The following is a 112375-nucleotide window of genomic DNA, read 5'->3' on the forward strand; positions in this document are numbered from 1 at the left end:
CGACTACGGCGCGGCAATCACCAGCTGCTTGCCGGCGGGGATGTTGCGGTGGTCCGTGATGTTGTTCCACCGCTTGATGTCCTCGACGGTGACGCCGTAGCGCTGGGCCACCGACCAGAGCGTCTCGCCCACGGCCAGGGTGTGCACCGCGCTCCGGGCCGACTGCACCTTCGGCGGCGCCTGCGTGGTGGCCACCACCGTGCCGGCGCGCTCCTGCACCGCGGCGGGCGCGCTGCCCGGGTACACCTGGATGACGGTGCCCACCCGCAGCCCGCGCTTGCGGCGCGGCAGCTCGTTCCACTTGCGCAGGTCATCCACCGTCACGTTGAAGTGCTGGGCAATGGCCCACAGGCTGTCGCCCTCCTGCACGCCGTAGGTGATGCGCGTCTTGCCGCCAATCACCTCCGTCTTGAGGGTGCCGGTGGCCACCGGCGCCCGAGGCGTGCCCGCGGGGATCTCCTCCTCGGGGCGCAGCACCGTCACGCCGCTGCGGCGGGCCTGGGCCACCTTGCGCTCCAGCGCCGCGGAGCCGTTGCGGCCGCCCGGCACGGGGATGGCCAGCTCCGCGTTGATGCGCAGCGAGCGCGCGCTCTTCAGCCGGTTGAACTGGAGGATGGCCTCCGACGCGCTGCCGTACGCCAGGGCGATCTTCGACAGCGTGTCCCCGCGCCTCACCTTGTGGATGCGGAAGCTCAGCCGCTCGCTGGGTGACAGCTGCTTGAAGTTCTGCGCGAACAGCTCCGAGCTGCCCTTGGGCAGCCGCAGCACGTACGGCTGCTTCTCGGTGGCCGGCGGGGTGCACCAGCGCTTGAGCTCCGGGTTGAGCTCCTGCACGTCCTTGACGTTCACCCCGGCGGCGCGGGCAAGCACGTCCAGGTCCGTGGCGTCCACCAGCTTCACCTCGTCGTACTCCAGCGGAGGCTCGTACTCGAACTCCTCCTCGCGGAAGCCAAAGGCGCTGGGGTTCTTGGCGATCAGCGCCGCGGCGATCAGCTTGGGCACGTAGTGCTTGGTCTCCTTGGCGAAGCCCCGCTCCTCGGACAGCGCCCAGAAGTTGGAGGTGTTGTGCCGGTCCATCAGCCGGCGCACGCGCCCGCCGCCGGTGTTGTAGCCGGCCCACGCCAGGTACCAGTGCCCCAGCTCGCCATACAGCTGCTTGAGGTAGTTGGCCGCCGCGTGGGTGGCCTTGATGGGATCGCGGCGCTCGTCCACCCAGAAGTCCTGGCGCAGCCCGTACTGCCGGCCCGTGCTGGAGATGAACTGCCAGGGGCCCGCCGCGTGCGCCCACGAGTAGGCGCTGGTGGAGAACCCGCTCTCGATCATCGCCAGGTACACCGTGTCGCGCGGCAGGCCCTTCTGCTCGAGGATGGGCTGCATCACCGGCAGGTAGCGCGTGGAGCGCGACACCCACTTGCGGTACCACTTGCGGCCCGGCCCCTGGAAGAACTGGATGTACTGGGCCACCAGCGGCTGCATCTCCAGGGGGATGTCGTACCGGTCTTGGATCTGCGCGACGTCGAAGTTCTCCAGGTCCTTGATGAGGGGCAGCTCGGGGAGGGTGTCGTCCTCACGGAGGGTGGGCTCCTCCAGGGCATCCAGCATGCGCAGGCGCAGCGGGTTGGCCAGCCCCAGCCGGCGCAGCGACTGGAGCACCTCCGCGTTGGGCCTGGCGGCGGGGTCCAGCGAGGCGCCCTCCAGGGCGCGCAGCTCCTCGAGCTCCGCGGACTCGGACTCGACGTCCTCGTTGGCCTCCTCGGGCTCCTCGGCCTCCTCGGAAACAGTGCTGCCCAGCAGCAGCTTCTTGTCCTCCGCCTCCAGCACGCGCATGCCGGGCGGCGGAGGCGGCATCGGCAGCTCCTCCTTGGAGGAGGGGACCGAGGCGGTGAGGGCGGCCAGCATCAGGCAGAGAGACGGCATGGAGACCCTGAGGGCATGCGCCCGGAAAGCAGGAGAAGACCCAAGTTTCCGTGATTTTCCTTGACAGTCAAACAAGCAACCCGGCGGGCTGCTTCCCGAGCAGGCATTAGCAGCCCGGGCGTTTCACTGCCAGTCCGGAATTCCGCCTACTTGCCTGCCGCGGGCTGGCCGTGGCCGGGGCCGAGGATGCGGGGCAGGTAGGTGGCGTAGTCGAAGTGGGGCGAGTTCTCGGGGTTGTGGCAGGTGACGCACAGGGCGTTGCCGGGGTTGCGGACGATGTTCTTCGTCGTCGGCTCCTCGGAGTGGAGCGAGCCGGGGCCGTGGCAGCTCTCGCAGCCCACGCCCTCGCGCCCCGCCACCTTGTCCAGCCGGCAGACGCCGCCGGGCTTCTCGTAGCCAGTGACATGACAGCCCACGCAGTTGAGATGGAACTGCTTGCCCTTCTCCTCGAGCGTGGTCCACCCGTGGGCGTGCTTGGAATGCTCCCAGACGGGCATGGCCTCCGCGTGGCAGTCCTGGCAGGGGCCGTTGCCCACGAAGGCGGCCTCGCCCTTCTTCGGCGCCGGGCAGTCCTCGCCGTGCTCCCTGGCCCAGGCCAGGTTCATCTGCCCCACGTCCCGGTCATACGCCTGCACCACCTTCAGCACGTCCGGCTGGCCCAGCAGGGTGGACTCCAGCGGCAGGAAGCGCAGCGAGAAGCTGTTGGTGCCCGCCGGGGCCTCCACCGGCTCGGTGAGCAGCTTCTGCTTGCGCGCCACCAGCTCCTCCAGCTTGGCCTGCTTGGCCTTGTGGAGCTGGGGATCGATGCCCGGCAGGTTGATCTCCTTGTTGAGCAGGCCCAGGCGCTGGTCCAGCAGCGCCACCTCGCGCTCGGTGTCGCCCTGGGACTTCACCTGGGAGAAGCGGCCCTTCCGGGGGCCGTAGCCCAGGTCCACGCGCAACAGCTCTCGGCCCTTGCTCTGCAGCCCCACCACGGGCACGGCGGCGCGCACCAGCTTGTGCTCCTCGCCGCTGAACTCGGTGGCCGTGTGGGTGGCGAGGATGAGGTCCGCCTCCAGCCCGGGCTGGTCCGCCGCGGCCTGCACCTGCTCCACCGTGCCGTGGAAGAGCGCCACCACGAAGTCCGCGCCCTCCTTGCGGGCCTGGGCGCTGCCCCGGGTGAGCTGCTCCACGCTCTGGGCGGCCACCACGCCCACCTGGCGCGCCCCGGCCGGCAGCAGCTTCACGCCCCCGGGCGGCAGCTCCGGCAGGCCCAGCCCCTGGCGGAAGGCCACGCCGCGCACGTCATCCAGCTCGCCCGTGGCCCGGACGGCCAGCCCCATGCGCTTCATGGACTCGGCGAGCGCCTGCGCCTTGCGCTCCTCCTGGGGCACCTGGGCCGGCTTGAGCGTCGGCTCTCCGAAGAGGCTGTCGCCGCCGTCGATATAGAGGAGGGGCAGCCCGCTCTTGCGCGCCTGCTCCACCGCGAAGGCCGCCCGGTCGATGCCGCCGCGCATGTTCTCGCTGCAGCCGCAGGGGCCCAGGTAGCCGCGCGTGTCCGCGGAGAGCAGGAGCAGGGCACCCGAGCCCTGGGCGCTGGCCGCCGGCGCCGCCTCGGCGGTCCCGACGGGCTGGACGGGGGACTCCGGGGCGCGCTTGCACCCGGCGAGCACCCCCGCCAGCAGCACCAGGACGGCGACAGCCCGCATCACCAGAGGATGCTCTGCACCAGCTCGTCGACCCGCTCGCCCATGGCCTCCAGCCCGTTCACCTTGGACAGGGAGCCATCGGCACCCACCTGCTCGGCCAGCTTGGACAGCTCGTCGTCCGGGAGGCTGGAGAACAGGATGATGGGGATGTCCTGTGTGCCGTACTCGTTCTTCAACGTGCGGCAGATGTCCGTGCCCTTGGCCTCGGGCATGTGGATGTCGGTGAGGATGAGATCCGGCCGCCACGTCCGAAGAGTCTTCTCGAACTCCATCAGCGTCGAGGTGGCGACCACCTCATAGCCGCGTGCCTCGAGAACGGCCTTCTCCATGGCGAGGGTGATCTCGCTGTCGTCGATGAGGAGGATTTTTCGCTTCTCTTGCACGGCGACCTTCCCTTGGAGCCTCGTTCTAACTTATCCGCCTCCCGAGGTACCACGGCTTTCCACGCGCCTGGTTGCCTGACGCCCCCCTTGCCCTGTCCACGGGCATACGATCCGCTGCTTCGACCCTTGAATGAAGATTGCGCGCCGGGGGGCCCGGACGGAGTAAGGAGAGCGCCTATGTTCCGAGCCTTTCCGGCCTTCTGCGCCCTGGTCCTCGTCAGCCTCCCGGCGTGGGCCCTCAATGCCGGTCTGGGTCCACCTCCACCTACCGTGGACCGGCAGACCCCCCAGGCCACCGTCCAGGGCTTCCTGGAGGCGGCCCACTCCGGGGACTACAAGCGGGCGGCGCACTACCTGGACCTGGACAAGCTGCCCCGCTCCGAGCAGCCCGAGCGCGGGGCCCAATTGGCCCGCCGGCTCAAGTTCGTCATCGACCGCAAGCTCCCGGTGGACCTGTCCTCCCTGAGCAAGGCCCCCGAGGGGGACCCGGCCGACGCCCGCTTCGACCTGGTGGGCATCATCCGCCTGGACGGGGCGGAGGTGCCCATCCGCCTGCAGCGCGTGGCGGGGGGGGAGGACGGTGCGCTGGTGTGGGTGTTCAACGAGGCCACCGTGGGGCAGGTGGACAAGCTCTTCGACCGGTACGGCCCGCTGCTGGCCGAGACGCTGCCGGCGGTCTTCTTCGAGCGGCCGGTGCTGGGGCTGGAGCCGTGGCAGTGGCTGGGGCTGCTGGTGGTGCTGGTGGCCGGCTGGGTGCTGGCGCTGCTCCTGGAGCGGGCGACGCTGGCGTTCTCCATGCGGCTGGCCCGGTGGACGAAGATCGGCTGGGACGACTCGGTGGTGGACTCGGGGCGGGGCCCGCTGCGCCTGCCGTACTACTCGGCGCTGCTGGCGCTCGGCGCCTCCTTTTTGTTGCTGCCCCAACCGACGCACCGGGTGATTGATCGGCTCTGCTACTCGCTGGTCATCGTGGCGGTGGCCTGGTTCATCCTGCGCGTGCTGAAGGTGACCACCGCTTATGTGCACGAGAAGGTGGGGCAGAAGGCGGAGGATGCGGCGCGGCTGCGCAGCCTGAGCACGCAGCTGGCGGTGCTGCGGCGGGTGCTCGAGGTGGCCACCTACATCGTCGCGGCGGCGCTGCTGCTGATGCAGTTCGAGGTGGTGCGCAACGTGGGTGTGTCGCTGCTGGCCTCGGCGGGCCTGGCGGGCCTCGTCATCGGCCTCGCGGCGCAGAAGTCCATCTCCACGCTGCTGGCCGGCATCCAGATGTCGATGACGCAGCCCATCCGCCTGGGGGACCAGGTGGTGGTGGAGAACGAGTTCGGCACCGTGGAGGAGATCACCCTCACCTATGTGGTGGTGAAGGTGTGGGACGAGCGCCGCCTGGTCATCCCCATCACCCAGTTCCTGGACAAGCCGTTCCAGAACTGGAGCCGGGCCAACAAGATGATGCTGGGCGAGGTGCTGCTGCAGGTGGACTACTCGACGGACATCGACGCCCTGCGCGAGGAGCTCAAGCGCATCCTGGAGAACGAGGGCAAGGCGCTCTGGGACGGGAAGGTGCAGAGCGTCGTGGTGCTGAACGTCCTGGAGAAGACGCTCTCGGTGCGAGCGCTGGTGAGCGCAGTGGACCCGGGCAAGCTGTTCGACCTGCGCTGCCTGGTGCGCGAGCGGCTCATCGTCTTCATGCGCCGGCACCCGGGGTGGCTGCCCACGGTGCGCAGCGAGACGCGCCCGCTGGGGCCGCCGAGCCAGGCGGAGCAGGCGAGCCTGGGGCCGGCGCCAACGCCCCGGGCGTGACACCGGATCCAACGGCCGCTTGCCCGCTCACGAAGGGCTGAATAAGTCCGGCGCCAGGACGTCCGGGTTGCTGCAGTCACTCCTTCGTCGCTGGAGCTCACCTTGATGAAGCGTCATGCCAGGGTGTGGGGCGCTGTCGTGCTGCTGGCCGCCATGCCATTACCGGCCCTCGCGCAGGAGCGAGGCCGCACCGATGGACCCGAGGGTTCCGAGTACGGCAAGGGCGGTTATTCCCGCCCGAGCGGGAGGAGCCAGCTCTCGCTGCAGCTCGACTGGGGCGCGGGCGTCAACCAGGAGCCGCCGCCGGAGGATGCGCCCGAGGGGCCACCGCTCATGGTGGGGCTGACCGCCTCCTTCTGGGGAGATGACTGGTTCCAGCTGGACTTCAGCGGCGCGTACCTGATGGATGGCGGGCGGGTGAACGTGCTGGTGGGGCCGCGCTTCCGCACCTACGGCTACCCGCTGAGCCTGCATGTGGGCCTGAAGGTGGGCGCCATCTTCATCCCCGAGCTGGGCGTGCGCTTCGGGCTGTCACCGCAGGGGGGCGCGGACCTGCTGCTGGGAGACCGGGAGAACATCATCCTGGGCCTCACCTACGCGCTGGACATTCCGCTGCCGGCCGAGGCGGACGGAGGGAGCAATACCCACCGTGTGTTCATGAGTGTCGGATACAGGTTCTAGCGCCATGATCCTCCCTGCCCTGATAGCCGCCGTGGCGCTCGCCACGGGCCAGACGCCGCAAGCCACCACCGCGCGCGGCACGACGGTGCCGGTGCTGCCCTTCCCCACGGGCGAGGTACAGACCGTCAACCTCATCGAGTGGAACTCGAACCAGCTGCCGCGGCTCTACGAGCGCTCGGACCAGCTGCCGCTCACGGACGAGGAGGTGGCGAAGCTGTCCAAGGCGGGCTTCACCGCCCCGCAGCTGGTGAAGATGCTCGAGGAGCGCCGCTGCGCCTGTGACGCGAGCGCGGACGGGCTCATCCGGCTCAAGCAGGCGGGGGTGTCGCCGGAGGTGCTGTCGGCCATCTCCCTGCACGCGCTGCCGCCCAACCGCATGCTGAACCTGCTGGTGACGCTGGACTTCACGGGGGCCAGCCGGGACGCGCGCGAGGGCTTCCTCTACTTCTTCGTGGAGGATGGCGAGCTGACGCGGGTGCTGAGCCTGAACGTGCCGGACCTGCTGCGCAACCAGAACGCGCACGACACGATGGTGGACCGCAGCGACATCCTCCGGGCCAGGACGGTGCGGCGCATCCAGCTGCCGGGCTCGGTGCCGCTCAAGACGTACGGGCCGCACCGGGTGCTGGTGGCCGCCAGCGCGAGCCCCACGCTGACGCACCCCTCGCAGCTGACCCAGGCGGAGCGGGCCAGGGCCCAGCTCTACACCTTCGACTACCCGCGCTCCTCGCTGCAGAGCCTCTGCCGGCTGACGGCGGGGTACAGGCAGGACGCGGTGCTTGGCTACAAGTGGCGCTTCGAGGGCAGCCGCTTCGAATGCGAATGGAACTAGGAGTGCACACCCCATGAACACCCGACTGATCGTCTCCGCCAGCCTCGCCGCCATGCTCGCCGGCTGTGCCGTGCACGGGCCCCGGGCCTACACGCGCGGCACGTACGAGGACCCGAACACCATCGAGATGCTGTCGGATCAGTTCAACGAGAACGATCTGCAGCTCATCGCGAAGAAGATGGCCGAGTCGCTGGCCAGCTCGCCGCGCTTCGCGCAGATGGATCCCCAGAAGCTGCCCATCGTGCTGGTGGGCAAGCTGAAGAACAGCACCTCGGAGCACATCGACATGCGCTCGCTGGGGGACAAGATCCAGACGGCGCTGGCGCAGACGGGCCGGTTCGCGCTGGTCGACCAGCAGGCGCGCTGGGACATCGCGGAGGAGTACGAGTACCAGCAGTCCGGCTACGTGAACCCGAACGAGGCCAAGGGGCCGGGGCAGCAGATCTCCGTGGACTTCATCATGACGGGGGACCTGGCCTCCATCATCCAGGAGGTGGGTCGGGACAAGCTCGTCTATTACAAGATGACGGCGAAGCTGAACAACGTGCGCACCGGCCTGCTGGAGTGGACGGACGAGAAGCAGATCCGCAAGAAGTTCGAGAAGCGCAACGTGAGCTGGTGACGCGGCGCTGAGCGCTTGGGAGCGAGCCATGCCCCACCGTCTCGGTCGCGGCCCGTGCCCTCGGGCGTGGGCCCTGCTGCTGCTCCTGGGGCCTGTGCTGCTGGTCGGGTGCGCCGGTGACTACGTGGCGCGCACGTACGGCGTGCGCCAGGCCTACGAGGGTGAGGACTACCCGCGCGCGCTGAGCGAGCTGGAGGACCTGGAGCGGAACGGCAACCCGAACGACACCCTGCTGGTGCTGCTGGACAAGGGCATGGTGCTGCACGCGGCCGGGCGCTGGCAGGAGAGCATCCAGGTGCTGGCGAAGGCGGACCGGCTCTCGCAGGAGCTGGACGGCATCTCCATCCGCGAGGAGGCGGGCGCGCTGCTGAGCAACGAGCGGCAGCGGGCCTACCGGGGGGAGGACTTCGAGAAGCTGATGATCTCCGTGCTCCAGGCGCTCAACTACGCGCAGCTGGGCCAGGACGAGGACGCGCTGGTGGAGGTGCGGCGCGTCAACGAGCGGCTGCAGCGGATGATCGTCGAGGAGAAGAAGCCGTACGAGCAGCTGGCCATCGCGCGCTACATCGGCGGGGTGCTGTACGAGGACCAGCGCAACTGGGACTCGGCGTACATCGACTACGCGAAGGCGCTCGAGCTGGAGCCCCGGCTGGGGCCGCTGGCGGAGCCGCTGCTGCGTCTGGCGAAGCTGGCGGGGCGGGACGAGGCGTACGCGGAGCTGCTCCAGCGCTTCCCGAACGTGCCGCACGAGCCTCTGGGGCCGGGGGAGGGGCAGGTGGTGGTCGTCATCGAGGCGGGGCTGTCGCCGGAGAAGCAGTCCATCAACCGCCCGTACCAGCCTGGCGCGGTGGAGCTGGTGACGGTGCCGGTGTACCGGGACCGGAGCGCCACGCCCCAGGCCCAGGTGAGCGTGGGGGCGGTGACGGAGGGGGCGGTGACGGTGACGTCGCTGGAGCAGGTGGCGAAGGTGCACCTGGACGACCGGATTGGCCGGATGCTGGCGAAGCAGCTGGCCGGGGTGGTGGTGAAGGCGGGGGTGGCGGCGGGGGCGGGGGCCCTCACCAAGAGTGAGGAGGTGGGCTACCTGACGTTCCTGCTGCTGAACCTGGGCAACGAGGCGGACCTGCGCTCGTGGCTGTCGCTGCCGGCGGAGTTCCAGCTGGCGCGGTTCCGGCTGCCGGCGGGGCGGCACATGGTGCAGGTGGACTACGGGGGGCGGCTCTCGGCGCGGGAGGTGGAGGTGAGGCCGGGGCGGGTGTCGGTGGTGGTGCTGCGGCGCTACTACTGAACGGGCATTGCGGTGGAAGTGTCGCGGCTGGCCCATCTGATGTAGGGTCCGCGCCCCAATGTCGCCGGTTGTGGCCACGGTCGCCGCCTATTCGTTCTTCATTCTGCTGGGTGCCATCGCCGGCTCGCTGGTGGTGGTGTTCACCCATCGGGCGACGCGGCTGGTGTCGTTCCTGGCGTTCGCCGCGGGGGTGATGCTGGGGGCGGCCTTCTTCCACATGCTGCCCGAGGCGTTCCACGGGGGCGGCTATCCGTCCTTCACGCTGGTGCCGGCGGGGTTCGTGTTCCTGGTGGTGCTGGAGCGCAACTTCCTGTCGCACACGTGCGAGGAGCCGCTCAACTGCACCGAGCACGCGCACCACGGGCTGGGGCTCACGGCGTTCGTGGGGCTGTCGGTGCACACGCTCATCGACGGGCTGGCGCTGGGCTCGGCGGTGACCGAGGGCGTGGGGCTGATGGCCTTCATCGCCATCATGGCGCACAAGATTCCCTCCTCGCTGTCGCTGGCCTCCATCCTCAAGTCGGAGGGCAAGGGCACGCGGGTCATCCTGGGGTACGCGAGCTTCTACGGGCTGATGGTGCCGGTGGGGGCGGGGCTGTATTTCCTGTCGAACGCGGCGCTGCACCTGGAGAAGTTCTCGCCGTGGGCGCTGGCGTTCTCCGCGGGCACTTTCCTCTACATCGCGGTGTCGGATCTGCTGCCGCACGTGAGCCGGCATGGCAAGGAGCGGCAGGGGCGCAACCTGGTGGCGCTCGTCGCGGGGTTGCTGCTGATGCTGGCGCTGGCGCGAGTGGTGGAGCACTGAGCGGATGCCCGAAAGGGCAGCGCCAGTGGGCTGGCGTACCGTTATGTTGCTGGGAGTTCGCGGGGAGGCTCGGCACACGACATGGCGCGGCGCGCGGTGTTCTCCAGGCTCGTGAAGTGGGGGCGGAGACACCCGCTGGGGGCCGGAGTGCTCGCGGTGGTGGTGCTGCTGGCGGGCGTGGGAGCGGTCCGCTCGGCGCGTGGCGCCGAGGTGGAGGCCCTGCGCGTCACCTGGGGGCCTGTCGTCCACCGGATTGTCGTGAGCGGACGGGTGTCGCCTCCGTCGCAGGTGTCGGTGGCCTCGGTGCTGGCGGGGACGGTGGAGGCGGTGGCGGTGGAGGAGGGGGCGCAGGTGGAGCCGGGGCAGCTGCTCCTGAAGCTGGAGGCCTCCACGCTGGAGGCGGACGTGGCGCGCGCCCGGGCCGGAGTGGGGCAGGCGCGCGCGAGGCTCAAGCAGTTCCTGGAGGTGAGCGCGCCGCAGCGGGCGCAGGCCGTGCGGCAGGCCGAGGTGGAGCGGGACCAGGCCGAGCGCGCCTTCGAGCGGACCCGGACGCTGGTGGAGGCGGGCTCGGTGACGCAGGAGCAGTTCGAGCAGGCCCGGAGCGGGCTGGAACTGGCGCGCAGCCGGCTGGCGAGCGCGCAGGCCCAGGCGACGGCGAGCGTGCGGGGCGGGGCGGAGGTGTGGCTGGTGGAGGCGGGGGTGGCGCAGGCGGAGGCGGAGCTGAAGGCCGCCCAGGAGCGGCTCGCGCAGGCCACGCTCGCGGCGCCGGTGCGGGCGGTGGTGCTGCGGCGGGACGTGGAGCCGGGGGACTCGGTGCAGCCGGGCCGGGTACTGCTCACGCTGGCGCGAGTGGGAGAGACGCGGCTGGTGGTGGAGCCGGATGAGCGCAGCCTGGCCTTCATCCAGCGGGGACAGCCCGCGCGGGCCTCGGCGGATGCGTTTCCCCAGGAGCGCTTCCCCGCGACGGTGGAGACGGTGGCTCCGGCGGTGGATGCGGAGCGGGGGACGGTGGAGGTGAAGCTCGCGGTGCCGAAGCCGCCGGACTACCTGCGGCCGGGGATGACGGTGTCGGTGGAGCTCGAGGTAGGGCGCCGCGAGCGAGCGCTGGTGCTGCCGGCGGAGGCGGTGCGAGACACGGCCTCGGAGCAGCCGTGGGTGCTCGTCCCGGAGGGCGGCCGGGCGGTGAGGAGGGATGTGGAGCTGGGGCTGCGAGGAGAGGATCGGGTGGAGGTGGCGAAGGGGCTGGCCGAGGGGGAGCTGGTCCTGCTTCCCGCGGGGAGGCCGCTGGTGCCGGGCCAGCGGGTGAGGCCGCGGGTTCGAGAGGGGCGGTGAGGGGCCATGCCGTTCGAGCTCTTCGTCGCGCTGCGGTTTCTTCGGGAGGGCCGGGCCCAGACGGTGCTGATCCTCGCGGGGGCCTCGGTAGGGGTGGCGGTGATCGTCTTCCTCTCGGCGCTGATCGACGGGCTCCAGGTGAGCCTGGTGTCGAGGACGCTGGGCTCTCAGCCGCACATCATCGTCCGAGCACCGGATGAGGCGGCCCGGACGCTGACGCGCTCGTCGAGCGATCTGGTGCAGGTGGTGCGTCCGGCGCAGCGGCTGCGGTCGGTGGACCAATGGCAGCAGGTGCGGACGCTGCTGGAGCGCACGCCGGGGGTGGAGGCGGTGTCGCCGGTGGTGTCGGGGCCGGGCTTCGCGGCGAGGGGCACGGCGAGCCGCTCGGTGGCGATCCGAGGGGTGGAGCCGGAGGCATTCTCGAGGGTCATCGACGTGCCGTCGCGCCTGGTGGCGGGGAGGTGGAGGCTGCTCGGGGCCGAGGCGGTGATCGGGCAGGAGCTGGCGAAGGACCTGGGGCTGTCGGTGGGGGACAGGGTGCGGCTGTCCACGGCGGAGGGGCGCGTGGACACGTTCCTCATCACGGGCATCTTCGATCTGGGGAACAAGGACGTGAACGAGCGCTGGGTGCTGGTGCCGCTGCGCTCGGCGCAGACGCTGCTGGAGCTGCTGGGCGGAGTGTCGGCGCTGGAGCTGAGGGTGACGGACCTGTTCGGCGCGGACGAGCTGGCGGGAGAGCTGCGGCGGCGCACGGGGCTGGTGGCGGAGAGCTGGATGACGTTGAACGCGCAGCTGCTGACGGCGCTGCGCTCGCAGAGCAGCTCGCGGTACATGATCCAGTTCTTCGTGATCGTGGCGGTGGCGCTGGGGATCGCTTCGGTGCTGGTGGTGTCGGTGGTGCAGAAGTCGAGGGAGATCGGCATCCTGAAGGCGATGGGGACACCGACGGGGAAGGTGATGCGGGTGTTCCTGATCCAGGGAGCGGTGGTGGGGGTGGTGGGCTCGGTGGTGGGCAGCGGGATGGGAGCGGGGCTGGCGCTCTTCTTCACGTCGATGATGCGGAACGCGGATGGCTCGCCGCTGTTTCCCATCACACTGGAGCCGAGGCTGTTCCTCACGGCGGCGGGAGTGGCGCTGGTGACGGGGCTGGTGGCGGCGGTGGTGCCGGCGAGACGCGCGGCCTGGCTGGATCCGGCGGTGGTGATCCGCAATGGCTGAGCCGGTGCTCCAGCTCCAGGGAGTGACGAAGGACTACGGGGAGGAGGTCGTCACCCGGGTCCTGCGAGGCATCGACCTGGAGCTGCGAGCCGGTGAGTTCGCGGCGCTGGTGGGGCCATCGGGCTCGGGGAAGAGCACGCTGCTGAACCTGATCGGGCTGCTGGACAGGCCCACGGGGGGCAAGGTGCTGATCCAGGGGCAGGACACGTCGGAGTTGGATGACGACGGGCTGGCGCGGATGCGGGCACGGACACTGGGCTTCATCTTCCAGTTCCACCACCTGCTGGGAGCCTTCAGCGCGGCGGAGAACGTGATGATGCCGCTGCTGGCGGACGAGGGGCGGCCCACGGCGCGGATGCGGGAGCGAGCGCTGGCGCTGCTGAGGGACGTGGGGCTGGGGGAGCGAGCGGACGCGCCGCCGAGCAAGCTCTCGGGTGGGCAGCAGCAGCGGGTGGCGATTGCGCGAGCGCTGGTGACATCGCCGCCGCTAGTGCTGGCGGACGAGCCCACGGGCAACCTGGACACGGGGACCTCGGCGCAGGTGTTCGAACTGCTGCGCCGCTTCAACGTGGAGCGGGGGACGACGTTCCTCATCGTCACGCACGATCTGCGCCTGGCCGAGCAGTGTGACCGCATCATCGAGATCGTCGACGGAAGCATCCGCAGGGACGAGCCGGTGACCAGGGGCTCCCGGCCCGGGTGACCCATCAGGGCTCCCGTGCTATCTCGATGGAAGGGACATGCTCCGTCACGTGAGACCGCGCGCACTGCCATGGCTGGCACTCTTCTCGCTGGTCTCCTGCAAGGGATGCTTCGATGAAGCATCCACGCGCGCCCCGGACGCCGCTCCGAGAGCTGAGCGTCCTCGGCCCGCTGACGGTGGCGGCGATGGGCTCCAGGTCCTCGAGACGAGCGTGTTCCGTGCGGCGGGCGAGCCGGACTTCAAGAACCGTTATGCGTCGACGGTCATGATCACGACGGGACCGCCAGAGGCGTCGAAGACATGCAGCGGCGTGCTCCTCGCTCCAAGCCTCGCCCTCACGGCGGCGCACTGTGTCTGCGAACCGCGAGCCGAATGCGTCGCGACGGCCTATGTGACGACAGTGACTTATGATCCCGTGAAGGCGAGGATCGGCACGGGCGGGCAGACCCGGGTCTACGAGGGAGTCGTGCTGCCTCATCCGGAACTCGAGCTCCTTGTGGACCCCACGGGACAGGTCGTGGCCGGCAAGGCGAATCTGGCGCTCCTTCAGCTGGACGAGCCGGTTGAGGGCCTCCACTCAGGGTTCGCGCTGACAGACACCCCTGCTCAATCCGGCGAGCTCCTGGTCATGGCGGGTTATGGGCGAGGGGGAGACGTGGGGAGCTTCTATGGGCTTCGCTACTTCAGGAAGAACAAGGTCGCGCGGGCTTCGACACCTGGAGGTGAGCGAGTCCTGTACGAGCAGCAGGGCACATCGCTGTACAATGGCTTCGACGGCGGGCCCTGCTTTCGAGAAGAGGGCCCGCAGCGATGGCTCGTGGGCATCGCGACCTGGGGCTCCGACAAGGAACTGTCGTTCACAGACCTGTCTCCGTACCAGGACTGGTTGCGCGCCGAGCTCAGCAAGGATGCGCGCGACTCCGGACGTCCGTGAAGGAGGAAACGGCTCCATGATGGCGCATCGAGGCGGTACCACGCTCTCTTCCGTGCTGGCGGTGCTGCTCGTGGGGGCAGGGTGTGCGACGGCTCCCGTCGCGCCTCGGCTGGATGAAGCGCAAGCTCAGGTCTTCGAGCTCCCGGCGGAGGCGGTGTCTCCCCCGGCCCAGGCGGACCAGCTGTTCGTGTTGGGCGCCACGGGTGTGGATGTATCGAACCGCTACCTGTCGACGGTGGTCGTCACCACGGATGAGGCGTCCGGCATGTGCAGTGGCGTTCTCATCAGCCCACGCCTCGTGCTGACCGCGGGGCATTGCGTGTGTGGACGGCGAAGGGTGACGCATGCCGCGGGTGCCAGCGGAACCGAGATCGACGGCTCACAATGCGCCAGCAAGGCCTTTGCCACGGTCACGGCCTACGAGCCGACCAAGGCGAAGTCGCAATACTCCATGCTGCCCCGCATCTATCAGGGGAGCGTCCGACCCCATGGCGAGCTGAAGATCCACCTCGATGCGCAGGACAACGTCGTGTCGAGTCGAGCCGATCTGGCCCTCATCCTGTTGGAGGAGGCGGTAGCGGGTGTGGGAGTGGCGCAGCTCGCGGGGAGCGAGGTGCGCCAGGAAGAAGCCCTCGTCATGGTGGGCTACGGCGCTGACAAGACGGACCTGGGGGAGGCCATGCCGGGATTTCGTCGCTATGGCACCAATGCGGTCACTCAAGTAAGGCCCCCGGAAGAGGGGCTCTTCGTCATGGAGAAGGAGGGGGCGCACTCGTATGCCGGAGACAGCGGAGGGCCATGCTTCCGCGAAGACAAGAAGGGCCGCTGGCTGGTGGGCATCTCGGCGCGAGGAACGGGCAAGGTGTCGAGATTCACGAGCACCTACCGTTACAAGGCCTGGCTGGAGCAGGAGATCAAACTCGCCGCGAAGCGCAAGACGTGAGCTTGTCAGGAAGGGCCGCTGCCAGGCATGGCGCTAAGGACGAACGGTCCGCGCGCGATTGCCGTCAAGTCTGCTGGGACACACCGTTGAGCTGACGGGAGACGCCCATGCTCACGATCGACGAACTGATGACCCGCGATGTCGTCACGCTGGAGGCGGACGACGCGCTCATTGATGTGGATGACCTCTTGAAGCGGCACCACATCCGCCACGTCCCCGTCGTCCACGACGGGAAGCTCGTGGGGATGGTGAGCCACCGGGACCTCATCCGCGCGCTCGCCCGTCAGCCCCTCGGGCAGGGCGCGAGGCCCCTCGGCGTGAAGGACGTGATGACCCGGGACGTGGAGACGGTGCTCCCCTCCACCTCCACGCGCCAGGCCATCGAGAAGCTCCTGGACCGGCGCTTCGGGTGCCTGCCCGTGGTGGATGAGAAGGGAACCCTCGTGGGCATCGTCACCGAGTCCGACTTCCTGCGCCTGGCCCTGGCGCTCCTCAAGGAGCGCGAGACACGCACGCCCGAGTACGAGCAGGTGCCGGTGAGCCCGCACTGACGCGAGCCTCTTGGCTTTCGGCCCGCCGGGCTGGAGGATGCGCCGCCCCAAACCCGGCCCCCATGGAACGACGCTCCGACTGGTACTCCCACCCCAAGTATTACGAGGCCATCTTCGGCACCGACACCCGCAAGGAGATGGACTTCCTCCTCGAGGTGAATCGACACCACGGCACCGGAGGCTCGCTGCTGCTCGAGCCCGCCTGCGGCGCCGGGAGGCTCGTGGCCGAGGCCGCGCGCCGAGGGCTCGACATCGTCGGCTATGACATCTCCGAGCCGATGCTCGCGCACGCCCGCCGCCGCCTCTCGCCCGCGAGGAGGCGCCACGTCCACCTCTTCCAGTCGCGCATGGAGTCGTTCTCCGCGCCCGAGTGGGAGGGCCGCGTGGACCTGGCCTTCAACCTCGTCTCCACCTTCCGCTACCTGGACAGCGAGACCGCCGCGAGAGAGCACCTGAAGAGCACCCGGAGGCTGCTCAAGCCCGAGGGCATCTATGCGCTGGGCTTCCACCTCACCGACTACGCCCGCACCACCCTGGAGCGCGAGCGCTGGGTGGGGCGCGTGGGCCGGGACACCGTCATCTGCAACACCCGCGAGGGGCTCCCGGATCGCCGCCTGCGGCGCTCGGCCATGCGCAACCGGCTGCGAATCACCGGTCCGGGCCGGGACATGCTCATCGAGACGAACTGGTTCTTCCGCACGTACGACCTGGACGAAGCGCGGCGCCTCTTCCGCTCGGCGGGCCTGCGCATCCTGGCCATGTACGACTTCGACTACCGGTTGGAGAGCCCGCTCGGGCGCGGCAGCAACCGGCTGGACCGCGTCTTCATCCTCCAGCCGCTTCCGACACCTGCTGGACGGAAGCCGCGAAGCGCAGGCAGGGCCTCGCGCACCGAATCAAAATAAGGGTTACTCTATGAGAAGGAGAGTCGTGCGGGACGAGAGCGCCGTGTAGGCGTTTCTGCGTCATGTGCGCAGGAGCCCACCGCCTCGGACCCAGCTGCGTTCGACTTGGACGCAACTGCTTCCAAAATGGACGCAAGTGCGTCCAACCTGGACGCAAGCGCTCTCACCACCCTCTTGTAAGGGGTTGATTCTACTCACCAGCGATGACGTCCCAGACTGGCGTACAACCTGCATCAGGTTTGGGCGTGCGCTTCCTCACCGGGCGCATCGCAGTCTGGGGGGGTAGAAGCGCGGAAGGAGGGGCCGCTCCTTCCGCGCTTTTTCATGTCCACAGTTCGGTGAGTCTTTTCCCGACATCCACAAGCACCCCTCAGCTCCTGGGCTCGGTGGACTCGAGGAACAGCTCGGCCTCGTCCTGGACCTCCTCGGGAGGGCTGGCGGTGAGGCTCTTGTCGTCCCAGAGGAAGTCGTAGACGGCGCGCAGGTGGGACTTCTCGAAGCCGAGCTTGCGGAGGGAGGACTCGGCATCCGGGAGCTTGCGCCCCTTCTTGAGCTGCTTGAGGGCCAGGTAGATGAGGCGGGCGCCGGGGAAGCTGTGCTCCGAGTAGTCGGAGCCGGCGACGAACTCGGTGACCTGGGGGCGCAGGAGCGAGGGGTCGGCGCCGAGCCTGGCCTTGGCCTCGGAGAGGGCGGCCTTGACGGAGGTGAAGTCGGCATCGCTGAACGAGCTCTTCTGCAGGACGCCGGCGGTGACCTTGGGATCGATGCCCCAGCTCTGGAGGGAGAAGGTGGAGCGAGCCAGGCCGAGCGCGGTGGCGGCGGCGACCGCGCCGAAGTTGCACTGCATCTTCGAGTCGACGTGCTCGAGCGAGGCGATGAGGCGGAACCCGGAGAACTCGCCGCGCATGCGGGAGACGCCCTCCTGGAGGGTGGTGGCCTGGAGCGCCTTGCGGAGGAAGAGCTCGTAGACGAGCTTGGAGGCATCACCGGTGGCGTTGCCGGAGGCGATGTCGCCGTAGCCGAGCTTCTGGGCGGTGGAGGAGGCGACGGACTGCGAGCGGAGGACGATCCGATCGTAGTGAGGGCTGGAGGTGCCCGCGGGGATGGCGGCGGCGGGGGGCTGCAGGAGGGGGTGGCGGCGGCTGATCACCTGGGAGAGGTGGGGCTGGGAGTCCTCGTCGGAGAGCCAGGCCTTGGCGGTGCGGCTGGCGAGCTTGAAGGAGTCGGAGGAGGTGCTGCCGGAGGCCTGCCAGAGCTCGTAGACGCGAGCGACCTCGGCCTCGAGGAGGCGGCCGCCGCGGGCGCGAGCCTTGGCGAGGGCATTGTCCTTGGAGGTGTTGGCGACGATGTGGCTGGCGGCGAAGGCGACGGAGAGGGCCTTGCTGACGGCGAGGCGGGCGTAGGAGTCCTCGAACTTGAGGGCGAGGGGGACGGGGCGGAGCTTCGCGTCGGGATCGGACGCAACGAGTGCATTGGAGACGCAGCTGCGGATGTTGGTGTCGATGCCGAGGACGGTCTGCGCATCGAAGACCCCGGGGGTAGGCATCCAGGAGAGGGCGGAGGGTTCGGAGAGGCCGAACATCTCGATGGCATAGGACACCTGGCTGAGCCCGAGCTCGGAGGCCCAGGCGATGGGGAGCCGGTCGGTGAGCTTCACGGTGGTGTCGAACTTGCTGTTCTGGACGTGGACGCGGAAGCCGGAGCCCCAGCGGAGGGTGTAGCCGGTGGAGCCAGTGGCCTGGGCGACGGTGTCATGGCTGTTGATGAAGTCCCAGGAGCGAGTCTCCCACTGGCCCTTGCCGTCGGAGTCGAGCATGCCGAAGAGGCCGACGGAGAAGGAGGAGTCCACGGTCTCGTTGATGGCCCCGGAGACAGCGTCGGTGAGCTCCTTGGCGAGGGGAGTCGAGGGGAGGGGAGCGAGCTCGCCCTTGTCGGCGAAATCGATGAGGGGAAGGACGAACGCCTCCGCCTCGACATCGAGATTGATGGGGATCCACTCAGCCATGGCAGCCTCCAGAAGGCCCGCGACCCAGGGAGTAGGGGTGAAGCGAGCACTTGTTTCCTGTGCAGGAACCGTTCCACGGCCAACCAATCGAAAAAGAGGACCACGGGGTGTCCTCATAGGGCAGGGAGGGAGGTCACATCCTGGATTGGAGTAGGGAGGAATGTGGATGAGTGCACCCACGGAATTGCCTGGCCTGGAGCGGCTGATGGAAGTGTGCCGCCGACTGCAACTGAGGATGCGGACAGCCCCTCCTGGACATCAGCTTCCCCGAGCAGGAGCGCCGATCGAGGGGCTGCCCTTCGATCCGATGCTCGCTGCGGTCTATTCACGCCTGGGGCAGGGGGCGTTCGCCACGGACGTGGCGGGCATCATATTGAGCCGCTTCGATGACGAAGAGCGAAAGCTGGAGCGTGACAACCAATGGTGGAGCCAGGGCTACCGCAAGAGCCTGGCGTTGCCGACCTTCATCTTCGCGGGGGAACCGCTCATGGCCTACCACTACGCCACGGTCCCAAGTCTCGCGGACGACGAGGGCAGACAGCCTGTCGTCTGGATCGATGTCTATGAGGAGCCCTACGCGCTGCCAGTGGCCTCCAACGTAGACCGTTTCTTCGCGACGTATGCCGGTTACCTGGAAGCCCTGATGGCGTTGCCAAAGGCCCGGGAGGAGGGTGACACGCTGCTGACCTTCCCGTGGGGAGTGCCTGCCCTGATGGGGGGGGACACCCAGCTCGTGGAGTTGCTGCGCTCCGGTAGCTTCTCTCCCATCATGAAGACGACGAGCACCACCCCCAAGTGGGTGAGCCAGGTCCTGTCGGCTGCTCGTTCATGAGTCCTCCACCCCCCCAGGACTCATGAAGTAGGGTAGAAGGAAGCCCACCCTCGGTGGCGCAGGAGCCGTTCCATGGCCAACCAGCTGACGTACGCGGTACAGGGCGCGCTTCCGGCGAGCACGCAGATAGGCCACTGGCGTGTGCAGGAGGTACTCGGAAAGGGTGCCTTCGGTACGGTGTACGGGGTCGAGAGAGCGGAGGCAGCAGAGGCAGGCGCCTTCGCGTTGAAGCTGGCCAGCACGCCCGATGATCCGCGCTTCGAGCGAGAGGTGGAGCTGCTCTCGCGCATCCGGCATCCCCAGGTGCCACGGCTGCATGAGCATGGCTGGTGGACGCATCCGAGTGGCGTGGCCTTCCCGTACCTCGTCATGGACCGGATCGAGGGCAGGACGCTCTATCAGTGGGCCTCGGAACGTCCGCGGACCTCCCGGCAGGTGATGCGGCTGCTGGCGGACTTGGCGTGGGCGTTGGATGCGACACACCGGGCCGACTGCGTGCATCGGGACGTCAAGGGCGAGAACGTGCTGGTGAGCCCGGAGGGACGCGCCTTCCTCATGGACTTCGGAGCAGGTGACTTCAAGGGGGCGCGCACGCTCACTCGCGAGCTGCTCCCTCCCGGGACACCCTACTACCGCAGCCCCCAGGCGCTGCGCTTCCACTGGGTCCATCGCCACGAGCGCGGAGCCCACTACGAGCCGGGTCCCGCGGATGACGTGTACGCGTTGGGGGTGACGGCTTACGTCCTGGTGACGGGCGGGTATCCTCCGTGCCGGGTGGAACCGCAGTGGGATAAGGAGCCCGCGAAGCTTCCACCGTCGCTGCCGCTGCCGCCACTGAGCGAATTCGCCACGGTGTGCCCGGAGCTGGACGCCCTCATTCTGCGCATGCTGTCGGATGAGCCCGAGGCTCGAGGAAGCGCAGGGGAGGTTGCTCACGCCCTCGAGCACGCTGGGAATCCTGCGAGCCCGAAGGCAGACGTTCCCATCGTCCCTCGCGAGAGCGGGTCTGCATCCGATGGGAAGCACGCGAGTTCATCTAGCAGAGGTCGCTCGCTGAAGACGCTGGGGATCGCCTCTTCGGCTGCGGGCATCCTCTTGGCGGCTGCTGCATGGTGGGGGACGCAGCTGGACTGGGAAGGACTCAGTGGGGCTCAGGAGGAGCGTCACTCCGTCTCGGAGGATCGGGGCATCGTAGCCGTGGGGGATGGGGCCCGGCTTGTTTCCACCAATTCCTCTCCGCACCAGACGCCATCCATGGGGCTTGGGCTCGACATGCCCAAGAAGCCTTTACCAGGTCAGCGGGTTCCTCCATGCAGGGAAGGCTTCGAGGTGGAGATTGAGCTGACGGAGGGCCAGAAGGACACGCGGAGTTGCTGGATCAAGGGCGACGTGCAGGGCTCCGCATGCAAGGCGCACGGCTACGAGTACCGAGGCGGTTGCTACGCGCCCAGTTATCCGCCTCCGAAACTGCCCCAGTCCATGAGGCCATAAATAAGGATACAGCTTACTTGAACGTGGCCTGATCAGTTGTGTGGAGCGCCCGAGCAGTGCTCCACTGTGAGAAAAGGAACCTGAATGGAGAATATTGCTGAGTTTCTCTTTTCAAGGCGTGCGCGAGCGCTACCTGACCAGGGCTTCGCGGAGATCCTTGAGGAACTTATGTGGGCCCTCGATGAAGAAATGGTGGACCAAATCATCTCGGCGAGGCGGCGGTGGCTGGAAGAGAACAGCATGGAAAAGGCTCGCATCGCGCTCTTGATGCGTGAGTCTTTCCCCTATGATAGCCGTAGTCGACTGGTCGAGGTGCTTGAGCAAATCAGAGGGAAGTGGCCTGAACTCGAAAAAGAGTGCACGACTACCCTTGCCGCGTGGGACCGTTGTTTTGGATCGAACCACTCCTGATAGTGGGGCGATCATTGGGCCTGATGACGCAGTTTTGGTGAAGTAATTGGTAGGTCTCTCTCAAACGAATGAGAAGAGGGGTATGAGCGACTGGCGCCCAAAGCTGACGGTGATTGGTGATCCGGTCGCGGATGACTACTGGTCCTATAGAACAGCGGAGGGAGTCAAAAGAACCTCCCGTGTGACGGTAGGTAGACCCGTCCCCCTTTCAGACGGAAAAGATTGGTATTGTCCGATACACTTTGAACACGTTACCCAGGGGATTGATTATGCCTTTGGGGTGGGGCCGGTCGATGCGCTCATGAACGCGATGTATTTCATTCGCAGGCAGTTCTATCGGTTTGATCGCGTGAGCCCGCGGGCAAGGCCCGCAGGAGTTCCCAAGCGTCTCGGCACCCGAAAAAGAGCGGTTTCCAAGAAGAAGGTCAGGAAGCGTTAATTGGCAGCATCCTCCGCCCTTGTCGCTTTTCAGGCTTGGAGCAGCAGCGTGAAATCCGGAAACTCGCCCACCTTGACGGCCGGAATGCTTACCAGTTGTTCGGGGGAGAAACTCTTCTCTGGCGAATCCTCGATCCAGTGCGCGAAATTCGAGGCCTTCCAGCTGGGCGAATCAGTGGTTTGCCCTGCGGTGGAGAAGAGCGTTTGCATGAAGCGCTCGGCAATTGCTTCGCCCCAGGAAAGAGCCGCTTCTGCTGAGTCAGCCTTCACGAAGATCGCGGAGGATGATTCATCGTCCCAGTCATGGGTTTCGTTCGCATGCCATTGGGCCGGAGTGCAATAGCCAAATCGAAACAGGTAGTGCCCCATGCGCTTACTCTTTTGGGTGCTCGAGATGCCAGTTCTCGCTGGACGATGAGCCGAGCAGGGTCTCAGGAGGACTCTTCATCCTTGAAGTCCACTTGCCGCTGCGAGAGCCGCGAGTTCGCGCTTCTTGATTCTTATGTATTTCATGAGATGGATCTCTTTGGGTAGTTGTGGTGCAATGCCGTCTAGGATTCTCTCCACCGCCGAATTCGGCGCCTGATGGATGTGGTTCAATAAGCCTGGGCGAAAACGCCTTGCTGGCCGGATCGTCTTTCCTGCGAGCCAGATTTCCACGAAGTCGCTTGTTGCGAGATGGTGCTTCCCGGCGGACACTGCTGCACGGAATCGAGCAATCAGCAGAGGAATGCGGTGACGGGGTGGGCCCTCTTCCTCAATCAAGGTGTTGAAGATTGCTACGGCTTGCTGGGGCCGGCCTATGCGTAAATACGCATGAGCCAGTGCTTTTCTTGCGTCCCGGGAGTTCGGGTGTTTCTCGCAAAGCGCATGTCTATACTCCACGCATTCCCAGTCCTCCGCAGTGCTCAGAAGGCTCAGTTCAGTCGTGGTGGGAGGCTCTCTCAAGAGCGCCTCCCGGTAGGCGTCTCGAGCTCCGGCGTAATCACCTGCATCAAGCTTTTCTTCGGCTTCCAGGAGTGGGTTTGCTGGGGAGGGCATGGGCTTACCTGCTCTTGGGCAAATTCAAGGGGCAGCTGCCGCGCCACCGTCCGAAACAGTTAGGAGAGTGGCAGGAGGCTGAGGCCGCGAGGACCCGACTCCTCCATCCTGGACATCCCGTGTCGTGGGAGATGCAGGGCTGTTCCAGAGAGCGTCAAAGGTCGGTGACGTGCCCGGCTCCGCGATGAATCCCGCGTCACCTGGCTCGCGTACCCTGTCGAAAGGTCCTCCCTCCTGACCATCCAGGAGGCGACGAAGGATACGACCATCCGAGCTGATCGCGTATTTCGCTCCAGAATCCAGCGCCGGATAGGCGCGACCACAATGCACGTGGTTTTCATGGATGTAGATGAAGATGATGTTCTGTTGGCGGATGACTCGATAAAGCTGAGCCTCACGGCGACGCCAACATGGAGTCTCGTGGCTCTCCGAAGGCAAGAAGTCGTTGATGGCAATCGTCAGTGCTCGGAGCATCTCGCCATCGAGCTCATACGACTTCCCCTCTGTGCCGACCGTCAGTGCCTCTTTGTCAAAAAACTGCGGGAACGTGATCGATGGGTCCTCCTGCACCGGAGTGGAAGGCGGGCTGGGCGCCCTCACGCACGCCACGAGGGTTGAGGCAAGAATGAGAGGGACACTCGCTCTCATGAGATTCCCTCCGTGTCGTTCGCATCGAGGACCATTCTATTCTCGCTGGATGATGAATCGGGCAGGGCCTCTCCAATGGACAGTGCCATACCTCTTCCCCTCCCAAAGGCCCTGGGAGTGAGTCCATCTCAATAATTCGCGGGTTGCGGGAATGTACTGGTAGAAACCATCACACGTCGGGTTCTCGGGATCTCTCGAGTTCGAGAAGAAGGCGATGACGGCCAGCGGGACCTTCTTCTCCTTGGTGGTCACGACGAGTTCATGAGCGTTCGCCATGGCCGCCGCGAAGAAGATGTCTTTCTCGGAGAGTTCGCCGGAAAAGGGGTGGTTGTGAACGCAGAAGATGTACTTGATGCTCTCGGGCGGGTAGCGCGGATCATTCACGTTCACGGGCAGAGCGCAGCTCGTTTCCCCACGAAGGGTGCTGCCGGCTGCCGGCATGTCGGTCAACATGCTCAGCTCATACTTATCCTCGGGTGTGAGGTACAGCCAGGCACAGTATTCGGTTGAGACTCGCGAGGCGAGTTGGCGATCCTGCTCGACAAGATGAACGACGGTTGCGTTCGGCTTCGAGAGGATCAGCGGGCAAGCCGCCTTCAATGCATCGGCGAAGGAGTCGAACGGACCAAAGTTCTTGAGTGGTCCCGGGATCGCGTCGCCTGATGCCTCGCCAGGAAGGGGGCGCCAGATATCCGGATCGACAGGTCTGGGGGGAGAACAGGCCAGGCCGACAACGAGCACGAACAGGAGTCGCTGATTCATCGGGCCACTCTCGTTTTACTCACCGGGTGCATCCATGGGGTCCCCAGAGAGAGTCACGGGGGAGTCTCCGAGGAACGCCTTGAGCGCCGGAAGGACCACCTCCGGCCGCTCCAGATGTGGACTGTGCCCGGCCACCACACGCAGCAACCGTCCCTCCGGCAACCGCTTCGCCGCCTCCACCGCCAGTGACACAGGCAGCGTGTCCTCCTTCTCACCCCACACCAGCAGCACCGGCTGCTTCACCGAAGCGAGCTGCTCTCGCCGGTGGAACACCCCGCCCACCAGCGGCACCAACAGGTCGAACGCCCGCGCCGCGCGGGGCCTCCCCTCCGGAACCGCCAGCAGCTCATACCCGAGCGCCCCCAGCCTCCGGCCCAGCGGCGTCTCCGGAGGCGGCAACAGCCGATCGAACAGCCCTCGCCCCAACGTTCGCGCCACCCGCTCCGGCCCAGCCCGGAAGAATCCACGGGCCAGCGGCGTCATCTCCGGCCCCAGCCCCATCGAATCAATCAGCACCAGTCGCTCCACCTCCACCTTCCCCCGCAGCGCCAGCTCCACCGCCACCAGCCCGCCCAGCGAGTGCCCCACCACCGCCACCGGTCCCGGCTTCAAGGTCAGCAGCAGCTCCTCCACCGGCTCGGTGAAGAACCGCACCCCGTCCTCCGCCGTCCGCAGCGGGCTCTCGGGCGGCGACGACAGGCCGAACCCGGGCAAATCGAGCGCCAGCACCCGCCGCCCCCGCGCCAGCGCCGTCAGGTAGGAGAACCACATCGACGCCGCGTGCCCGCGCCCGTGCAGTAGCACCACCGCAGGGCCCTCTCCTCCCTCCAGCGCCCGCAGAGAGCCGCCGCTCGGCAGCCAGTGGGCGTATGCCTCCACCAGCGGGGCCAGCTGCCCCAGGATGTGGGCCTCCACCGGCCCCGGAACGTTCCGGTTCACGCCCGACCCACCCCCCTGGCGCTCTTCCAGGATGTGGGATAGGGCGGGGCGCACTGCCGGTGACGCTCGGGCATGGGGACTCCCTGAGGGGATGTGCGCACCTTACCGGAATGTCCGTCATTCTGCGGTGTTGAGCCGGTCGCCCTGAAAACCTAGTCTGGCCGGCCGTTTCCGCCCATCGAGGGGACATGAACACGGACATCCGCGCGCTCACCGAGAGGGTGCAGCAGGAAAGCAGCTTCGTCGAACTCCTCAACCAGGAGACCGGCAAGGTCATCGTCGGCCAGCGCTACATGCTGGAGCGCATCCTCATCGGCCTGCTCTGCAACGGCCACGTGCTCCTGGAGGGCGTGCCCGGCCTGGCCAAGACGCTCACCGTGCGCACCGTCTCCGACGCCCTCAGCGCCACCTTCATGCGCATCCAGTTCACGCCGGATCTGCTCCCGGCCGACCTGGTGGGCACGATGATCTACAACCAGCAGTCGGCCAACTTCACCGTCCGCAAGGGCCCCATCTTCGCCAACATCGTCCTCGCCGACGAAATCAATCGCGCCCCCGCCAAGGTGCAGTCCGCGCTCCTCGAGGCCATGGCCGAGCGCCAGGTGACGATCGGCGACCAGTCCTTCCCGCTGCCCGCGCCCTTCCTGGTGCTCGCCACGCAGAACCCCATCGAGCAGGAGGGCACCTACCCGCTGCCCGAGGCGCAGGTGGACCGCTTCATGCTCAAGGTGAAGGTGGGCTACCCCACCCGCGAGGAGGAGAAGGTCATCATGGACCGCATGTCCGGTGGCTCCAGCCCGCGCGCCACCAAGGTCATCGGCCTGGACCACATCGCCAAGGCTCGCGAGCTCGTTCACGCCATCTACATGGACGAGAAGGTGAAGGAGTACATCCTCAACGTGGTGTTCGCCACGCGCGAGCCCAACAAGTACGGCCTCAAGGACCTGGCCGACTACATCCAGTTCGGCGCCAGCCCGCGCGCCACCATCGCGCTGGCCCAGGCGGCTCGGGCGCACGCCTTCCTGCGCCACCGCGGCTTCGTCACTCCGGAGGACGTGAAGGCCGTGGCCTACGACGTGCTGCGCCACCGCGTCAGCGTCACCTATGAGGCCGAGGCCGAGGAGCTGACCTCGGAGAAGATCATCCAGCGCGTCTTCGATCGCGTCGAAGTCCCGTAACCTCCCGCCGAAAGCCCCCGAGCGCCCCGTGCTCCCGAAGGACCTCATCCGCCGCATCCGCAAGCTGGAGATCCGGACCCGCAAGGTGGTCTCGGACATGCTCGCGGGTCAGTATCACTCGGTCTTCAAGGGCCGCGGCATGGCCTTCTCCGAGGTGCGGCAGTACCAGCCCGGCGACGAGATCCGCATCATCGACTGGAACGTCACCGCGCGCATGAACGAGGCCTACGTCAAGGTCTTCACCGAGGAGCGCGAGCTCACGGTGATGCTCGTGGTGGACGTGTCCGCCTCCAAGGAGTTCGGCTCGCACGAGCGCAGCAAGGCCGAGATCGCCGCGGAAGTCGCCGCGCAGATCGCCTTCAGCGCCATCGCGAACAACGATCGGGTGGGGCTCATCCTCTTCTCGGACCAGGTGGAGAAGGTGGTGCCGCCGCGCAAGGGCCGCTCGCACGTGCTGCGGCTCATCAGCGACATCCTCACCTTCCAGCCGAAGGGCAAGGGCACGGACCTGGGCGCGGGCCTCACGTACCTGCGCCAGGTGGCCAAGCGGAAGGCGGTGACGTTCCTCATCTCGGACTTCATCGCCCGGGACTACGAGAAGCCGCTCCGGCTGGTGGGCCGCAAGCACGACCTGGTGCCCGTCGTCATCGCCGACCCCATGGAGGTGCAGTTCCCCAAGCTGGGCCTGGTGGAGATGGAGGACCCCGAGACGGGCGATCGCTTCATCGTGGACACGAGCGACCCGCGCATCCGCGGCCGCTTCGCGCGCGCCATGCAGGCCCAGCGGCAGGAGCGCATGCGCCTGTTCAAGAAGCTGGAGCTGGACCACGTGGAGCTGCGCGCCGGAGATGACCACGGCAAGGCGCTCGCGCAGTTCTTCCGCGCGCGGGCCAGGAGGATGGCGGCATGAGGCGCCTGCTCGTCCTCGCGCTGCTGCTCGGGCTGTCGGCCTGCGGTCCCCGCTCGGCGGCGGATGGCACGCCCTCGCAGCCGCTCCAGGCGCAGGTGCTGGACGGCGGAGTCCCCGCGGCCGGCGGCGAGCCCGTGAAGGTGGAGCCGTGGAACGTCAAGGGCCGCGTCTTTCCGCCGCAGGCGCGCATCGGCGAGCCCTTCACCTACGAGCTCACCCTCACGCACTCGAAGGACCAGCGCTTCGAGCTGGTGCCGCCCAAGGAGCTGGAGCAGTTCGAGGTGCTGGAGCAGTCCCGCCAGCGCCTGGACAGCGCGGACCGCTCGGTGACGACCTTCAGCCTGAAGATGTCGGCCTTCGAGATCGGCCAGCTCACGCTCCCGGACCTCGTCTTCGAGCTCACCGCGCCCGGGGTGAACCAGACCGTCTCCGTGCCCGGCATGCAGGTGGAGGTGGTGGCCACGCTGCCGAAGGACGCGGACGAGCAGGGCGCCAGCCTCTTCGACTTCCAGCCTCCCACCGAGGTGCCCATCCGCTCCTGGCGGCTGGTGTATGTGCTGCTGGGGCTCATCGCGCTGGGGCTCATCGGCTGGGCGGTGGTGAAGTGGCTGCGCCGCCCGCGCCCGCAGGTGGTGGCCGTCAAGCCGCTGGCCCCGCTCAACGTCCGCACGCTCGAGGCGCTCGACAAGCTCAAGTCCGAGGACCTGCCCGCCAAGGGCCGTGAGAAGGACTTCTACTTCCGGCTCTCGGAGATCATCCGTGGCTACCTCGGAGAGCGCTACGGCTTCGAGGCCCTGGAGTGCACCAGCTCGGAGCTGCTCGCCTCGCTGCGCAAGCTGCGCACGCCGGGGCTGCCCGAGGAGCAGCTCATGCGCTTCGTCTCCGAGTCGGACATGGTGAAGTACGCCAAGGCCGAGGCCTCCGCGGAGTCCTGCGCGAAGTCGATCGCCTTCGGCTACGAGCTCGTCGAGAAGACCTACGTCCCGCCCGCTCCCGCTTCCCCCACACCCCCGCCCAATGCCCCTGGACCTCGCGTTTCATAGCCCCCAGGCGCTCTGGGGGCTCCTGCTGGTGCCCGTGCTGCTGTTCCAGGCCTGGCGCGAGCGCCGGCGCCGGGCGGTGCTGCGCTTCTCCGCGGCGCACGTCTTCCTCCAGCAGGGCCGAGGCCTGCGCACCTACCTGCTGCCGCTGCTGCCCCTGCTGCGCGTCGTCGCCGTGGCGGCGGCCATCATCGCCATCGCCCGGCCCCAGGTGCGCGACTCCCGAGTGAAGGACTTGAACGTGGAGGGCATCGACATCGTGGTGGCGTTGGACCTGTCCACCTCGATGGAGGCCGGAGACTTCCGGCCGCAGAACCGCCTCCACGTGGCCAAGGAGGTGCTCTCCGAGTTCATCTCCAACCGCGTCAACGATCGCATCGGCCTGGTGGTGTTCGCCGGCGCCGCGTACACCCAGGCGCCGCTCACGCTGGACTACGGCGTGCTGCGCGAGGTGCTCAAGCAGCTGCGCACCCGCGTGCTGGAGGACGGCACGGCGATTGGCGACGCGCTGGCCACCTCGCTCAACCGCCTGAGGGACTCGGAGGCCAAGAGCCGCGTGGTGGTGCTCATTACGGACGGCGACAACAACGCGGGGAAGATCGCCCCCATGGACGCCGCCAACATGGGCAAGGCGCTGAACATCCCCGTCTACACCATCCTGGTGGGCAAGGGCGGCAAGGTGCCGTTCCCGCAGGGGCAGGACCTCTTTGGCAACACCGTGTGGCGCGACACGGAGATCCCCATCAACCCCGAGCTGCTGCAGGACATCGCGTCGACCACCGGCGGCGAGTACTACCGCGCCACGGACCCCGAGGGCCTCAAGGAGGGCCTCCAGAAGGTGCTGGACTCGCTGGAGCGCTCCAAGCTGATGGAGGGTGGAGCGTCGGCCACCTACCGGGAGGACTTCCACCCGTACCTGCTGCTGGCCTTCGGGCTCGCCGCGCTGGAGCTGCTCCTGCGCGCCACCTTCCTGAGGGTCTTCCCGTGATTCCGAACGTGGACGCCTGGCGGTTCATGTTCCTCGGCTACCACCTGGGCCTGGCGAAGCCCGTGTACCTCGCGCTCTGCGCGGTGGGGCTGCTGCTGGGCGTGGTGGCGCTGGTGCTGTCGCTGCGGCGGCGTTCCCGGGTGCGCGCGCTGCTGAGTGAGCGGCTGGCGCCGAAGCTCGCGCCCGGCGTGTCCGAGTGGCGTCCGGCGGTGCAGGGCGGCCTGTACGGGCTGGGGCTGCTGCTCTTCGGCTTCGCGCTCGCCCAGCCGCAGTGTGGCAGCAAGAGCGAGCTGACGAAGCGCAAGGGCATCGACGTGGTGGTGGTGCTGGACGCCTCCAAGTCCATGCTCGCCCGGGACGTGCAGCCCAGCCGCCTGGAGCGCGCCAAGCTGGAGCTGGCCACGCTGCTGGACGAGCTGAAGGGAGACCGGGTGGGGCTCGTCGTCTTCGCGGGCGATGCCTTCATCCAGTCTCCGCTCACCTCGGACTACTCCGCGGTGAAGCTGTTCCTCCGCGCGGTGGATCCGGAGCAGATGCCGCAGGGTGGCAGCAACATCGGCTCGGCGCTGACGCTGGCCCGGCAGGTGCTGGACAACGCGGACCGAGGCGCCAAGGAGCGCGTCATCGTCCTGCTGTCGGACGGCGAGGACTTGTTCGGCGAGGTGCGCGAGGCGACGGACCAGCTCAAGGACGGCAACGTGCAGGTGCTGGCCATCGGCGTGGGCTCGGAGAGCGGCGAGCCCATCCCCATCTACAACCGCCGCGGCGAGTTCGTGGACTACAAGAAGGACACCAACGGGGAGACGGTCATCACCCGGATGGATCGCGCGGGGCTGTCGGCCATCGCCGCGGCCACGGGCGGAGAGTTCTTCTACCAGCCTCGCGGCGTGGCGATGGGGCAGGTGGTGGAGCGCATCGACAAGATGCAGAAGAGCGAGCTCGAGAGCCGCGTGACGATGCGCTACGACGAGCGCTTCCAGGACTACGCGGTGGCGGGCCTGGTGCTGCTGACGGCGGGCATGCTGCTGGTGCCCTCCTCGCGCCGGAGGCCATCGTGAGCCCGGGCCACGTGATGCGTGTGCTCGCGTGGGTGCTCGTCCTGGGGCTGGGCTCCACGGCGTGGGCGGCGGGGCCGCTGGAGGTGGACCACCCGCTGGTGGCCAAGGGCCGCGCCGCGTACGAGGCGGGCAAGTACGAGGACGCGCTCTCGGCCTTCGAGGAGGCCAAGCGGGAGCTGCCGAATGATCCGGCCGTGGAGTACAACCGCGCGGTGGCGCTGGCCCAGCTCGGTCGGGCGGAGGAGGCGAAGTCGGCCTTCCAGCGCGTCACCGAGTCCAACCGGCCGGAGCTGCAGGGGAAGGCCTGGTACAACCTGGGCAACATCCACGCGACGACGGGGGCGCGCAAGGAGGCGCTGCAGGCGTACCGGCGCGCGCTCAAGCTGGACCCGAACGACGAGCTGGCCCGGCACAACTACGAGGTGGTGCTGCGCAACCTGCCTCCGCCGCAGCAGGGCGGCTCGGATGGAGGCACCGACGGCGGCAGTGACGGAGGCACCGACGGTGGGCGTCCGGACGCGGGGCAGGATGGAGGCAAGCCTCAGGACGGCGGCACTCCGGTGGATGGCGGAACGGACGGAGGCGACGGAGGTTCCGATGCGGGGCAGGCCGATGGTGGCTCGGATGGAGGCGCGGACGGCGGCGGTGACGGTGGAGCCGATGCGGGCGGAGATGGTGGGCAGCAGGGGGAGGGGCAGGGGGATGGCGGCTCGGATGGTGGCTCCGACGCCGGTTCGGGCGAAGGTGAGGGCGAGGGGATGGATGGTGGCGCGGATGGGGGCACCGACTCCGAGGAGCAGACGGAGTACGAGGTGGACGCCGGGGTCAGCCCCGAGGACATCGACCGGCAGGAGGCGGAGCGCCTGTTGGATGCGATGAAGCAGAACGAGAAGAATCTTCAGCTGTGGCGTTTCCAGCAGAAGAAGAAGCAGAGGAAGCCCAATGAGAAGGACTGGTAGCTGCGGGACGGCGCTGCTCGCGGGCCTGGCCCTGCTGGTCGCGGCGCCAGCGTGGGCGGAGGTCGAGTTCTATCAATCGGTGGACCGCAACGAGGTCGGCACCGAGGACACGCTCCGCCTCACCGTGGTGGTGGTGGACGCGCCTCCGTCCGCCCAGGTGCAGCTGCCGAACCCGAGGGACTTCGACGTCCTGTCCACCTCGCGCAGCAGCCAGCGCTCCATCCAGCTGTCGGGCGGTGGGCCCGCCGTCATCCAGGACGTCACCAAGCACCTGCTCATCCTCCGGGCCAAGAAGGCGGGAAGGCTCACCATCCCGCCGGCCACGCTCATCACCGCCGGGAAGACGCAGCGCACCGAGCCCGTCGAGGTGACGGTGAAGCCTGGCCGCCTGGGGCCTCCGCCCGGTCAGGCCGCGAGGCCGTCCCTGCCGGATCCGTTCCGCAACTTCCCCTCCGCGGACCCCTTCGAGGAGATGGACGAGGCGGGGGATGAGCCCGTCATCCCTCGCGGGGACTCGGACCTGTTCCTGCGCGCGAGCCTGGACAGGGACGAGGTGTTCCTGGGCGAGCAGGCGACGCTTTCGCTCTACATCTACTCGCGGGTGGACCTGTCCAGCGTGGACGCCGTCACCATGCCGAAGCTGGAGGGCTTCTGGAGCGAGGACGTGGAGAGCCCCACGCAGCTGTCGGGCGAGCAGAAGGTGGTCAACGGGGTGCCCTACCGGGCGTACCTGCTGCGCCGCCGGGCGCTGTTCCCGGTGAAGGCGGGCACGCTGACCATCACCCCGGCGGAGGCGGACATCACCACGGGCTTCCTCTTCGCGGGCCACCGGGTGCACCGCGTGTCCAACGGGCTGAAGGTGAAGGTGAAGCCGCTGCCGCCGGGCGGGCCCGCGGGCATGGCCAGCGCCAACGTGGGCAGCTGGCAGCTCACGATGGACGTGAGCCCCACGCGGGTGGAGCTGGGCCAGCCCATCACCGTGAAGGTGATCCTCGAGGGTACCGGCAACGTGAAGAACGTCTCGCCGCCGAAGCTGACGGCGCCGTCGGCGCTCAAGGTCTACGATCCGACGACGACGGACAAGCTGACGCCCAACAAGAACAAGATCCAGGGCCGAAGGATGCAGGAGTACCTGGTGATGCCGCAGCGCACGGGCACCTTCACGCTGCCGGCGCTGGAGTTCCCCTACTTCGATCCGCGCCGCCGCGAGTACGACGTGTCGCGCACGGACCCCATCACCGTGACGGTGGAGGCGGGGGCGGGCGGAGTGTCCTCGCTCGGGCCGACGGCCGCGCCGCTGCAGGACGCCGCCAGCGAGCAGAAGAACGTGCTGACGGCGGGAGGCCTGCGCCCGCTGCGCTACCAGGCGCGCTTCGTGGCGCCGTCCACGCCGCTGTGGCGGCAGGCCTTCTTCCTGCCGGTGGTGCTGGCGCCGGTGGGGCTGCTGTTCGGGGCGATGCTGCTGGGGCAGGTGCGCGGGCGGCTCTTCGCGCAGACGGAGGCGGGCCGCACCAGGCAGCAGGCGAAGGCGGCGCGCAAGCGGCTGGCCGCGGCGGAGAAGCTGGTGGGCGAGGGCAGCACCAGCGCCTTCTACGCGGAGGTGGAGAAGGCGCTGATGGGCTTCCTGGAGGCGCGGCTGCGCATCCCCGTGGTGGGCCTCACCCGCGAGGCGCTGGGCGAGAAGATGACGGCGGCGGGAGTTGCGCCCGCCAGGCGCTCGCGAGTGCTCTTCGTGCTCGAGGCGTGTGACATGGGCCGCTTCGGCGGAGGCGCGGAATTGTCCGAGCGCAACCGGGTCCTCGACGAGGCCGAGGCCGTGATGGAGGGCTGGGAGAAGTGAACGCCATCACCGCGATACTCGTCACCACGCTGCTCGGGCAGGGCTACTACACGCCCGAGGAGGCGCAGGCCCTCTTCACCCAGGCCAACGAGGCGTACGCCCGCGAGGACTACAAGGCCGCGCAGGAGGGCTACGAGAAGCTGCTCTCCCACGGCCAGGGTGGCCCGGACGTGCTCTACAACCTGGGCACCACCTACATGGCCCAGGGAGACCTGGGCCGCGCGGTGCTCTCGCTGGAGCGGGCGTGGAAGCAGGGCGGCCGAGCGCCGGACCTGGAGGCGAACCTCGCGCTCGCCCGCGCGCAGCAGAAGGACAAGGTGGAGGGCGTGGCGGTGGAGGAGGACTTCCTCACGCGCCTGGTGAAGGCCACCCCGGGCGAGCCCATCGGCTGGGCATTCCTGGGCTCGTGGGTGCTGGGCTTCGGGCTGCTGCTGCTGTTCCGGTTCCTCACACCCGGCAAGCGCACGTGGACGGCGGTGCTCGCGGTGCTGTCGTTGCTGGTGGCGCTGCCGACGGGCGGGCTGCTCGCGGCGCACGCCTGGGTGGAGCACACGGTGCATGACGCGGTGGTGCTCTCCCCGACGATGGTGGCGCGCGAGTTCCCCAAGAGCGATGCGAAGTCGCTCTTCGAGGTCCACGCCGGGCTGAAGGTGCGAGTGCTGGAGGAGACGGGCCGCTACGTGCGCATCCGCCTGCCCAACGGGCTGGAGGGCTGGACGGAGCGCGAAGGCGTGGCGGAGATATGATCGAGGTGCACGCGGCGACCAAGGTGTACCGCCGCGGCCGCACCGAGGTCCGGGCGCTGGCGGGAGTGTCGCTGACGGTGCCTCGGGGGCAGTTCCTCTCGGTGATGGGGCCCTCGGGCTCGGGGAAGAGCACGCTGCTCAACCTGCTGGGAGCGCTGGATGTGCCCTCGGGCGGGAGCATCCGCATCGACGGGCAGGAACTGGCGCGGATGGATGACACCGCGCTCTCCACCTTCCGGCGGGAGCGGCTGGGCTTCGTCTTCCAGTTCTTCAACCTGATGCCCACGCTGACGGCGGTGGAGAACGTGATGCTGCCGGGGCTGCTGGCGGGCCGGCCTCGGGTGGCGCTGCTGGCGAAGGCCGAGGCGCTGCTGGAGACGGTGGGGCTGCGTGGACGCTCCGAGCACCGCCCGGACGAGCTCTCGGGCGGGGAGATGCAGCGGGTGGCGGTGGCGCGGGCGCTGCTGACCGAGCCGGCCCTACTGCTGGCGGACGAGCCCACGGGCAACCTGGACTCGAAGACGGGCGCGGAGGTGCTCCGGCTGCTGCGCGAGGCCACTCGAGAGCGGCAGCTCACGGTGGTGATGGTGACCCATGACCCGCGAGCCGCGGAGGTGGGAGACCGGATCGTCCGGCTGGCGGACGGCGCCATCGTGGGAGACGAGCAGGTAGGTCCGCCGCCCGCCCCCTGAGTCGGACCGGTAGCCAACTGGTATGACAAGCAGACCAGTTCGGACAGGTTTCAGGCGGCGAGGCCTCTCCGGGAGCCGTGTTTGGACCTGCCTGGCCTGGGTTGGACCGGGTTTCCGCGCCTGGCGGGGAGCATGGGAAGGGGTTGGTCGTACGGGCTGTCCGGAACGATGCGCTGGGACTGCACGGACGGGCTGGGTGGACCTCTGGCGCCTGCTTTGACCGCGTTCCCAAGCGGGTAGACTGCGGCCAGGGAAATCGGGGGGCCTACCATCCTCGCACCTTGGGAGGTCGCCGCACGTGGTCGTCGACGTTCACGCCGATGTGGGAAAGAACCGGCTCTTCATCCGGATTGAGGGCCGGGTGGATGAGGCACAGGTGCGTGGCATCGCCGACGCCATCATCAAGGAGATGGATCGACTGCGGCCGGGGTTCGACGTCGTATCGGACCTGACGCAGGCGGAGCCGCTGGGGCCCGAGGGCTCGCTTCAGTTCAAGCGCGTCATCGAGGCGCAGCGCGAGCGGAAGTACGGCCGGGCGGTGCGGATCGTGGGCCGGTCGGCGCAGGTGGCGCTCCAGTTCGCGCGCGACAGCAAGGAGTACCAGCACGAGCCATACCTGGCCTTCTCCCGCGAGGAGGCGGAGCGGCTGCTCGACGGGTTCCTACCCTGAGGCGGCTCAGGAGCTTCGGCCGGTGATGCGCTCGAGGATGCCGCGCGGCTTCTTTCCGTGGAGCCCGGGCGTGTTCGCCGCCAGGCCCACCACCTTGAGCAGGTTCTGCTGGAAGACGGGGTTGTGCGGCTCCAGCTCCACGGCGCGCTCGAGCAGCTCCGACGCCTGCAGGTAGTCCTTGCGCTGGTTGACGAGGATGAGCGCCAGCTTGTTGTAGAGCGGGGCGGGGGCGGCGGAGCGAGCCAGGCCCCGCTTGAGCAGCTCGATGGCGCGATCCACCTGCCCCTCGCGCTCGAGCCGCACCGCGCGCTGAAGGAAGTCCTCGTTGCGCTCCTGTGAGCGCGAGGGTGCGGGGGGCTCCTGGAGCGGGGTCACCGTGGGAGTCGAGCGGGAGGGAGGCCTCACCGGCGGAGGCGTAGGGACCGAAGTCCGAGCGGCGGTAGGTGGCGCGGCCGTCCTGGCGATGGGCGGAGGGGTTGCGGGCGAGGAGGGGCGCGGAGGGATGGGAGGGTTCGTCGCGGGGCGGGCCGGCGCGGGAGCCAGGGAGAACGGGTTGCGCGGGAGGGGAGGCTCGATGCGGGGCGGAGGCGGAGGCTCAACGGCCTCCGGAGGTGGAGGCGGGGGCATGGCGGCCTCCGGAGCGGGAGCGCTGGAGGCGCCCTCCTCGAGGAAGTCCGCGCCATTGAGGAGCGGCAGGGCGTCCTCGGGAGGGGCGGGCGCGGGCTGACGGTGCAGCTCCACGAGGTTCTGCTCGAAGAGGGACTTGAGCACCACCTTGATCTCGATCTCGGGCAGCCGGGCGGCGCGAGCCAGGGCAGCCACCGTCTGGGTCCCATCGATGAAGGAGGCGACGTAGGCCACGAAGGGATGGAGCGGCTGGAGGGCGGTGTCGAGCCTCGCGACGAGGTAGGGCACCGTGTCCTCATCCAGGGGCACGGAGAAGCGCGCGGTGACGGAGTCGTCCACACGGGTGCGTGGAGGGCTGGCGGGCATCTCCCGCGAGGAGGTGCGCTGGGGCGGAGACAGCAGCGCCCGGACGATGGACGGATCCGTGATGACGTACTCGCCCGAGGCGACCTGCGGGTTGAGCAGCAGCTCGCACTGCTCACACTGGAAGTCGTCCGGCGCGATCGGCTCGTGACACTCGGGACATTCGAGGTTTTCGGCCATTACGCGTTCATTCTAGACCACCGCTCGGACAGGGGCGAGAGGGCCCGGCTAAGGTGGGAGGGGTGTTGCTCTCCCTGCTGAGGCTCGTCTCCCTGCGGCATCTGGTGCAGGCGCCGCTGCGCACTGCGTTGACGCTGGTAGGCGTGGCCGTGGGAGTCGCAACGATGGTGGGGGTGACGTCCATCAACCGCTCGGTGATGGAGGCGTTCCGTTCCACAGTGGACACCATCGCGGGCAAGGCGGAGCTCACGGTGACGGGCACGCAGGTGGGCTTCTCCGAGGAGGTGCTCGCCCGGGTGCGCGAAGTGCCGGGGGTGACGCACGCGTCGGGGAACCTGGTGGTGATCGCTCCGGTGCGGGGCTCGCCGGGACAGTCCCTCTACGTGATGGGGGTGGATCTGCTGGATGACGGGTACTTCCGCACGTACGAGGGTGTGGATCGAGACCTGGGCTCGCTGGCGGAGGACCTGGAGTTCCTGAACTCGACGGATCGGATGCTTGTGTCGGAGCGCTTCGCCCGGGAGCACGGGCTGAAGGTGGGAGACACCTTCGGGCTGACGACGGCCAGCGGGGCGCAGGACTTCATCGTCCACGCGCTGGTGCGCGAGTCCGGGCCCATCAAGGCGTTCGGGGGCTCGGTGGCGGTGATGGACGTGGCGTCGGCGCAGGCGGCCTTCGGGAGAGACCGGGTGCTGGACCGCATCGACGTGGCGGTGGACCCGAAGGTGGGGCTGGAGGCGACGCGGGAGAGCCTGCGCCAGGCGCTGGGGCCGGCGTTCGAGGTGGAGCGTCCGTCCCAGCGGGGCGGCACGGTGGAGACGATGGTCCGCAGCTTCCAGATGGGACTCAACCTGGGCTCGGGCGTGGCGCTGCTGGTGGGGGTGTTCCTCGTCTACAACACCATCTCGATCAGCGTGGTGCAGCGGCGGAGGGAGATCGGCACGCTGCGGGCGCTGGGGGCCTCGCGCCTGGGCATCCGGACGCTGTTCACCCTGGAGGCCATGGTGCTGGGCGGGGCGGGGACGGCGCTCGGCCTGCCGCTGGGGGTGTTCGTGGGCCGCGGCGCGATTGGCCTCGTCTCCGAGTCCATCTCGAGCATCTACGTGAAGGTGAACGCGCGGGACGTGACGGTGACGGCGCTGGAGCTGGGGCTGGGGCTCGCGCTCGGAGTGCTGGGCAGTGCGTTCGCGGCGCTGCGGCCGGCGCTGCACGCCTCGAGCGTCCAGCCGGTGGAGGCGCTGCGCCGGGACGCGGCGGCGGGCATGCAGGTGGGAGGCGTGCGGGCGTGGACGGTGTGGGCGGGGCTCGGGTGCCTCGCGGTGGTGTACCCGCTGGTCCGGCTGCCTCCGCCGGTGGAGAACCTGCCGCTGGGGGGCTACCTGGCCGTCTTCCTGTGCCTGATGGGGACGACGCTGCTGGCGCCCACGGTGCTGGAGGTGCTGGGGCGCGTGTACCGGGGGCCGGGCGAGCGGCTGCTGGGGATCAGCGGGCGGCTCGCGGCGGACAACTTCTCCCGGGCACCCGGGAGGACGGCGGTGCCGGTGTCGGCGCTCGCCATCGGCGTGTCCATGGCGGTGTGCATCGCGGGCTTCGTGGGCTCCTTCCAGCGGTCCTCGGAGGAGTGGATCCACCAGTCGGTGCCCGCGGATCTCTTCATCACCTCCTCGGCGCGGACGGCGGGAGTGAGGAACCAGCCGATGCGCCCGGAGCTGGGCAAGGCCATCGACGCGCTGCCGGGAGTGGGACAGGTGGACCGGGTGCGCATCCTGCCGCACGACGTGCTGGGGCTGAGGGTCTACGTCATCTCGCTCATCCCGGAGATCTACGAGCAGCGCGCCAGGCCCATCCTCCTGGAGGGGCGCTTGCCGAGCCGAGAGGAGTGGCGCGCCGGGAAGGTGCTCATCTCCGAGAACTTCTCGCGTCGCCGCGATCTGCACGTGGGGGACACCCTCGAGATGAGCACTCCCACGGGCGTGCGCGCGTACACGGTGGCGGCCGTGGCGGTGGACTACACCTCGGACCAGGGCACGGTGGTGATGTCGCGCGACGTCTATATCGAGCACTTCCAGGACGATCAGGTGGACGTCTTCGAGGCGTACCTGGCGGACCGGAGCAGGTTGGAGGAGATCCGCCGGGCCATCACCGAGGCCCACGGGCGCCAGTACAACCTGTTCGTGCTGTCCAACAGCGAGCTGCGCGAGGAGGTCACCTCGCTGGTGGACGACGCGTTCCGGGTCACCTACGCCATGGAGGCGGTGGCGGTGCTGCTGGCGCTGCTCGGTGTCATCAACACGCTGCTCGCGGCGGTGTTGGATCGCACGCGGGAGATCGGCCTGCTGCGAGCGGTGGGCGCGGCGCGCAGCCACGTGCTGCGCCTCTTCGTGGGTGAGGCAGCCTTCATCGGCCTGTCAGGAGGGCTCATCGGAGTGCTGACGGGCACGGTGCTGGGCATCGTGGTGACGATGACGGTGGGGGAGCAGGCCACGGGCTGGCGCTTCCCGTATCTCTTCCCCACGATGGTGGCCGTACAGATGTCGCTCACGGCCACATTGTGTGCCGCGGTCGCAGGTGTGTATCCGGCACGGAGGGCGGCGGGACTGGACGTCGTCGAGGCGCTCGCCTACGAGTAGGGGCGCGATCTGTCATAGTGTCGAGTCAACCGAGACCCATGGCCGCTGAACCCGCCTCCACCTTCCACATCCTGCTCGTCGAGGACGAGCCGGTGATCCGCGAGCTGGTCAGCTCGATGCTGAGCGACGGCTCGGTGGACGTGGTGTGCGCGGCGGATGGCGTCGAGGGGCTGAAGCTGGCCAAGAGCCGCGCCTTCCACCTCATCTTGATGGACGTGGTGCTGCCGCAACTGGATGGCGTGACGGTGTGCCGCATCCTGAAGAGCGATCCGGCGACGCAGCGGGTGCCGCTCTACATGCTGACGGCGAAGGCGAAGAAGGCGGATGTGGACAGCGCCACGGCGGCCGGAGCGGACGGCTACATCCAGAAGCCGTTCAAGGGCACGGAGCTGATGGCGCTGGTGGACCGGCTGCGCGCGGCGGCCTCGGCGCGCTGAGCCCGCGCCCGCTCAGGGCAGGAGCGGGTGGACGAAGCGAGCCAGCGCGAGGAAGTCGTCCCAGTCGAGCGTGCCGAACTCGAGCGCCACGCCATTCACTTCCCGGCGGACGATGGTGCAGGTGGCGACGATCTCCCGGTCATCCGGCAGGGGGATGGAGAGGGTGAGCTCGTTCAGGGAGCTTGCCGGGTGGGCGTGGAGGAAGAGCCCGGCCATGGACACGTCGCGGGCCTTGGCGAGGACGGCCGGGCGCCCCGCGAGGAGGACCTTGACCGTGAGTCGGGCATCGACGCGGGGGTGGTAGCGATCGGCCGTGCGGGCATTGGGCGTGGGCAGCATGTCCAGGTCTCTCCTCCGTGCAACAGGTCGGGAGCAGTCTGGAGCAGGGATCCGAGGACGCAATTTTTCGGACGGTGCGAGCTCGGAGCTGGACACCGTCTCGCGGCGTGGACGCTCGCGCCTGCGGCTGGACGGTCCTCGAGGAGCCCGCGCGGATAACCCCGCGAGCTTGCAGGAACTTCGCGCTGGCACGGCAACTGAAATGGGGTCTCCGCGCAGTCCAACCAGGGAGACCTTCGTGGAGAACAACAACCGCATCGCATCGCTGTCCATCACCCCCACCTTCGCGCGCCAGACGCCGCGCAACGAGTTCGGCGCGGTCCTCGCGCGCACCGCTCAAGAGGTCGTCAAGACGGGAGCCAGCATCGTCGGAGGCATGGTGCCCGGCGCCCCTGTGCTGAGCGCGGCGGTCTCGAGCGTCAGCTCGACCGTCTCATCGGTGGGCTCGACGAACGCCACCATCACGCCCATTCCGGGGACCACCGGTGGCACGAGCGCCACGGGAGGCGCGACGGGGAAGGGGGACGCCTGGGACATGCTCGAGGCGCAGCGGCTGATGGCGGAGGACGGGCAGAAGTTCAACATGGCGTACCTGTCGCTCCAGAACGAGATGCAGCGCGAGAGCCGGGAGCACAACGCCGTCTCGAACATCATGAAGGTCCGCCACGACTCGGCGAAGGCCGCCATCAACAACATCCGGTAGGGGCGGCGCCATGGCCATCGACAAGGTGGGTTCGGTCGGAGGCGCGGGAGCCACTCCCGCGCTGGAGACCGGCAAGCAGCAGTTCGGCAAGGTGCTCGAGGGAGTGAAGGGCGGTGGGCGCGTAGCAGGCATCCCCGTCTCGACGGAGGGCCCGGCTCGTCCGGCGCCCTCGGAGGCGGTGCCAGGCAAGCAGCAGGCGCAGGGAGTGGAGCGGGCCTCGGCGGGCCGGATGGAGGTGAAGCCGGGGACGCGGGTGGACTCGGTGCAGTCGGCGCGGGAGCAGCAGGCCGCGCAGATGCTGGATCGGGTGGGCCAGGCGCAGAAGCGGCTGGACCACATCCTGGCGCTGGCCGAGTCGGGCCGGACGTTCACTCCGGCGGAGCTGCTCGCGTTCCAGGCCCACGTGTACGCCGCGAGCCAGGAGCTCGATCTGGCCGGGAAGGTCGTCGAGAAGGCGACGGGCGGCATCAAGCAGGTGCTTCAGACCCAGGTTTGAGGAAGGTCATCATGTCTCTCTGTCTTCGCCGCTGTGTTCCTCTCCTGCTGCTCCTGTGCGCCACCGCGTGCCGGGAGCGCATCCAGCATGGGCTCGACGAGCGCCAGGCCAACGAGCTGCAGACGGTCCTCGTGGAGCGAGGGCTGGACGCTCGCAAGGTGCCGGAGGCGGGCAAGAAGCCCACCTGGTCCATCGAGGTGGACGAGGCGCAGGCCTCGGACGCGGTGCGAATTCTAGCCGAGCTGGGGCTGCCGAGGCCGCTGGCCGAGGCGGGCTGTGACGTCTTCGGTGGGGGTGGGCTCATCCGCTCTCCGATAGAGGAGCAGCTCTGCCGGGTGCAGGTGCTCGAGCGAGGCCTGGAGAAGACGCTCCAGGGAGTGGAGGGCGTGCTCATCGCGCGGGTGCACCTGATGGTGCCACCGCCTCCCAGGCCGGGGCAGACGGCGATGCCGGCGAAGGCCTCGGCGATGCTGCGCACGGTGCCCGGGAAGGCGGCGCGGGTTCGCCAGTCGCAGGAGCAGCTCAAGGCGCTCATCGCGGGAGGAGTGGAGGGCCTGTCCCCTGACGCGGTGTCGCTGCTGGTGGACGAGGCCGTCACGCGGGTGGAGGTGACGGCGCCTGGGAGTTCTCCGCTCCTGAGGCTGCGGGTGCTGCTGGCGGTGATGGGGGTGGTGCTCACGGGGCTGGCGGTGGCGCTGGTGTTCGTGGCGATGCGCCTGCGGCACTACCAGGCCGAGGCCGCGGTGACGCCGGTGGCTCCTCCTGTGCCCGCTCGGCCCGTGGTGGCTGCGAGCGCCGCCCGCAAGGTGGCCTGAGTCTCTGGGAGGACGCGGGAATGGACGCCACACGGATCATCCGAAGGCCGGTTGCGAAGGGGCGTCCCGAGGAGGCCACGCGCATCATCCGCAAGCCCGTACCTGGGGCGAAGGGCTCGCCAAGGCCTGGGCAGAGAGCAGCGGTCGCGAAGGCGGCACAGAAGACACCGCCCGCGCTGCTGCCGCTGGCTCGATTCGCGCTGGTGGCGCTGGTGTTCGGCCGGGAGCGGGCCTCGGAGCTGCTCGAGGGACTGGGAGAGCGTGAGGCGGAGCGGGCGAAGGAGCATCTGGCGGGCTTCGCGGCGCTCACCTCGGCTCAGCGGCAGGCCCGGGTGGCGTTGGAGTTCGGGATGCGGAGCGACCCTTCGGAGCAGCTCCGCACAGTGATGGAGGAGGCGCCGGAGGCACTGCGGCGGGAGATCTTCCGAAGGCTTCCTCCCTACCTGCGCACCTTGTTTCCAGAGCGGAGCCTGGAGCCCGCGGATGACTCGACACCCCCTGCGCTGGCCGCGCTGGCCGAGCGGTTGATCCGCGAAGCCACACGCTGACCCCGTCTCACATCTCGGACGGCTGTCTCTCCTCGGTGGACGACCCCGTGCGCCAAGCCCGCGATTTCACGAGCCCGGAGCCTTGGCAGCGGGCGTGCAGAGGGGAGGTGCGTCCGCGGCACAGGAGTTCCCCATGAACACCGCACCTCGTAGCTCCCAGTCCTCACTCCCGAAGTTCGCCAGGCTGAGCCGGCTCGGCACGCGCCGGCTCGCCCGAGCACATGTGACGTTGGCAGAGCGTCCCCAGGTAGCGCAGTGGGGAAGGCAGGCGCTCCAGGTGGTCTGCGAGGCGCTGGGACGCGAGCTGGGCAGCCCGGTGAGCGGTACGGGCCAGCTGGTCGATGCGGTGATGGTTCCCGGGAGCGGCCTGGCGCACACGGCGGCCTTCGTCCTGCTGGACCTGTCGATGACGGGCGGCTGCGCGGTGCTGGAGCTGGAGCTACCGGTGCTCTTCGCCGCGCTGGAGCTCCTGGCTGGAAGCAGCCAGAAGCCAGGCCCGGTGACGCGCCTCACCCGCTTGGAGGAGGCGACCACCGCCTTCTTGATTCTGTCGGCGCTGTCGGCGCTCCGGGCCCGTTCGGAGCTCTACCCCCGACTGGGCTTCAAGCTGGCGGGGGTGACGATGAACCGGGCGGAGGCGCTGGCTCGGATAGAGGGCCGCAAGCCTCACCTCTCGGTGGAGCTCTCGCTCTCGGTGGGGGAGGTGTCCGCGGGTGGCCGGCTGGTGCTCCCGGCTGTGGTGTTCGAGGCCGCCTGCAAGGACCTGCCCGTGGAGAAGGGCACGGCCATCGCGCCGGAGCTGCTCGCGGCGTCCATCGGGGCGAGGTGCTTTCTCGGGTGCACCCGACTGGCTCCCTCCTCGCTGGAGACGCTCTCGCTGGGAGACGTGATCGTCTTCGAGCGAGTCCTCCACGGAGGCGAGCACCTCTTCGGCCGAGGGCGCCTGGTGACCCGTGGCTTCGAGCTGATGGGGGAGTTCACCCCCGAAGGATTTTCCCTGACCCGCGCGCTCCGGCGCGCACTTCCCCTGGAGTCGAACATGGCAACCATCATCGAGCAGGGCGGGGGAATGCCCCCGCTGCCCGTGGATGTGGAGATCGAACTGACGCGGCTGATGCTGCCGCTCTCGGAGCTCGCCGCGCTGAAGCCTGGCTACCTGCTCCCGCTGCGCATCAACGCCAGCGAGCCGGTGCTGCTGCGTGTCGGTGACCGCGCGGTGGCCCGGGCCGAGCTGGTCGAGATCGATGGCGAGGTCGGCGCCCGCATCCTGAGCCTGCTGCCGTGAGCTCCCGGGGAAACGTCATGCTTGCCTCTCTCTCTCCTCGGAAGCGCCTGCTGATCGCGAGCGGACTCATCCTCGGACTCGCGGCGCTGGCTCCCCTCGGTGCTCTGACGGCCTCGGGTGCGGCCCGGTGGCTGCTGGGTGCTGTGGCAGTCGCGGGACTCGGCTGGTGGCTGTGGCGTCGCGGCTCCGCGGGACCGCGGTTCGTGCTGCCCGAGCGCCTGAGAGTCGTCTCTCGCGCCGGCCTCTCCCAGCGCTGTGGCATTGCCCTGGTGGAGGTGGATGGCCGCAGCTTCCTCGTGGCCTTCGGCGACTCGTTCGCCGAGATCCAGCGGGCACCGGTCTCCAAGCGGATGCCTGTTCAGGCCCGTAGGCCTGCGCCGCGCCGCCGTGCCTCGTCGCAGCCGAAAGGAGTCGTGCGATGAAGCGGGGACTCTTCGTGGGCCTTCTGCTCGCTCCGGCGTGGGCGCTTGCTGGCGAGCAGACCCTGTCGCAAGCCTCATATGCCGGCAATCCGCTGGCGATGATGGCGATGCTGGCGGTGATGTCGCTGCTGCCGTTCGCGGTGCTGATGCTGACGAGCTTCTCGAAGATCGCCGTGGTGCTGTCGCTCGCGCGCACGGCGATGGGGACGCAGCAGGCGCCACCGACCATCGTGCTGACCGGACTGGCGGCGGTGCTCTCGGCTCACATCATGTCGCCCGTGATGGCTCGCATGTACGACGCGGGGCAGCTTGCGTACCAGGAGGTGGAGTCCGGTGCGCAGATCCTCTCCGCGACGACCCGGGTGACGGAGCCTCTCCGCGCCTTCCTGGTCAAGCACGGCAGTGCCGAGGAGCGGGCGCTCTTCGTCGACCTCGCCCGCGAGCTGCGGCCTCCCGAGGAGATGGAGCAGGTCCAGGAGACGGATCTCTTCGTGGTCATCCCGGCCTTCGTCATCACCGAGCTGAAGGAGGCCTTCCAGATTGGCTTCCTCATCTTCCTGCCGTTCCTGGTGCTGGACATGGTCATCGCCAATGTCCTGCTCGCCCTGGGCATGCAGACGCTGTCTCCGAGCCAGGTGAGTCTCCCCTTCAAGATCCTCCTCTTCGTCGCCGTGGATGGGTGGTCGCTGCTCGCTCGCGGCCTCATCCTCGGCTACCGGTGATGCCATGACCCAGGATGTCCTGCTTGCCCTCGGCCGAGAGGCCCTGCTCCTGATGGTCCTCGCCTCGCTTCCACCGGTGGGCGCCAGCCTGGTGGTGGGCTTCCTCATCAGCCTCTTCCAGGCCACCACCCAGCTCCAGGAGAGCACGCTCTCGGTGGTGCCGAAGCTGTGCGCGGCGGTGCTGGCGCTCGTGCTCGCCGGGCCATGGATCGGCGGACAGCTCACGCGCTTCACGCACCAGCTGCTCATGGCCATTGCCGAGGTGTCGATATGAACCTCGAGTTCCTCCGGGCGCAGCTCGAGCTGATGGGGCCGTCCATCGTCGCGGTGGCGCTCTGTGCCTCGCGCCTCCTGCCCGTGGCGTTCCTCTGCCCGCTGCTGGGGGGACAGGCCGCGCCGACGACCGTGAAGCTCTCCCTGGTGCTGAGCCTCGCGCTCTTTCTTCACCTGGTCGCGGGGGTGGCACTGCCGACGCCGGTGGAGACACCCGTGACGCTGGTGGCGCTCGTGCTCAAGGAGCTGGTCTATGGCTCTTCGGTGGGACTCATCGCGGCGCTGCCATTCGATGCGGCGCGGATGGGCGGGCGGTTCGTGGACCTCTTCCGAGGTACCTCCGCCGAGGCGAGTCTCCCGCTGGCGGGAACCCAGGAGGCCGCCACGGGCGATGGCCTGTACCAGCTGCTCGTGGCGCTGGTGGTGACGGGAGGGCTGTTCCCCGTCGTCCTGTCCGGACTTCTGCGAGGCTTCGGGGTGGTGGGGCTGGGCGCGTTCGTTCCCTCGGAGGCGGCGGCGCTCTACGTCGTGACGCTCGCGGGCGGAGCCATGGCGACGGGGCTGGCGGTAGGGGCTCCCATCGCGGCGGCGGTGCTGACGGTGGACTGCTTCATGGGCATGGCATCCCGGGCAGCGCCTCAGGTGAATCTGCGTGAGCTGGGGGCGCCTCTGCGAATCATGGGGGGCGGCGCGCTCCTGTGGCTTGGGGTGGGCGTGCTCTGCGAGCGACTGCTCGGCGGAGTCGTGGGGCTGGAAGGTGCGCTCTCGCTGCTCGGAGGGCTGGCGCGATGAGCGAGAAGACGGAGAAGCCTTCCGCGAAGCGCCTGAGGGATGCGCGCCGGAAGGGACAGATTCCGCGCAGCCGACTGCTGTCCTCCAGTGCGGTGACCCTGGGAGGGCTGCTCGGCTTCACGGCCTTCGCGCCCGAAGGCTTCGAGCGGCTGAGGGAGTGGACCACCCGGCTGCTGCTGGAGCCGGCGAGCTCCGGCGCATGGGAGGAAGGACTGTGGATGCTGGCGCGCCTGTCCGCGCCCGCACTCGGTGGAGCGTTGGTGGCGTCCCTGGGCGTCTCGGTGGCCATGGTGGGCTTCGAGCTGAACCCGGAGCACCTGTCTCCGAAGCTGGAGCGCATCGACCCCTTCGAGGGACTGAAGCGGCTCTTCAGCCTCCAGTCGCTGGTGGAGATGGCCAAGGCCCTGGTGGTGATGGGTGTCGTTGCCGTCCTCGTGTGGAACGAGGTGGAGGAGGTCGGCCCGGACGCGCTGCGCGCGGTGTGGCTCGACGGAGCTGATGGGCTCAGCCAGCTCGTGGGACGGCTCGTGCCGCTGACGACCCGCCTGGCGTGGGTGCTGCTGGCTCTGGGCGTGGGGGACTACGCCCTGGCGAGGAGGCGGCACCTCAAGGAACTCATGATGACCCGCGAGGAGCTCAAGCAGGAGTACAAGGAGAGCGAGGGCGATCCGCACCACAAGGCGCAGCGCAAGGCGCTCCACCGGCAGTTCGCGCAGGGCGGGCCGGCACGCGGGCTGCAAAAGGCCACGGCCGTGGTCGTCAACCCAACGCACATCGCGGTCGCGCTCCGCTACGACAGCCAGGAATGCGAGGCGCCCTATCTCGTCGCCAAGGGGCGCGAGGAGGATGCGCTCGCGCTCCGGCGTGAGGCGCAACGCCGCGGAATCCCAGTGGTTCGGGACATTCCGCTGGCGCGCAGCCTCATCCACTACGACGTCGGAGAGCAGATCCCCGAGGAGCTCTACCAGACAGCGGCCGTCGTGCTGCGGGTGGCGATGGAGTCTCGCGACACGGACGGCAGTCCACGGAGTCAGACGTCATGAACCTGCTTGTGAAGATCCTCTCGAGGGCTCGGAAGTCATCGGATGTGGTGCTCGCGGTGGCGATGGCCGCGGTGCTGGGCGCCATGATCATCCCCCTGCCACCCTGGCTGCTGGACCTGGGGCTGGCCATCAACCTGGCGGCGGCGGTGGCGCTGCTGGTCGCGGCGCTCTACGCCCAGGATGCGCTCAAGGTGACGGCCTTCCCGACGTTGCTGCTGTTCACCACGCTGTTCCGGCTCGCGCTCAACGTGTCGTCGACGCGGCTCGCGCTGGCCGAGGGGCATGCGGGCGAGGTCATCCAGGCCTTCGGCGAGTTCGTCGTCCGAGGTGACTACGTCGTCGGCGCCGTGCTCTTCGCCATCCTCACGCTGGTCCAGTTCCTCGTGGTGGCCAAGGGCGCCGAGCGAGTGGCGGAGGTCTCCGCGCGCTTCACGCTGGATGCGATGCCCGGCAAGCAGATGTCCATCGACGCGGACCTGCGCGCCGGAGCCATCGATCAGGCACAGGCCCGCCAGCGTCGGCGGAACCTCGAGCGCGAGTCCCAGATGTTCGGCGCCATGGACGGCGCGATGAAGTTCGTGAAGGGCGACGTCATCGCGGGCCTCGTCATCGTGGCGGTGAACCTGCTGGGCGGCATCACCATCGGCGTCCTGCAGCAGGGGATGACCCTGGCCGAGTCGGCCTCGACGTTCGCCCTCATCGCCATTGGTGACGGGCTCGTGTCGCAGATTCCTTCGCTGTGCATCGCGGTGGCGGCGGGGCTCGTCGTCACGCGCGTGGCATCGGAGAAGGAGGAGGACTCGCTCGGCTCGGAGATCGGGACTCAATTCTTCGGGCAGTCCCGAGCGCTCTGGATCGTCGCGGGGCTGTGTGGCGCCCTGGGCCTGATGCCGGGGATGCCGCTGCTGACCTTCCTCGGGCTGGGAGCGCTGCTCGGCGGCGTCGCGTATTCGCTCGGGCAGGCGAAGAAGGCCACGGAGGAGAAGGAGGCATCCGCTGATAGGTCCCAGGCTGCCGTGGAAGGGGCGGGCGCGAGCGGGGCGGGCACAGGAGCGGCGCCCGCGAGTGCCGCCGCCCCGGTCGGAGTGTCCCCGCTCACCGTGGACCTCGCGCCAGACCTGACCCCGATCGCCGAGGAGCAGGGGGGCGCCTTCGTCCACCAGCTGCTCAACCAGCTTCGGGACGAGATCTTCTACGAGCTCGGGGTTCGCGTCCCGGGCATCCGGGTGCGCACCCACGCGGCCTACCTTCCCGCCGGTGGCTACGCCATCCTCGTGGACGAGGTCCCCGCCGGAACGGGCCAGGTGGTGCCAGGAGCCCTCTATGTCCTGTCGCCGCCCGACGAGCTGTCGTTCCTCGAGCTCCGACTGGAGCCGGCGGTGGATCCGGTCACGGGCAGGCCGATCAGCCGGGTGACGGAGGCCGGGCGCGCGCGGCTTGAGATGGCGCAGCTCCCCGTGCGGAAGCCGGGGGAGCTCATCGTCGACCACTTCCGCGGCATCCTCCGGGCCCGAGCCTCGAACCTGCTGGGAGTCCAGGAGGTGCAGGCGCTGCTGGAGGGGCTCGAGGCCCAGGCGCCCATGCTGGTGAAGGAGGCGCTCCAGAAGGTGCCGCTGCCGCTGCTCACCGATGTGCTGCGCAAGCTCGTCCAGGAGCAGGTGAGCATCCGGAACATCCGCGTGCTCCTGGAGGCGCTCGTCTCACCGGCCACGGAGGGCGACGCCACCGCGCTCGCCGAGCGCTGCCGGCAGGCGCTGCACCGCTACCTGAGCCACAAGTTCGCTCCCTCGGGCCCCCTCTACGCCTACCTCGTGGACCCGGAGGTGGAGGAGGCCCTGCGCGGTGGGGGGCCTCGCGGGCCCGCTCCGTCTCCCGAGCGCGTCTCCGAGATTCTGGAAGGCGTCCGCCGCATTGCCTCGGGCGGAAAGGTGGTGCTCCTCACGGCGCCAGATGTGCGCAGGGCGCTCCGGCGCCTCATCGAGGGCGCGTTCCCCGACGTGGCCGTGCTGACCTACAGTGAGCTGGACGTGGACCTGCAGATCCGGCCGCTCGGGCGTCTGGCACCCGTGGCCTTCGCCGCATGAGGAAAATCCAAGGCTTCAGGTGCCGGTGCTGCCCTTGGTCGGGTCGGCCAGGTCCGGCGAGGCCGTCTGGGGTGCCGGCCGGTTGACCCGGTCGCGCAGCTCCTTGCCCGTCCGGAACAGCAGGCCCCGCTTGGGCTTCACCGGGATGACCTGACCCGTCTTCGGGTTACGGCCTTGATATCCCTGGTAGTTCTTGACGTGGAAGGCTCCGAGTCCGCGGATCTCGATGTTCTCGCCGCGGCAGAGGGCCTCTTTCATCGATTCGAAGATCGTCTCGATGGTGGCCTCGGCCTGCTTCTGGGTCACGCCCCGCTTGGCGACGAGGATGTTGATCAAATCGGACTTGAGCATCGGACGCTCCCGCAAACCGCGTGACCCCTCGGAAGGAGGGCGCTTTGGCCCGTGATCGAATCCAGAAAACATAACAGAACGAGTAGCCGTTGCAAGCAGCCACGGGCTCGAACCTCTTGGAAACCTTACGGATTTCAGCCACCGGCCGCGGCAGCCGGGGGGGCAGGGGCCGCGGGAGCCGCTGCCGTCGCCAGTCCAGGGCGCAGGTGGGCGATCAGATCGGTCCACTTGGTGCGGCGCAGCACATCGGCCGTGGCGCAGTCGGCCTTGTGGAAGAGGACCTCCACCTGCTCGAAGCCCGGTGCCCCCCGGGGGCCTGTCCACGTCTCCGGCCCTCCCAGGATGGTGACGCCATGGATGGCGCTGGAGATCTCCGCCAGGGAGAGGTCCGAGGGATCCCTGGCCGGCTGGGCGCCTCCCTTCCGAGAGAGCTCCAGCAGCTGCGCCTTCACCATGCGCTCGATGGCGTCATGCACGAAGGACTCGGGGACCCGCAGGTGCAGGGCCATTGCTCGGGGCATGGGCGGCGGCTGCCCGTCCACCCAGGCGAGCGTGGCCTCCATGGCGACCCGGGTCGCCACCAGCTCCAGGGCTCGCGGGTGGTTGCCGAAGGCCCACAGGGAGTCTCGGAACGCGGCGTGCTCCACCGCGTAGGACAAGCGCGCACCACTGAGGACCAGCAGCCAGCTGACGTGGATCCACGCCAGGAACAGCGGCACCACGCTCAGGGAGCCCCACAGCTTGTCGTACCGGAAGATCTGCTCGGCGAACTGCTGGTAGAGCTCCTTGGCGATCACCCACCCCAGCCCGGCGACGATGCCTCCCGCCAGCGCCGAGCGCACCTGCACCTTGGCGTAGGGCGTCCAGTAGTAGAGGAACGTCATGCTCGTCACCGCCAGCACGGTCGTGGTGACCAGGACGATCTGCGGCGCGACGGAGTAGCCCGCATTCACGATGAGGGCGCGCACCGCGCCCGTGCCCGAGAAGGAAGCGGCGAGGAACACGGGGCCCAGCAGCAGCAGCCCCAGGTAGATGAGCGCGCGGATGAGCATGGGCCGCTGGCGCCGGATGCCCCACACCTCGTTCACGGCCCCGTCGATGTTGCGCAGCAGCGAGGCCGCCGAGAACAGCAGCGCCACGAAGCCCACGCTGCCGATGGCGATCGAGTTGGCCGGGGTGAGGAAGCGGTCGAGGAACTCGGAGGACTCCTCACGGATGCCCGGGGCGAGCGCCACGTAGATGGCGCTGCGCATCCGCCGCTGGAACTCGTCGTAGTGGAGGCTCCGGAGCAGGGCGAGCACCACGGTGATCAGCGGAATGAGCGAGAAGACGCTGATGTAGGTGAGCGCCGCGGCCCGGAGGCTGATGTTCTCCCCCTGGAAGTCTCGGACGAGGGCGCGAGCGGCCAGGTAGACGTCGGCCGCGAAGCGGCCCAGGGACGTGTCCGCCACAGGCGCCCACGTCTTCTGGGCCCAGCCGACCAGCTTCGTGCGCAGGTTCCACAGGGGTTCGAGTCCGGTCATGCGAGGCGGGGAGCAAGGCTAGTCAATCCCACGCCCTCGGGGCCAGTCTCCCCAGGGGGAACTCGCCTGGAAGGCCGCCTGCCGGACAGCTGGCCCGGCAGACGGAGCTCCTTCCCGGCGGACAGGGTCAGGACTCGCTGCCCCCGCCCGACGTGCCGCCCCCGCCGTTGCCTCCACCCGAGGAGGAGGGAGGCGTGCTTCCGCCCGAGGGGGACTCGGTGCTGGCGGGCGCCTGCTGCGGCTGCTGCCGCTGGGACTGCTCGCCACCCTGGCGCTCCTCGCCTCGGCGCTCGCTCCCGCCTCCGCGACGGTCCTCGCCTCGGCGGTCGTCTCCGCCGCGGCGATGCTCTCCGCCACGCTCGCCACCCCGGTTGCGGTCACCCCGGTTCTGGTCTCGATCCGAGCGCCGCCCTTCACGCCGGTCGCCGCCGCGGTCGCGATCCCGGTCCCCGCGCTCGCCATGGCCGCGGTCACGGTCTCCCCGTTCCCCGCGCTCGCCATGGCCACGGTCACGGTCACGCTCCCCGCGCTCGCCGCGGTCACCGCGGTCGCGATCCCGGCCGCCGCCCCTGCGCCCCTGGTCCTGGCGGTAGCGATCGCCTTGGCCCGGACTCTCGGGCCGACGCTGCAGGGAGAGCTCTCCATCGCCCGAGCCCGGCGACGAGGCCACCTTGTGCTCGGGGCCCTGCGCGGAGCGGCCGTAGATGTCGTACTGCTCGCGGTGGTAGTTCTGCTGCGCCTTGACCTGGATGGACTTGTTGTAGCGGTCCATCAGGTGGCGCAGCTCCTGGCGCTCCTCGCCCTGGAGCAGCCGGGCCACCTCCGCGCTGCAGTTGATGACGAGCGTGGAGTCCTTGTAGCCGGGGGCCTCGCGGCGAATCTCGCGGAAGATCTCGTAGCAGACGGTGGTGGCCGTCTTCACGAAGCCCTTGCCGTCGCAGTACGGGCAGTCCTCGTGGAGCACGCGGCCGATGGACTCGCGCACGCGCTTGCGCGTCATCTCCACCAGGCCCAGCTCGGAGATCTTCAGCACGTTGGTCTTCGCCTTGTCGCGGCCCAGCGCCTCCTGGAGCGCCTTGAAGACCTTGTCGCGGTTCTGCGCCTTCTCCATGTCGATGAAGTCGCAGATGATGATGCCGCCGATGTTGCGCAGCCGCAGCTGGTAGACGATCTCCTTGGCCGCCTCGACGTTGATCTTGGTGATCGTCTCCTCGAGGCTCTTCTTGCCGACGTAGCGGCCCGAGTTGACGTCGATCGCGGTGAGCGCCTCGGCCTGGTCGATGATCAGGTAGCCGCCGCTCTTGAGCCACACCTTGCGCTGGGTGGCGCGGTGCATCTCCTGTTCAATCCCGTAGGCGTCGAACACGGGCTCGTCGCCATCGTGGAGCACCACGCGGTCCTTGAGCAGCGGGTCCTGCGCGGTGACGAAGGCGAGGATGCGCTCGTACTCCTCGCGGTCGTCCACGACGAGCTTCTCCACGTCGTGCGCGAACAGGTCACGCGTGGCGCGAAGGATGAGGTCCAGGTCGGGGTGGAGCAGACCCGGGCCGCCGCGCTTCTCGTTGCGGCGCACCACCTGGTTCCACACCTCGATGAGGAAGCGGATGTCGCTCTCGAGCTTCTCCACCGGGACGTTCTCCGCCACGGTGCGGACGATGAAGCCCGTCCCGGGCGGGCGCAGCCGGTCGACGATCTCGCGCAGCCGCTTGCGCTCCTTCTCGTTGGAGATGCGGCGGCTGATGCCCACGTGGTCCACCGTGGGCATGAACACCAGGTGACGGCCGGGGATGGAGATGTGCGAGGTGAGGCGCGCGCCCTTGGTGCCGATGGGATCCTTGGAGATCTGGACCACCACCTCCTGGCCCACCTTCAGCAGGTCCTCGATGCGCGAGCTCTTGCGCGACTTGGACTTCTCCTCCTTGTCGCGGCGCTGCTCGTCGCGCTGACGGCGGCCCTTGTCCTTGTCCCGCGAGTCGCGATCCTTCTCCCGGTCCCCACGCTGCCGGGCATCCCGGCCCTCACGACCCTCGCGAGGCGCGCGGCGCTCCCCCGTCGCCACCTCGGCGCGAGGCGCCGCGGCAAGGGCCTCGGCCGGCGGAGGCGGAGGGATGATCTCTCCCAGCGCGGTGGCCGCGTGCGGCGGAGGCGCGGGCTGCGATTCGGCGGCCTGCACACCCTCGGCAGCCGCAGTCGCGGCGGCCTGCTCGGGAGCGGACGCCGAAGCGGTGGCCTCGGCAGCGGCCGCCACGGAGGAGGCAGGAGTCTCGGTGGTGGCAGGCGCGGAGGCCGGAGCCTCGGGGGCCGCGGCTACGGGAGCGCTCTCGACCGGCGCCGCCACGGGGGCAGGAGCCGCGGGAGGCTCGGCTGGAGCAGCGGCCGGAGCCGCCTCCAGGCTCTCCGCGGGAGGCGGAGGAGGCATGGTCATCACCGCGGCCGCGGCGATGACACCCGACTCCATGGGAGGAAGACCACTCGCGCTCGAAGCGCTCTCGGGGGCAGGGGCCGCGGCGGCCGGAGCGGACGGCTCGGCGGGGGCGGCGGTGACGGGCTCACCCTGGGGAGGAGCCAGCTCGCCGGGCGCCAGCTCCTGCACCTCCAGCTCCACCTCCGCGGTGGTGGGCTCATCGTGGCCCGCGGCGGCCTCGGCGGCCTCGGCCTCCACCTCGGAGGGCACATCCGGGAAGTCCTCGTGCTCGCCCTCGGTCAGCTCGAACTGGGAGCGGGCGAAGTCCGGGTCGTAGACGACGTCACTGACGTAGAGGAAGGCGGCCTTCTCGAGCCCGATGTCCACGAAGGCCGCCTGCATGCCCGGGAGCACCCGGACGACGCGGCCCTTGTAGATGTTTCCGACGACGCCCTTGTCCTTCTTACGCTCGAGATAGAACTCCGCGATGTGGCCGCCCTCGACGAGGGCGACCCGGGTCTCCCGACCCGAGGCGTTGATAACGAGGATGCTGCCCATGGGCGAATCCTGGACGCGCGCGCGGACGGGCGTGCCCCACCGGACGGGAGGCGACGAGGCCTCGCGCTTCCACGCGCGCTGCGAGAGGGCAGGGGGCTGCCCTGCACCCGTCCGCCTCGGCTGAGCCTGCTGCTGCTCTCGTCTCGGGGGTGGGGGTGGAGGGGAACACCGTCTGCTCCTCTGAGTTCATTGCGCCTCGCGACCACCGGCACCGTACCGGGCGAGGCCTTCTTCATGAGCGTTCCGGGCCTCCTGCTCGCGCGGGCTGTCCGCTCCTGCCCTCCACACCCGGTCGGAGCCCATCCGCGGGCGCCTTGGGGGGGCGACAGGAGTTTTCGGTGCAGCCGGCGCGCCCAGTGAAGTCCGGGAACGCAACCCGTCTCAAAAAGTCACCTGGACCGAAACGTCCCGCCGACGCGGGGCGTCACACAACCATCCAGAAACACATGGAGTTTTTCACGCCTTTGACGGCCGTGTAAAGCCGAGAAGTGGAGAATGTCCACCCGATGTCACAGGTCGTTCCGGGCTTCCTGGGTTTCAGGCCTGGGCAGTAGGCGCTTGCTTGCGCCCTTCCGGCTTGTCGATGCGGCCGCGCGGCCGGCGCACCAGCCGCAGGCCGGTCCACGTCTCGTCGATGAGGCAGATCTTGTTGTCCACCAGGCCGATGTCGAGCGCGGCATGGCGGACGAACTCCTCGGACAGCGAGCTCTTGATGCCCTCGCCGCTGGGCCAGCAGATCCAGATGCCGCCGGTGAGCGCCATGGCCCTCGAGAGGGCAGGCAGGCGCTGGACGAGCTCGTGCGCATCCGAGGTGAAGAAGAGGATGACGTCCAGGCCGGACTGGGCGGTGATGAGGAACTCGACGCCGTCGGGCAGGGGGTTGAGGCGCTGGACGAAGCCGCGCGGGGGGTTGATGACGGAGACCTTGGAGCCGGCGCGGATGCCGAGCATCACAGGCAGCGAGCCCATTCCATACGACGTCATGACGAGCGCTCCACGATGAAGGTACGGAACTCACCGGTGGGCTCCTCGTCCGAGCGCTCGACGTCCGTCACGCGCGCGGCCTGAGGGCCCCGGTGGCACCAGCGGATGAATTCTTCGAGCGCGGCGGGCTCGCCCTCGGCGACGGCCTCCACGGAGCCGTCGTCTCGGTTGCGCACCCAGCCGGTGAGGCCCAGGCGGGTGGCCTCGACGCGGGAGCTCTCCCGGAAGAAGACGCCCTGCACCTTGCCGCGGATGCGCAGCGTGGCTCGCCGCATGCCCATGGTACCGGCCTCCTCAGCCCCGGGCTTCGCCCTGGAGGAGCTTCAAGAACTGCTGCTCATCCAGGATGCGCACGCCGAGCTCCTGGGCCTTCTTCAGCTTGCTGCCAGCGTCCTCGCCCGCCACCACGAAGTCCGTCTTCTTGGACACGCTGCCAGCCACCTTGCCGCCACGCCGTTCGATCTCTTCCTTGGCCTGCTCGCGAGACATGCCGGACATGCCGCCGGTGAGCACCACCGTCTTGCCGGCGAAGGGGCCGCCGGTGGCGACCTGGGGCGGGGCGGGGGTGACGCCCGCGGCGAGCAGCGCGTCGATGGCGGCGCGGTTCTGCGGCTCCTGGAAGAAGGCGTAGATGACCTCGGCCATGGTGGGGCCCACGTCCTTGACGCGGGTGATGGCCTCCTTGTCCGCGGAGTAGAGCTGGCGCACGTCCGGGAAGGACTCGGCCAGGGCCTTGGCGGTGGCCTCGCCCACGTGGCGGATGCCCAGCGCGTAGAGGAAGCGGCGCTGCGTGGTCTGCTTGGAGCGCTCGATGGCGGCCAGCAGGTTCTCCGCGCTCTTCTCGCCCATGCGCTCGAGGCTCAGCAGCTTCTTCCTGTCCAGGGCGTACAGGTCCGCGAACGTCTTCACCAGGTCGCTGGACACCAGCTGCGAGGCAAGCTTGTCGCCCATGCCGTCGATGTCCATGGCGGTGCGCGAGGCGAAGTGGCGGATCTTCTCCACCAGCTGAGCGGGGCACGAGGCGCCGGTGCAGCGGATGATGGCGCCCTCCTCGTCCTTGGCCGTCTTGGCGCCGCAGACGGGGCAGCTCTTGGGGAACTCGTAGGGCAGGGCCTTGGCCGGGCGCTTGGAGAGCACCACGGAGACGATCTCCGGGATGACGTCTCCGGCGCGGCGGACGAAGACGGTGTCGCCGGCGCGCACGTCCTTGCGGCGCAGTTCGTCCTCGTTGTGCAGGGTGGCACGCGAGACGGTGACGCCGCCGACCTTGACGGGGTTGAGGTGGGCCACGGGGGTGAGGGCGCCGGTGCGGCCCACCTGCACCTCGATGGTCTCCACCACCGTGGACTCCTCCTCGGGAGGGAACTTGTAGGCCACGGCCCAGCGCGGGCTCTTGGACACCTGGCCGAGCCGCAGGCGCAGGTCCTCGTCGTCCACCTTCACCACCATGCCGTCCACCTCGAACGGCAGCTCGTGGCGGCCCTTGCGCGAGGCCTCGTACTCGGCGCGCACGCCGTCCAGGCCCTTGGCGCGCACGTGGCGGTTGACCGGCAGCCCGAGCTGCTTCAGGTGCTCCAGCTTGTCGGTGTGCGTCTTGAAGGAGGGCATGCCCTCGGTGGGCACGTACTCGTAGAGGTAGATGGAGAGCGGCCGCGAGGCCGTCATCTTCGGATCCAGCTGGCGCAGGCTGCCGGCCGCGGCGTTGCGCGGGTTGGCGAAGAGCGGCTCGCCCTCTTCCTCGCGCGACTCGTTGAGCTTCTTGAAGTCCTGCTTGCGGATGAAGACCTCGCCGCGTACCTCGAGCACGGGCGGCACCTTCGCGCCGTCCTGGGGCAGCAGCTGCAGGGGCAGGCTGCGGATGGTGCGCAGGTTGCCCGTCACGTCCTCGCCGGTGGTGCCGTCGCCGCGCGTGGCGCCCTGGACGAAGACGCCCTTCTCGTAGCGCAGGGTGATGGCCAGTCCGTCCAGCTTGGGCTCGCAGACGTAGGTGACGTCGGAGACGCCGGCGAGCTTGCGGATGCGCTCGTGGAAGTCGGAGAACTCCTCGTCATTGAAGACGTTGGCCAGCGAGAGCATGGGCGCCCGGTGGACGACCTTCTCGAACTTCTCGGCGGCCTCGCCGCCCACGCGCTGGGTGGGGGAGTCCGGGGTGGCGAGCTGGGGGTGCTTGCCCTCGAGCTCCTGGAGCTCGCGCATGAGCCTGTCGTACTGGGCGTCGCTGACCTCGGGGGAGTCGAGGACGTAGTAGCGATAGTTGTGGTGGGCCAGCTCTTCACGGAGCTCGCGCGCGCGTTTCTCGGCGGTCTTCAAATCCACGAATGGAGCCTCACCGGGGCGAGGGAGGAATGCGTCATCCCCGGTCCAATTGGGCGCGAGGATGGCGATCTTCCCAGGCTCCGCGCAAGCCTCGACGCGCCCGCTCCAGAGGGGCTCGGGGAGGGCCGCGGAGGGCTCTGACGCAGGACGTGGCAGGTTGGAAAGTGAGGCTGCCGCCATGAGGTAGGGCGAATCCTCCGGGATGCCGGAACGGCTTGCAAGGCCCCACCCGATACGTAGGATGGAAACCGTCCGCCAGTCGGGTGTACTCGCACCTACACCCGGCCGAGGGGTGCACTGCTCAACGGCCTGTATCGGCGGTGATGGTCAGTGCGTGCTCCGCGGATGCAGCGTCAGTGGGAGTCAGGCGGGCCTCTCGTTCACCGATGGGGTTCAGCGAGAGGGGGCTCGCTGGCTCGGCCGGGAGCGTGGCGGGCCAGTGACCCTGCTCGGTTCGGGCGATGTCCACCTGGACGAGCGCAATGAGCGCCAGAGCTTGGAGGCGCTGCGGTTCGAGGTGCGCCAGTTCCTGGTGGTACTGCACGGCGCTCTCCGTGCCCGGGTAGCCAGCAAGGAGCGCATGGTCCGCATCGATGCGGGTGAAAGCCCGTTGGCGATCGGCAGGTGGCAGGTCCGCCACGGCCACCATGCGATCGAACAGGATTGAGTTTCGTCGCCAGACGTACCGACGCAGCAGCGGATGGCCGATGCGATGGGTGAAGAAGGACCATCCGCCGTGGACATCCACGAGCTTCCGGGCGGCGGGGGACAGTCTGGAGATCGCTTCGGGCGGGAAGAAGTCCGGACCGAAGATGGTCAGTTGGCGGAAGACGGACTCCTCTCGCAGCACGGCGGAAGGAGGCGCGATGCCCTCCCGGAGTCGAGCCAGCTGTGTCAGCGCCTGGCGCTTGCGTTCCACGGGAGCCGCGTCGAGTGCCTCCGCGCAGGGCCGATAGACGAGCTGCTGGCTGCTCGCGGAGAGCTGACTGCCATGCAGCCCACCGCCGAGGCTCAGGTCTCGGCTCAGCGCCAGCGCATCCATGCAGGTATCCACGGCTTCGAGGACGTGGCCCTCACTTACCTGGATGCGGGTCTCCAGGGCCGCCAACTCCACGGCGAAGGTGCCCGGAGAGGGTGGGGAGACATGAGGAGGGCGCGGGCGAACAGCGCCTTCCATCGCTCGGGCCTCATTCACCAGCCGATCGATCAGCGGCGCGGTGCGGAGCAGCAACCAGGCAAGGAGTCCGGCACACGCGGGGACGAGGAGGAGCACGCCACACCCCATGGCTCGAAGAGTCAGGCGTGGCGTGGAGGCAGGGCGGGTTTGGGGCGAACCGCTCGAATCAGGCACCAGGTGTGGCCTCGGCGATGGATGCGCCACCATATCTGCACGGTTTGCCAATCGGCTGGCGAGCCTCTGCTTGTTCTCGACTCCCGATAGATGACTGGAGCGCGTGTACTCCAAACGGAATCTCGAATTCGGGAAGGAATGGGCGGGTTGCCCTGTTCCAACCCTGGGAACCACCTGCTTGCTGGAGGACTTCAGGAAGCAGGCGAGGTAACGACGCCTTGACAGCCCCAGGGGGCGTCAATAACCTGCCCAGCGGTTTCAAGGCGTCAGGGTTCCCCTGGTGCCCTTTCTCCCAACACCCTTCGACTTCCCACGGTCCTCTGAAGGACTCAGGCAGTCGCTCAGTGTCGCCAGGACGGTGCCTTCTCGCACCCCGCGAAATCTCCCGCAAACAGCCAGGCGCTCGAATCCTCGGACGCCCCCCAGCACCGCTTCCCCCATCATGCGCAAAGCACGTTCCACCAAAGAGAAGGTTGACTCCGATCTGCCCGCCGAAGAGGAGCGCCCCAAGCGCGCCCGCAAGACGGCCAAGTCCACCGATCGAGAGGAGCCCGAGCGCCCCGCGCGTCGCCGCACCTCCTCCCGCCGCACCGAGGAGGAAGAGGCTCCCGAGGCCGAGGCCACCGAGGAGGCCGCCGAGGCTCCCCGTCCCGTGCTGACTCCCATGCCGCGCCCCGTGCGCGATGAGGAGTTCCAGGAGGCTCGCGCCGTCGCCGCCGCCGAGCCCGCCGCCGCTCCCGCCGCTCCCGAGGCCTCGGAGATGCCCGCCGTCACCGAGGTGACTCGCGATGGCGCCCCGATGCAGGTCATCAAGCTCAATGACCTGAAGCGGATGAAGATCACCGAGCTGGCGAAGATGGCCCACGACTTCAACATCGAGGGCTACCAGGGCCTGAAGAAGCAGGACCTCATCTTCGCGCTGCTCTCCGGCATCGCCGACAAGCGCTTCGAGGTCCACGCCGAGGGCGTGCTCGAGCTGCTCAGCGACGGCTTCGGCTTCCTGCGCAGCGCCGACAGCGACTACCAGCCCAGCCCGGACGACATCTACGTCTCTCCGTCGCAGGTGCGCCGCTTCAACCTGCGGCCCGGCGACACCGTCACCGGCCCCATCCGCCAGCCCCGCGAGGGCGAGCGCTTCTTCGCGCTGCAGAAGGTGGACCGCGTCAACTTCGTGGACCCGCTGTCCGAGGCGGCCCGCGAGCGCATCCTCTTCGACAACCTCACGCCGCTCTACCCCACGCGCAAGCTGAAGCTGGAGCACGAGGGGTCGGAGATGACGACGCGCATCATCGACCTGTTCTGCCCCATCGGCCTGGGCCAGCGCTGCCTCATCGTCGCGCCGCCGAAGGCCGGTAAGACGGTGCTCCTGCAGAACATCGCGCACGCCATCGCCAAGAACCACCCGGACGTCTACCTCATGGTGCTGCTGGTGGACGAGCGCCCGGAGGAAGTCACCGACATGGAGCGCAGCGTGCGCGGCGAGGTGGTCTCCTCCACCTTCGACGAGCCCGCCACGCGCCACGTGCAGGTGGCCGAGATGGTCATCGACAAGGCCAAGCGCCTGGTCGAGCAGAAGTACGACGTGTGCATCCTGCTGGACTCCATCACCCGCCTGGCGCGCGCCTACAACACGGTGGTGCCCGCCTCCGGGAAGATCCTCTCCGGTGGTGTGGACGCCAACGCGCTTCACAAGCCCAAGCGCTTCTTCGGCGCCGCGCGCAACATCGAGGAGGGTGGCAGCCTCACCATCATCGGCACCGCGCTCATCGACACCGGCAGCCGCATGGACGAGGTCATCTTCGAGGAGTTCAAGGGCACCGGTAACTCGGAAATCGTCCTGGACCGCAAGCTCTTCGAGAAGCGCATCTTCCCGTGCCTCGACATCAACAAGTCCGGCACGCGCAAGGAGGAGCTGCTGCTCACCCAGGCCGACCTCATCCGCATAACGGCCCTGCGGCAGGTGCTCCACCCGTTCACGCCGATCGACGCGATGGAGTTCGTGCTCAAGCACATGCGCCCCACGCCGTCGAACACCGACTTCCTCGGCTCGATGAACCGCTGATCAGGAGGCTCCGCATGCCCCGCCCTCGCTTTGGACGACTGGCTGCTCTCGTGTTGGGAGTCTCGGTTGGCTTCGCGGGGGCAGGGTGCGAGCCCATCGATCCCATCGAGGAGATCCCCCTCGGGCTCTCCGACAAGGTCTGCTACCGCGACAGCGACTGCGCGCCCAACGGCTGCTGTGGCGAGGGCACCAACCCCACGCACGTCTCCGAGGCGCCCAACTGCGCCAACGTCCGGTGCGATGGGACGTGCACGCCCACCAGCATCGACTGCGGGCGCTGCATCGCCGTGTGTCGGGACTCGCGCTGCTCCGCGGCCTGCCAGTAGCGCGGTGAGGCGCCTCAGGGCGCCGGCGGCGGGGCGGGCAGCACGGCGGGCGCGGGGCTCTCCGCCGGCACGGCGCTCTCTGCCAGCGACGGCTGGGCCTTGAGGCGCGCGAAGTCGAAGCACGCCACGAAGAGGGCCGCGATGGGCACCGCGAACAGGGCGCCCACCAGCCCGTAGAGGCGCTCCCCGGCGATCAGGCTGAAGGCCACGATGACCGGGTGGATGCGCGCCGCCTGCCCCATGATCTTCGGGTTGAGGAAGTACGCCTCCAGCGCGTGGATGCCGATGATCCACGCCAGGATGAGCACGCCCTTCTGGAAGCCGTCCGCCAGCGCGATGAGCACGATGGGCACCGAGCTGATGATGGTGCCGAAGATGGGGATGAGGCTGAAGAAGGTGGCGATGGTGGCCAGCAGGAAGGCGAACTTCACCCCGAACAGCAGCAGGCCGATGGCCGTGAGCGTCCCGTTCACCAGGCAGATCGTCACCTGGCCGCGCACCACGCCGGACAGCGAGCGATCGATGCGCTCCAGCAGCACGCGCGCGTCGGTGGAGTACTCGGGCGGGATGAGGGTGCCGAAGTAGTGCCGGATGGCCTGCGCGTCGATGGAGAAGAACGCGGCCACCATGAGGATGAAGAACAGGCTGAAGATGCCGGCCAGCACCCCACCGATGATGGCGCGCGACACGCCGACGATGTTGCCCAGGTTCTCCTGCACCAGCACCGCCAGCCGCGCCGCGCTGTCCTTGAGCAGCTGCGCCATGTCCACCCCGAAGCTGAGCGAGGCCCCGGCCCCCTCGCCCGCTCCCTCTACCCCCCGGTTCGAGAGCTCGATGGGGATGCCGTAGCTGCTCAGCCACTCCTCGGCCCGGTGCGCCAGCGACTGCAGGTACTCCGGGGTGAGCGAGTTGACGAAGGCCAGCCCGTCCCGGCTGATGCGCGCCAGCTCGCGGTAGAGCTGCGGCACCAGCGCGATGAAGAAGAGGTACACGCCCACGAAGAACAGGGCGTAGATGAGCAGGATGGCCACCCAGCGAGGGATCTGCCGCCCCGCCACCCGCACGCGGGTGATGCGCCCCACGAACGGCTGGACGAGATAGGCGATGAGCGCCGCGCCGGCAAAGGGCATCACCACCGAGCGGAAGGCGATGAGCACCAGCGCGATGGCTCCCCACAGGCAGGCGAGGATGATGAGCCGCTTCCGGCGCTCGGTGGGGGCGGTGGCATCAAGAGGCGGCAGCATGAGGGCGGCTTATGGCAGAGGTCTCCCCCCGCCTACAAGGCTCGAACACCCGGCCTCGCGCCCTCGGCCGCCCTGTCCTCGTATCGTTGGCGCTCCTACAGCTGCACCCGGCGCAGCCGTGCCTCCAGCTTGTCGAGGATCTGCCGCATCATCGGGCGCTTCACGCGGCCCTCGGTGGCCTCGCCCAGCCCTAGCATCTGCTCCACCAGCCAGCGGTTGAGGAAGAGCAGGGTGAGGCGATCGGTGGGCGCCAGGCCCCGCTCGAGGTAGCGCTTGTTGCGCATGTAGTCGTCGTAGGCGTCGAACTCGCGCGCCAGCTCCCAGCGCGACAGCCGCAGCGCCTCGTCATAGACGGCTGGCGAGGGCTGGGGCGTGGGCTCCAGGAAGAGGGGCGCGAACGTGCCGCCGACGTCCAGATCGAGCTCCTGCACGGGAGGCGGCCACTTGGACAGATCCTTGGCCAGCAGCTTCGCCACCTCCTCCAGCAGGTGGTCCATCACGGGGATGGGCTTCGCCTCGAATAGATAGTCCCAGCGTGAGGGCATCTTCCCACCCTAGCTCAGGGCCCGGCGTCCGGGGAGCCGCCGTCCGGCACGCCGCCGTCGCCCGGGTTGCCCGTGCGGCAGCAGTCGGAGTTCGTGAAGTAGAGGCCCGCCTGCGAGCACGAGGCGCGGATGACGCGCTTGTAGCCGCTGCAGCCGATGATGAGCCCCTGCCCCTCGCACACCGGAGCGCCCGCGGTGTCCGGATCGCAGGAGGCGGAGCCCTCCTCCACGCACAGCGCCCGGGAGCGGAAGAAGCGCGGCGAGCTGGTCTCTCCGACGACGAGCTCGCAGGTGGCCGCCGCGCCGCACTCCACGGTGTTCAAGCCGGTGGAGCAGGGGCCTACCGAGCAGGAGCGCTCGCAGTTGAGGGCCTTGTCCTCCTCGCAGAGCGGCGTCTTGGCGCAGTCGTCATCATCGGAGCAGGAGAGCAGCAGGAGGAGGGGAACGAGGAGCAGGGCTTTGGACACGGGGAACCTCGTCGTCAGGTGAAGTACTCGAGGAAGTTGACCAGGATCTGCCGACCGTAGGGCGTCGGAGTGATGCCCGCGAGCAGCCGGGGCACCCGCTCTCCGGGAGGCACGCCGCGCGCGGTGGCCTCCGCCTCCAGCCGCTCGGCCCGGGCCTGGATGAGCGCTCGCATCGCGTCCGGCTGGACTTCCGGATGGAACTGCACACCGCGAGAGCACGGCCGGAAGGCCAGCGCCTGGACGGCCGTGTTGGCGTTGCCCGCGAGCACCACCGTGCCCTCGGGCGGTTCGGGGACGATGTCCTCGTGGGTGGCCTGCACGGCGACGCTGGAGGGCATCCCCTGGAAGAGCGGATCCGCCTGGCCCGAGGGCGTCAGCTCCACCTGGACGGTGCCGATCTCCCGGCCCAGGGGGTTGCGCACCACGCACCCTCCGTAGGCGTGCGCCAGCAGCTGGTGGCCGAAGCACACCCCGAGCACCGGGATGTTCCGCTCCGCCGCATCCACCATGAGTGCCGCCGCGCGCTCCATCCATGGCTCCAGTCGCGTCACCGACAGCGGTGAGCCCGTCATCATCACCGCGTCATAGCCCGTCGCGTCCCCTGGCAGCTTCGCGCCTTGATGCGCATGGAGGATGTCGAATCGATAACCGGACAGTCCCAGGGTCTGTAGAAACCACCGGTCATAGTCGCCCACCGAGAGGCGCACCGAGGCCGCGGCCTCCCCTGCTTTCAGCAACAGAACGTTCTTCATCTCACCTGTCTCCGCCCTGGGTTGCCGCCCCTGTGGGCCGTCCCTACCGTTCTTCGCCGATCCTGAGTCGGTGCCCGCTGCTTCGGCGCTCTGTCGCCCGGGCCTTTCAAGGAGTCTCCATGACCGACGCTCGCTCGCTCGCTCCTCAACTTCCCGCCCTGAAGCTGCTCATCGATGGGCAGCCTGTGGACCCCGTGGAAGGGGGAGCCCTTCCGGTGATGAACCCTGCCACCGGGCAGAAGATCTGCGACGTGCCGTCCGCCACTGGCGCGGATGTGGACAAGGCGGTGAAGGCCGCGCGCCGGGCTTTCGAGTCCGGGCCCTGGAGCAAGATGAACCCCAGCGAGCGCGGCAAGCTCATCCGCAAGCTCTCGGAGCTCTTGTGGCAGCGCCGAGAGGAGTTCGCGCTCGTCGAGTCGATGAACAACGGCAAGACGTTCCGTGAGGCCATCCGCGGGGATGTGTCTCCGGGCGCCGCCACGCTGGCCTACTTCTCCGACTGGACGAACAAGATCACCGGCGAGGTGCTTCCGGTGGACGGGCCCTTCCTCACCTACTGCCTCAAGGAGCCAGTGGGCGTGGTGGGCGCCATCGTCCCGTGGAACTACCCCACGTGCCTGCTGTGCTGGAAGCTGGGGCCGGCGCTGGCGGCGGGGTGCACCGTGGTGGTGAAGCCCTCGGAGCTCACGCCGCTCACCGCGCTCAAGCTGGGCGCGCTCGCCCTGGAGGCCGGCTTTCCGCCCGGCGTGCTCAACGTGGTGACGGGCTATGGCGATCCGACGGGCGAGGCGCTCGCGCGGCACCCGGACGTGGACAAGATCTCCTTCACGGGCTCCGGGCGCACCGCGCGCCGGCTGCTGCAGGCCTCGGCGGGCAGCAACCTCAAGAAGCTGACGCTGGAGCTGGGCGGAAAGAGCCCGCAGATCGTCCTCCCGGATGCGGACTTCGACACGGCCATCGAGGCGTGCTTCTGGGGCATCTTCGGCAACAAGGGGGAGATCTGCAACGCGGGCAGCCGCGTGCTCGTCCACGAGAAGGCCTATGACGCGTTCGTGGGCCGGCTGGCCGAGCGCGCGCAGAAGATGCGCGTGGGCGATCCGCTGGATCCCGAGACGGAGATGGGCTCGCAGATCAGCCCGAAGCAGCTGGAGACGATCCTCAGCTACATCGACAGCGGCAAGAAGCAGGGCGCGAAGCTGCTGGCGGGCGGCGAGCGGGACACACAGGGCGCCAAGGCGAAGGGCCACTTCGTCAAGCCGACCATCTTCGGCGACGTGCAGCCGGAGATGAAGATCGCCCAGGAAGAGATCTTCGGCCCGGTGCTCAGCTGCATCCGGTTCCGCGACGAGGCGCACGCGCTCGATATCGCCAACGGCACCAGCTACGGCCTGGCGGCATCGATCTGGACGCGCGACGTGGCGAAGGCGCACGCGATGGCGCGCAAGGTGAAGAGTGGCGTGGTGTGGATCAACTGCTTCAACGAGTTCGATGATGCGGCGCCGTTCGGTGGCTACAAGGAGTCCGGCTGGGGCCGGGACCTGTCCCATCACGCCCTGGAGGGTTACCTCCAGTACAAGGCGGTGTGGACGAAGCTGCCGACGGGCCTCTGATTCCTCTCGAGAGACAAGGACGCGTAACCATGGCAATCCGTCCCAAGGCGAAGGTCATCTCCCATCCCGCGATGGCGCGGCGCGCCCGCTCGAAGGAGAAGAGCGACAACGTGCGCCAGCTCCACCGCGAGCCCGGCGGCGTGGACTTCCTGCGCAAGTGGTTCGAGGAGAAGGGCGTCCGCAAGGTGAAGGTGGGCGCGGTGGACATCGACGGGGTGTGGCGCGGCAAGTACATCTCCACGGAGAAGTTCTTCTCTGCGGCCAAGGGCGGACTGGGCTTCTGTGACGTCGTCTTCGGGTGGGACCTGGCCGACGAGCTGCTCGACAACACCCAGGTGACGGGTTGGCACACGGGCTATCCGGACGCGCAGGCGCGGGTGGACATCTCCTCCGGGCGCATCATCCCTTGGGAGCCGGATACGGCGGCCTTCCTGCTGGACTTCGTGAACCCGGACGGCACTCCCTTTGGCCCCAGCCCGCGGCAGCTGCTGCAGAAGATCGGCCGGCGCGCGAGGGACCTGGGATACCTGCCGAAGTTCGGCGCCGAGTATGAGTTCTTCATCTTCAAGGAGACGCCGCACTCGCTGAAGGAGAAGGGGTTCCAGGAGCTGACGCCGCTGACGCCGGGGATGTTCGGCTACTCGTGGCTGCGCACGTCGATGAACTCGGCGCTGGTGCACTCGCTCATCGACGGGTGCAACGCCTTCGGGGTGGACATCGAGGGCTTCCACACGGAGACGGGGCCGGGCGTCTTCGAGGCGGCCATCCGCTACGACGAGCTGGAGAAGTCCGCGGACAAGGCGGTGCTCTTCAAGACGGTGGTGAAGGAGATCTGCGCGCGGCACGGGCTGACGGCGTGCTTCATGGCGAAGGTGAACGCGAAGCTGCCGGGGTGCTCGGGGCATGTGCACCAGTCGCTGTGGAACCTGAAGGGCGACCGAAACACCTTCCATGACGAGTCCTCGCCGGACGGCATGAGCCAGACGATGCGGCACTACATCGGCGGGCAGGTGGAGCTGATGCCGGAGCTGACGGCGCTCTACTGGCCCACGGTGAACAGCTACAAGCGCAGCGTGGAGAACACGTGGGCGCCCACCACGGCGACGTGGGGCCGGGAGAACCGCACCACGGCCATCCGCGTCATCGGCGACAGCCCCAAGTCCATGCGCCTGGAGTACCGGCAGCTGGCCGCGGACATGAACGCGTACATCGGCATGGCGGTGAGCCTGGCCGCGGGCCTGTGGGGCATCGAGAACGAGGTGGAGCCGCCGCCCGTGTGCGCGGGCAACGGCTACGAGGCCAACGCCCGGCCGCTGCCTCGCAACCTCAAGGAGGCGGTGGAGCTGCTCGAGCGCTCCGAGCGCGCCCGGGCGCTGCTCGGGGAGGACTTCGTGGACCACTACGTGCGTACGCGCAAGTGGGAGGTCCGCCAGTACGAGCGTGCCGTCACCAACTGGGAGCTCGAGCGGTACATGGAGCTCATCTGAGCCACTACACGGAAGGACCGGGGCCCAATACGATGCATCCGTTCGATATGCCGACTGAAGCGCGCGTCACCGAGATGGCCTGGCCCACGAAGATCGTCTTCGGCGTGGGTGCCCTGAAGCGTCTGCCCGCCCAGGTGGCGCGGCTGAAGATGAAGCGTCCGCTGGTGGTGACCGACGCGGGCGTGGTGAAGGTGGGGCTGGCCCAGCGCGTGTTCGACGTGCTGAAGGACGCCGGCGTGGACTACGCGGTGTTCGACCGCGTGGAGCCCAACCCCACCGAGAAGGATGTCTTCGCCGGCCTGGAGGCGTATCGCAGCCACGGTTGCGACGGCATCATCGCGCTGGGCGGTGGCAGCCCGCTGGACGCGGCCAAGCTGGTGCAGTTGCTCACCACTCACGAGCCGCCTCTGTCGCGCTACGACGATGCCAAGGGTGGCGACCAGTACGTGCGGGATGATCTGCCGCCGCTGATCGCGATTCCGACCACGGCGGGTACCGGCTCGGAGGTGAGCCGCTCAGGCGTGGCGACGCTGGAGGACACGGGCCGCAAGACGGTCATCTTCAGCCCGTTCCTGCTGCCCAAGGCGGCCATCTGCGATCCAGAGCTGACGGTGGGGCTGCCGCCCGGGGTGACGGCTGCCACCGGCATGGATGCCTTCACGCACTGCCTGGAGGCGTACCTGGCCAACGGGTTCCACCCGCTGGCGGACGCGGTGGCCATCGACGGCATCATCCGCGTGGGGCGCTCGCTGGTGACGGCGGTGAAGGAGGGCAGCAACCTCTCGGCGCGCTCGGACATGATGGTGGCCGCGATGGAGGGCGCCATGGCCTTCCAGAAGGGCCTGGGCGCCTGCCACGCGCTGGCGCATGCGCTGACGCCCATCTCCGGCGTCCACCACGGCCTGGCCAACGCCATCGTCCTGCCAGTGGTGATGGAGTTCAACCGGCCGATGACGACGGCGCGGCTGGCGCGCGTGGCGGTGTCTCTGGGCGAGTTCGCCAACATGCGCGAGGACGTGCTGGCTGGCCACGCCATCGATCGGGTGCGCAAGCTGAACGCGGCCATAGGCATCCCCGCGCGGCTGCGGGACGTAGGCGTACAGGAGAAGGACCTGGAGCGCATCGCCGCCAAGGCCTTCGAGGACGCCTCGCACCTGTCCAACCCGCGCAAGTGCTCGGAGTCGGACCTGCTCATGATGGTCCGCGAGGCGTTCTGAGCTCCGTCGGGTAGGTCCTCGAAGGTACCGCTTGGGCTCAGAGAGCCACAGCCCAGGGACACAGGTCGCGGGTCCCTCGCTGCGGGGCGGGTCCCCCCGTCACCGACGGGTCCGCCCGCCCCGGCGTCCCGCTCTCTCGAGGGGGCACACTGGTCGCCGACTGGTTGCGAACTGGTATGACAAGCAGACCGGTTCGCAGCGGGTTCGCCCGGCAGGAGGGCGGACCGGTCGCGGGTGCGGACTCGGGCCCTCGGTCGGGTTCAGGTGGCGAAGTCTCTTACGCTGGGCGTGAAGGAGTTCTTTGGACCTCCTTGGACTAGTGTGGGAGGGCCTTGAGCGACGACTCCCAGCTCGAAGAGAACTCCATTGGCGCCAGCGTGACTCGCTCTTTCAGCGCAAGGTGCCACCGCCGCTCGGAGCGGCCGCCGTCACCGCGTTCGCTCTCGTCTACTCGCTGCTTCTGCGTGGACTTCTCACCCTGACAGGCCCAGGGCGAGCTGGGCCGACCGATGGGTAGCCGCGCGACGCGTGCGTGAGCTGCCCGAGCGGCTCACGTCTGGGCCTGGGTGAGCGGAAGCGCCAGCGTCGCCACGGCGCCCTTTCCCTGGCCCTCGCTCTCCAGCGAGAGCCGCCCGCCCAGCATCTGCGCCGCCAGCGCGCTGGAGTGCAAGCCAAAGCCATGGCCGTCCTTGCGCGTGGTGAAGCCGTGCGAGAAGAGCCGCTCGCGCACATCCGGAGCAATCCCCGACCCGTTGTCCTCCACCTGGAGGCTCACCCACGGGCCCTCCACCCTCAGCCTCACCGTGAGGTGGCGCTCTCCCTCGGGCAGGGAGTCCAGGGCGTACTTCGCGTTGCTGATGAGGTTGATCAGGATCTGCAGCACCTTGTGCTTGTCCACCTTCATCCGAGGCACCGGTGCCAGCTCGCGCCGCACCGTCACCCCGTGGCGCTGCAGCGCCGCCATCTGGATTCTCAGCGCGTCCTGGATGAGCTGCGACAGGTCGCACTCCTCCTCCATCAGCGATGTCCGCGCATACGCCTGCTGCACCTGGACGATGGCGCGGATGTGCTCGATGTGCCGCCCCATGGCGTCCACGTCCTCGATGAGCCGCGTCTGCTCGTTCATCAGCTCATCGGCCAGGGCCGACAGGTAGTCGGGCAGGGTGCCTCCTCTCGCTCCCGGCGCCAGGAAGCTCGGCAGGTCCTGCCGGTGCTCCAGCAGCAGGCTCGTCGCCTGCTTCAGCTTCCCCACCCGCGAGGAGCCGACCGCCTTGTGCATCATCTCCAGGTTGATGACGGCGCTGGTCAGCACGTTGCCCACGTTGTGCAGCACATTCGAGGCCACCTCCGCCATTCCCACCGAACGCGCCGTGTCCACCAGCCTCGCCTGCGCCTGCTTCAGCTCCCGCGTGCGCTCCTCCACCCGCTGCTCCAGCTCGTCATTGGCCTGCCTCAGCTCCTGCCGCGCCCGCTGCACGTCCGCGTACAGCCTCGCGTTCTCGATGGAGATGGCCGCCTGCGAGGCGATGTGCCCCAGCAGCGCCAGCCGCGCCGGGCTGAACGCGTTGGTCGCCAGGTTGTTCTCCAGGTACAGCGCCCCGGTGAACTGCTCCTGCCTCATCAGCGGCAGGCACAGCACCGACCTGACTCCGCTCCGCCCCAGGTACTCGTCCGTCGAGAAAGGGTGTGGCTTGGAGGCATCCCCGATGAGCACGTGCTCCCGCGTGCGCCTCACGTAGGAGAGCAGCGTCCACGGCAGCTCATGCGTCGCCGCCTCGTCCGGCGGCACCGCCACGCTGTCCGGTGAGCATCCCGAGATGGCCACCACCTGGAGCGTGTCCTCGCTCGGCAGCAGCAGGGCGGCTCGCTGGGCTCCCGCATTCTCGATGGCCGCATGCAGTAGCGTCGTCACCAGCCGCTCCAGGACGATCTCCCCGGAGATGGCCTGCTGTGTCTTCACCACCGTGAGCGCGTCGATCCGCGTCGAGTCCGTGCTGCTCGTCTCATTACCCACGGTGACGGGGGTGGGCGCCAGGTTCGGCCACTGCGCCTCCAGCTGGTGGACCTTCGCCGTGGCGCCCCACTGCTGGTACGCCGCCGAGGCCTCCCGGGCGAAGGCATGGGCGACGATGGGCGCCTGCCGCGTGCGCCAGAAGTTCGCCGCCAGCTCGCTGGCCATGCCCACCAGTTGCGCGGCGCCGCTCTCGCGCGCGCAGCGGATGGCCTCCTCGTACGCTTGCGTCGCCTCCTCCGACCGACCCGTCAGGCGCGCCAGCTCCGCGGTCACCATCAGCTCGGACGCACGGAATGTCTCCGCGCAGTGCCCGGCCCACTCCGCCAGCTGCTGCTGGTGGCGCTGGAGGTCCGCCAGACGCTGCTCCCGCTCCTCCGGCGAGGCCCCTTCGAGGCTCTCGGCCAGGGCGAGGGCACGGTACAGGTGGAACTCCCGAACGAGGATGCTGCCGTGCACGGCCCAGAGCAGCTCGGCCGCCTTGTCCGCCGCCTCCAGGGCCTCTCCCCAGGCGCCGCACAGGAAGCGCGACTGCAGCTTGGTGACCCAATACCGGAACCGCGTGGTGCTCATGCGCCGCGCCGTCAGCCGGGCCTCGAAGTCCTTCTCGTCGAAGTCGTCTCCGCTGAGCGTGTCGAAGGAGCGCGTCTGGCCGCGCAGCTGCAGGATCAGCCGCCGGCTGCACAGGACCATGTCATGCGCCTCCATGGCCGCGGCCTTGCGCAGGAACTCGGTGTGCGCGAGCGCGTCCTGATACACGTCCTCCAGGTTGTTCCCCATGGCGAGCCGGTTGGCGATGATCGCGGTGGAGGCGTAGCTCGAGGAGATGAAGTCCCCGGACTGGAGCCCGTGCTGGAAGGCGCCGACGGCGATGTCGTTCGAGACGAAGAGCGGCCGGGTCCAGCAGGTGGCCGCGTGCAGGCTCAAGAGCATCGCCGGCCGGTAGGCGGTCAGATCATGACGCTCGACGAGCGCGCGGGAGAGCATGCCCCACGCCTCACCCTCCGCGTACTGCTTGAAGTAGGAGCCGGTGACCACCGCGAACCAGCTCAGGCCCCGCACCGCAATCGGGGTGAAGCCGTGCCGGAGGCTGAGGGAGACCATCCGGGCCAGCACGACGACGAGCAGGTGGTTGTCGGTGACGTAGGCCGAGCTGAAGAGCGCGGACAGCGCCTCCACCTGGGCCTTCACATGCGGGTCGGTCATGAACGGCAGGTCGACCAGGCTCTCGATGGAGCGCCCGCCCAGCAGCGTCCAGACCTCCTGGTTGGCGGCGGCCACTTCCTCCGAGGAGGGGTGCAGTGACAGGGGCATGCCCAGCCGCCCCAGGCACTCTAGCATGCACTCTGCGGCCGCCTGGATCTGCCCCTGCGCCATGCAGAGGTTGCTCTTCAGGCTGTAGGCGGCGGTCGAGTCCCCAGGGGTTCGCGCCCGGCAGAGGAGCTCCTCCGCCAGGGCGCGCACCTCGGCGAAGTTGCCGGTGAGCAGCTCGCAGCGCGCGCGCGCCAGCCTCACCTCGAAGGCCAGCGATGGATCCGTCTCCCAGGGGTCCCCGGGAATGAGGGAGAAGGCCGCCGTCAGGTAGGAGATGGCGGGCCGGAGCGCCACCGCGGCCTTGGCCTTCCCTCCCGCCTCGGCGTTCAGCCGGGCGAGGTGGTGGCGCTCGGCGGAGTCCTCGATCAGGTCCATGCCCGCGTTGAGCTGGCTCACCACGTCGAAGAGCGAGTCGCGGAGCTGCTCCGGGCTGAGGCTCCGCAGCATCAGCCGGCCGATGCGCAGGTGGATGGCCTTGCCCTCCTCCGCGGAGAAGAGGGAGAGCGCCGCCTGCTGGATGCGGTCATGCAGGAAGCGGTGCTGCTCCGGGCCCACCCGCATCAGCATGCCTTCCTGCAGCGCGGGCTCCAGGCCGTGCTCCGCCTCCACCGCCGAGCCCAGCCCGGCGACGCTGCCCAGCAGCGCCAGCGAGAAGACGTTGCCCACGCACGCCGCCAGCCGCAGCAGGTTCTGCGTCTCGGAGGGGAGCTGGCGCAGCTTGCCCACCATGAAGTCGACGACGTTGTCCGAGTAGCCTCGGGCGCGAACGCCGGCCTCGTCCCACCGCCAGCCCGTCCCCGGCGCGCGCACCAGCAGCCCGTCCTGGTTCAGCGTCAGCATGAACTGCAGCAGGAAGAAGGGGTTGCCGCCCGTCTTCTCGTGCACCAGCGCGGACAGGGGGAGCACCACCTCCTCGGACGCGCCCGGGAGCGTGTCGGCCACGAGCTGCTCTACCTGCTTCAGGCTCAGCGGCTCCAGCCGGATGTCGGTGATGCGCGCGCCGGCCTTGCGCACCGCTTCCAGCACGGGCACCAGCGGGTGCGCGGGGCTCACCTCGTTGTCGCGGTAGGCGCCGATCCACAGCACCGGCGGCGTCTCCGACTGCGAGAGCAGGTGCTGGATGAGCTGCAGGCTGCTCAGGTCCGCCCACTGCAGGTCATCCAGGAACATCACCAGCGGATGCTCGGGGCTGGCGAACACCTGCAGGAACTGGCGGAACACCCGCTGGAGCCGGTACTGGGCCTCGTTGTGTGGCAGCACCGCGAGCGCGGGCTGCTTGCCCACCACCACCTCGAGCTGCGGCACCAGGTCCACCAGCACCTGGCCCTGGCCGTCCCAGGCCCGGTTCAGCCGCTCACGCCACCGGGCCAGCTCCTCGTCGCTTCCCGCCAGCAGCTGCTGCACCAGGCCCCGCAGGGCCTGCGCCAGCGTGTTGTAGGGAGCGTTGCGCTGGAGCTGATCGAACTTGGCGCTCAGGAAGAAGCTGCGCCGCTGCACCACCGGCTTGTACAGCTCGTGCGCCACCGACGACTTGCCGATGCCCGAGTAGCCGCTCACCAGGAACAGCTCCGGCCTTCCCGTCTGGCTCACCCGCTCGAAACCCTGGAGCAGGGAGGCGACCTGGGCCTCACGCCCGTAGAGGCGCTGGGGGAGCTGGAACCGGCTGGGGGTGTCATGCTCCCCCAGGGGGAACGGCTCCTGGGGGCCAGGGCTCGGCTTCTCCAGGCACCGCTCCAGGTCCGCCTTCAGCCCCTCGGCGCTCTGGTAGCGCTCCTCGGCCACCTTGGCCAGCAGCTTCATCACGATGGCCGACACCGCCAGCGGCACCTGCGGGTTGAGCTCGTGCGGCGGCCGGGGCGTCTGCGCCATGTGCGCGTGGAACCACTCCAGCGCGTCCCGGCCATGGAAGGGCCGCTTGCCCGTGAGCAGTTCGTACAGCGTGACGCCCAGCGAGTAGAAGTCGGTGCGGTAGTCCACCGCCCGGTTCATCCGCCCCGTCTGCTCCGGCGACATGTACGCCAGCGTGCCTTCCACCAGGTGCGTGGGGGCCGCCTCCAGGTGCTCCACCTTCTGCAGCGTGGCGACGCCGAAGTCGATGAGGCGCGCGTCTCCCGAGGGCTCGAGGATGATGTTGGAGGGCTTGATGTCCTTGTGGATGACGTTGCGGCTGTGGACCTCCGCCAGCGTGGAGGCCAGCGAGATGGCCAGGCGAAGGAAGCGGGAGAGCTCGAACGGCTGGCTCACGGACTCGGAGAGCGACTCGCCCTGCACCTTCTCCAGCAGCAGCACGGGCCGATCGTGGATGCGCTCGCAGGAGTAGGGACGGGCCACGCCGCGCACGTCGCGGAGCCGCTGGAGGATGCCGAACTCCCGGCGGTAGCGCTCGATCTCGTTGGGCCCCGGCGCCGCCGCGATGGGCGTCTTGATGATGACAGGCAGGCTGTCGGCCTCGCGGACTGCCTGGAACAACACGTTCGAGCCCGTGCCTCGAATCGTACCGAGGACCCGATAACCTGGAATGTTCAACATGGTGGAGGGGGGCCTGTGGAAGAGCGGGTGTCGTCACCGTTTCGATACATCCGAGTCTACACGGTCGGCAGGACCCACGCTCCGCCCCGGCCGACAGCCTTCCTACCCCCTGAATCCGGTGCGTCGCCGCCTCCCGAACGAGGCGGGTGACAGAAACGGCGCGCCCCGGTGTTTTCTATACAGTGTATAGGATACGGCACATCTCCGGGCCTCCTCACGAGCGCGGGACCTTCCGTCCAGCGCCAGGCCCATTCCCCACGCCCATGCCACGTCCTGCTCTGTCCGAAGAAGTCGTCCAGGAGCAGCGCGAGCGCGCCCTCCGGGCCGCGTCAGCGCTCTTCTCCCGTCACGGTGTCGAGTCCGTCAGCGTTCGCGCCATCGCCCAGGCGCTGAAGGTTTCCCCCATGGGGCTCTACCGCTACTTCCCCGGCGGCAAGGCGGAGCTCCTGGCCACCATCCGCGGGCGCGGCTTCGAGCAGCTGGCGGTGGAGCTGGAGCAGGCCCGCGCCGAGACGGAGGATCCCCTCGACCGCATCCTTCGCCTCCTGCGCGCGATGCTCCGCTTCGCCACGCGCCAGCCGGAGCTGTACCGGATGATGTTCGACGTCACGCAGCCGGAGGAGCGTGACGAGTATCTCGCCACTCGCCGGGCGCGGGCCTGGCAGCCGGCCTTCACCAGCTTCGAGGCGGCCATCCGCGCCGGCGTGCTGCGTGGCGATCCGCGGACGGTTCCCCATCTCTTCTTCGCCGGTGTCCACGGCGTCATCGCCTTCGAGCACTCCACGCAGCCCTACGCGAACCGCCGGCTCGACCGGCTCATCGGGCCCATGCTCGAGACGCTCTTCCGAGGCTCCGGCGGCAGCCTCGCGACACTTCGCAGAGTCCGCCAGACGTTCCGTACCCCGAAGCACCCACCTGACACCTGAAGAGGACCCCATGAAACGACTCGTGCTCGCTGTGATTCTGCTGGCCTCCTGCGGAAAGACGACGCCCCCTCCCGAGGAATCGCCCCTGGTCGCCCTGGCCGCGAAGGCCACCGCGCTGCAACCGGAGCTCGTCGCCATCCGCAGGGACATCCACCGTCACCCCGAGCTGTCTGGCGCCGAGAGCCGCACCGCTGGCGTGGTTGCCGAGCGCCTGCGGGCACTGGGCCTCGAGGTGCGCCCCGGCGTCGGAGGGCATGGAGTCGTCGCCATCCTCCGGGGAGGCCGCCCGGGCCCCGTGGTCGCCTACCGCGCGGACATGGACGCCGTCCGAGGCGATGAGCCGCCCGGGCGCGAGTACGGCTCCACCGTTCCAGGCGTTCAGCACGTGTGCGGGCATGACGTGCACACCGCCATCGGCATCGGCGTGGCCGGCGTCCTGGCCTCCGTGCGCGAGCGGATGCCCGGCACCGCGGTGTTCCTCTTCCAGCCCGCGGAGGAGAACATCCAGGGCGCGGAGGCGATGATCCGCGACGGAGCCATCAGCGACCCGCGTCCGGACGTCATCTATGCCCTGCACTCCTTCCCGTTCCCCGTGGGCACCGTCGCGCAGGGAGCCGTCTTCGCGGGGCTCGACCAGTTCACGCTCGAGCTTACCGGCGAGCACTCCACGCAGGAGGTGGGGCAGCGTGTCCTGACGAGCCTCTCGCGCCTCGGCACGGTCGCGCCCCTCAAGTCGGCCGAGCAGGTGGCCCCGCATCTGGCCGACCTCCAGCGCCCCGACAGCGCGTACGCCACGGCCGTCTACATGAACGTGAAGCTCGGGGCCGCGGGGAACGGGAATGTCCTCGTGCGCGGATCGGTGAAGGCCGGGGCCGATGCCATGTATCCGCGGCTGCGTCAGGCCGTGAAGGAGCTCGTGGAGCGCGAGCTGGGCGCCACGGGCTACCAGCTGTCGTTCCGGGACTCGGTGTTCCCGAGCATGGCGAGCGACCCTCGGGTGACCGCCGAGGCTGCCCCCGCGCTCGTGGAGGCGATCGGCGAGGAGAACGTGCTCTCCATCCACCGGACTCACATCTACTCGGGCGAGGACTTCGCGCTCTTCCTTCAGCGCGTCCCCGGGACCATGTTCCTCCTCGGGGTGGCGAACCTCGAGCGCGGCATCCTCGGCGCTCCCCACTTCCCGGACTTCGATGTGGACGAGGAGTCGATCCTCGTCGGCACCAAGGCCATGAGCGCCGTGGTGTGGCAGCGGCTGTCACAGGGCTGACGCACCCGTCTAGGATGCGCGCGACATGGACGCTGCGCTCCAGGCCCTGACCTCCCGCCTCCAGCAGGCCGGCATCGACCCCGAGACGCCCCTGAAGTACGGGGCAGCTCCCCTGACCGACCATGCGAACCGGCTGGGGCAGCCCGTGGAGCCCTGGCTCGCCCCGCTCGCCGAGTTCGTGGAGGTGCTGCACGCTCGGGGGCTGCACCTGTGGTCGCCGCTGTACTTCTCCGTCTCCTATCTGGCGGACGTCGCGGGCGAGCGGCCGGAGCGGCTGGAGCCCCTCCTCCGCGCGCTGTCACGGCTGCTCCTCACCCTGGAGGAGCGGGGGGTCGATCGCACCCGGGCCGAGCAGTACGGCGTCCGGGCCTCCGCCCAGGCACTGAAGAAGTCCGCGGACGCCTTGCTCGCCGTGCTGGCCTTCGCCACTCGCTTCGCGGAGAAGGGCATCGAGCCCGGGTGGATGCTCGACCGTGTCGTCCCCGCGCTGTGGGGCGTGGCCGAGGAGGAGGCCCCGGTGTTCCAGGGCCTCCTCGGCACGCTCGAGCAGGCCGCGATGCGGCTGGCGGAGCTCGAGGTGTCGCCCGGATACCCGTTCTCCGCGGGGGCCGCGGCCCTGTGCGCGTACGGTCCGGCGGCCCGGGACCATTGGGAGGCCTGGCTCGAGCGCGCGGTGCGGATGGCTCGCTCGCTGCGAGGCACGGAGCTCCACCCCTACGCCCTCTTCGAGTACGGCCTCACCGGCGTCGCTCAGCCGACCGTGCTCGAGCCGGCGCAGGTCACCGCCGCGCTGGACATCGCCGTGGCGCTCTGTGACCGGCGCATGGCCGCCGCTCCCACCCTGCAGTCGGGCTTCACCTCCTTTGGCGTGCCCCCGCGCATCGCCCTCGAGGTGGCCGATGAGCTGGCGCGCTCCGGCATCGATCCCCTCTTCGTCCTCACCGCCGGCATCCCGGCCCTGCTGCGCGTGGAGCGGGAAGGGGAGCGCGCCGTGGAGCGTGTCCCGCGCCTGGTGGAGCTCGCGAAGGCGATCCAGGCCAGAGGCCACTCGCTGCGGCTCACCTTCGAGGATGGACTCCCCGCCGCGGCGACGCTGGAGGAGCTCTACCCAGGCCTGTTCGGACGCGCGCTCGCCCTGGCCGAGGAGATGGTGGCTCGGGGGATGAACCCCGGTGTCTTTCTCGCGTTCGGGCTTCCCCGTGCCCTGAGCCGGGCCCACGGGCAGCCCTGGGCGGCAGACGAGTGCCTGGAGCTGAGCCGGGAACTCATTGCCCTGGGGGTGGATCCCGAGGCCGCGCTGGCCTACGCCGTCCCCTCGCTGCTCAACCTGTGCGGCACCGACGCCGGCCGGTTCCCACCGCTGCGCCGGGCGCTGAGGGACCTCATCGCCACCCTGCGGAGCCAGGGGCTCGATCCGAAGGAGATCCTCTTCTACGACGTGCAGTCGCTGGCGAGCGCCGGGGGCCAGCCCCTGGCCCTGGGAGATCTCCTCGCGCGACTCCAGGCGCTGCTCGAGCAGATGGAGGCCCGGGGCGTGGATCCGCGGCCCTTCCTGATGAAGGGACTGCCCGTGGCGGCGCGCGAGGCCGTCGGGAAGCCCTGGGTCCTCGTCGCCAGCCTCGAGGCGGCCGGCCGGCGGGTCGCGGCGGGCCGGGGGGACGAGGTGGCCACGCTGTTCGCGCAGGGCTCCGCGCCACTCGCCCAGGTCTCCGGGGAGGACGCCAGCACCTTCGAGCAGCTGCTCCTGTCGCTCGAGGGACGCTTCCCGGTCCTGCCCGGCGAGCTCGTGGGCCCGGCTGTCAGTGCCGCCTGTCTGCTCGCGGGCTCGCAGCCGGCGCTGCTCGAGCGCGCGCTCGATGTCATCCGTCGCCGGTTGGAGCGCCCGACGCTGGATGCGGCGGAGCGCGCCGTCGTCAGTGAGCTCCCCGGGCTCGTTGCCCTGGCGGAGGAGCCGGAGGCGCTCGCGCCGCTGATGGATGCCGCCATTGACGCGGTTCGCCGGTTACCGACGGAGGATTCTCTCCATGAGCGGTTCCTGCGGCATGGGCTCGGCGCCATCTCGGTGGTGGCCGGGAGGGACTCTCGGAGTGCCGTGGCGCTCCTCTCCCAGCTCGCGGACGGCCTGCTCCGCTGGCCGCTGCTCGCGCCGAGCATCCTGAAATACGGGGCCTATCCAGTGGCTCGGCGCTCCCGCCAGGGCTCGGACGATCTGCTGAGAGGCATCAAGGCCCTGGCGGACTGGGCCCGCGCGCTGGATCCCCAGGACGGCGATTTCGAGTACGCCCTCGAGCGCGCGGTGGGGCTCTGCGGAGCCGTGTCCCGGGAGGCGCTCCCGGCGTTCATCGAGGCCCTCGCCGTGCTGCGCGAGGCCATCCCCGAGCCAGGGCCGGCACGGCGGGTGTTCTTCCAGGAGCTGGAGACAGCGCACGGACTGGTCGGCCAGTGGCCGGAGGCGTGGAGCCGACTCGTGGCGCCCATCCTGCGCACGCACCGCCACCGCTCCGGCGCCGTGCTGTCCGCGCTCTCCTGGCTCGGGGAGCGGCACATCCAGGCGCCCACGGATCTGGACGTGCTCCGGGAGATCGTCACCCAGACGGGCGTTCGCGCCGCGGACATCCTGCTCCACCTCATCCGCCCCGCGATGAACGAGGGCATCCTCAAGGACCTCAGCGCCGACCGGGAGCTGCTGCAGCGCTACCTGCGGGAGATCTCCTTCCCGGACGCCCGGCTGTACGCCCGCTACCGGGAGATCCAGCAGGATCCCGCCGCCACCGAGGCGGAGAAGCGCGCTCGCGGCGGAGCGCTGCGCGAGGAGATCGACGCGCTCCAGCAGGCGCTGCGGCAGGGCACGCTCTCCCCCGAGCAGGAGGCCAGCCCCCTGCTGGGCGTGGCGCTCTCCCACCTCTTCCCGCCGGCGCTCGGGGCCACTCGCAGAGACTACGTACGCCTGTACCAGCGCATGCCGGACCGCCCCGAGGATGTCTCGCGCCTGGGCCTGGAGCCGGAGCTGCGCGTGCGTCGGTATGCGCTGGCTCGCGGGAGCTGGCAGCTGCGGGAGGACGCCGCCCTGGACCGGGGGCCCTGGGAGCTCGTGCTGGACACGCTGCGCGAGCCACTCCCGACGGAGGAGGAAGCCGCCGCGGCGCTCGGCTGGGAGCTCCTGCTGACGTGGACGGAGGGCCGGCTGGGACGCGAGGCCACCCAGCGCGCGCTCCTGCCGCGCCTGTTCTCGAGGATGAAGCGAGGAGGAGTCCTGCTCCCCACGGAGGCGCGCACGGCGGCGCAGCTGCTCGCCGTGCAGGAACTGCTCGCGGATCAGCTCCGGGACCTGGTGGAGGAGCTCCTCCTGGCCGCGCGGGCGGAGGACCTCGGGCGCTTCACCCGGCTGGTGGAGGACAAGCTGGCACCGCCCCCTCGGGTGGGACCGGGGCTGCTCAAGGCCGTGCAAGGGACGGTGGAGGCGTTCCGCGCGGGCACGCTGGGGCGGGAGGAGGCGGGCTCACGTCTGGTCCGGCAGCTGAGTGCCTTCGAGGTGGAGGCGTCCTCCCTGCTCGCGGCGCTGATGGGGGCTCGTACTCTCGAGGACACCAAGCAGGTGCTGGCGTCCCTTCCTCCTCGGAAGGTGGAGCTGGAGCCGGGAAAGGAGGTCCACCGGATCCACGCGGACTTCGTGGGGCAGCTCGTCCAGGCCATGCAGCAGGCGCTGCACGGGAGTGCCGAGCAGCCCGGTGCGCTCGAGTACCGGGCGTCATCCGACTCGCTCACGCTGGAGTTCGAGCTGACCAAGCGCAAGGCCCACTCCGCCGTGGGCTTCTGCGAGGGCGTCTGCACGGCGGTGGACCTGGCGCTCTGGGAGCGGCCGGAGTTCCTCCAGTGCGTCTTCTGGGACGAGGAGGGGACCGCGCAGGGCGGCATGCACCTGCTGCTCGTGGAGGAGGGTGGCAAGCGCTACCTCTCGCTGCCGGGCATCAACCCTTCGGTGAAGCTGCTGGCCCGGGTGGAGGCCTCGGTGTTCCTGGATGCGGTGGTGGACTTCGGCTGGCGGCTGGCGCGACGGCTGGGACTCCAGGGCGTGTGGGTGCCCACCTCGCCAGCCATCCACTCGAACCGGCGGGCCATCCATGAGGAGCTCGCGCGCCGCGACTGGACGTTCCGGGGCGGGCAGCTGCACGAGTTCAGCACGGAGCCCTACCGCTACTCCTTCGATCAGGTGCTGGAGGTCCCGGAGAGCTACCTCCCGATGAGTTCTTCCAGCGCGGGGATGTCCAGCCCCGGCAACTCGCGGATAGAGTGACGGGCTCCATGCCAGAGACCGCCATCGAGCCCTCCACGTTGCCGCTGCAGAGTGCCGCTCCCGACGCCAGCGTCCGGCGCTTCACAGAGACCATCGCCACGACGCTGGCTCCCGAGGTCGTCTGGGCGGAGTTCACGCGCGCGCTGACAAACTCGCAGGAGGCCGTGCTCTGGCCCAACGAGGTGTCCACCGTGCGCGCGCTCCAGCCTCCGCTCGCCACGGGGGCGGTGCTGGCCGAACGGATCCAGTACAACGGTGCGGTGGTGCACTACCGCCTGTTGCGCTTCGAGCCCTCGCGCCTGCTGGTGGAGTACGGCTCCCTGCAGGGGCACCCCCTCTCGGGCGGCGCCGTCGTGTCCGTCGAGGGCTCCGAAGGGGCCGCCACCCTGCGGTGGCAGGGCGAGTACCGCGGCTCGGAGGCGCAGCTCGGTCTGCTGGATCGCTTCCGCGCCGCCTTCTTCGGGAAGCTCGCGCTCCAGTTCAAGCAGCTGGAGTCCGCTCAGCGGCGCTGAGCGCCCTTCACGTAGCGCTGGCCTCGGGGCATGCTGTACGGGGTGAGCGGCAGGAGCGCCTGGGGGTTGATGTGCGGCGGATAGGCCGTCGCCTCCGGGTAGGCCCTGCCGTACAGCGGAACCGAGTCCAGCCCCGCCCTGGGCGTCACGACCAGGCCGCGGCTGCGCCGGGTGTTGGCGCCGCGCGGGTTGTGGAACCAGGCCTTCTGTCCGCTGAAGTAGATGGCGGTCCAGTCGCGCTGGCGATCGGCCAGGTAGAACTGCTGGCCCGTGGCGGCCTTGTCCGCCCAGTTGTTCGCGCGCGTGGGGTTGTCGTTGATGAAGGGGTTGGAGATGAGCGGCGCGCTGAAGCTGGGAGCCGTGTACAGGTACACGAAGCTGGAGCCCTGGAGCGGCACGTCCCGGCAGTCCGTGGCGGTGTAGCAGTACGTCATCGGCGGCTGGTTCCTCCGGAAGTTCGGAGAAATCGTCACGACGTTCCGGTTCGCGGTTGCCAGGCTCCTTCGGGATGGCACGCGACGCAGGGTCGCGGCGCTTGGATTTCCGGTTATTCGTCAAATCAAGAATATGCGGAAATCAAGACAGGGCGGCCTGGGGTGAGGCCTTGCTCAGGAGCGTTGCTCGATGAGCTCCACCCGGTAGCCATCCGGGTCCTCGACGAAGGCGATGACCGTGGTGCCGTGCTTCATGGGCCCCGGCTCGCGGACGATCTTCCCGCCGGCCTGGCGGATGGAGTCGCAGGTGGCGCGGATGTCCTGCACGCCCAGGGCGATGTGGCCGTAGGCGTTGCCGAGCTCGTACTTGGAGGTGTCCCAGTTGTGGGTGAGCTCGATGGCGGGGTGGGTGTCCTCGGGGCCGTAGCCCACGAAGGCCAGGGTGAACTTCCCGTCGGGGTAGTCCTTGCGCCGCAGCAGCTTCATTCCGAGCACGCGGGTGTAGAAGTCCAGGGAGCGCTCGAGGTCTCCCACTCGCAGCATGGTGTGCAGGATTCTCATGCCCACGCCTCATAGCCCGGCTGGTGGGCGAGGGGCTGTTGATTCAGCGGGGGAGGGGGGCTCGGCCCGGCCGCTTCGCTAGACAGTCATCTCGTGGCTTGATGAGGTGTCGGGCACCCATCATGTCCTGTCGCTCTCGCTCGCTCGTGCTCCTCTCGCTGGGCGCCCTCCTGGGTGCGCTCCTGGGCTCGGGTCCGGCGTGGGGGCAGGCGGATGCAGGCACGGTCGCTCCGGAGGAGCCGGCCCCGGATGCGGGCACCGGGCGCCAGGAGACGCTCATCACCGACACCACGCGCCACACCGAGGCGCCGCTGGGGCGTGCGTCGAGCACGGTGGATCGCGCGGACCTCGAGCGCCGCCTGCCGCGCTCCGCCCCCGACGCGCTCCGCTGGGAGCCGGGCGTCTTCGTGCAGCAGACGGCTCACGCCCAGGGCTCGGCCTACGTGCGCGGCCTCACGGGGCAGCAGACCCTGGCCCTCTTCGATGGGGTACGGCTCAACACCAGCACCTGGCGCCAGGGGCCCAACCAGTACTTCTTCACCCTCGACTCGCGCTCCCTGGACTCGGTGGAGGTGCTGCGCGGTGGAGCCTCCACGCCCTATGGCTCGGACGCGCTGGGTGGCGTGCTGCTCGCCCATCCCATCGAGCCTCCCACCACGCGCACGCCCTTGCGGCCCACGCTGCAGCTGCGCGGCGCCACCGCGGATCAGGAGCGCGGCGGACGGCTCCAGGTGCAGGGGGCCACCGAGCGGCTCGGCTTCATCGGCGGCGTCGGCGGACGGCGCGTGGGCCTGCTCGAGAGCGGCGGCCTCGTGCTCAACCCCAGCGACGGCAAGCTCCCCGAGGTTCCTCGCTTCGCGCCGGATGAGCGCACCCAGCTGGGCACCGGCTTCGATGAGCTCACCGCCGATGGCCGCCTCGTGTGGCGCTTCTCGGAGCAGGACACGCTCACGGCCGCCGCCTACCTCTATCGCCAGTACGACGCGCCCCGCACGGACCAGTGCGCTCCGCCCTTCTCGCGCTTCGACGAGTGCATGCGGTACGACGAGCAGTTCCGCACGCTCGCGTACGTGGCCTGGGAGCGCACCGGGCCCGAGGGCGTGTCCTCCCGAGCCACCCTCTCGTGGCAGCGCCAGCACGAGCAGCGCATCTTCGACCGGCCTGCCTTCGCGGTGATCGATCGAGGCACGGACGACGTGGACACCTTCGGCACCACCGTGCGCATCACGCCTGCCATCCGCACGCTGGCCGGGCGCCGGCTGCTCCTCACCTTCGGCGGCGACGGCGCGCTGGACCTGGTGAGCTCCTCCGCGCTCACCCGCTTCCTCTCGCTGGGGGCCGAGCTTCAGCGCAGCCGGGGCCAGTACCTGGACGGCTCGCGCTACTTCACCGGCGGCGCCTTCGTGGATGGGGCCTGGCAGGTACACCCCCGCCTCACCGTACGAGCCGGTACGCGGCTGGGCCTGGCGCTGGCCCGTGCCTCCGCGGATCCCGAGTCCGGAACGCAGGCCGTGAACGGCCTGTGGGTGCCCTGGGTGGGCCATGCGGGCGCGGAGTGGCGGGTGACACCTGCACTCACGTTGCTGGCGCACCTGGATCACTCGTTCCGCGCGCCCAACCTGGATGATCTCACCTCGCGGCAGCAGACCGGCCCCGGCTTCCAGTTCGAGAACGCGGAGCTGGGCCCCGAGCGCGCCACCACCCTGGACCTGGGCGCCCGCATGCGCTCCGGGCCGCTGTCCCTGGAGGGCTGGGGCTTCGCCACCCGCATTCACGGCGCCATCATCCGTCGCCCTCGCGACGTGGGGGACTGTCCCCCCTCCACACCCCAGTGCGGCTCGTCGTGGTCGCGCTTCCAGCTCGTCAACGCCGCCTCCGACAGCGTCCTCTACGGGCTGGAGGGCAGCGCGCGCTTGAGGCTCCCGGCCTCGCTCGCGCTCCAGACGGGCGTGGCCTGGGCCTGGGGAGAGAGCCCCAACCCCGCGGAGCCTCCCAGCAATCCGGCCATCCCGTATGCATCGCGCGTCCCCCTGTCCCGCGTGCCGCCGCTCAATGGCACGGCGGAGCTGCTCTGGTCCCACCCGTGGGGCTTCTCCGCGAGCGCGGGCCTGCGCTGGGCGCTCATGCAGGAGCGGCTCGCGGTGGCTGATCGCTCCGATGCGCGCATCCCCATTGGGGGAACCCCTGGGTACGCGGTGGTGGATCTGCGTGCCTCCTGGCGCCTGGGGACTCGGCTGGTGCTGGCGGCCGTCCTGGAAAATGTCACCGACGCGGCGTACCGCTCGCATGGCTCGAGTGTGAATGGACCTGGGCGCGGAGTGATTGTATCCCTGGAGACCACCCCTTTCTGAGCGGGTGGTCCGGCCTCCCTTGGCCCGGACGCTTCCACACAGGAGAAACTCCCCATGAAGCGCATCTTGTGGATGGCTGCGGCGGCCTTGCTCGTCTCCGCGTGCGACGATGATCCGAAGCCCGACGAGACCCCGGATGAAGAAGTTCCCTTCGAGTGCACGCCGGCTCCCGTGCAGACGGAGAACCTGGGCAGCTGCCAGCCCGCGGCCACGGACTACCGGCCGCGCGAGCCGCAGGTGAACAACTCCGCCTCGGATGCGTGGGCCGCGTGCATCTCGGATGACAACGTGTACCACCCCGTCAACCCGAACATCTCCACGGTGGCCCGCGTGGCGGCATTCGAGGACATCGCCCGGCTGCTGTGGCGGGACTGCGAGGCTCCCACGGCGGAGGACTTCGTCACCGCGTATGACAAGTTCACCCAGCCCGAGGGCCTGGGCTCCCGCGTGCAGCGGCGCGAGGACTACCACTACCCGCCGGCTCCCGGGGGCAAGCGCTGCCGGGACGAGGGCGTGCCCGAGACGGCGCCGGATCGCTGCGTGGGCCCGTCCAAGCTGCTGCCCATCATCACCGACGCCTTCACCCGGGGAGGGCAGGGTGAGGCTCCGCGCGTGCAGGCCGCGCGCATCGAGGCGGCGCTGCTGTGGTTCCTCTACATCTCGCCCATCTCCGAGGTGAACACCTGCACCACCACGCCGAACGACTGTGACAGCTCGTGGGCCTACTACACGGGCGGCACCGAGCGCGGGGCGCCGGTGGGGCTGGCCTCGTACGTGCGCAACGTGGGGCCGCAGACGCATGACCGGGCCTATGACGCCGCGCTGGCGGTGCGGTGCTGGCGCAACCTGGACAACGAGACGGGCGCCGCGACGAACACCGCGCTGCGCGACCGGGCGCTCGCCCAGTATGACAAGGCCCTGCTGCGCGGCGTGGCGCTCATCCTGCGCCAGCGCCTCACCCAGCTCCCGCAGGGCTCCGAGGAGGACCAGCGGGTGCGGCTGACCTTCATCAACACCCTGGGGCCCTTCCTGGACCGGGAGGCCCGCACCCGCAACCCGGCGCTGGCCGACACCCTGAAGGCCGAGGTGTCCAAGACGAGCGCCGCGGACGTGGATGTCGACGCCGCCACCGCCGCGCTCGACTCCCTGTTCTCCTGCCCGTAGTCGCGGCTTCCGGAGGGGCCGGGCGTTGGCCTGGGCCCTCCGGCGTGCGAGCAAGTTGATCTCGGGCCAAAGTCGGGGTGAGGTGGAGGGGAATGAGCCCCTCCCCTCGACAGACCGTGCTGTGTCTTGCCAGCTTCTTCAAGGGCAACCGCTTCTTCCAGCGGCTCCATGAAGAGGGCTGCTACGTCATCCTCATCACCTCGGACCGCTTCAAGGACGAGGACTGGGCCCGGCAGTACATCCACGAGTTCCACTCCGTGGCCTCGTTCGAGGACCGCACCGCGCTCCTGAACGGTGTGGCCTGGCTGTTCCGCAACCGGCGCATCGACCGCATCGTGGCCCTGGACGACTTCGACGTGGAGGTCGCCGCCGCCCTGCGCGAGCACTTCCGGATGCCCGGCATGGGAGACTCGGCCTCGCGCTTCTTCCGCGACAAGCTGGCCATGCGCGTGAAGGCGAAGGAGCTGGGCATCAACGTCCCGCGCTTCACGCCCGTGTTCCATCACCCGGACGTGGCCAGGTTCCTGGAGGAGGTGCCGGCTCCCTGGCTCATCAAGCCGCGCTCCGAGGCCTCCGCCGTGGGCATCAAGAAGCTGAAGAACGCGGACGAGGCGTGGGCCACCATCCACGAGCTCGGCGACCGCCAGTCGTTCCACGTCCTGGAGCAGATGATCCCCGGAGACCTGTACCACGTGGACTCGCTCATGCAGGACGGCAAGATCGCGTTCGTCGAGGTGGGGCGCTACGGCCGCCCGCTGCTGGAGGTCGCCCACGAGGGCGGCATCTACGTCACGCGCACCCAGCCGCGGGACTCGAAGGAGGCCAAGGAGCTCATCAAGAGCAACGCCGCGGTGCTCGAGGGCTTCGGGCTGCGGCGGGGCGCCTCGCACACCGAGTTCATCATCGGCCGCGATGACGGCAAGCCCTACTTCATCGAGACCTCCGCTCGCGTGGGCGGGGCGAACATCTCGGAGATGGTGGAGGCCGCGACCGGGGTGAACCTCTGGAGCGAGTGGGCCAGGCTCGAGCTGGAGGGCGAGGGCTTCGCCTACAAGGCCCCGAGGACGCGCGAGGAGTTCGGCGGCGTCATCATCTCGCTGGCGAGGGACGAGTACCCGGACACCTCGTCGTTCAACGATCCGGAGATCGTCGACCGGCTGAAGAAGAAGAACCACATCGGGTTCGTCGTGCGCTCCCCGAAGCAGGAGCGCGTCGAGGAGCTGCTCAAGAAGTACCTGGAGCGCATCTCGCGGGAGTTCCACGCCTCGCTCCCCGCGCCTCCGAAGTCGACCTCCTGAGTCGAGGGGCCCGTGCCGGACCAGAGCGCCGCCAACTGGTATGCTTGTCATACCAGTTCGCAGCAAGTCCGGCCGACAGGCAGGGGCCCGGACCACGGGCAGGGGAGACTGTCCCTGCCGAGAGCCAGGCCGCTCAGCCGCGCTGCCGGAGCTCGAGCGCCTCAGCCAGCGCCGCGATGGGCGAGGCGGTGGGTCTGCCGGCCTGCCAGTCCGGGGGCGTCACCACCACGCCCGAGATGTCCAGGTGCACGAACGGCAGCTTCGTGCCGCGCAGCCCCGACGCCACGTCCAGGAAGGCGAAGGGCCCCTGGTGGCCGCGCGGCGTGTCCACGCTGGCGAGCCGGTTGCTCGACAGCACGTCCTCCGTCGGCGCCTTGGGCGCGACGAACAGGTAGTCCTCGCGCCGCGGCACCGTGGACTCGAGCGGCTCGCCCAGCAGCTCGCCGACCTCGCTCAGCGTCCGGATGAAGCCCTGCGCCCGCGCCGCCCCGTTCTCGATGGCTCCCACGTACGGCCCGAAGGCCCGGTAGACGTGGCCCGTCAGCGTCGCCACCGACACGAGCACGGAGGACGCCGGATCCGCGCCCTCCTTGAGCGCCGCCAGCAGATCCGCCAGCACCAGGCGCCCCTCCGCGTCGGTGTTCCCGATGCGCACGCGCACGCCCGAGCGCGCCGTGATGATCTCGTCGGAGACGAACGACTCCTCGCCGATGCTGTTGCGCACCATGCCCAGCAGCGCCACCACGCGCAGCCCGGGGAGCTTCCGCTCGGCGAGCGTCCGCACCAGCCCCGCCACCGTCGCCGCGCCGCCCTTGTCGCGGGACATGCCCGCCATGCCGCCGCCCGTCTTCACGTCCGCGCCGCCGGTGTCGTACGTGACGCCCTTGCCCGCGAAGAACACGGTGCGCGTGACGGGGCCCTCCGGAACCAGCTCCAGCGAGACCACGCACGGCTTGTGGTGCTCCACCGCCATCGACGCCCGAGCCACCGCCGCGAGCAGCGGATAGCCGGACACATCCCGCTGCACCGACACCTTCACTCCCGTGCCCGCGAACGCCTCCTCGCAGTACGCGGCGAAGCGCAGCGGGGTGAGGCGCTCGGGGCCTCCCGTCACCAGATCCCGGCAGAGCGCCCGGCCCGCCTCCAGCGCGGAGGCCCACGTCGCCGCCTGGCCCGGCAGGTTCAGCACCGAGAGCTTGCGCAGCTGCGTGGGCGGGGCCCGGCGCGCGGGAGACTCCCGCGCCTCCAGCGGCTCCCACGCCGTGGCCGCCGACGCCAGGGTGCAGACCTCCAGGGCGCGAGCGAAGCGCGGCTCCTTCGGCACGGCGACGGCCAGCAGCGGATGCGACGCCCCGGCCTGCACGGCCCGTGAGATGGCCACGGCGCTCGCCTCCGACAGCACGCGGCAGTCATCCGTGTCGTGGACGATGGGCGCCGTCGGCATGACGATGATCCGTCCTCCCGGCGCGGAGGGCACGGCCACGACGGTGGGCCCCGGGCTGCCCTCGGCCAGGGCTCGATCCACGGAGAGTGCGGCCTCCACCGCCCGCTTCCACTCCTGCGGCAGCCCCAGCCCCTCCAGCGCGGCCCTCAGGGGCGCCGGAGCGATCACCACGAGTGCGTCCGTGTCCTTCGCCGCGGAAGAAATCTCCGCGGCACCAGCGATGCTGATTGGCGTGTTCACGGCCGGCACCATCCCACAGGTCCTTTCGGGAAGAGGCCTGGAAAACCACTGGGCAGCACCGGAAGACGACCGGTATCTTGCTCGCCCCCCATGTCCGACACCTCGACCAAGCCCAAACCCGCTGGTGACGTCGTCTACGGCGAGCGTCCGCTCCTCGAGCAGGAACCCCACACCGTCTGGCCGCAGGGTGAGCCCTCGCTGGAGGAGATCCTCCCCATCGCCAGCCGCCTCGCGGTCAACCCGCACTACCAGGGCAGGGGAGTCACCGCCGCGTTCCTCGACTCGGGCTTCTTCGCCCACCCGGACCTGATGGAGCCGCGCTGCCGCATCCGCCGCTACTACGACATCATCAACGACAAGGAGGGCCTGGAGCTCATCCGCAAGCCGGACAACTCCATGTGGCACGGGATGATGACGTCCACCGTGGCCGCCGGAAACGGCTTCCTCTCCGACGGGAAGTACAAGTCCCTGGCGCCGGAGATGGACGTCGTCCTGGTGAAGGTGGGTCACCTGTCGCGCGTGAAACATGACGACATCGCCCGGGGCATCCGCTGGGTCATCGCGCGCAAGGACGAGCTCAACATCCGCGTGCTCAACATCTCGGCCGGCGGCGACTACGAGGCCAGCTACCTGGTGGACCCCATCTGCCAGGCCGCCGAGGACGCCGTCCGCGCCGGCATCACCGTCGTCTGCGCCGTCGGCAACGCCGCCCACGGCAACAACCGCGTCATCTCCCCGGCCAGCACCCCCGCCGTCATCACCGTGGGCGGCCTGGACGACCGCGGCGACCCCCGCCTGGGCCGCATGGGCACCTATTGGTCCTGCTTCGGCCCCACCATCGATGGTCTGCAAAAGCCGGAAGTCATGGCGCCGGCCATCTGGGTCGTCGCCCCCATCCTCCCGGACACCCCCACCGCCCAGGAGGCGGAGCTGCTCACCCTGCTGGACGGCACCCCGGACTCAGAGCTGCTCAAGGTCCTCAACGAGCGCCCCGGCGTCATCCGCGAGCTGGACTCGGTGAAGAACGATGCGCCCTACCTCATCCGACAGCTGATTGGCTCCAAGCTGAGAGACCAGAAAGTCGTTTCAGGGGCCTACAAGCACGTGGATGGCACCTCGTTCGCCGCCCCCATCGTCACCAGCATCGTCGGGCAGATGCTCGAGGCCAATCCCAGGCTGGCACCGTGGGAGGTCAAACGAATTCTCATCGCTACGGCGCGGCGGCTCCCGAGCGTCGCCGTGGAGCGCCAGGGGTGGGGCGTCGTCCAGCCGGCGGCGGCCATCACCGAGGCGGAGCGGCGCCGCTAGCAGGTTTGGGGCCACCCCCCCTTTTCAGCGCGGAGAGAAACCGGGTAGACGGGGGAGCACATGACTCCCGCTGGCCGTTCCCGGAACCTCCGCATTGGCCTGATCGACATGAACAACGGTGTGCCCAACCAGGCCATCCGTTCGTTCAAGTTCATCATCGCCACGTTCGCCGAGCGCGTACGTGCCCGTAACCCAGGGCTCACCGTCACCACCACGCACGTGCAGCCGCGCAACCTCGGCGAGGCTCCGCCCGCCGACTGCGATCTCTACCTGAGCTCCGGCGGCCCCGACGCCCCCGTGGACGGCTTCAAGGAGAGCTGGGCCACCGGCTTCCGCTCCTTCATCGACCGCATTGTCGACGGGCAGCTCCAGCACGGCAGCTCCGCGGCGTCCCTCTTCGCCGTCTGCTACTCGTTCGAGATCGCCGTGATGCACTTCGGCATCGCCGGGATGATCCCCCGCGAGCGCAAGTTCGGCATCATGCCCGTCTACCCGACGGACGAGGGCCTGGCCTCGCCCATGTTCGCGCCCTTCGGGGACCGGCTCTTCGTCTGGGAGCACCGCAGCTGGCAGGCGGTGGACCTGGACGAGAAGAAGCTGCGCGAGCTGGGCGGCACGCTCCTGGCCCGCGAGAGCCGCGACGGCCACAGCAAGGGCCGCGGGCTGATGGCCTTCCGCTTCGCCTCCGGCGTCGAGGGCACCATCTTCCACCCCGAGGCCGACCGCCCCGGCGTGCTCAACTGGCTCGAGCGCCCCGAGCAGGCCAAGGCCGTCATCGAGACGTACGGCGAGCTCATCTACCGCCGCATGTGCAAGACCATTGATGACCCCACCCGCCTGGCGCGCACCTACGCGCTGCTGCTGCCCGGCTGGATGGCGCGCTCGTTCAACGCGCTGGCGCTGGATCGTGACTGGGCGCCGGTGGACATGCCGACCTATGACGCGGCCGTGGGCCTGGATGCCTTCGGCCGTCCTTCAGCGGCCGCGGCCAACGTCGCGGCGGAGACCAACTCGTGAACAAGAAGATTGGCATTCTGGCGGGGATGGAGTGGGACCACTTCCCCATGGCGCTCATCGAGCGCATCAACAAGGTTCCGGGCTTCGAGGCGGAGCTGGCGAAGATCGACGCGACGCCGGAGAACTTCACCGCGAAGTACGACGTGCTCGTCGACCGCATCAGCCACGAGGTGCCGTTCTACCGCTTCCACCTCAAGGCGGCGATGCTGGCCGGCACCTACGTCATCAATGATCCGTTCTGGTTCTCGGCGGACGACAAGTTCTTCGGCTTCTCGCTGGCCACCCGCATTGGCGTCACCGTCCCCCGGACGATGATGCTGCCGCAGCGCGAGTACATCCCCGCCATCGATCCGCGCCGCTCGCTCAACAACCTCGTCTACCCGCTGGACTGGGAGGGCATCGCCCGGTACGTGGGCTTCCCGGCCATCTGCAAGCCGGCGGATGGCGGCGGCTGGCGCAACGTCAACCGCGTCAACGACATGGACGAGCTGATGCGCGTCTACAACGAGTCCGGCCAGCTCGTGCTGACGATGCAGCAGTTCATCGAGTTCGATGACTACGTGCGCTGCCTCGTCATCGGCCGCGAGCACGTGCGGATGATCCGCTACGACGTGAAGGCGCGCGGCTACCTGCCGGACAAGAACTTCCTGCCCGCGTCGCTGGAGGCCCGCATCATCGACAGCGCGCGCGAGCTCAACCGGGCGCTCGGCTACGACATGAACTCGGTGGAGTTCGCCATCAAGGATGGCGTCCCCTATGCCATCGACTTCACCAACCCGGCCCCGGACATGTATCCGCACCACATCCTCCCGGACAACTACGAGTGGTGCCTGGAGAAGATGTCGGAGCTGTGTATCAGCGCCGCGCGCGAGGGCCGCAAGAACGACATGAACCACGCGTGGCAGCGCTACCTGGAGAAGAAGACGGCTCGGCCGGCGGCCTCCACCGCCGCTCCCCGCGCCGCCGCTGCTGTGTCCGCCGTCGCGAAGGCGAGGTAATGCACATGGGAGCATCGTCTCTGCTGGATGGGCAGTTCACGCTGGGTGTCGAGGAAGAGTTCCAGATCGTCGACGGGCAGTCGCACGAGCTGCGCTCGTACATCTCCAAGATGATGGACGACGGCAAGACGGTGCTCCGCGAGCGCGTCCGCGCGGAGATGCACCAGTCCGTCGTCGAGGTCGGCACCGGCATCTGCAAGAACATCAGTGAGGTCCGCTCGGAGCTGACCGAGATGCGGCTCGAGCTGGACCGGCTGGCGCGCAAGGGCGGGATGAACATCGTCGCCGCGGGCACCCACCCGTTCAGCGACTGGAAGAACCAGGAGATCACCCCCAACCCGCGCTACCACCTCATCGTGGAGGACCTGCAGGACATCGCCCGAGGCAACCTCATCTTCGGGCTCCACGTCCACGTGGGCATCAAGGACCGCGAGACGGCCATCGCGCTGGCCAACCAGATCCGCTACTTCCTGCCGCACCTGCTGGCGCTCTCCACGTCCTCGCCGTTCTGGCTGGGCCGCGCGACGGGCCAGCAGTCCCAGCGCACGCTCATCTTCAAGCGCTTCCCGCGCACCGGCATTCCTCCCACGTTCGAGAGCTACTCCCAGTTCATGGAGTACGTGGACCTGCTCATCCGGACCAACTGCATCGACAACGGGAAGAAGATCTGGTGGGACGTGCGCGTCCACCACGTCTTCGACACGGTGGAGGTCCGCATCTGCGACATGCCCACCAACCTGCACCAGGAGATCGCCATCGTCTCGCTGATCCAGGCGCTGGTGGCCAAGCTCTACCTGCTGCAGCGCCGCAACATGTCCTGGCGCCACTACATGTCCCCGCTCGTCGAGGAGAACAAGTGGCGGGCCAGCCGCTACGGCATCCGCGGCAAGCTCATCGACTTCGGCCAGCAGAAGGAGCGCCCGTACGCGGAGCTGCTCGAGGAGATGATCGAGTTCGTCTCCGAGGCCTCGGACTTGCTGGGCACCTCGCATGAGGTCGCCAACGTGCGCAACATCCTCAAGGAGGGCACGTCCGCGGAGCGGCAGCTCGAGGTGTACAAGAACAGCAACAACGACACCCGCGCGGTGGCGCGCTGGCTGGTGGAGGAGACGATGCGAGGGGTGAGCTCGTCGCCCGCGTCCGCCAGCCAGACCGGGTAGGCCTGGCGGCTTTCCAGGGCCGAGGGCGGGGCTACTCCGCCTTCGGCCAGAGCGCCACGGAGGAGCCGACCCAGTCCAGCCCCTTGTTGAAGTCCACCCCGAGCATCTTGCCTCGGGACAGGCGGACGAGGTTCAGCAGGGGCTGGGGCAGCGCCTGGCCCTGGTCCTTCAGGCACAGCACGCGAATCTCCGCGGCCACGCCCGCGCCGTCCGGCGTCCACATCTCGCGCGCGTAGGTGATCTTCCGCTGGAGGATCCACCCGTCGCGCTGCTCCGCCGGCACGCCGGCCACGTCCTCGGGCGTCGGGTCCACCTTCACGCCCGCGCCCGCGTAGGAGAACAGCGGCTTGAGCACGTAGTTCTCGAGGTCCGCCGGCACCTGCTTGAGCTGCGACAGGGGCGTGGCCCTGGGCACGGCCGGGTGGTCCAGCAGGGGCAGCGAGAACTTGGACCACATCCAGTACCAGTTGGGATGCGGGAACCAGCTCACGTCCAGCTCGTCCGTGAACTTGAATGCCATGGGCGGCTTCTTCTGCTGGAGCTCGTCGAAGACCACCCGGTTGTAGATGCGCCGGATGGGCAGGCGCCGGCCGTCCTTCATGCGGAAGAGCTGACGGCCCTCGCGGATGACCTCCGTCACGCAGACCGGATCAATGCCCGTGAGCAGCTGCGTGGCCACGAAGTCCGGGAGCGTCTTCTGCCGGTGCGGCTCGATCTCCAGCAGGATGACCTCTTCCGTCGGGTGGCCGGCCAGCAGCGCGCGGCGGAAGAAGGCCAGCGCGCTGTCGAAGTCGTAGCCGGGAGCGAAGCAGTGGAAGCCTCCCGAGGAGACGCCCGGGATCTGCTGCTGCAGCAGCTCGTTGAAGATGCGCGCCTGGATCATCGTGAAGGCGAACAGCGAGGGGAACGCCTGGAGCTCCACCACGCGCCCGTCGAGCTCTCCGTCCTCGCCGCGCACCACGGCGAAGTCCACGGTCATGATGTCCGGGGACGCGTCCTGTCCCGGCACGTCGAACTCGGGCGGGACGGCGCGGCGGGCGCGGGCCAGCTTCTCCGGCTCCGCCAGCTGGGCGATGATCTCGCTCGTGTAGCGGAAGATGCGATCGCGCGTGGCCGGCGGGATGAAGAGCGGCGACTCCGCGAGGCGGTACGGCACCGGGCCAACCTCGGACTGCAGCCGGTTGAGGTACCGCTCGTAGAACTCGGGGGAGAAGCGCTGGTTGTAGACGCGACGGAGGTCGGGGTGCATGGGCGGCGGGGAAATTACCACGCACGCCAGGGCGCACGCGCAGGCCCCGGGCTCCTCGGCCGCCCCCCTGCCGGCCGCTCCAGGGGAGCGCGCGTCGGCAGGGGGTAAGATGCTGATTCTATTGAGGAAATGAGGCTCGGGCCGAGCGAATACGGGCCGTCACTCGTGGGACAGGTAGCGCACCACGCTGGAGCCGAAGAGCTGCTCCGCCGTCTGCCGCGGGCCTCGCGGCTCGTGCGCGCTGGCCAGGCGCGGCCTGCCATCCGGCCCCGGAGGGCCTGGCTCCACCACGGCGAGCCGGGGACCCAAGGGGGTGTCGGCCATGGCGATGATGGGCAGTCCTCTCGCCGCCGCCTCCAGCAGGGCGGCCTTGCCTTCCACCAGGCGCCAGCCTCGCGAGAGCGCGTCCTCGCTCAGCCACTTCCAGAGCTCCCCGAGGGTCCCTGGCCGGAAGGTGACGGGGTAGCCCGTGGCGAACGCGCGCCCCAGCGTGGTGTGCAGGGAGTTCATCACGTCGAAGACGAAGAGGTGCCCCGCCTCGAGCGGCTCCTTGGGGGTCGGCTTGTAGCGAGGGTTGGTCGCCACGGCGTACTGGTCGATGACGGCCTGGGTGAGCGCCACCGTGCGCTTGCCGGGGAGGCTCTCCACGGGGGCCTGGACGGACTGCGTGCGCGGCGTGGAGGCACCCGCCGCGGGGGCATCGGGCCGAACCGAGGGGAAGGGGGCACGGCTGGAGCGCGACGAGCCCTTGCGCAGGGACACGCTCTTCTTGTCTCGCTGGGCCTGCTCGAGCAGCTGGTGGAGCTTGTTGGCCTTGACCGCCACCGACGTGGAGAGCCCCACCTTGCGAGGTGCCTCGAGGTCCGGTGGCTTCGCCTGGCGAGGGGTGGGCTCCTCCACGCGGAGGGTGAGCTGGCGCGGAGCCTCCGCGGGACGCTGGGCCGGTCCCGGCCGTGGCGCCGGAGAGAGGGGCCCGGTCCCGACGGCGCTGCGCTCTCCCGTTCGCACCGCTGCGCGCTCGCCCGTCTTCACCGCGCCTGGCGAGGTGCGAGAGGGCTCGCTCGAGGGGGCCACCACCACCACGGGGGCGGCGGGTGGCGCGGCTGCCGGTGCGGCGGGGGCGGGTGGCTGCCGGGAGGGGCTCGGCGGTGGTGCCATGGGGCGCGGAGCCGGTGGCGGCTGGACGCGTGGCGCCTGCACAGGGGCTCTGACTGGCGTGGGCGCCGCACCCTTTTTTTCGGAGTCGGGTGTGAGCGGGGCGTGGATGGGCACGGCCGGGGAGGGGATGGGCACGGCCTTCATCGGCACCGTCGGAGCGCTCGAGGCATCTCGCTCCTTCGGCACGGCGATGGGGCGCATGGGCACCGTGGGCGCGCTGGAGGAGCGATCCGAGCCCGGCACCGGAATCGGCCGCATGGGCACGGTGGGCGCGCTGGAGGAGCGGTCCGCCTCCGGCACGGGAATGGCCTTCATGGGAACCGTCGGAGCCGTGGAGCCTCGATCCTCCGCTGCATCCTTGGGGGATGGGCGGGAGCGGGGCGGTCCCCCACCGGGAGTCGAGTTGTCCTTTCCCATGGAGCGTCTACCTCGGAGGCCACGGTGGGGTGCGACGTCGGCCATCGTAGCGCGCCGGCTGCTCCAGGTCAGGAGCCAGGCTGCCGGCCTCGTTCATGGCTCGGCTACCGCAGCAGGCAAGGCCCGCGAGCCGTCAGCGCTGCTTGTTCTTCTCGTCCCACGCCATCGGCTGCCACAGCTCGACCTTGTTGCCGTCGAGATCGAGGATCCAGGCAAAGCGGCCGTTCTCGTGGGACTCCGGTCCCTTGACGATCTGCACGCCGTCGCGGCGCAGCTGCGTCAGGAGCTCGTCGAGGTCATCCACGCGATAGTTGATCATGAAGCTGGAGTCGCTGGGGCTGAACCACTGGCTGTTCTTCTCCGCGACGTGCCAGACGGTGAGGCCGCGGTCATCGGCCTTGTCCTCTGGCCACTTCAAGATCGCGCCGCCCCACTCCTCGAGCCGCAAGCCCAGGTGCCGCTCGTACCAGGCCGCGAGCTGCTTGTGATCTGACTTCGACTTGAAGAAGACGCCCCCGATTCCGGTAACTCTCGCCATGGGCGGCACCATGCCAGAAGCTGGAGGAGCCGAGAAGGGAAGGACACCCGCGTCGAGCGGGCCTCGACGGAGCAGCGTGCCATGTCGACTCCAGGAGCGATCGCTGTGTACACCTCGGGCTCGGGTGTCCCCGAGCAAGTGTCCGAGCGACCCTGGCGGGGTGTCTACCATCACTGGGATGGGAACCCCGAGGGCCTCGGGCAGCACCTCATCCAGCGCGTGCAGTCCATGGAGGGCGACATGAGGGCCGTCGTGCGGCAGCTCATCGATGAAGCCCCCTGGGGCTGGTCCAACTGCATCAATGTCCCGATGCAGGGCGCGACCGAACGCGGGCTCCTGAAGAGTCTCCAGTCGGTGTTCGGCGCCACACCCCGGGAGGAGACATCGACCGAGCGCTTCACGCAGGAGGAGCCAGGCCCAGCGGTGTCTTCGCAGGATCCGAATGCCGTGGCCTACGTCTATGTCTTCGATCTGGAGGCGCGACGGCTCGATGCCTTCGCGACGTACTTCGAAAGTGGGGGAAAGCGGATCGGCTCGATTGCGTTCTCTCCCACGGGTGCTCCCGACAAGCCGGCGCTCGACCTCCTGGCCGAAGAGACCGTCGAAGAGGCTCCTCTGCTCGGGAAGGAGCTCTCGCCCGAGGCGCTGAAGGACTGGCTCGACGGCCTGCCAGGGATCGAGGGGGACTCCACCACCCTCCACTGGGTGACGACGGAGCAGCAGCCGGACGGTTCCCTCACGATCGTCTTTCGGGTGGTCACCTGGGAGGAGGAAATCCTCACCGCAGTGGTGGAGCGCGAGTGGAACGTGGTGCCCGCCACGGCGAGGCGCGAGCCGGATCGTGTCCGGCACCTCCTGGAGGCGCTCGTCGAGGTGGTGGGCGAGGATCCGAGGCGGGTCAATGCGTTCTGGATTGCCGGGATGGATCCACTCCGCCGCTCCGGGGCACGACAGCGCGCGAGCTTCGCGAACATCCTGAGGGCGCATGCGGCCCGGGACTTCGGCGCTGCTGGGCAATCGTAGACAACAGCGTAGACAACGAGGAGCAGGGTGATGAGAGAGAAGGGTCTGCCGTACGTTCTGGACTGGATTTCCCTTCAGGAGCTGGCGGTGGAGTACGGCCAGGCCATCGATTACGGCCAGGACACGGGAGACTGGAGCCGCTGGGCGAACGTCTTCACCCCCGAAGTCACGGCGGATTACTCGCGGTTCATGGGCTCAGGCATCGTGACGCTCAAGCGGGAGGAGATGCCTGAGATCGCCAGGAAGGGCTTGAGGTCGTTCAAGCGGGTGCAGCACGCCACGGCCACGAGCGTGAGCATCCAGTTCAAGAGCGACACCCAGGCGGAGGTGATGGCCTACGCGGAGGTGGCCCACTACTTCCTGCTGGGGGGCGTGCCCCAGGAGTGGACCATCATCGCCCGCTACACGTTCTCCACCGAGAAGACGCCCGAGGGGTGGAAGATCCGGAAGGTGCTGCTGGACCCCGTCCACTACCGTGGAAACCTGCTAGGCCTGGAGTTCGTGCAGGGCAAGCAGGTCGTCTGAAGCACGCGACGAGGAGCCCACCATGGAGCGCCCACCTGACTTCGAGCTGCACCCAGCCCTGCTGCCAGCGGGCACGGTGGTGGGGCGCTGGCGCGTGGTGGCCTGGGCGGGCCGGGGCGTGCACGGCGCCGTCTATCGCGCGGTCCAGGTGGGGCAGGAGCAGGCGCCTGCCGTGGCGCTCAAGCTGGCCCTGTTCCCGGAGGATCCCCGCTTCGAGCGCGAGGGCGAGCTGCTGTCGCGCATGCGCCACCCCAGCATTCCGCGGCTGTGGGGCTCCGGGGAGTGGCAGGCGCCGGGCGGCACGCTGCATCCGTTCGTGGCGATGGATTGGGTGGATGGAGCGCCGCTCTATGAGCAGGCCTTGTACCCGCGCGCTTCTCCGCAGGTGCGGCGGATGCTGGCCCAGCTGGCACGCGCGCTCCAGGAGCTCCACGCCCAGGGGGCCGTTCATCGGGACGTAAAGGGCGACAACATCCTGGTGCGCTATGCCGACGGGCGTGCGCTGCTCACGGACTTCGGCACGTGCCACTACCCGGGAGCGGCCACCCTCACGCCGCTCACCGTGCACCCAGGCACGCCCGCCTACCGCTCTCCGGAGGCCTGGTGCGTGGAGTTCAACCGCCACCGCTCGGTGCAGTACCGCGCGCGAGCGAGCGATGACCTCTTCGCGCTGGGAGTGACGGCGTGCCGGCTGGTGACTGGTGAGTATCCGGAGCTGAGTGCGCCGTGGAGGGATGAGAGCGGGCAGTGGCACGTGGACTGCGTGAGGCTTCCCGCCGCGCTGCGGAGGAAGGGGCACATCGAGCCAGTGCTGCGCACGTGGATCCGTCGTCTGCTCTCGGTGCGTCCGGAGGAGCGAGGAACGGCGGAGCAGCTGGCCGAGGCCCTGGAGCAGGACGCGCTGCCTGCTCTCGCGGACGCGCCTGCGCCGCGTCTCAGTCAGCCTCGCCCCGCGGCCCCCGCTCCTGAGGGGCCGGCGGATGCCGTGCCCGTGCCTGTGGTGAGCACACGCGGCGGGTGGGCCTGGCTCGCCCTGGCGGCGGTGCTGGCGGTGGCCATGTGCGCATGGGCAGTGGGGGCGTTGCGGACCGAGGACTCGGCCTCCCTGGCACTCGCTGGGGATGAGGCCGCTGGCCGCTCGGACGCGGGGACGGTGGGGCTCGGCGAGGCTGCTGCGTCCACGTCCATGAGCACCGCTGCTGAATTTCCAGAGCCGAAGGGGATAGCGGAGGACACGCTGCCCGCGCCGCTGCCGGAGCAACTCCGGCCCGATTCCAAGGGGCGCTGCCCGCAGAAGAAGCAGGTGGCCTTCAACGGAGGCTGCTGGTGGGAGACGCCACTGGACCGAGAGGCCTGTGAGGAGGCGGCCCTCAACATCCACATGGGCAGCATGTTCAAGAACAAGTGCTACATGCCAGTGCTGAGGCACGGCCGACAACCCAACTCCAGCCCCATGGGCACTCCCTGAGGTACTCCGTGGACAACGGAAATGGCGGCACCGCGCCCCTGAGATTCAGGAGCGCGGCGCCGCCGTGACGAGGGCTGTCCTCTTGCGGAGCGCACGTTGGGAAGCGCTGCGGACAGCGCCCGCTCGGGGCCGGTGGCGCATAACGACCTGAGCGCGCGGCGCGCGACCCAGCAGGCAGGACCGTTGCAGCGGCGCGGCGCTACGTGGGAGACAGCGGGGAGGCGGCGAGCGTCCAGTCGTCAGCGCCGGGCGGGAGGTTGTCCCCGCAGGGCGTCTGGAGCTGACGCACAGGCGTCACCCGGCGGCTCCTCCTCTTCTCCGTGGCTGCTCTCTACCCTGATCACCTCCTCGCACGAAGGGGTGACACATGCTGCGGTGGCGAGTTCTCTGGAAGGCCGAAGCGCTGTTGCTGGTGTTGGTCCTTGGGTGCACCAGCATCCCGAAGGTTCCCCTCGTGGAGGACACCGGCCAGGGCAGAGCCGTCGTCCACGTTCCCCGCACCGTTGACCTGCAACCGATGGAGCTGGAGGAAGAGGAGTTCCAGCAGGCTGTGAGACGCCTTGCGCGCGAGGTGCGGCTGACAGGCACTCCGCGCCAGACGGCGGAGCAGGCGTTTCAGATGGACCCGCAGAGCGGCGATTACCTCTACCTCCAGCAGGATCAGAAGCTGGTGCCAGCAGGGCCCGGCGCGCCCTGGGACGCCCCGGTGACGAAAGAGGATCTGGCTTTGGCGGAACGCTATCGGCTCTGGTGCCAGAGCGCCTACAACTTCTACGGAGACTGTCTCGGGGGCGCGCTGGTGGGTGGCCGCTACCTGGACATGCAAGGCCGCAACGTCTGGGCTCTGGCCATGAGCAAGAGCCCGGTGCTGGACGAGATGAAGAAGGCGCTTGGAGAGATGGTCGAATTCCGCGCGCTTGTCAGCACGGCCCTGTGGACGTTGGGTTCCATGCTGCTGATCATGCTCCTCAATCCCATGGCTCCGGGGTTGGTGGCGGCGCTGGGCGTCGGGATGCTCCTGTATGTGGGCTATGACACGCTCCGCAACCTCGTGACGGGCTGGAGTGAGTTGACGGAGGCGGCGAAGGTGGCAACCACCTTCGAGCAGCTCCGCGAGGCGGGCGAGAGGTTTGGGAAGATCATCGGGCGAGAGGCCGCGCGCGCGTTCGCCATGCTGCTGGTCGCGGCGATTGGCTCGACGGCGCCACTGTTCGCGGCGAAGGTGCCGACGCTGCCCGGCTCGGCGCAGGTGGCCATACAGGCCGAAGCTCAGGCAGGCATCTCGCTGCCCGCGCTGGGCGCGGTGGAGGAGATCGCGGTCACTGCCGAGGGCGTGAGCATCACGCTGCCCGCGAACGTGGTCGCTATGGCGGCGCGGCCTGGTCGCGGCAAGGGTCCTTGCGTCGACACGCACCACATCGCCACCATCTGCAACGACAAGGACACCAGGCGCGGGGGCCCGTGGACCCCAAGGTTCCGGGAGATCTTCGCCAAGGCGGGAATGTCGATGGAGGACCCGGCGAACAAGATGCCACTGGCGGGGCATTACGGACCACACCCCGAGCGGTATCACCAGATCGTTCTCAGGGAACTGCTCGAAGCAACGGCGACCTGTCGCAGCGTCGTGGAGTGCCGTGCGAGGCTGAAGGAGGCCCTCAAGGAACTGGCGAAGGAAATCGCAACCCCGGGAACACAACTGAACCAACTCGTCACCCGGTAGCAACCGCGCTAAGTGGAGTCCATGTCCAAGCGCTTTTTCGAGCTAGCCGACGACGTGACGTTCCCGAACCGTTGGCACTTGGCGATGCCCCGGAACACCCAGGGCGTCAAAGTGGACGATTACGAGTTCTGGAGAGGAACGCCCGTCCACATCAAGAGCCGCTTGAGAATCCCCATCGAGGTCGAGGGCAAGCCGCTGGACTACTCAGAGGCGGGTCTTAACATCCCGGTGGTCCATGTCCGAGTCGCGTCCATGTTCGCGGAGTTGGCCCCGGACGACGTGCAACTGATCCCCGTGGATGTGGAGGGCCAGCCGGACCAGTACCTCATCCTCGTGGCTACTCGCTTGATCCGCTGTATCGACGAACAGGCGTCCCGGATTCGGCTCTGGACCCATGAGAACGGCATTCCAGAGATGGTCGGTAGATATGCCTCCGTGCGTGACATGCGCATCGACAAGGCCAAGGTGGGAAGCACGAAGGTGTTTCGCTGTGAAGGGTGGAGCAGCCCGCTGATCGTGGCCGAGCAGATCAAGGACGCCTTGGAAGGCATGGGGGCCACAGGGACGCGATTCGAGGACGTCTAGTCAAGCGACACTGACGTGAACCTACTCGTGGAGTAGGCTGCGAGGGGACCTGGGAGCGTCTGGCTCCACTGCACGAGGCCCTCACCATGGAGCGCCCACCTGACTTCGAGCTGCACCCAGCCCTGCTGCCAGCGGGCACGGTGGTGGGGCGCTGGCGCGTGGTGGCCTGGGCGGGCCGGGGCGTGCACGGTGCCGTCTATCGCGCGGTCCAGGTGGGGCAGGAGCAGGCGCCTGCCGTGGCGCTCAAGCTGGCGCTCCTCACGAAGGAGGAGGCGAGCGCTCGGGGTGAGGCATCCGCTCGCAGAGAACACGCTGGTACGGGTCGCTAGGGGCCCGGATCGGTTCGTGCTCAACAACCCGAACCCCTTCATCGTGCCGACGTCGGGCGGCGTCATCGCGCCCACCATGATTCAGACGGGCTAGGGGAACGCCCAGGACAGGCGCCGAGCGTGCTGGATCTGCACCAGCCGCTGGGCACGGTAGTGGCGACGGGGAACAAGCACGCATTGGTGGCGGCCTTCCTGGCAAAGCACTTCGGGGGGGCGGCGTGCCGTTCGACGGCAGGCCTCTGGACACCATCACCGCGAAGGAATACCACGCCCTCGCTGCCGCAACGCTGGTGAAACTGCGCGGCGAGTGCCATGGCGCGGACGTGCGCCAGCCGACGCCGACGCTCACCGCAGGCCGCACCTACGTGACGGAGGTGCGGGCCTTCCTTATGGCCTACTACTCGAACGGCGGAGAGTGGGTGGAGCCGCGCCAGCCGATGCCGTCGATCGTGTCCAAGGACTGCTTTGGCATCGTCACCGTGAACGGGGACGACTACGAGATTGAGGATATTGGAATGAGGATGCTCGGTTCGGACTAGCTGGCGTGAGCACAGTTCGTTCGCTTCGCGGACGAGATTGACCTCAGCGCGGCGACCGCGAAGGCTGACCAGGCCAGCCTCATCGGGAACTCCGTCTGCCCCGAGGTGGCAGAGGCCATCGTCCGAGCGAACCTCAGTGGGTCCGGCGTGCACCGGAGGGCGGCATGACCGCCTCGTGGCCAACCAGGGTTGTTGATCGATTCCTACCGGCGTGCTGAGAAGAGGGAGTATTGGAGCGGTCTAGCTGCTGTGACGTTCTGGGCCCACCTTAAGCCGGGAAGAGACAGGGAGCGATGGAGAAGCGATACCAAGTATTCATCAGTTCGACCTACAACGACCTTCGAGAGGAGCGAACGAAGGTTTTCCAGACCATCATGCAGTTGGATTGCATCCCTGCCGGGATGGAACTGTTTCCGGCAGCCGACGAGGAGCAGTGGAAGTTCATTAAGAGAGTGATCAACGACTGCGACTACTATCTACTCATAATTGGTGGTCGATATGGGTCGTTGACGACGGAGGGCATCAGTTTTACCGAGAAAGAGTATGACTATGCTGTGCAGCAGGGGTTGAAGGTAATCGCGCTGATTCACGGGCAACCCGATCAGATTGCGGCAGGCAAGACGGACAAGTCCCCAGCGGCGGCTAAGAAACTCGCCAAGTTTCGTGAGAAGGCATCGACTGGGCGCTTGGTCCAATACTGGAAGGAGCCAAGCGACCTACCGGGACTGGTGGCGCTTAGCCTGAGCATGACGATGAAACTCTACCCTGCCATAGGGTGGGTACGTGCAAATGCGGTTGCGAGTAGCGAGGTGTTGGCGGACCTGAACGAACTCAGAAAGCGCAATAAAGACTTGGAGGAGCAACTCGCCAAGGTCCAGGCCAAGGGAAAAGAGTCGGTGTTCGCCGGAAGAACCTACGACGAACTGTATACAGTCTTGAATGAGGAAAAGGTCTATGTCGTCGTAGGCGACCCAGAAGAGGAGAGGGAGACCACCGCGCTCGTAGCCATGATTGCGTTCGCCGACGACTTGGCGCGTGGAGTTTCAAATGCATTCGGCGCGTCCAAATCAGAGGCTCGCCTCTTTTACGGAGTGGCAACGCGGCTCTCCGTCTACGGCCTTACCGACTTTACCCCCATTCCACGTAACGTGGCGTGGCAACGGTTGGCTTTGACGGATACAGGAAAGAAGTTCGTTGCCGCCGTCAAAGCGAAAAGGGCAGCCAAGAAAAAGGCAGAGCAGAGCAACACCACCAAGTCTGAGGCCGCATCCCTCAAGAGCGGCTCCGCGGCCAGCGCAGCGCCGCTGTCAGAACTGTCGGAGATTGCATCGGCCCCAGGGACGCCGACAGGCGCGCTTGGACAAGAGAAGGCACAGAACGAGGTGCCAGTGAAGCGCGTAGCGTTGAAGAAGGCGCCTCCAACCGAATGAAGCCCTGAGCGAGCCTATACAGACCCCGGGAACATAGTCGGTTCCATAAACGACCCAGTAAGCAACTGCCCGAAATGAGCGTCGAGAGCGCCTGAGAGAGGACCGGTGGATCGCGCACCGCTGCTTCTCCTCATGAACCGTGGCGAGCCCAAGACCCCAGATGAGCAGCAGCGGCGTGAGGCACGGCGCCAGTACCTGAAGCAGGCCCCAGTGGGACTGGCCGCCGAAGCCGCCCAGCCTCGCCTCCTCCCAACGCCTGCTGCTCCAAGGCATACGTCGTCACGTGCTACTGCAGTGGCGCCCGGGAATGCCCGGACCATCCAGGCCCGGTGTGCTTCGGAACGTGGGGTCACGACTAAGGGCAGGAGAAAGCCCCTCCTCCAGCGAGGAGGACGGGGCGGGGTGCTCCGGGCCCGGCGAGGTGAAAGTCACCGGCACCGGTCGTGCTTCACCTCTCGAAAGAGCTTCCCCGTGAACTCCAGCAGGATGGGAGGCCCGTACGCGGAGCAGAACTCGTAGGGCTTGAGGATCATCAGCCGACTGTCCTTACGGGCCTCGAAGTAATGGTCCTCGGGCGGGGAGAAGATCTCCCCGGTGTTCCAGTCGATGACGAAGACGACCAGGCACCCGGTACCGCAGCCGATGTCCTCCACCGCGTAGAAGTGCCCCGCGAAGTTGGGCTCCTTCGCCTCCGCCCAGGCTTGCGTGAGCCGCGTGCGATAGCGGCGGGCCTTCTTGTTCCACTGGAGCGCGGCCTTGGCCTTCAAGGGAACCGACGTCGCGGGGAACGCCTTGAACTGGGTCTCGAAGAAGGGTGTGAGGGAGTCGGGATCCGCTTCAGCATGCCCAGTCGAGGCGACCCCGAGCGCCAGGACGAGGGAGAGGGTGCGAAGAGCGAAAGGGCGTTGCCAGGAATTCATGTCCGCGAGATTAGTTGGGTTTCGACACACCATGGCATTCCAGATCCGCCACGCCGTCTCCACCGACGCCGCCTTGCTGCCGGACATCGAGCACTCGGCCGGGGAGCTCTTCCGCACCCTGCCGGACCTGGCCTGGATTGCCGACACGGGAGTCATGTCGGCGGAGGTCCACCTGGGCCGCATTGCCCAGGGGACTGTCTGGGTGGCGCAGCTCGAGGAAGGCCCCCTCGTCGGCTTCCTCAATGCGGAGCGAGTGGGCGACGAGCTGCACATCTGGGAGTTCGCGGTCCACTCGAGCCATCAGGGCCGCGGCGTGGGTCGGCGGTTCATGGAGACGGTGGAGGCGTACGCCCGGCGGGAGGGGATTTCAGCCCTCACCCTGACCACCTTCCGCGGTGTTCCCTGGAATGAGCCCTTCTATGCCCGCCTCGGCTTCGAGACGCTGGAGGGGGACGCGATCGGTGAGCGCCTGTCCGCCGTCCTGCGGGATGAAGCCCTGAAGGGGCTGCCAGCCGAGCGCCGATGCGCGATGCGCCGGCTCCTCTCCCCGGGGGGGTGAGGGGTCGCCCCATCACCCCGCGTGGGTTCTTCTCAGGCGCTGAGAGGAACTTCCAATCGGGAGCATCTTTTTCATGCCCTGAGGCGCCGTCCGGGAAACCTGGGACACCCGGTAGGGATAATCCGGGCATGAGACTCAATAACAACCACCCTGTACACACTCCCCAGCGGGTCCTCGACCCCAAAACCCCGTCCACCGCGCTCGCGAAGCGCGAGGGGACCGCCGCTCGCCCTGCCCTGAAGGATGGGTTCGAGAGCAAGGCGCTCACCCGGAACACGCTCGCGGCGCCCAAGCCGGGGGCGGGGGACGTCCAGTCCCAGCTCCGGCAGCAGTTCGGCACGCTCGCCGCGGACAAGCAGCAGTTCCACGACACGCTGCGCGGCGTCTTCGGCGAGGGCTATGACGCCGCCAAGGCCGAGCAGTTCCGCCAGCAGGCGCAGGCGGGGGACTTTGGCTGGATGCCGCCCGTGAAGTACGTGGGCGCCGACGTGCTCGGCGAGGCCCACGGCGCGTATGACGCCGAGTCCGGCACGGTGTTCCTGAACAGCGCGCTCCAGGGGGACCCCTCGCTGGCGGCGGCCACCTATGTGGAGGAGGCCGGGCACCACCTGGATGCGCAGCTGAACACCGTGGACTCGCAGGGCGACGAGGGCGAGCTGTTCCGGCGCGTGCTCGGCGGCGAGAAGCTCACCCAGGCCCAGGTGGCGGAGATCCGCGCGGAGAACGACAAGGGCACCATCCAGGTTCACGGCAAGAACGTGGAGGTGGAGTTCTGGAAGCCCTTCAAGGCCATCGGCAAGGCGTTCAACAAGGTGGTGGACGTCGTCAAGGACGCCGTGGACACGGTGGTGGACACCGCGAAGAACGTCGTGAACACGGTGGGCAACGCCATCGGCAATGCCGCCCAGGCGGTGGGGGACTTCGTCGGCAACGTGGCGAACAAGGTCGTCTCTGGCGTCAAGGGCGCGCTGCAGTTCTTCGGCCTGGGCTCGCAGCCGGATCGCCAGTTCGACGGCAAGCTGGTGGGCGCCGACGGCCAGACGTTCGAGCCCGGCACGCCGCTCGATCAGATCCCCGGCGTGACGCCCTGGGGCAACCCCAACCCGACGGAGACGGTCATCTACGTCAACGGCATCTCCACGGACCTGGCGGGCCAGCAGGCGGAGATGCGGCACGTCGCGGAGGCCTCGGGCGCTCGCGTGGTGGGCGTGCACAACTCCACCGAGGGCGCGGGCGCGGACCTCATCCAGTGCGTGAAGGACAAGCTGGACAAGGGCACCAACCCCGCCGTGGACACGCTGGCGGACACCGTCTACGCGGAGCTGAAGGCGGGCCGGGACGTGCACCTGATGGGCTACAGCCAGGGGGCGCTCGTCACCTCGCGCGCGCTCAAGCACCTGGCCAACCGGCTGCGCATCGAGGACGGGATGTCCCAGGCGCAGGTCGAGCAGTACATGAGCCGCATCAAGGTGGAGACCTTCGGTGGCGCCGCGGCCAGCTACCCGGATGGCCCCCAGTACGTGCACTACGTGAACGACCGGGACATCGTCCCCCTGTTCTTCGGACAGGGCAACGCGCTGGATCCGTTCCGCGATCCGGGTCGCGGCGCGGTGGTGCACCACTTCTCCGAGGCGAGCATCTTCAAGCCCGGTGAGGCGCACCTGCTCAACGGCACCTACATGAAGCACCGGGTGCCCTTCGACCAGGCCCGCCGCGGGGAGTTCTGAGCCGCGCCCCGAGCCCTCCGCCGCTGGGCGACATGTCGCTCTTCGTCGAGGTCGTGACGACGGGTGCCATCACAGCCGCGGCGGAGCGCCTGGGAGAACGTAGGTTGACGAAGGGCCCGCCGGACCGGGCGCTTCAGGCCTCCGCAGGCCGAGGGCTGAAGCGAAGAGGCGAAGGCACCGCAGACGCGCCTCCGCGGACCGCTCGAGGGGACGCAGGATGAACTCGTCCGTCCCATAGCGGTGGCGGAGGGCCTCGAGCTTCTCACGGCACTGGGTGGGGGTGCCCACGATGGCCAGCTCGCCCGGACAGTCCAGGGATTCGCGCGCCAGCGCGTGCGCCTCCCGCTCTGTTTCCGCGCACACCCCCGCGATGGCGACCACCCACTCGGGGCGGGGCTGCCCCAGCCGCGGACGGAAGCTCTGGCGGTAGTGCTCGACGACGGCCGTGCGGTCCTGGCTGAAGGGATGGGCGAGCGACCAGCCGAAGCAGGTGCCATACCGGGCAGCCAGCTCCGCTGTCTCGAGGCTGCTGGAGCCATGCAGCCAGACGGGGAGGCTGTCCTCCTCGGGTGGGTTGAAGGTGAGTGGCGACTCGTCACGCAGCAAGCCCATCAGCTCACCGAACCGCCGAGCGAACTCGGCGCGGCTCTGTGACTCAGGCGCCACCTCGTGGTCCAGCATGGCCCTCATGACCGCGGAGTTGGCCTTGCCTCCGGCGACGCCCAGATCGAGCCTTCCCGAGAAGAAGCTGTTCAGCGTCCGGAAGGCCTTGGCCACGCGCATGGGGCTGTGGAGCCTCAGCAGGATGCCCGCCACGCCCACTCGCAGCTGCTCCGTGGCACCGAGGATGAGGGGCAGCAACGTCTCGGGGCTGTGGTGGGCCACGTCCAGCTGGTGGTGCTCGGCAAGCCAGTAACGAGAGAAGCCCAGGGAGTCCGCGGCACGGGCCAGGCACAGCGTGTCGAACAGCGCCTTGCGGGCGTGGGTGCCCGGGCTGATGGGACTGAAGTCGAGGACGCCCAGCCGGATGCCTGTACTCATGGGGATACCGGTCCATGCGGGCGGCGTGGAAAGGAGCTCCCACGCCGCTGCCGCGCGCGTTCAGCCGAAGATGGCCTTGCTGTTGACCGCCATCGCCAGGGCAGCGATGTTCGAGGTCGAGATGGCGTCGGTGTACCAGGAGAGCAGGAAGCACGCCGCATCCGAGGAGTTGATCTGGTCGACGTGGCCATAATGCCCCGTGCTGAACTGCCCACCACTGATGACCGGTCGGATGTCGAAGTATCGCGCGCCCAGGGTGAGCTGTCCGAAGATGCTCGTGGTCTGAGTGATGACGTTGCCGGCGTTGGCAAACGCGGTCCCCGAGGACAAGGTGCTCATGCCCGAGTCATGAGTGATGTAGCCGCATTGGCCCATGTGTGTGTTCCTCGGTAGTGGTGCTTCGGGGGGGGAATGAATGGTAGCCAGTTGCGATGTGCCGGGCTGTCGGCCACTTCACGAGAGACCTGTGAATGGACTCACAGGTCGGTCGAGGCGCCCGCGCTCGAGAGAGCCTTCAGATCCTGCGCGGAGCCGTTGAAAAAGCTCTGGTCCACCGCGCCTGGAATGCCACTCACCTTGCCTGACTCCGTGTACTGCCAGAACTGCCAGTGCTTCCATCCGGGAGGCAGCGCCGGCTGCTGGCCGGGGTGGCTCGTGTACTGAGCGAGCCACAGCGGATGGTCATTGAAGTAGGGATGGTCGCAGAAGCTCGTCCGCCAGGTCTGATGGTTCGTGTAGATCATCGGCTTGCGCCCGAGCTCCTTCTGCACGCCCTGGGAGAAGCGCTGCAGCATCCCGGCGAGCTCCGCGCAGGTGAAGGCCTGGTACTCGTCCTTGAACTCCTCTACGTCCACGACGGGGGGCAGCTCTCCCGGGTCACTCTTCAGGTGCTGGGTGAAGTTGGCGACCTGCTGGTCCACGTCATGCTTCGGGTGGAAGAAGTGGTAGGCCCCTCTGGGCAACCCCGCCTTCCTGGCCCCGCTCCAGTGCGCGGCGAAGTGTGAGTCCACCACGCTCGTGGCGTCCGTCGCCTTGACGAAGACGAAGGAGAGAGAGTCCTTCGCGGCGTTCCAGTCCACAGTCGGCTGGTAGTGAGAGACGTCGATGCCCTGCACTCGCGCCTGGGGCGCCTGGGCCGCGACGGGTGCCGTTGCCTCGGTGGAGCCGTTGCTGGGGGGCGGAGCCGCGCTTGGAACCACGGGCTCAGGCGCTGCTGCTCGAACCTGGAGTGTCGTTGAGGGAGCTGAACAGGCCACGAGCAGCGGCATGGCTCCCATCATCGCCAGAGACTTCGCATGCTCCATCCATGAACTCATCCATGCACTCCTTCAATCAATAGACGACGAAGTTGAGGGTGACGCTGGGCCGGACCCGCTGCGGCCCGGCCATGGGCAGATGGACGCCACCTCCCAGGACGAGCCCCAGCTCCCTGCCGCGAAAGGAAGGGGAGTAGGTGAGGAACGCGTCCGCGCCGCTGCCCGTCAGGGAATGGAAGTCCGAGGAGAGCCCCCCGGCGACGCCTACCGGCCCTCCACCCGGAAGAACTGCCGGACTTGAAGCTCCTCGTCCCCCTGCACCCAGATGTCCGGATCCTTGAGGTGGATACGGCCGTCCTTGTCCGTGAACTCGTAGGAGATGACCTTCTGGACCGGGCCCGTGGGGAGCGGCCCACCGGGCTGCGCCGGGGTGGACGGCTCCTCGCGAGCTGTCGCCGTCCCTCCCTTGCTCTGTTGCCGCAGCTCGAAGACGGCGTTGGAGAGACTCTTCAGGGCGAGCTCATGCTCGCGACGGAACTTCTCGAAGTCTGTGTCCCGGGACGTGAGCAGGGCCTGATACTTCTCATCCAGCGTCCCTTGGGTCACCAGCTGGCCGTGCGCCACGTCGAGCTTCGTGTTCAGCTCCTGTAGATGCTTTTCGCTCTCGGTGAGCTTGCCTTGGAGCTGACGCTGATACTCGTCATAGCGGTGCTGCCAGTCCGCCTCCTTGTAGTGATGATAGGCATAGGCGCCACCCACGGCGGAGCCGATGACAAGCAAGGCGAGCCGCGTGATTCCTGATGGTATATGCAGCAAAGGAATTGCTACCTCGGTGCGTGGCGTGCCGACGGGGTTAGCAATGCCAGTGCCAGCTTCGAGGGCCACCGAGGCTCGCGCGGCAAGACCACTCGGTGTGTATGTTTGTCCATGCCCCCCCATGGAGTCGCTTCGATGCACCCGCGGCAATCGTCGGCAGCCTGATTTCCGGAGGTTCTGGGGCGTACTGGCGGGAAAGCAGTAGCAGGCGGAACGCCGTGCACGCCCTCATCGGCCGCGTGGGACGTCCCTGATGAACCTTACGGGCAGGCGCCCGGGAGCCAAGGTGCCACGTCGCGAAACGCCACATCGTGGTGAACGGCCACAGACGTCATCTAGGCGAGCGATCAGGCTGCCACCTGCCTGCCGGCTCGCGAGCCTGCCCCGCGAGTGTGTCAGCGCACCGCCAGGGGGAGGACGGCCGCGGCGCGGAGGCTGGCCACCGCCTTGTGGTAGTCACTGAGCGCGTCCACCTCGCGCACGGCGGCCTCGGCGGATGTCTGCTCCCGGAGGTTGACGAAGAGCAATGTGCTCTCGCCGAGCTCGAAGCGGGTGCGCTCGGCCTGCTCGAGCTCACGCGCCAGTCTCAGCTCCCGCCGCGCCACCTCCACGCGCTCGCGAGCGGCCTCCAGCGCGGAGAGCGCGTCCCGCACCTCGGCCCCCACCCGGTCCCGCTGCAGCCGGAGCTGGGCCTCCAGCCGCGCCAGCCCCGCCTCCGCCTGGCGGGCCCGGCCGGTGGCTCCCCGGTTGAGGGTGGGCAGCTCCACCTGGAGCCCTATCTCCAGCTCCGGCTTGCCGCGCTTCGCGGGGCCCGCGCCCAGGTCTCTAGCGGCCGCCACGCTCACGTCCACCGCGGGCGCACGCTGGTTCCGCGCGAGCCGCTGCTCCACCTGCTGCTGCGCGCGAGCCGCCTCCAGCCGCAACACCTCCGGCCGGCGAGCGAGCACGCTCTCCAGCTCCACCGGCCCCACCGCCTGCTCGGCGGGCTCGGGCTCGGGGAAGTGCTCCGGCAGCCGCGTGGGTTCGGGCACCACGGGCAGCCCCTCCATGTTCCTCAGGAAGAGGGACAGCTCGATGGCGCTCTGCTGAAGCAGCCGCTCGGCGGCCACCACCTGGCCCTCGCGCTGCACCAGCGCCCGTTGATTGTCCACCTGCTCGAAGGCCGCCAGATCGCCGTTACTCACCCGCTGCTGCAGCTGGGTGTCCCGGTCGCGCGCCAGCTGCCGCAGCGCCACCGCGATGGAGTAGCGGCGGCCCGCCGCCACCCAGTCCCAATATCGCAGCGTGGCGGCACGGGTGGCCTCCAGCCGGCTCTGGGCCACCGCGTGTCCAGCGGCCTCCGTGCCCAGCCGTGCCCGGGCGAGCTGCGCCCTCCGCCTGTCGATGGGCCCATTGCGCCAGAGCGGCACGCTCACGCCCGCGCGCAGCTCCCCGAGCGCGTTCGTCTCGTACTGCTCCGCGTAGGAGGGGAACTCTCCACCCCCATAGCGCCAGCCCGCGAAGAGGTTGGCCCCCCACAGGCTCGTCGGCTGCTCCACGGTGCCCTCCAGGCGCGTGGCGGGGTAGCCGCCCACGGGGGTGCTCACCGCCCGTGCCTTCACCTGCGGATCGAACCCTCCCTGGGCTGCCAGCAGCTCGGCCTCCGCGCCCTCGGCCTCCCAGCGCGCCGCCTCGATGGCGGGGGAGTGCCGCTCCACCGCGACGAGCACTTCCTCGAGCGAGAGGGACTCCCTCGGAGCTCCGGCATCCGCCTCCGCCCACGCCAGCACCGGGCCCAGCAGCCACACCAGGAGCCCGGCGCGCCACGCCGCGTGCTTCACTTCTTCGCCTCCTGCTTCGCCGGCTCGGGCATGTCCACCGAGGGCGGGAAACCGTTGAAGCGGCGCCACAGCTCATAGCCGAGCCGCACGCGGTTGAGGAACACCCACCCATTCACCCGCACGCCCTGCCGCAGGTACGCGGCCGAGGGCCACGCCTCATCCTTCTCGTCGGGGACGACCAGGATGCGGAACTTCCCCTTCCCATCATCCGTGGAGTCGAT

General features: G+C 68.8%; 101 protein-coding genes (1 of these 101 cut by a window edge). 66 read left to right on the forward strand and 35 right to left on the reverse strand.

Annotated features, from left to right (window positions below; genetic code table 11):
- Positions 1-3 precede the first annotated feature (3 nt).
- From KY572_RS18790 to KY572_RS18800, 3 genes are all read right to left on the reverse strand, one after another.
- Positions 4-1917 (reverse strand): LysM peptidoglycan-binding domain-containing protein, encoded by a 1914-nt coding sequence (locus KY572_RS18790; RefSeq protein WP_224244235.1) that lies wholly within the window; start codon positions 1915-1917, stop codon positions 4-6.
- A 146-nt stretch (positions 1918-2063) separates the two neighbouring features.
- Entirely contained in the window at positions 2064-3605 is a 1542-nt protein-coding gene (locus KY572_RS18795; RefSeq protein ID WP_224244366.1) for a multiheme c-type cytochrome, read from the reverse strand.
- Positions 3605-3988, reverse strand: a complete 384-nt coding sequence (locus KY572_RS18800) for a response regulator (protein WP_224244237.1) — start codon at positions 3986-3988, stop codon at positions 3605-3607. The genes KY572_RS18795 and KY572_RS18800 overlap by 1 nt, the downstream gene beginning before the upstream one ends.
- Before the next feature lie 177 nt (positions 3989-4165).
- On the opposite strand from KY572_RS18800, the gene KY572_RS18805 reads away from it, so the two are divergent.
- From KY572_RS18805 to KY572_RS18865, 13 genes are all read left to right on the forward strand, one after another.
- Positions 4166-5788, forward strand: coding sequence for a mechanosensitive ion channel family protein (locus tag KY572_RS18805; RefSeq protein ID WP_224244238.1), 1623 nt, complete (start codon positions 4166-4168; stop codon positions 5786-5788).
- Between the two features lie 105 nt (positions 5789-5893).
- Positions 5894-6469 carry a hypothetical protein gene (locus KY572_RS18810; protein WP_224244241.1) on the forward strand — a complete coding sequence of 192 codons (576 nt, stop codon included), beginning with the start codon at positions 5894-5896 and terminating at the stop codon, positions 6467-6469.
- A gap of 4 nt (positions 6470-6473) precedes the next feature.
- A complete protein-coding gene (locus KY572_RS18815; RefSeq protein ID WP_224244242.1) occupies positions 6474-7301 on the forward strand; it encodes a hypothetical protein in 828 nt (275 codons plus the stop codon).
- Between the two features lie 13 nt (positions 7302-7314).
- The gene (gene lpoB, locus KY572_RS18820; RefSeq protein ID WP_224244244.1) at positions 7315-7923 is read left to right on the forward strand and encodes a penicillin-binding protein activator LpoB; all 609 of its coding nucleotides are present in this window, start codon (positions 7315-7317) and stop codon (positions 7921-7923) included.
- A gap of 28 nt (positions 7924-7951) precedes the next feature.
- The gene (locus KY572_RS18825; RefSeq protein ID WP_224244246.1) at positions 7952-9211 is read left to right on the forward strand and encodes a COG3014 family protein; all 1260 of its coding nucleotides are present in this window, start codon (positions 7952-7954) and stop codon (positions 9209-9211) included.
- A 58-nt stretch (positions 9212-9269) separates the two neighbouring features.
- Positions 9270-10016 (forward strand): ZIP family metal transporter, encoded by a 747-nt coding sequence (locus KY572_RS18830; protein ID WP_224244248.1) that lies wholly within the window; start codon positions 9270-9272, stop codon positions 10014-10016.
- Between the two features lie 81 nt (positions 10017-10097).
- On the forward strand, positions 10098-11348 hold the full coding sequence (locus KY572_RS18835; protein WP_224244250.1) for an efflux RND transporter periplasmic adaptor subunit: 1251 nt from the start codon (positions 10098-10100) through the stop codon (positions 11346-11348).
- A 6-nt stretch (positions 11349-11354) separates the two neighbouring features.
- Positions 11355-12566 carry an ABC transporter permease gene (locus KY572_RS18840; RefSeq protein WP_224244252.1) on the forward strand — a complete coding sequence of 404 codons (1212 nt, stop codon included), beginning with the start codon at positions 11355-11357 and terminating at the stop codon, positions 12564-12566.
- On the forward strand, positions 12559-13269 hold the full coding sequence (locus tag KY572_RS18845) for an ABC transporter ATP-binding protein (protein WP_224244254.1): 711 nt from the start codon (positions 12559-12561) through the stop codon (positions 13267-13269). Before KY572_RS18840 ends, KY572_RS18845 begins: the two co-directional genes overlap by 8 nt.
- A 211-nt stretch (positions 13270-13480) precedes the next feature.
- Complete coding sequence (locus tag KY572_RS18850) at positions 13481-14203, forward strand: trypsin-like serine protease (protein WP_224244256.1); 723 nt, start codon at positions 13481-13483, stop codon at positions 14201-14203.
- Positions 14204-14219: 16 nt separating this feature from the next.
- Positions 14220-15146 carry a trypsin-like serine protease gene (locus KY572_RS18855; protein WP_224244257.1) on the forward strand — a complete coding sequence of 309 codons (927 nt, stop codon included), beginning with the start codon at positions 14220-14222 and terminating at the stop codon, positions 15144-15146.
- A 107-nt stretch (positions 15147-15253) separates the two neighbouring features.
- Positions 15254-15697: a CBS domain-containing protein gene (locus KY572_RS18860; RefSeq protein ID WP_224244258.1), complete on the forward strand. Its 444-nt coding sequence runs from the start codon at positions 15254-15256 to the stop codon at positions 15695-15697.
- A gap of 62 nt (positions 15698-15759) precedes the next feature.
- Positions 15760-16602 carry a class I SAM-dependent methyltransferase gene (locus KY572_RS18865; protein ID WP_224244259.1) on the forward strand — a complete coding sequence of 281 codons (843 nt, stop codon included), beginning with the start codon at positions 15760-15762 and terminating at the stop codon, positions 16600-16602.
- A 370-nt stretch (positions 16603-16972) separates the two neighbouring features.
- Here KY572_RS18865 and KY572_RS18870 read toward each other — a convergent pair whose 3' ends face one another.
- A complete protein-coding gene (locus tag KY572_RS18870) occupies positions 16973-18607 on the reverse strand; it encodes a hypothetical protein (RefSeq protein ID WP_224244260.1) in 1635 nt (544 codons plus the stop codon).
- Between the two features lie 166 nt (positions 18608-18773).
- Here KY572_RS18870 and KY572_RS18875 point away from each other — a divergent pair, with 166 nt between their 5' ends.
- From KY572_RS18875 to KY572_RS18890, 4 genes are all read left to right on the forward strand, one after another.
- Positions 18774-19439 (forward strand): hypothetical protein, encoded by a 666-nt coding sequence (locus KY572_RS18875; protein ID WP_224244261.1) that lies wholly within the window; start codon positions 18774-18776, stop codon positions 19437-19439.
- A 72-nt stretch (positions 19440-19511) separates the two neighbouring features.
- Complete coding sequence (locus KY572_RS18880; RefSeq protein ID WP_224244262.1) at positions 19512-20930, forward strand: serine/threonine-protein kinase; 1419 nt, start codon at positions 19512-19514, stop codon at positions 20928-20930.
- 84 nt (positions 20931-21014) lie between these two features.
- Positions 21015-21341: a hypothetical protein gene (locus KY572_RS18885; RefSeq protein WP_224244263.1), complete on the forward strand. Its 327-nt coding sequence runs from the start codon at positions 21015-21017 to the stop codon at positions 21339-21341.
- 82 nt (positions 21342-21423) lie between these two features.
- Positions 21424-21780 carry a hypothetical protein gene (locus KY572_RS18890; RefSeq protein WP_224244264.1) on the forward strand — a complete coding sequence of 119 codons (357 nt, stop codon included), beginning with the start codon at positions 21424-21426 and terminating at the stop codon, positions 21778-21780.
- A gap of 29 nt (positions 21781-21809) precedes the next feature.
- Here the strand turns inward: KY572_RS18890 and KY572_RS18895 are convergent, their stop codons facing one another.
- The 4 genes from KY572_RS18895 to KY572_RS18910 form a co-directional block, all read right to left on the reverse strand.
- Entirely contained in the window at positions 21810-22148 is a 339-nt protein-coding gene (locus KY572_RS18895) for a hypothetical protein (protein ID WP_224244265.1), read from the reverse strand.
- Between the two features lie 75 nt (positions 22149-22223).
- Entirely contained in the window at positions 22224-22820 is a 597-nt protein-coding gene (locus KY572_RS18900; protein WP_224244266.1) for a tetratricopeptide repeat protein, read from the reverse strand.
- Between the two features lie 684 nt (positions 22821-23504).
- Complete coding sequence (locus KY572_RS18905; protein WP_224244267.1) at positions 23505-24230, reverse strand: hypothetical protein; 726 nt, start codon at positions 24228-24230, stop codon at positions 23505-23507.
- Positions 24231-24245: 15 nt separating this feature from the next.
- Positions 24246-25169, reverse strand: coding sequence for an alpha/beta fold hydrolase (locus KY572_RS18910; RefSeq protein WP_224244268.1), 924 nt, complete (start codon positions 25167-25169; stop codon positions 24246-24248).
- Positions 25170-25357: 188 nt separating this feature from the next.
- On the opposite strand from KY572_RS18910, the gene KY572_RS18915 reads away from it, so the two are divergent.
- The 10 genes from KY572_RS18915 to KY572_RS18960 all read left to right on the forward strand — a co-directional run bounded on the left by KY572_RS18915 (position 25358) and on the right by KY572_RS18960 (position 35250).
- A complete protein-coding gene (locus tag KY572_RS18915) occupies positions 25358-26347 on the forward strand; it encodes an AAA family ATPase (protein WP_224244269.1) in 990 nt (329 codons plus the stop codon).
- A gap of 28 nt (positions 26348-26375) precedes the next feature.
- Entirely contained in the window at positions 26376-27257 is an 882-nt protein-coding gene (locus KY572_RS18920; protein WP_224244270.1) for a DUF58 domain-containing protein, read from the forward strand.
- Positions 27254-28300: a BatD family protein gene (locus KY572_RS18925; RefSeq protein WP_224244271.1), complete on the forward strand. Its 1047-nt coding sequence runs from the start codon at positions 27254-27256 to the stop codon at positions 28298-28300. Before KY572_RS18920 ends, KY572_RS18925 begins: the two co-directional genes overlap by 4 nt.
- A 28-nt stretch (positions 28301-28328) precedes the next feature.
- Positions 28329-29285: a vWA domain-containing protein gene (locus KY572_RS18930; protein WP_407659973.1), complete on the forward strand. Its 957-nt coding sequence runs from the start codon at positions 28329-28331 to the stop codon at positions 29283-29285.
- A 26-nt stretch (positions 29286-29311) separates the two neighbouring features.
- Positions 29312-30343, forward strand: coding sequence for a VWA domain-containing protein (locus KY572_RS18935; RefSeq protein ID WP_263451819.1), 1032 nt, complete (start codon positions 29312-29314; stop codon positions 30341-30343).
- Between the two features lie 14 nt (positions 30344-30357).
- Complete coding sequence (locus tag KY572_RS18940) at positions 30358-31302, forward strand: tetratricopeptide repeat protein (protein WP_224244368.1); 945 nt, start codon at positions 30358-30360, stop codon at positions 31300-31302.
- On the forward strand, positions 31286-33142 hold the full coding sequence (locus tag KY572_RS18945; RefSeq protein WP_224244273.1) for a BatD family protein: 1857 nt from the start codon (positions 31286-31288) through the stop codon (positions 33140-33142). The genes KY572_RS18940 and KY572_RS18945 overlap by 17 nt, the downstream gene beginning before the upstream one ends.
- The gene (locus KY572_RS18950; RefSeq protein WP_224244274.1) at positions 33139-33888 is read left to right on the forward strand and encodes a tetratricopeptide repeat protein; all 750 of its coding nucleotides are present in this window, start codon (positions 33139-33141) and stop codon (positions 33886-33888) included. The genes KY572_RS18945 and KY572_RS18950 overlap by 4 nt, the downstream gene beginning before the upstream one ends.
- Positions 33885-34580, forward strand: coding sequence for an ABC transporter ATP-binding protein (locus KY572_RS18955; protein ID WP_224244275.1), 696 nt, complete (start codon positions 33885-33887; stop codon positions 34578-34580). The genes KY572_RS18950 and KY572_RS18955 overlap by 4 nt, the downstream gene beginning before the upstream one ends.
- A 298-nt stretch (positions 34581-34878) precedes the next feature.
- On the forward strand, positions 34879-35250 hold the full coding sequence (locus KY572_RS18960; protein WP_224244276.1) for a hypothetical protein: 372 nt from the start codon (positions 34879-34881) through the stop codon (positions 35248-35250).
- Between the two features lie 6 nt (positions 35251-35256).
- Here the strand turns inward: KY572_RS18960 and KY572_RS18965 are convergent, their stop codons facing one another.
- Positions 35257-36420 (reverse strand): tetratricopeptide repeat protein, encoded by a 1164-nt coding sequence (locus KY572_RS18965; RefSeq protein ID WP_224244373.1) that lies wholly within the window; start codon positions 36418-36420, stop codon positions 35257-35259.
- Between the two features lie 62 nt (positions 36421-36482).
- On the opposite strand from KY572_RS18965, the gene KY572_RS18970 reads away from it, so the two are divergent.
- Both KY572_RS18970 and KY572_RS18975 read left to right on the forward strand, forming a co-directional pair.
- Positions 36483-39050: an ABC transporter permease gene (locus KY572_RS18970; protein ID WP_224244277.1), complete on the forward strand. Its 2568-nt coding sequence runs from the start codon at positions 36483-36485 to the stop codon at positions 39048-39050.
- A 38-nt stretch (positions 39051-39088) separates the two neighbouring features.
- Complete coding sequence (locus tag KY572_RS18975; protein ID WP_224244278.1) at positions 39089-39487, forward strand: response regulator; 399 nt, start codon at positions 39089-39091, stop codon at positions 39485-39487.
- Positions 39488-39499: 12 nt separating this feature from the next.
- Here KY572_RS18975 and KY572_RS18980 read toward each other — a convergent pair whose 3' ends face one another.
- Positions 39500-39826, reverse strand: coding sequence for a PilZ domain-containing protein (locus KY572_RS18980; protein WP_224244279.1), 327 nt, complete (start codon positions 39824-39826; stop codon positions 39500-39502).
- Positions 39827-40064: 238 nt separating this feature from the next.
- Here KY572_RS18980 and KY572_RS18985 point away from each other — a divergent pair, with 238 nt between their 5' ends.
- The 11 genes from KY572_RS18985 to KY572_RS19035 all read left to right on the forward strand — a co-directional run bounded on the left by KY572_RS18985 (position 40065) and on the right by KY572_RS19035 (position 49009).
- Positions 40065-40529 carry a hypothetical protein gene (locus KY572_RS18985; RefSeq protein ID WP_224244280.1) on the forward strand — a complete coding sequence of 155 codons (465 nt, stop codon included), beginning with the start codon at positions 40065-40067 and terminating at the stop codon, positions 40527-40529.
- A gap of 10 nt (positions 40530-40539) precedes the next feature.
- Positions 40540-41025, forward strand: coding sequence for an ATP-dependent helicase HrpB (locus tag KY572_RS18990; protein ID WP_224244281.1), 486 nt, complete (start codon positions 40540-40542; stop codon positions 41023-41025).
- 11 nt (positions 41026-41036) lie between these two features.
- Positions 41037-41840: a flagellar M-ring protein FliF gene (locus KY572_RS18995; protein WP_224244282.1), complete on the forward strand. Its 804-nt coding sequence runs from the start codon at positions 41037-41039 to the stop codon at positions 41838-41840.
- Positions 41841-41860: 20 nt separating this feature from the next.
- On the forward strand, positions 41861-42388 hold the full coding sequence (locus tag KY572_RS19000; RefSeq protein WP_224244283.1) for a hypothetical protein: 528 nt from the start codon (positions 41861-41863) through the stop codon (positions 42386-42388).
- A 133-nt stretch (positions 42389-42521) separates the two neighbouring features.
- Positions 42522-43673 (forward strand): FliM/FliN family flagellar motor switch protein, encoded by a 1152-nt coding sequence (locus KY572_RS19005; RefSeq protein WP_224244284.1) that lies wholly within the window; start codon positions 42522-42524, stop codon positions 43671-43673.
- A 17-nt stretch (positions 43674-43690) separates the two neighbouring features.
- Positions 43691-44095 carry a flagellar biosynthetic protein FliO gene (locus KY572_RS19010; protein WP_224244285.1) on the forward strand — a complete coding sequence of 135 codons (405 nt, stop codon included), beginning with the start codon at positions 43691-43693 and terminating at the stop codon, positions 44093-44095.
- A complete protein-coding gene (sctR, locus tag KY572_RS19015; RefSeq protein WP_224244286.1) occupies positions 44092-44817 on the forward strand; it encodes a type III secretion system export apparatus subunit SctR in 726 nt (241 codons plus the stop codon). Before KY572_RS19010 ends, sctR begins: the two co-directional genes overlap by 4 nt.
- Positions 44818-44821: 4 nt before the next feature.
- Positions 44822-45091 carry a flagellar biosynthesis protein FliQ gene (fliQ, locus tag KY572_RS19020; protein ID WP_224244287.1) on the forward strand — a complete coding sequence of 90 codons (270 nt, stop codon included), beginning with the start codon at positions 44822-44824 and terminating at the stop codon, positions 45089-45091.
- On the forward strand, positions 45088-45882 hold the full coding sequence (locus KY572_RS19025; RefSeq protein ID WP_224244288.1) for an EscT/YscT/HrcT family type III secretion system export apparatus protein: 795 nt from the start codon (positions 45088-45090) through the stop codon (positions 45880-45882). Before fliQ ends, KY572_RS19025 begins: the two co-directional genes overlap by 4 nt.
- Entirely contained in the window at positions 45879-46925 is a 1047-nt protein-coding gene (locus KY572_RS19030) for an EscU/YscU/HrcU family type III secretion system export apparatus switch protein (protein ID WP_224244289.1), read from the forward strand. The genes KY572_RS19025 and KY572_RS19030 overlap by 4 nt, the downstream gene beginning before the upstream one ends.
- Complete coding sequence (locus tag KY572_RS19035) at positions 46922-49009, forward strand: flagellar biosynthesis protein FlhA (RefSeq protein ID WP_224244290.1); 2088 nt, start codon at positions 46922-46924, stop codon at positions 49007-49009. Before KY572_RS19030 ends, KY572_RS19035 begins: the two co-directional genes overlap by 4 nt.
- Before the next feature lie 15 nt (positions 49010-49024).
- On the opposite strand, the gene KY572_RS19040 is transcribed toward KY572_RS19035, so the two are convergent.
- The 7 genes from KY572_RS19040 to KY572_RS19070 all read right to left on the reverse strand — a co-directional run bounded on the left by KY572_RS19040 (position 49025) and on the right by KY572_RS19070 (position 58418).
- Positions 49025-49360, reverse strand: coding sequence for an HU family DNA-binding protein (locus tag KY572_RS19040; RefSeq protein ID WP_224244291.1), 336 nt, complete (start codon positions 49358-49360; stop codon positions 49025-49027).
- Between the two features lie 134 nt (positions 49361-49494).
- Positions 49495-50883: a YhjD/YihY/BrkB family envelope integrity protein gene (locus KY572_RS19045; protein WP_224244292.1), complete on the reverse strand. Its 1389-nt coding sequence runs from the start codon at positions 50881-50883 to the stop codon at positions 49495-49497.
- A 127-nt stretch (positions 50884-51010) separates the two neighbouring features.
- On the reverse strand, positions 51011-53845 hold the full coding sequence (locus tag KY572_RS19050) for an Rne/Rng family ribonuclease (protein WP_224244293.1): 2835 nt from the start codon (positions 53843-53845) through the stop codon (positions 51011-51013).
- Between the two features lie 537 nt (positions 53846-54382).
- A complete protein-coding gene (locus KY572_RS19055; protein ID WP_224244294.1) occupies positions 54383-54829 on the reverse strand; it encodes a DUF3052 domain-containing protein in 447 nt (148 codons plus the stop codon).
- Positions 54826-55110, reverse strand: a complete 285-nt coding sequence (locus tag KY572_RS19060) for an acylphosphatase (protein WP_224244295.1) — start codon at positions 55108-55110, stop codon at positions 54826-54828. The genes KY572_RS19055 and KY572_RS19060 overlap by 4 nt, the downstream gene beginning before the upstream one ends.
- 13 nt (positions 55111-55123) lie before the next feature.
- Complete coding sequence (ligA, locus tag KY572_RS19065) at positions 55124-57139, reverse strand: NAD-dependent DNA ligase LigA (RefSeq protein ID WP_224244369.1); 2016 nt, start codon at positions 57137-57139, stop codon at positions 55124-55126.
- A gap of 307 nt (positions 57140-57446) precedes the next feature.
- Positions 57447-58418, reverse strand: coding sequence for a hypothetical protein (locus tag KY572_RS19070; RefSeq protein WP_224244296.1), 972 nt, complete (start codon positions 58416-58418; stop codon positions 57447-57449).
- A gap of 520 nt (positions 58419-58938) precedes the next feature.
- Between KY572_RS19070 and rho the strand changes: the two genes are divergently transcribed.
- On the forward strand, positions 58939-60558 hold the full coding sequence (gene rho / locus KY572_RS19075; protein WP_224244297.1) for a transcription termination factor Rho: 1620 nt from the start codon (positions 58939-58941) through the stop codon (positions 60556-60558).
- Between the two features lie 14 nt (positions 60559-60572).
- On the forward strand, positions 60573-60884 hold the full coding sequence (locus KY572_RS19080; protein WP_224244298.1) for a hypothetical protein: 312 nt from the start codon (positions 60573-60575) through the stop codon (positions 60882-60884).
- Between the two features lie 14 nt (positions 60885-60898).
- On the opposite strand, the gene KY572_RS19085 is transcribed toward KY572_RS19080, so the two are convergent.
- From KY572_RS19085 to KY572_RS19100, 4 genes are all read right to left on the reverse strand, one after another.
- Positions 60899-62128, reverse strand: coding sequence for an AI-2E family transporter (locus KY572_RS19085; protein WP_224244299.1), 1230 nt, complete (start codon positions 62126-62128; stop codon positions 60899-60901).
- A gap of 95 nt (positions 62129-62223) precedes the next feature.
- On the reverse strand, positions 62224-62673 hold the full coding sequence (locus KY572_RS19090; protein WP_224244300.1) for a hypothetical protein: 450 nt from the start codon (positions 62671-62673) through the stop codon (positions 62224-62226).
- 14 nt (positions 62674-62687) lie between these two features.
- Positions 62688-63140 (reverse strand): hypothetical protein, encoded by a 453-nt coding sequence (locus KY572_RS19095; RefSeq protein WP_224244301.1) that lies wholly within the window; start codon positions 63138-63140, stop codon positions 62688-62690.
- 14 nt (positions 63141-63154) lie between these two features.
- On the reverse strand, positions 63155-63892 hold the full coding sequence (locus KY572_RS19100; RefSeq protein WP_224244302.1) for a glutamine amidotransferase: 738 nt from the start codon (positions 63890-63892) through the stop codon (positions 63155-63157).
- Positions 63893-64011: 119 nt separating this feature from the next.
- Here KY572_RS19100 and KY572_RS19105 point away from each other — a divergent pair, with 119 nt between their 5' ends.
- From KY572_RS19105 to KY572_RS19115, 3 genes are read left to right on the forward strand one after another with little or no spacing between them, the layout of a single operon-like run.
- Positions 64012-65502, forward strand: coding sequence for an aldehyde dehydrogenase family protein (locus tag KY572_RS19105; RefSeq protein WP_224244303.1), 1491 nt, complete (start codon positions 64012-64014; stop codon positions 65500-65502).
- A gap of 29 nt (positions 65503-65531) precedes the next feature.
- Entirely contained in the window at positions 65532-66989 is a 1458-nt protein-coding gene (locus KY572_RS19110; protein WP_224244304.1) for a glutamine synthetase family protein, read from the forward strand.
- 32 nt (positions 66990-67021) lie between these two features.
- Positions 67022-68206, forward strand: a complete 1185-nt coding sequence (locus tag KY572_RS19115) for an iron-containing alcohol dehydrogenase (protein WP_224244305.1) — start codon at positions 67022-67024, stop codon at positions 68204-68206.
- Positions 68207-68756: 550 nt separating this feature from the next.
- Here KY572_RS19115 and KY572_RS19120 read toward each other — a convergent pair.
- Entirely contained in the window at positions 68757-74060 is a 5304-nt protein-coding gene (locus tag KY572_RS19120) for a trifunctional serine/threonine-protein kinase/ATP-binding protein/sensor histidine kinase (protein ID WP_224244306.1), read from the reverse strand.
- Positions 74061-74323: 263 nt separating this feature from the next.
- Between KY572_RS19120 and KY572_RS19125 the strand changes: the two genes are divergently transcribed.
- Genes KY572_RS19125 through KY572_RS19140 form a run of 4 tightly spaced genes read left to right on the forward strand, consistent with a single transcriptional unit; the run spans position 74324 to position 81059 of the window.
- Positions 74324-74986, forward strand: coding sequence for a TetR/AcrR family transcriptional regulator (locus KY572_RS19125; protein WP_224244307.1), 663 nt, complete (start codon positions 74324-74326; stop codon positions 74984-74986).
- A 10-nt stretch (positions 74987-74996) separates the two neighbouring features.
- Positions 74997-76253, forward strand: coding sequence for a M20 metallopeptidase family protein (locus KY572_RS19130; protein ID WP_224244308.1), 1257 nt, complete (start codon positions 74997-74999; stop codon positions 76251-76253).
- Between the two features lie 25 nt (positions 76254-76278).
- Positions 76279-80547, forward strand: coding sequence for a hypothetical protein (locus KY572_RS19135; RefSeq protein ID WP_224244309.1), 4269 nt, complete (start codon positions 76279-76281; stop codon positions 80545-80547).
- Positions 80548-80555: 8 nt separating this feature from the next.
- Entirely contained in the window at positions 80556-81059 is a 504-nt protein-coding gene (locus KY572_RS19140) for an SRPBCC family protein (RefSeq protein WP_224244310.1), read from the forward strand.
- On the opposite strand, the gene KY572_RS19145 is transcribed toward KY572_RS19140, so the two are convergent.
- On the reverse strand, positions 81047-81532 hold the full coding sequence (locus KY572_RS19145; protein WP_224244311.1) for a hypothetical protein: 486 nt from the start codon (positions 81530-81532) through the stop codon (positions 81047-81049). The two genes, KY572_RS19140 and KY572_RS19145, sit on opposite strands and share 13 nt — an antisense overlap.
- A 135-nt stretch (positions 81533-81667) precedes the next feature.
- A complete protein-coding gene (gloA, locus tag KY572_RS19150) occupies positions 81668-82054 on the reverse strand; it encodes a lactoylglutathione lyase (protein ID WP_224244312.1) in 387 nt (128 codons plus the stop codon).
- Between the two features lie 122 nt (positions 82055-82176).
- Between gloA and KY572_RS19155 the strand changes: the two genes are divergently transcribed.
- The 3 genes from KY572_RS19155 (at position 82177) to KY572_RS19165 (ending at position 86867) form a co-directional block, all read left to right on the forward strand.
- The gene (locus KY572_RS19155; RefSeq protein WP_224244313.1) at positions 82177-84405 is read left to right on the forward strand and encodes a TonB-dependent receptor; all 2229 of its coding nucleotides are present in this window, start codon (positions 82177-82179) and stop codon (positions 84403-84405) included.
- A gap of 54 nt (positions 84406-84459) precedes the next feature.
- On the forward strand, positions 84460-85569 hold the full coding sequence (locus KY572_RS19160; protein WP_224244314.1) for a hypothetical protein: 1110 nt from the start codon (positions 84460-84462) through the stop codon (positions 85567-85569).
- A 92-nt stretch (positions 85570-85661) separates the two neighbouring features.
- Complete coding sequence (locus KY572_RS19165; RefSeq protein ID WP_224244315.1) at positions 85662-86867, forward strand: ATP-grasp domain-containing protein; 1206 nt, start codon at positions 85662-85664, stop codon at positions 86865-86867.
- Positions 86868-87000: 133 nt separating this feature from the next.
- Here the strand turns inward: KY572_RS19165 and KY572_RS19170 are convergent, their stop codons facing one another.
- The gene (locus KY572_RS19170; RefSeq protein ID WP_224244316.1) at positions 87001-88551 is read right to left on the reverse strand and encodes a M17 family metallopeptidase; all 1551 of its coding nucleotides are present in this window, start codon (positions 88549-88551) and stop codon (positions 87001-87003) included.
- A 90-nt stretch (positions 88552-88641) separates the two neighbouring features.
- Between KY572_RS19170 and KY572_RS19175 the strand changes: the two genes are divergently transcribed.
- The 4 genes from KY572_RS19175 to KY572_RS19190 are packed head-to-tail and all read left to right on the forward strand — an operon-like array spanning position 88642 to position 93034.
- Positions 88642-89859, forward strand: coding sequence for a S8 family serine peptidase (locus KY572_RS19175; protein ID WP_224244317.1), 1218 nt, complete (start codon positions 88642-88644; stop codon positions 89857-89859).
- 60 nt (positions 89860-89919) lie between these two features.
- Positions 89920-90876, forward strand: coding sequence for a type 1 glutamine amidotransferase family protein (locus KY572_RS19180; protein WP_224244318.1), 957 nt, complete (start codon positions 89920-89922; stop codon positions 90874-90876).
- Positions 90873-91874, forward strand: coding sequence for an ATP-grasp domain-containing protein (locus KY572_RS19185; protein ID WP_224244319.1), 1002 nt, complete (start codon positions 90873-90875; stop codon positions 91872-91874). Before KY572_RS19180 ends, KY572_RS19185 begins: the two co-directional genes overlap by 4 nt.
- Before the next feature lie 5 nt (positions 91875-91879).
- Complete coding sequence (locus KY572_RS19190; RefSeq protein WP_224244320.1) at positions 91880-93034, forward strand: carboxylate-amine ligase; 1155 nt, start codon at positions 91880-91882, stop codon at positions 93032-93034.
- A 31-nt stretch (positions 93035-93065) separates the two neighbouring features.
- Here the strand turns inward: KY572_RS19190 and KY572_RS19195 are convergent, their stop codons facing one another.
- From KY572_RS19195 to KY572_RS19205, 3 genes are all read right to left on the reverse strand, one after another.
- Positions 93066-94283: a hypothetical protein gene (locus tag KY572_RS19195; RefSeq protein WP_224244321.1), complete on the reverse strand. Its 1218-nt coding sequence runs from the start codon at positions 94281-94283 to the stop codon at positions 93066-93068.
- Positions 94284-94442: 159 nt separating this feature from the next.
- Complete coding sequence (locus KY572_RS19200) at positions 94443-95756, reverse strand: hypothetical protein (protein WP_224244374.1); 1314 nt, start codon at positions 95754-95756, stop codon at positions 94443-94445.
- Positions 95757-95991: 235 nt separating this feature from the next.
- Positions 95992-96396 (reverse strand): VOC family protein, encoded by a 405-nt coding sequence (locus KY572_RS19205; RefSeq protein WP_224244322.1) that lies wholly within the window; start codon positions 96394-96396, stop codon positions 95992-95994.
- Between the two features lie 81 nt (positions 96397-96477).
- Here KY572_RS19205 and KY572_RS19210 point away from each other — a divergent pair, with 81 nt between their 5' ends.
- From KY572_RS19210 to KY572_RS19245, 8 genes are all read left to right on the forward strand, one after another.
- Positions 96478-97419 carry a hypothetical protein gene (locus KY572_RS19210; RefSeq protein WP_224244323.1) on the forward strand — a complete coding sequence of 314 codons (942 nt, stop codon included), beginning with the start codon at positions 96478-96480 and terminating at the stop codon, positions 97417-97419.
- A gap of 30 nt (positions 97420-97449) precedes the next feature.
- Positions 97450-97944 (forward strand): nuclear transport factor 2 family protein, encoded by a 495-nt coding sequence (locus KY572_RS19215; protein ID WP_224244324.1) that lies wholly within the window; start codon positions 97450-97452, stop codon positions 97942-97944.
- 22 nt (positions 97945-97966) lie between these two features.
- Entirely contained in the window at positions 97967-99412 is a 1446-nt protein-coding gene (locus KY572_RS19220; RefSeq protein WP_224244325.1) for a serine/threonine-protein kinase, read from the forward strand.
- Between the two features lie 367 nt (positions 99413-99779).
- On the forward strand, positions 99780-101132 hold the full coding sequence (locus KY572_RS19225) for an AHH domain-containing protein (protein ID WP_224244326.1): 1353 nt from the start codon (positions 99780-99782) through the stop codon (positions 101130-101132).
- A gap of 21 nt (positions 101133-101153) precedes the next feature.
- A complete protein-coding gene (locus tag KY572_RS19230) occupies positions 101154-101717 on the forward strand; it encodes an imm11 family protein (RefSeq protein WP_224244327.1) in 564 nt (187 codons plus the stop codon).
- A gap of 86 nt (positions 101718-101803) precedes the next feature.
- Entirely contained in the window at positions 101804-102046 is a 243-nt protein-coding gene (locus tag KY572_RS19235; RefSeq protein ID WP_407659974.1) for a hypothetical protein, read from the forward strand.
- Between the two features lie 218 nt (positions 102047-102264).
- Entirely contained in the window at positions 102265-102585 is a 321-nt protein-coding gene (locus KY572_RS19240; RefSeq protein ID WP_224244328.1) for a hypothetical protein, read from the forward strand.
- 293 nt (positions 102586-102878) lie between these two features.
- Positions 102879-104015, forward strand: a complete 1137-nt coding sequence (locus KY572_RS19245; RefSeq protein WP_224244329.1) for a DUF4062 domain-containing protein — start codon at positions 102879-102881, stop codon at positions 104013-104015.
- Between the two features lie 428 nt (positions 104016-104443).
- Here KY572_RS19245 and KY572_RS19250 read toward each other — a convergent pair whose 3' ends face one another.
- Complete coding sequence (locus KY572_RS19250) at positions 104444-104782, reverse strand: hypothetical protein (protein ID WP_224244330.1); 339 nt, start codon at positions 104780-104782, stop codon at positions 104444-104446.
- Positions 104783-104966: 184 nt separating this feature from the next.
- On the opposite strand from KY572_RS19250, the gene KY572_RS19255 reads away from it, so the two are divergent.
- Both KY572_RS19255 and KY572_RS47820 read left to right on the forward strand, forming a co-directional pair.
- Positions 104967-105494, forward strand: a complete 528-nt coding sequence (locus KY572_RS19255; protein ID WP_224244331.1) for a GNAT family N-acetyltransferase — start codon at positions 104967-104969, stop codon at positions 105492-105494.
- A gap of 128 nt (positions 105495-105622) precedes the next feature.
- Positions 105623-107221: a PE-PPE domain-containing protein gene (locus tag KY572_RS47820; RefSeq protein ID WP_317987868.1), complete on the forward strand. Its 1599-nt coding sequence runs from the start codon at positions 105623-105625 to the stop codon at positions 107219-107221.
- A 69-nt stretch (positions 107222-107290) separates the two neighbouring features.
- Here KY572_RS47820 and KY572_RS19265 read toward each other — a convergent pair whose 3' ends face one another.
- The 6 genes from KY572_RS19265 to KY572_RS19290 all read right to left on the reverse strand — a co-directional run.
- Entirely contained in the window at positions 107291-108262 is a 972-nt protein-coding gene (locus KY572_RS19265; protein WP_224244332.1) for an MsnO8 family LLM class oxidoreductase, read from the reverse strand.
- 60 nt (positions 108263-108322) lie between these two features.
- Complete coding sequence (locus KY572_RS19270; RefSeq protein WP_224244333.1) at positions 108323-108637, reverse strand: hypothetical protein; 315 nt, start codon at positions 108635-108637, stop codon at positions 108323-108325.
- 101 nt (positions 108638-108738) lie between these two features.
- Positions 108739-109461, reverse strand: coding sequence for a glycoside hydrolase family 25 protein (locus KY572_RS19275; RefSeq protein ID WP_224244334.1), 723 nt, complete (start codon positions 109459-109461; stop codon positions 108739-108741).
- 321 nt (positions 109462-109782) lie between these two features.
- Positions 109783-110298 (reverse strand): hypothetical protein, encoded by a 516-nt coding sequence (locus tag KY572_RS19280; protein ID WP_224244335.1) that lies wholly within the window; start codon positions 110296-110298, stop codon positions 109783-109785.
- 431 nt (positions 110299-110729) lie between these two features.
- On the reverse strand, positions 110730-112154 hold the full coding sequence (locus KY572_RS19285; protein WP_224244336.1) for a TolC family protein: 1425 nt from the start codon (positions 112152-112154) through the stop codon (positions 110730-110732).
- Positions 112151-112375, reverse strand: the end of a protein-coding gene (locus tag KY572_RS19290; protein WP_224244337.1) for an HlyD family secretion protein. 1104 nt of this gene lie beyond the right edge of the window; 225 of the gene's 1329 nt are visible here — the last part of the coding sequence; its start codon lies off the right edge, out of view; the stop codon is at positions 112151-112153. The genes KY572_RS19285 and KY572_RS19290 overlap by 4 nt, the downstream gene beginning before the upstream one ends.

Origin of the sequence: Hyalangium gracile (assembly GCF_020103725.1) — a bacterium.
GTDB lineage: Bacteria > Myxococcota > Myxococcia > Myxococcales > Myxococcaceae > Hyalangium > Hyalangium gracile.

What these genes read in the sequence shown, in the direction of transcription:
- KY572_RS19085 (WP_224244299.1), bottom strand. Translation starts at nt 62,128, where the DNA reads ATGCTGCCGCCTCTTGATGCCACCGCCCCCACCGAGCGCCGGAAGCGG.
- KY572_RS19090 (WP_224244300.1), bottom strand. Translation starts at nt 62,673, where the DNA reads ATGCCCTCACGCTGGGACTATCTATTCGAGGCGAAGCCCATCCCCGTG.
- KY572_RS19025 (WP_224244288.1), top strand. Translation starts at nt 45,088, where the DNA reads ATGAACCTCGAGTTCCTCCGGGCGCAGCTCGAGCTGATGGGGCCGTCC.
- KY572_RS18995 (WP_224244282.1), top strand. Translation starts at nt 41,037, where the DNA reads ATGTCTCTCTGTCTTCGCCGCTGTGTTCCTCTCCTGCTGCTCCTGTGC.
- KY572_RS19080 (WP_224244298.1), top strand. Translation starts at nt 60,573, where the DNA reads ATGCCCCGCCCTCGCTTTGGACGACTGGCTGCTCTCGTGTTGGGAGTC.
- KY572_RS19235 (WP_407659974.1), top strand. Translation starts at nt 101,804, where the DNA reads ATGGAGCGCCCACCTGACTTCGAGCTGCACCCAGCCCTGCTGCCAGCG.
- KY572_RS18840 (WP_224244252.1), top strand. Translation starts at nt 11,355, where the DNA reads ATGCCGTTCGAGCTCTTCGTCGCGCTGCGGTTTCTTCGGGAGGGCCGG.
- KY572_RS19050 (WP_224244293.1), bottom strand. Translation starts at nt 53,845, where the DNA reads ATGGGCAGCATCCTCGTTATCAACGCCTCGGGTCGGGAGACCCGGGTC.
- KY572_RS18945 (WP_224244273.1), top strand. Translation starts at nt 31,286, where the DNA reads ATGAGAAGGACTGGTAGCTGCGGGACGGCGCTGCTCGCGGGCCTGGCC.
- KY572_RS19115 (WP_224244305.1), top strand. Translation starts at nt 67,022, where the DNA reads ATGCATCCGTTCGATATGCCGACTGAAGCGCGCGTCACCGAGATGGCC.
- KY572_RS19100 (WP_224244302.1), bottom strand. Translation starts at nt 63,892, where the DNA reads ATGAAGAACGTTCTGTTGCTGAAAGCAGGGGAGGCCGCGGCCTCGGTG.
- KY572_RS19120 (WP_224244306.1), bottom strand. Translation starts at nt 74,060, where the DNA reads ATGTTGAACATTCCAGGTTATCGGGTCCTCGGTACGATTCGAGGCACG.
- KY572_RS18865 (WP_224244259.1), top strand. Translation starts at nt 15,760, where the DNA reads ATGGAACGACGCTCCGACTGGTACTCCCACCCCAAGTATTACGAGGCC.
- KY572_RS19265 (WP_224244332.1), bottom strand. Translation starts at nt 108,262, where the DNA reads ATGAGTACAGGCATCCGGCTGGGCGTCCTCGACTTCAGTCCCATCAGC.
- KY572_RS18890 (WP_224244264.1), top strand. Translation starts at nt 21,424, where the DNA reads ATGAGCGACTGGCGCCCAAAGCTGACGGTGATTGGTGATCCGGTCGCG.
- KY572_RS19005 (WP_224244284.1), top strand. Translation starts at nt 42,522, where the DNA reads ATGAACACCGCACCTCGTAGCTCCCAGTCCTCACTCCCGAAGTTCGCC.
- KY572_RS18815 (WP_224244242.1), top strand. Translation starts at nt 6,474, where the DNA reads ATGATCCTCCCTGCCCTGATAGCCGCCGTGGCGCTCGCCACGGGCCAG.
- KY572_RS18855 (WP_224244257.1), top strand. Translation starts at nt 14,220, where the DNA reads ATGATGGCGCATCGAGGCGGTACCACGCTCTCTTCCGTGCTGGCGGTG.
- KY572_RS19215 (WP_224244324.1), top strand. Translation starts at nt 97,450, where the DNA reads ATGAGAGAGAAGGGTCTGCCGTACGTTCTGGACTGGATTTCCCTTCAG.
- lpoB (WP_224244244.1), top strand. Translation starts at nt 7,315, where the DNA reads ATGAACACCCGACTGATCGTCTCCGCCAGCCTCGCCGCCATGCTCGCC.
- KY572_RS18860 (WP_224244258.1), top strand. Translation starts at nt 15,254, where the DNA reads ATGCTCACGATCGACGAACTGATGACCCGCGATGTCGTCACGCTGGAG.
- KY572_RS19195 (WP_224244321.1), bottom strand. Translation starts at nt 94,283, where the DNA reads ATGCACCCCGACCTCCGTCGCGTCTACAACCAGCGCTTCTCCCCCGAG.
- KY572_RS18895 (WP_224244265.1), bottom strand. Translation starts at nt 22,148, where the DNA reads ATGGGGCACTACCTGTTTCGATTTGGCTATTGCACTCCGGCCCAATGG.
- KY572_RS19200 (WP_224244374.1), bottom strand. Translation starts at nt 95,756, where the DNA reads ATGAAGGCCATTCCCGTGCCGGAGGCGGACCGCTCCTCCAGCGCGCCC.
- KY572_RS18830 (WP_224244248.1), top strand. Translation starts at nt 9,270, where the DNA reads ATGTCGCCGGTTGTGGCCACGGTCGCCGCCTATTCGTTCTTCATTCTG.
- KY572_RS18875 (WP_224244261.1), top strand. Translation starts at nt 18,774, where the DNA reads ATGAGTGCACCCACGGAATTGCCTGGCCTGGAGCGGCTGATGGAAGTG.
- KY572_RS19205 (WP_224244322.1), bottom strand. Translation starts at nt 96,396, where the DNA reads ATGGCGAGAGTTACCGGAATCGGGGGCGTCTTCTTCAAGTCGAAGTCA.
- KY572_RS19125 (WP_224244307.1), top strand. Translation starts at nt 74,324, where the DNA reads ATGCCACGTCCTGCTCTGTCCGAAGAAGTCGTCCAGGAGCAGCGCGAG.
- KY572_RS47820 (WP_317987868.1), top strand. Translation starts at nt 105,623, where the DNA reads ATGAGACTCAATAACAACCACCCTGTACACACTCCCCAGCGGGTCCTC.
- KY572_RS19140 (WP_224244310.1), top strand. Translation starts at nt 80,556, where the DNA reads ATGCCAGAGACCGCCATCGAGCCCTCCACGTTGCCGCTGCAGAGTGCC.
- KY572_RS19110 (WP_224244304.1), top strand. Translation starts at nt 65,532, where the DNA reads ATGGCAATCCGTCCCAAGGCGAAGGTCATCTCCCATCCCGCGATGGCG.
- KY572_RS19165 (WP_224244315.1), top strand. Translation starts at nt 85,662, where the DNA reads ATGAGCCCCTCCCCTCGACAGACCGTGCTGTGTCTTGCCAGCTTCTTC.
- KY572_RS19230 (WP_224244327.1), top strand. Translation starts at nt 101,154, where the DNA reads ATGTCCAAGCGCTTTTTCGAGCTAGCCGACGACGTGACGTTCCCGAAC.
- KY572_RS19160 (WP_224244314.1), top strand. Translation starts at nt 84,460, where the DNA reads ATGAAGCGCATCTTGTGGATGGCTGCGGCGGCCTTGCTCGTCTCCGCG.
- KY572_RS18880 (WP_224244262.1), top strand. Translation starts at nt 19,512, where the DNA reads ATGGCCAACCAGCTGACGTACGCGGTACAGGGCGCGCTTCCGGCGAGC.
- KY572_RS18975 (WP_224244278.1), top strand. Translation starts at nt 39,089, where the DNA reads ATGGCCGCTGAACCCGCCTCCACCTTCCACATCCTGCTCGTCGAGGAC.
- KY572_RS18915 (WP_224244269.1), top strand. Translation starts at nt 25,358, where the DNA reads ATGAACACGGACATCCGCGCGCTCACCGAGAGGGTGCAGCAGGAAAGC.
- KY572_RS18940 (WP_224244368.1), top strand. Translation starts at nt 30,358, where the DNA reads ATGCGTGTGCTCGCGTGGGTGCTCGTCCTGGGGCTGGGCTCCACGGCG.
- KY572_RS19135 (WP_224244309.1), top strand. Translation starts at nt 76,279, where the DNA reads ATGGACGCTGCGCTCCAGGCCCTGACCTCCCGCCTCCAGCAGGCCGGC.
- KY572_RS18790 (WP_224244235.1), bottom strand. Translation starts at nt 1,917, where the DNA reads ATGCCGTCTCTCTGCCTGATGCTGGCCGCCCTCACCGCCTCGGTCCCC.
- KY572_RS19220 (WP_224244325.1), top strand. Translation starts at nt 97,967, where the DNA reads ATGGAGCGCCCACCTGACTTCGAGCTGCACCCAGCCCTGCTGCCAGCG.
- KY572_RS19190 (WP_224244320.1), top strand. Translation starts at nt 91,880, where the DNA reads ATGGGAGCATCGTCTCTGCTGGATGGGCAGTTCACGCTGGGTGTCGAG.
- KY572_RS19010 (WP_224244285.1), top strand. Translation starts at nt 43,691, where the DNA reads ATGCTTGCCTCTCTCTCTCCTCGGAAGCGCCTGCTGATCGCGAGCGGA.
- KY572_RS18835 (WP_224244250.1), top strand. Translation starts at nt 10,098, where the DNA reads ATGGCGCGGCGCGCGGTGTTCTCCAGGCTCGTGAAGTGGGGGCGGAGA.
- KY572_RS18900 (WP_224244266.1), bottom strand. Translation starts at nt 22,820, where the DNA reads ATGCCCTCCCCAGCAAACCCACTCCTGGAAGCCGAAGAAAAGCTTGAT.
- KY572_RS18885 (WP_224244263.1), top strand. Translation starts at nt 21,015, where the DNA reads ATGGAGAATATTGCTGAGTTTCTCTTTTCAAGGCGTGCGCGAGCGCTA.
- KY572_RS18870 (WP_224244260.1), bottom strand. Translation starts at nt 18,607, where the DNA reads ATGGCTGAGTGGATCCCCATCAATCTCGATGTCGAGGCGGAGGCGTTC.
- KY572_RS19130 (WP_224244308.1), top strand. Translation starts at nt 74,997, where the DNA reads ATGAAACGACTCGTGCTCGCTGTGATTCTGCTGGCCTCCTGCGGAAAG.
- KY572_RS18935 (WP_263451819.1), top strand. Translation starts at nt 29,312, where the DNA reads ATGTTCCTCGGCTACCACCTGGGCCTGGCGAAGCCCGTGTACCTCGCG.
- KY572_RS19035 (WP_224244290.1), top strand. Translation starts at nt 46,922, where the DNA reads ATGAACCTGCTTGTGAAGATCCTCTCGAGGGCTCGGAAGTCATCGGAT.
- gloA (WP_224244312.1), bottom strand. Translation starts at nt 82,054, where the DNA reads ATGAGAATCCTGCACACCATGCTGCGAGTGGGAGACCTCGAGCGCTCC.
- KY572_RS19225 (WP_224244326.1), top strand. Translation starts at nt 99,780, where the DNA reads ATGCTGCGGTGGCGAGTTCTCTGGAAGGCCGAAGCGCTGTTGCTGGTG.
- KY572_RS18845 (WP_224244254.1), top strand. Translation starts at nt 12,559, where the DNA reads ATGGCTGAGCCGGTGCTCCAGCTCCAGGGAGTGACGAAGGACTACGGG.
- rho (WP_224244297.1), top strand. Translation starts at nt 58,939, where the DNA reads ATGCGCAAAGCACGTTCCACCAAAGAGAAGGTTGACTCCGATCTGCCC.
- KY572_RS19270 (WP_224244333.1), bottom strand. Translation starts at nt 108,637, where the DNA reads ATGGGCCAATGCGGCTACATCACTCATGACTCGGGCATGAGCACCTTG.
- fliQ (WP_224244287.1), top strand. Translation starts at nt 44,822, where the DNA reads ATGACCCAGGATGTCCTGCTTGCCCTCGGCCGAGAGGCCCTGCTCCTG.
- KY572_RS19055 (WP_224244294.1), bottom strand. Translation starts at nt 54,829, where the DNA reads ATGACGTCGTATGGAATGGGCTCGCTGCCTGTGATGCTCGGCATCCGC.
- KY572_RS19105 (WP_224244303.1), top strand. Translation starts at nt 64,012, where the DNA reads ATGACCGACGCTCGCTCGCTCGCTCCTCAACTTCCCGCCCTGAAGCTG.
- KY572_RS18810 (WP_224244241.1), top strand. Translation starts at nt 5,894, where the DNA reads ATGAAGCGTCATGCCAGGGTGTGGGGCGCTGTCGTGCTGCTGGCCGCC.
- KY572_RS18965 (WP_224244373.1), bottom strand. Translation starts at nt 36,420, where the DNA reads ATGGCCGAAAACCTCGAATGTCCCGAGTGTCACGAGCCGATCGCGCCG.
- KY572_RS18925 (WP_224244271.1), top strand. Translation starts at nt 27,254, where the DNA reads ATGAGGCGCCTGCTCGTCCTCGCGCTGCTGCTCGGGCTGTCGGCCTGC.
- KY572_RS19175 (WP_224244317.1), top strand. Translation starts at nt 88,642, where the DNA reads ATGTCCGACACCTCGACCAAGCCCAAACCCGCTGGTGACGTCGTCTAC.
- KY572_RS19060 (WP_224244295.1), bottom strand. Translation starts at nt 55,110, where the DNA reads ATGGGCATGCGGCGAGCCACGCTGCGCATCCGCGGCAAGGTGCAGGGC.
- KY572_RS19155 (WP_224244313.1), top strand. Translation starts at nt 82,177, where the DNA reads ATGTCCTGTCGCTCTCGCTCGCTCGTGCTCCTCTCGCTGGGCGCCCTC.
- KY572_RS19040 (WP_224244291.1), bottom strand. Translation starts at nt 49,360, where the DNA reads ATGCTCAAGTCCGATTTGATCAACATCCTCGTCGCCAAGCGGGGCGTG.
- KY572_RS18955 (WP_224244275.1), top strand. Translation starts at nt 33,885, where the DNA reads ATGATCGAGGTGCACGCGGCGACCAAGGTGTACCGCCGCGGCCGCACC.
- KY572_RS19045 (WP_224244292.1), bottom strand. Translation starts at nt 50,883, where the DNA reads ATGACCGGACTCGAACCCCTGTGGAACCTGCGCACGAAGCTGGTCGGC.
- KY572_RS18795 (WP_224244366.1), bottom strand. Translation starts at nt 3,605, where the DNA reads ATGCGGGCTGTCGCCGTCCTGGTGCTGCTGGCGGGGGTGCTCGCCGGG.
- KY572_RS18805 (WP_224244238.1), top strand. Translation starts at nt 4,166, where the DNA reads ATGTTCCGAGCCTTTCCGGCCTTCTGCGCCCTGGTCCTCGTCAGCCTC.
- KY572_RS19030 (WP_224244289.1), top strand. Translation starts at nt 45,879, where the DNA reads ATGAGCGAGAAGACGGAGAAGCCTTCCGCGAAGCGCCTGAGGGATGCG.
- KY572_RS19255 (WP_224244331.1), top strand. Translation starts at nt 104,967, where the DNA reads ATGGCATTCCAGATCCGCCACGCCGTCTCCACCGACGCCGCCTTGCTG.
- sctR (WP_224244286.1), top strand. Translation starts at nt 44,092, where the DNA reads ATGAAGCGGGGACTCTTCGTGGGCCTTCTGCTCGCTCCGGCGTGGGCG.
- KY572_RS18825 (WP_224244246.1), top strand. Translation starts at nt 7,952, where the DNA reads ATGCCCCACCGTCTCGGTCGCGGCCCGTGCCCTCGGGCGTGGGCCCTG.
- KY572_RS19180 (WP_224244318.1), top strand. Translation starts at nt 89,920, where the DNA reads ATGACTCCCGCTGGCCGTTCCCGGAACCTCCGCATTGGCCTGATCGAC.
- KY572_RS19210 (WP_224244323.1), top strand. Translation starts at nt 96,478, where the DNA reads ATGTCGACTCCAGGAGCGATCGCTGTGTACACCTCGGGCTCGGGTGTC.
- KY572_RS19000 (WP_224244283.1), top strand. Translation starts at nt 41,861, where the DNA reads ATGGACGCCACACGGATCATCCGAAGGCCGGTTGCGAAGGGGCGTCCC.
- KY572_RS18990 (WP_224244281.1), top strand. Translation starts at nt 40,540, where the DNA reads ATGGCCATCGACAAGGTGGGTTCGGTCGGAGGCGCGGGAGCCACTCCC.
- KY572_RS18905 (WP_224244267.1), bottom strand. Translation starts at nt 24,230, where the DNA reads ATGAATCAGCGACTCCTGTTCGTGCTCGTTGTCGGCCTGGCCTGTTCT.
- KY572_RS18980 (WP_224244279.1), bottom strand. Translation starts at nt 39,826, where the DNA reads ATGCTGCCCACGCCCAATGCCCGCACGGCCGATCGCTACCACCCCCGC.
- KY572_RS19245 (WP_224244329.1), top strand. Translation starts at nt 102,879, where the DNA reads ATGGAGAAGCGATACCAAGTATTCATCAGTTCGACCTACAACGACCTT.